108 protein-coding genes and 4 pseudogenes (2 of these 112 cut by a window edge) are annotated in these 112,939 nt (G+C 61.2%); 43 read left to right on the top strand and 69 right to left on the bottom strand.

What is annotated here, in order from left to right; translation table 11 throughout:
* The 3 genes in view from prlC to P5703_RS22625 are tightly spaced (at most 3 nt apart) and all read left to right on the top strand, a layout consistent with a single transcriptional unit that may run on beyond the window.
* A protein-coding gene (prlC, locus tag P5703_RS22635; RefSeq protein ID WP_017244945.1) for an oligopeptidase A crosses the window boundary here: on the top strand, positions 1–1,412 show its 3' portion. Its footprint begins 640 nt before the window's first position; 1,412 of the gene's 2,052 nt are visible here — the last part of the coding sequence; its start codon lies beyond the left edge, outside the window; the stop codon is at positions 1,410–1,412.
* Complete coding sequence (locus P5703_RS22630) at positions 1,409–1,687, top strand: YheV family putative zinc ribbon protein (RefSeq protein WP_013984497.1); 279 nt, start codon at positions 1,409–1,411, stop codon at positions 1,685–1,687. The genes prlC and P5703_RS22630 overlap by 4 nt, the downstream gene beginning before the upstream one ends.
* Before the next feature lie 3 nt (positions 1,688–1,690).
* Positions 1,691–2,458 (top strand): DUF1835 domain-containing protein, encoded by a 768-nt coding sequence (locus tag P5703_RS22625; RefSeq protein ID WP_285589967.1) that lies wholly within the window; start codon positions 1,691–1,693, stop codon positions 2,456–2,458.
* A gap of 135 nt (positions 2,459–2,593) precedes the next feature.
* On the opposite strand, the gene P5703_RS22620 is transcribed toward P5703_RS22625, so the two are convergent.
* A complete protein-coding gene (locus P5703_RS22620; protein WP_011915159.1) occupies positions 2,594–3,664 on the bottom strand; it encodes an acyltransferase family protein in 1,071 nt (356 codons plus the stop codon).
* A 297-nt stretch (positions 3,665–3,961) separates the two neighbouring features.
* Between P5703_RS22620 and P5703_RS22615 the strand changes: the two genes are divergently transcribed.
* The 8 genes from P5703_RS22615 (at position 3,962) to P5703_RS22580 (ending at position 12,509) form a co-directional block, all read left to right on the top strand.
* Complete coding sequence (locus P5703_RS22615) at positions 3,962–5,026, top strand: PA0069 family radical SAM protein (protein ID WP_026006531.1); 1,065 nt, start codon at positions 3,962–3,964, stop codon at positions 5,024–5,026.
* Between the two features lie 200 nt (positions 5,027–5,226).
* Positions 5,227–5,979 (top strand): carbonic anhydrase, encoded by a 753-nt coding sequence (locus tag P5703_RS22610; protein WP_011915161.1) that lies wholly within the window; start codon positions 5,227–5,229, stop codon positions 5,977–5,979.
* A 75-nt stretch (positions 5,980–6,054) separates the two neighbouring features.
* A complete protein-coding gene (locus P5703_RS22605; RefSeq protein WP_239329932.1) occupies positions 6,055–7,593 on the top strand; it encodes a SulP family inorganic anion transporter in 1,539 nt (512 codons plus the stop codon).
* A 100-nt stretch (positions 7,594–7,693) separates the two neighbouring features.
* On the top strand, positions 7,694–7,960 hold the full coding sequence (locus P5703_RS22600; protein ID WP_013984504.1) for a hypothetical protein: 267 nt from the start codon (positions 7,694–7,696) through the stop codon (positions 7,958–7,960).
* Between the two features lie 232 nt (positions 7,961–8,192).
* Positions 8,193–9,326 (top strand): cytochrome c oxidase subunit II, encoded by a 1,134-nt coding sequence (coxB, locus tag P5703_RS22595; protein ID WP_017244940.1) that lies wholly within the window; start codon positions 8,193–8,195, stop codon positions 9,324–9,326.
* Positions 9,327–9,338: 12 nt separating this feature from the next.
* Positions 9,339–10,976, top strand: a complete 1,638-nt coding sequence (gene ctaD, locus P5703_RS22590) for a cytochrome c oxidase subunit I (RefSeq protein WP_013984505.1) — start codon at positions 9,339–9,341, stop codon at positions 10,974–10,976.
* A 64-nt stretch (positions 10,977–11,040) separates the two neighbouring features.
* Positions 11,041–11,616: a cytochrome c oxidase assembly protein gene (locus P5703_RS22585; RefSeq protein WP_011915166.1), complete on the top strand. Its 576-nt coding sequence runs from the start codon at positions 11,041–11,043 to the stop codon at positions 11,614–11,616.
* Positions 11,613–12,509, top strand: coding sequence for a cytochrome c oxidase subunit 3 (locus P5703_RS22580; protein WP_020308373.1), 897 nt, complete (start codon positions 11,613–11,615; stop codon positions 12,507–12,509). The genes P5703_RS22585 and P5703_RS22580 overlap by 4 nt, the downstream gene beginning before the upstream one ends.
* 7 nt (positions 12,510–12,516) lie before the next feature.
* Here the strand turns inward: P5703_RS22580 and P5703_RS22575 are convergent, their stop codons facing one another.
* Positions 12,517–12,720 (bottom strand): twin transmembrane helix small protein, encoded by a 204-nt coding sequence (locus P5703_RS22575; protein WP_013984507.1) that lies wholly within the window; start codon positions 12,718–12,720, stop codon positions 12,517–12,519.
* A gap of 70 nt (positions 12,721–12,790) precedes the next feature.
* Here P5703_RS22575 and P5703_RS22570 point away from each other — a divergent pair, with 70 nt between their 5' ends.
* The 5 genes from P5703_RS22570 (at position 12,791) to P5703_RS22550 (ending at position 16,920) form a co-directional block, all read left to right on the top strand.
* Positions 12,791–13,528, top strand: a complete 738-nt coding sequence (locus P5703_RS22570; protein WP_013984508.1) for an SURF1 family protein — start codon at positions 12,791–12,793, stop codon at positions 13,526–13,528.
* Positions 13,503–14,081, top strand: a complete 579-nt coding sequence (locus P5703_RS22565; RefSeq protein ID WP_020308372.1) for a PA_0111/PP_0108 family redox-active disulfide protein — start codon at positions 13,503–13,505, stop codon at positions 14,079–14,081. The genes P5703_RS22570 and P5703_RS22565 overlap by 26 nt, the downstream gene beginning before the upstream one ends.
* A gap of 53 nt (positions 14,082–14,134) precedes the next feature.
* Entirely contained in the window at positions 14,135–15,190 is a 1,056-nt protein-coding gene (locus P5703_RS22560) for a COX15/CtaA family protein (RefSeq protein WP_020308371.1), read from the top strand.
* A 17-nt stretch (positions 15,191–15,207) separates the two neighbouring features.
* On the top strand, positions 15,208–16,107 hold the full coding sequence (cyoE, locus tag P5703_RS22555; protein ID WP_011915172.1) for a heme o synthase: 900 nt from the start codon (positions 15,208–15,210) through the stop codon (positions 16,105–16,107).
* Between the two features lie 177 nt (positions 16,108–16,284).
* A complete protein-coding gene (locus tag P5703_RS22550; RefSeq protein WP_011915173.1) occupies positions 16,285–16,920 on the top strand; it encodes an SCO family protein in 636 nt (211 codons plus the stop codon).
* A 21-nt stretch (positions 16,921–16,941) separates the two neighbouring features.
* Here P5703_RS22550 and P5703_RS22545 read toward each other — a convergent pair whose 3' ends face one another.
* From P5703_RS22545 to P5703_RS22530, 4 genes are all read right to left on the bottom strand, one after another.
* On the bottom strand, positions 16,942–18,147 hold the full coding sequence (locus P5703_RS22545) for a PepSY-associated TM helix domain-containing protein (RefSeq protein ID WP_125871940.1): 1,206 nt from the start codon (positions 18,145–18,147) through the stop codon (positions 16,942–16,944).
* A gap of 69 nt (positions 18,148–18,216) precedes the next feature.
* Positions 18,217–20,706: a TonB-dependent siderophore receptor gene (locus P5703_RS22540; RefSeq protein ID WP_285589951.1), complete on the bottom strand. Its 2,490-nt coding sequence runs from the start codon at positions 20,704–20,706 to the stop codon at positions 18,217–18,219.
* Positions 20,707–20,805: 99 nt separating this feature from the next.
* Positions 20,806–21,768: a FecR domain-containing protein gene (locus tag P5703_RS22535; RefSeq protein WP_020308368.1), complete on the bottom strand. Its 963-nt coding sequence runs from the start codon at positions 21,766–21,768 to the stop codon at positions 20,806–20,808.
* The gene (locus tag P5703_RS22530; protein ID WP_285589946.1) at positions 21,768–22,283 is read right to left on the bottom strand and encodes a sigma-70 family RNA polymerase sigma factor; all 516 of its coding nucleotides are present in this window, start codon (positions 22,281–22,283) and stop codon (positions 21,768–21,770) included. Before P5703_RS22530 ends, P5703_RS22535 begins: the two co-directional genes overlap by 1 nt.
* A gap of 165 nt (positions 22,284–22,448) precedes the next feature.
* Between P5703_RS22530 and P5703_RS22525 the strand changes: the two genes are divergently transcribed.
* The gene (locus P5703_RS22525; protein WP_014598134.1) at positions 22,449–22,979 is read left to right on the top strand and encodes a DUF3617 domain-containing protein; all 531 of its coding nucleotides are present in this window, start codon (positions 22,449–22,451) and stop codon (positions 22,977–22,979) included.
* 42 nt (positions 22,980–23,021) lie between these two features.
* Here the strand turns inward: P5703_RS22525 and P5703_RS22520 are convergent, their stop codons facing one another.
* Positions 23,022–23,384, bottom strand: a complete 363-nt coding sequence (locus P5703_RS22520) for a hypothetical protein (protein ID WP_014598135.1) — start codon at positions 23,382–23,384, stop codon at positions 23,022–23,024.
* 89 nt (positions 23,385–23,473) lie between these two features.
* Between P5703_RS22520 and P5703_RS22515 the strand changes: the two genes are divergently transcribed.
* On the top strand, positions 23,474–24,442 hold the full coding sequence (locus P5703_RS22515; protein ID WP_472996759.1) for a CobW family GTP-binding protein: 969 nt from the start codon (positions 23,474–23,476) through the stop codon (positions 24,440–24,442).
* A 5-nt stretch (positions 24,443–24,447) separates the two neighbouring features.
* On the opposite strand, the gene P5703_RS22510 is transcribed toward P5703_RS22515, so the two are convergent.
* Both P5703_RS22510 and P5703_RS22505 read right to left on the bottom strand, forming a co-directional pair.
* A complete protein-coding gene (locus tag P5703_RS22510) occupies positions 24,448–24,822 on the bottom strand; it encodes a DUF3301 domain-containing protein (RefSeq protein ID WP_011915181.1) in 375 nt (124 codons plus the stop codon).
* An 80-nt stretch (positions 24,823–24,902) separates the two neighbouring features.
* Positions 24,903–25,310 (bottom strand): SMI1/KNR4 family protein, encoded by a 408-nt coding sequence (locus P5703_RS22505; protein ID WP_285589936.1) that lies wholly within the window; start codon positions 25,308–25,310, stop codon positions 24,903–24,905.
* Between the two features lie 231 nt (positions 25,311–25,541).
* On the opposite strand from P5703_RS22505, the gene P5703_RS22500 reads away from it, so the two are divergent.
* From P5703_RS22500 to P5703_RS22490, 3 genes and pseudogenes are all read left to right on the top strand, one after another.
* Entirely contained in the window at positions 25,542–27,812 is a 2,271-nt protein-coding gene (locus P5703_RS22500) for an ATP-binding protein (RefSeq protein WP_285589933.1), read from the top strand.
* A complete protein-coding gene (locus tag P5703_RS22495) occupies positions 27,812–28,288 on the top strand; it encodes a response regulator (RefSeq protein ID WP_013984520.1) in 477 nt (158 codons plus the stop codon). Before P5703_RS22500 ends, P5703_RS22495 begins: the two co-directional genes overlap by 1 nt.
* Before the next feature lie 63 nt (positions 28,289–28,351).
* Positions 28,352–28,828: pseudogene (locus P5703_RS22490) on the top strand (response regulator); the annotation flags it as partial.
* Between the two features lie 93 nt (positions 28,829–28,921).
* Here the strand turns inward: P5703_RS22490 and merR are convergent.
* On the bottom strand, positions 28,922–29,320 hold the full coding sequence (gene merR, locus P5703_RS22485; protein WP_003089120.1) for a mercury resistance transcriptional regulator MerR: 399 nt from the start codon (positions 29,318–29,320) through the stop codon (positions 28,922–28,924).
* A gap of 74 nt (positions 29,321–29,394) precedes the next feature.
* Here merR and P5703_RS22480 point away from each other — a divergent pair, with 74 nt between their 5' ends.
* The 3 genes from P5703_RS22480 to P5703_RS22470 are packed head-to-tail and all read left to right on the top strand — an operon-like array spanning position 29,395 to position 30,253.
* Positions 29,395–29,745 (top strand): mercuric transporter MerT family protein, encoded by a 351-nt coding sequence (locus P5703_RS22480; RefSeq protein WP_003089115.1) that lies wholly within the window; start codon positions 29,395–29,397, stop codon positions 29,743–29,745.
* Positions 29,746–29,757: 12 nt separating this feature from the next.
* On the top strand, positions 29,758–30,033 hold the full coding sequence (gene merP / locus P5703_RS22475) for a mercury resistance system periplasmic binding protein MerP (protein ID WP_003150552.1): 276 nt from the start codon (positions 29,758–29,760) through the stop codon (positions 30,031–30,033).
* Positions 30,034–30,040: 7 nt separating this feature from the next.
* Complete coding sequence (locus P5703_RS22470; RefSeq protein ID WP_003089113.1) at positions 30,041–30,253, top strand: GDCCVxC domain-containing (seleno)protein; 213 nt, start codon at positions 30,041–30,043, stop codon at positions 30,251–30,253.
* Between the two features lie 12 nt (positions 30,254–30,265).
* On the opposite strand, the gene P5703_RS22465 is transcribed toward P5703_RS22470, so the two are convergent.
* The 7 genes and pseudogenes from P5703_RS22465 to P5703_RS22435 all read right to left on the bottom strand — a co-directional run bounded on the left by P5703_RS22465 (position 30,266) and on the right by P5703_RS22435 (position 36,076).
* Positions 30,266–33,259, bottom strand: coding sequence for a Tn3 family transposase (locus P5703_RS22465; RefSeq protein ID WP_003089110.1), 2,994 nt, complete (start codon positions 33,257–33,259; stop codon positions 30,266–30,268).
* A 3-nt stretch (positions 33,260–33,262) separates the two neighbouring features.
* Positions 33,263–33,673 carry a putative toxin-antitoxin system toxin component, PIN family gene (locus P5703_RS22460; RefSeq protein WP_003150546.1) on the bottom strand — a complete coding sequence of 137 codons (411 nt, stop codon included), beginning with the start codon at positions 33,671–33,673 and terminating at the stop codon, positions 33,263–33,265.
* A complete protein-coding gene (locus P5703_RS22455) occupies positions 33,673–33,912 on the bottom strand; it encodes a ribbon-helix-helix domain-containing protein (protein ID WP_003089107.1) in 240 nt (79 codons plus the stop codon). The genes P5703_RS22460 and P5703_RS22455 overlap by 1 nt, the downstream gene beginning before the upstream one ends.
* A 30-nt stretch (positions 33,913–33,942) precedes the next feature.
* On the bottom strand, positions 33,943–34,389 hold the full coding sequence (locus P5703_RS22450; RefSeq protein ID WP_003288519.1) for a hypothetical protein: 447 nt from the start codon (positions 34,387–34,389) through the stop codon (positions 33,943–33,945).
* Positions 34,390–35,076: 687 nt separating this feature from the next.
* Positions 35,077–35,313 (bottom strand): annotated as a pseudogene (locus tag P5703_RS22445) (TraX family protein); the annotation flags it as partial.
* Entirely contained in the window at positions 35,310–35,750 is a 441-nt protein-coding gene (locus tag P5703_RS22440; RefSeq protein ID WP_003089095.1) for a YqaA family protein, read from the bottom strand. The pseudogene P5703_RS22445 and the gene P5703_RS22440, both read right to left, overlap by 4 nt.
* Positions 35,751–35,770: 20 nt before the next feature.
* The gene (locus P5703_RS22435) at positions 35,771–36,076 is read right to left on the bottom strand and encodes a metal-sensing transcriptional repressor (RefSeq protein WP_003089094.1); all 306 of its coding nucleotides are present in this window, start codon (positions 36,074–36,076) and stop codon (positions 35,771–35,773) included.
* Between the two features lie 511 nt (positions 36,077–36,587).
* Here P5703_RS22435 and P5703_RS22430 point away from each other — a divergent pair.
* The 3 genes from P5703_RS22430 (at position 36,588) to P5703_RS22420 (ending at position 38,202) form a co-directional block, all read left to right on the top strand.
* A complete protein-coding gene (locus P5703_RS22430) occupies positions 36,588–37,325 on the top strand; it encodes a HupE/UreJ family protein (RefSeq protein ID WP_003089091.1) in 738 nt (245 codons plus the stop codon).
* Positions 37,326–37,337: 12 nt separating this feature from the next.
* Positions 37,338–38,018: a hypothetical protein gene (locus P5703_RS22425; RefSeq protein WP_003089089.1), complete on the top strand. Its 681-nt coding sequence runs from the start codon at positions 37,338–37,340 to the stop codon at positions 38,016–38,018.
* A gap of 61 nt (positions 38,019–38,079) precedes the next feature.
* Positions 38,080–38,202 carry a hypothetical protein gene (locus tag P5703_RS22420; RefSeq protein WP_016713062.1) on the top strand — a complete coding sequence of 41 codons (123 nt, stop codon included), beginning with the start codon at positions 38,080–38,082 and terminating at the stop codon, positions 38,200–38,202.
* Between the two features lie 80 nt (positions 38,203–38,282).
* Here the strand turns inward: P5703_RS22420 and P5703_RS22415 are convergent, their stop codons facing one another.
* Positions 38,283–39,587 carry an MFS transporter gene (locus tag P5703_RS22415; RefSeq protein ID WP_003089087.1) on the bottom strand — a complete coding sequence of 435 codons (1,305 nt, stop codon included), beginning with the start codon at positions 39,585–39,587 and terminating at the stop codon, positions 38,283–38,285.
* A gap of 158 nt (positions 39,588–39,745) precedes the next feature.
* Here P5703_RS22415 and P5703_RS22410 point away from each other — a divergent pair, with 158 nt between their 5' ends.
* Together P5703_RS22410 and chrA are read left to right on the top strand one after the other, a co-directional pair.
* Positions 39,746–40,687 (top strand): chromate resistance protein ChrB domain-containing protein, encoded by a 942-nt coding sequence (locus P5703_RS22410; RefSeq protein WP_023095846.1) that lies wholly within the window; start codon positions 39,746–39,748, stop codon positions 40,685–40,687.
* Positions 40,680–42,047 carry a chromate efflux transporter gene (gene chrA, locus P5703_RS22405; RefSeq protein WP_003089083.1) on the top strand — a complete coding sequence of 456 codons (1,368 nt, stop codon included), beginning with the start codon at positions 40,680–40,682 and terminating at the stop codon, positions 42,045–42,047. The genes P5703_RS22410 and chrA overlap by 8 nt, the downstream gene beginning before the upstream one ends.
* A 98-nt stretch (positions 42,048–42,145) precedes the next feature.
* On the opposite strand, the gene P5703_RS22400 is transcribed toward chrA, so the two are convergent.
* The 4 genes from P5703_RS22400 to P5703_RS22385 all read right to left on the bottom strand — a co-directional run bounded on the left by P5703_RS22400 (position 42,146) and on the right by P5703_RS22385 (position 45,652).
* A complete protein-coding gene (locus P5703_RS22400) occupies positions 42,146–42,352 on the bottom strand; it encodes a hypothetical protein (RefSeq protein ID WP_003089081.1) in 207 nt (68 codons plus the stop codon).
* 124 nt (positions 42,353–42,476) lie between these two features.
* Positions 42,477–43,871 carry a heavy metal sensor histidine kinase gene (locus tag P5703_RS22395; protein WP_003089080.1) on the bottom strand — a complete coding sequence of 465 codons (1,395 nt, stop codon included), beginning with the start codon at positions 43,869–43,871 and terminating at the stop codon, positions 42,477–42,479.
* Complete coding sequence (locus P5703_RS22390) at positions 43,868–44,542, bottom strand: heavy metal response regulator transcription factor (RefSeq protein ID WP_003288515.1); 675 nt, start codon at positions 44,540–44,542, stop codon at positions 43,868–43,870. The genes P5703_RS22395 and P5703_RS22390 overlap by 4 nt, the downstream gene beginning before the upstream one ends.
* Positions 44,543–44,623: 81 nt before the next feature.
* Positions 44,624–45,652 carry an IS30-like element ISPsp7 family transposase gene (locus tag P5703_RS22385; RefSeq protein ID WP_031638226.1) on the bottom strand — a complete coding sequence of 343 codons (1,029 nt, stop codon included), beginning with the start codon at positions 45,650–45,652 and terminating at the stop codon, positions 44,624–44,626.
* A gap of 376 nt (positions 45,653–46,028) precedes the next feature.
* On the opposite strand from P5703_RS22385, the gene P5703_RS22380 reads away from it, so the two are divergent.
* From P5703_RS22380 to P5703_RS22365, 4 genes are read left to right on the top strand one after another with little or no spacing between them, the layout of a single operon-like run.
* On the top strand, positions 46,029–47,141 hold the full coding sequence (locus P5703_RS22380) for an efflux RND transporter periplasmic adaptor subunit (RefSeq protein WP_023628708.1): 1,113 nt from the start codon (positions 46,029–46,031) through the stop codon (positions 47,139–47,141).
* Complete coding sequence (locus P5703_RS22375; protein WP_003089077.1) at positions 47,141–50,224, top strand: efflux RND transporter permease subunit; 3,084 nt, start codon at positions 47,141–47,143, stop codon at positions 50,222–50,224. Before P5703_RS22380 ends, P5703_RS22375 begins: the two co-directional genes overlap by 1 nt.
* Positions 50,217–50,519: a DUF3240 family protein gene (locus P5703_RS22370; protein WP_003288512.1), complete on the top strand. Its 303-nt coding sequence runs from the start codon at positions 50,217–50,219 to the stop codon at positions 50,517–50,519. The genes P5703_RS22375 and P5703_RS22370 overlap by 8 nt, the downstream gene beginning before the upstream one ends.
* The gene (locus P5703_RS22365) at positions 50,519–51,754 is read left to right on the top strand and encodes a TolC family protein (RefSeq protein ID WP_003089075.1); all 1,236 of its coding nucleotides are present in this window, start codon (positions 50,519–50,521) and stop codon (positions 51,752–51,754) included. The genes P5703_RS22370 and P5703_RS22365 overlap by 1 nt, the downstream gene beginning before the upstream one ends.
* A 288-nt stretch (positions 51,755–52,042) precedes the next feature.
* Here the strand turns inward: P5703_RS22365 and P5703_RS22360 are convergent.
* Positions 52,043–52,426, bottom strand: a pseudogene (locus P5703_RS22360) (transposase); the annotation flags it as partial.
* Between the two features lie 216 nt (positions 52,427–52,642).
* On the opposite strand from P5703_RS22360, the gene P5703_RS22355 reads away from it, so the two are divergent.
* From P5703_RS22355 to P5703_RS22340, 4 genes and pseudogenes are all read left to right on the top strand, one after another.
* Entirely contained in the window at positions 52,643–53,578 is a 936-nt protein-coding gene (locus tag P5703_RS22355; RefSeq protein WP_003089068.1) for a recombinase family protein, read from the top strand.
* A 40-nt stretch (positions 53,579–53,618) separates the two neighbouring features.
* A pseudogene (locus tag P5703_RS22350) lies at positions 53,619–55,550 on the top strand (hybrid sensor histidine kinase/response regulator); the annotation flags it as partial.
* On the top strand, positions 55,543–56,097 hold the full coding sequence (locus P5703_RS22345; RefSeq protein WP_011915185.1) for a biliverdin-producing heme oxygenase: 555 nt from the start codon (positions 55,543–55,545) through the stop codon (positions 56,095–56,097). The pseudogene P5703_RS22350 and the gene P5703_RS22345, both read left to right, overlap by 8 nt.
* Positions 56,098–56,504: 407 nt before the next feature.
* Entirely contained in the window at positions 56,505–57,308 is an 804-nt protein-coding gene (locus tag P5703_RS22340; RefSeq protein WP_003118436.1) for an inositol monophosphatase family protein, read from the top strand.
* A 174-nt stretch (positions 57,309–57,482) separates the two neighbouring features.
* Here the strand turns inward: P5703_RS22340 and P5703_RS22335 are convergent, their stop codons facing one another.
* Entirely contained in the window at positions 57,483–57,842 is a 360-nt protein-coding gene (locus tag P5703_RS22335) for a hypothetical protein (protein ID WP_230964106.1), read from the bottom strand.
* 605 nt (positions 57,843–58,447) lie between these two features.
* Between P5703_RS22335 and P5703_RS22330 the strand changes: the two genes are divergently transcribed.
* Positions 58,448–59,601 (top strand): IS3 family transposase gene (locus P5703_RS22330; protein ID WP_134461455.1). Its coding sequence is split into 2 segments (ribosomal slippage): positions 58,448–58,694 and positions 58,694–59,601, totalling 1,155 coding nucleotides; the frame shifts between segments, so codons are not numbered across the junction.
* Here the strand turns inward: P5703_RS22330 and P5703_RS22325 are convergent.
* Complete coding sequence (locus P5703_RS22325) at positions 59,576–60,415, bottom strand: hypothetical protein (RefSeq protein ID WP_285589886.1); 840 nt, start codon at positions 60,413–60,415, stop codon at positions 59,576–59,578. The two genes, P5703_RS22330 and P5703_RS22325, sit on opposite strands and share 26 nt — an antisense overlap.
* A 356-nt stretch (positions 60,416–60,771) precedes the next feature.
* On the opposite strand from P5703_RS22325, the gene P5703_RS22320 reads away from it, so the two are divergent.
* A complete protein-coding gene (locus P5703_RS22320; RefSeq protein ID WP_010466230.1) occupies positions 60,772–61,752 on the top strand; it encodes an IS5-like element IS1384 family transposase in 981 nt (326 codons plus the stop codon).
* A gap of 203 nt (positions 61,753–61,955) precedes the next feature.
* Here the strand turns inward: P5703_RS22320 and P5703_RS22315 are convergent, their stop codons facing one another.
* The 7 genes from P5703_RS22315 to nhaB all read right to left on the bottom strand — a co-directional run bounded on the left by P5703_RS22315 (position 61,956) and on the right by nhaB (position 69,191).
* Positions 61,956–62,498 carry an NUDIX hydrolase gene (locus tag P5703_RS22315; RefSeq protein ID WP_285589885.1) on the bottom strand — a complete coding sequence of 181 codons (543 nt, stop codon included), beginning with the start codon at positions 62,496–62,498 and terminating at the stop codon, positions 61,956–61,958.
* Positions 62,499–62,563: 65 nt separating this feature from the next.
* Positions 62,564–62,917: a TraR/DksA family transcriptional regulator gene (locus tag P5703_RS22310; protein ID WP_285589882.1), complete on the bottom strand. Its 354-nt coding sequence runs from the start codon at positions 62,915–62,917 to the stop codon at positions 62,564–62,566.
* A 12-nt stretch (positions 62,918–62,929) separates the two neighbouring features.
* Positions 62,930–63,778 carry a universal stress protein gene (locus P5703_RS22305; RefSeq protein WP_285589880.1) on the bottom strand — a complete coding sequence of 283 codons (849 nt, stop codon included), beginning with the start codon at positions 63,776–63,778 and terminating at the stop codon, positions 62,930–62,932.
* Positions 63,779–63,902: 124 nt separating this feature from the next.
* Complete coding sequence (gene cfa, locus P5703_RS22300) at positions 63,903–65,063, bottom strand: cyclopropane fatty acyl phospholipid synthase (protein ID WP_285589878.1); 1,161 nt, start codon at positions 65,061–65,063, stop codon at positions 63,903–63,905.
* Between the two features lie 134 nt (positions 65,064–65,197).
* Entirely contained in the window at positions 65,198–66,046 is an 849-nt protein-coding gene (locus P5703_RS22295) for a universal stress protein (RefSeq protein WP_285589875.1), read from the bottom strand.
* Between the two features lie 90 nt (positions 66,047–66,136).
* Positions 66,137–67,624: a SulP family inorganic anion transporter gene (locus P5703_RS22290; RefSeq protein ID WP_285589871.1), complete on the bottom strand. Its 1,488-nt coding sequence runs from the start codon at positions 67,622–67,624 to the stop codon at positions 66,137–66,139.
* A 61-nt stretch (positions 67,625–67,685) separates the two neighbouring features.
* A complete protein-coding gene (nhaB, locus tag P5703_RS22285; protein ID WP_285589868.1) occupies positions 67,686–69,191 on the bottom strand; it encodes a sodium/proton antiporter NhaB in 1,506 nt (501 codons plus the stop codon).
* A gap of 661 nt (positions 69,192–69,852) precedes the next feature.
* On the opposite strand from nhaB, the gene P5703_RS22280 reads away from it, so the two are divergent.
* The 3 genes from P5703_RS22280 to P5703_RS22270 are packed head-to-tail and all read left to right on the top strand — an operon-like array spanning position 69,853 to position 73,855.
* Complete coding sequence (locus P5703_RS22280; protein ID WP_285589865.1) at positions 69,853–71,151, top strand: sialidase family protein; 1,299 nt, start codon at positions 69,853–69,855, stop codon at positions 71,149–71,151.
* On the top strand, positions 71,151–71,765 hold the full coding sequence (locus tag P5703_RS22275; RefSeq protein WP_285589862.1) for a hypothetical protein: 615 nt from the start codon (positions 71,151–71,153) through the stop codon (positions 71,763–71,765). Before P5703_RS22280 ends, P5703_RS22275 begins: the two co-directional genes overlap by 1 nt.
* A 50-nt stretch (positions 71,766–71,815) precedes the next feature.
* The gene (locus P5703_RS22270) at positions 71,816–73,855 is read left to right on the top strand and encodes an LTA synthase family protein (protein WP_285589860.1); all 2,040 of its coding nucleotides are present in this window, start codon (positions 71,816–71,818) and stop codon (positions 73,853–73,855) included.
* A 354-nt stretch (positions 73,856–74,209) separates the two neighbouring features.
* Here P5703_RS22270 and P5703_RS22265 read toward each other — a convergent pair whose 3' ends face one another.
* The 37 genes from P5703_RS22265 to rpmH all read right to left on the bottom strand — a co-directional run bounded on the left by P5703_RS22265 (position 74,210) and on the right by rpmH (position 111,722).
* On the bottom strand, positions 74,210–75,904 hold the full coding sequence (locus tag P5703_RS22265) for a TniQ family protein (protein ID WP_285589858.1): 1,695 nt from the start codon (positions 75,902–75,904) through the stop codon (positions 74,210–74,212).
* Between the two features lie 294 nt (positions 75,905–76,198).
* Positions 76,199–76,837: a TnsD family Tn7-like transposition protein gene (locus P5703_RS22260; RefSeq protein WP_285590263.1), complete on the bottom strand. Its 639-nt coding sequence runs from the start codon at positions 76,835–76,837 to the stop codon at positions 76,199–76,201.
* Between the two features lie 201 nt (positions 76,838–77,038).
* The gene (locus P5703_RS22255; protein ID WP_021209969.1) at positions 77,039–78,019 is read right to left on the bottom strand and encodes an IS5-like element ISPa52 family transposase; all 981 of its coding nucleotides are present in this window, start codon (positions 78,017–78,019) and stop codon (positions 77,039–77,041) included.
* Positions 78,020–78,058: 39 nt separating this feature from the next.
* On the bottom strand, positions 78,059–79,057 hold the full coding sequence (locus P5703_RS22250) for a TnsD family Tn7-like transposition protein (RefSeq protein ID WP_285589855.1): 999 nt from the start codon (positions 79,055–79,057) through the stop codon (positions 78,059–78,061).
* Between the two features lie 15 nt (positions 79,058–79,072).
* The gene (locus P5703_RS22245) at positions 79,073–80,533 is read right to left on the bottom strand and encodes an AAA family ATPase (RefSeq protein WP_003118400.1); all 1,461 of its coding nucleotides are present in this window, start codon (positions 80,531–80,533) and stop codon (positions 79,073–79,075) included.
* Complete coding sequence (locus P5703_RS22240) at positions 80,530–82,698, bottom strand: TnsB C-terminal domain-containing protein (RefSeq protein WP_003290891.1); 2,169 nt, start codon at positions 82,696–82,698, stop codon at positions 80,530–80,532. Before P5703_RS22240 ends, P5703_RS22245 begins: the two co-directional genes overlap by 4 nt.
* The gene (locus tag P5703_RS22235; protein WP_285589850.1) at positions 82,695–83,549 is read right to left on the bottom strand and encodes a TnsA endonuclease N-terminal domain-containing protein; all 855 of its coding nucleotides are present in this window, start codon (positions 83,547–83,549) and stop codon (positions 82,695–82,697) included. Before P5703_RS22235 ends, P5703_RS22240 begins: the two co-directional genes overlap by 4 nt.
* A gap of 124 nt (positions 83,550–83,673) precedes the next feature.
* Positions 83,674–84,876 (bottom strand): ISL3 family transposase, encoded by a 1,203-nt coding sequence (locus P5703_RS22230; protein WP_161612779.1) that lies wholly within the window; start codon positions 84,874–84,876, stop codon positions 83,674–83,676.
* Between the two features lie 266 nt (positions 84,877–85,142).
* On the bottom strand, positions 85,143–86,993 hold the full coding sequence (glmS, locus tag P5703_RS22225) for a glutamine--fructose-6-phosphate transaminase (isomerizing) (protein ID WP_011915186.1): 1,851 nt from the start codon (positions 86,991–86,993) through the stop codon (positions 85,143–85,145).
* A 2-nt stretch (positions 86,994–86,995) separates the two neighbouring features.
* Positions 86,996–87,778: a DeoR/GlpR family DNA-binding transcription regulator gene (locus P5703_RS22220; RefSeq protein WP_011915187.1), complete on the bottom strand. Its 783-nt coding sequence runs from the start codon at positions 87,776–87,778 to the stop codon at positions 86,996–86,998.
* Positions 87,779–87,877: 99 nt separating this feature from the next.
* Positions 87,878–88,489 (bottom strand): LysE family transporter, encoded by a 612-nt coding sequence (locus tag P5703_RS22215; RefSeq protein WP_011915188.1) that lies wholly within the window; start codon positions 88,487–88,489, stop codon positions 87,878–87,880.
* 94 nt (positions 88,490–88,583) lie between these two features.
* Entirely contained in the window at positions 88,584–89,942 is a 1,359-nt protein-coding gene (gene glmU / locus P5703_RS22210; RefSeq protein ID WP_011915189.1) for a bifunctional UDP-N-acetylglucosamine diphosphorylase/glucosamine-1-phosphate N-acetyltransferase GlmU, read from the bottom strand.
* Between the two features lie 144 nt (positions 89,943–90,086).
* Positions 90,087–90,515 (bottom strand): F0F1 ATP synthase subunit epsilon, encoded by a 429-nt coding sequence (locus P5703_RS22205; protein WP_020308359.1) that lies wholly within the window; start codon positions 90,513–90,515, stop codon positions 90,087–90,089.
* A gap of 75 nt (positions 90,516–90,590) precedes the next feature.
* Positions 90,591–91,967 carry a F0F1 ATP synthase subunit beta gene (atpD, locus tag P5703_RS22200; protein ID WP_011915191.1) on the bottom strand — a complete coding sequence of 459 codons (1,377 nt, stop codon included), beginning with the start codon at positions 91,965–91,967 and terminating at the stop codon, positions 90,591–90,593.
* 30 nt (positions 91,968–91,997) lie between these two features.
* A complete protein-coding gene (gene atpG / locus P5703_RS22195; RefSeq protein ID WP_011915192.1) occupies positions 91,998–92,864 on the bottom strand; it encodes a F0F1 ATP synthase subunit gamma in 867 nt (288 codons plus the stop codon).
* A gap of 50 nt (positions 92,865–92,914) precedes the next feature.
* Positions 92,915–94,459: a F0F1 ATP synthase subunit alpha gene (gene atpA / locus P5703_RS22190; RefSeq protein ID WP_019405952.1), complete on the bottom strand. Its 1,545-nt coding sequence runs from the start codon at positions 94,457–94,459 to the stop codon at positions 92,915–92,917.
* Positions 94,460–94,474: 15 nt separating this feature from the next.
* Positions 94,475–95,011, bottom strand: coding sequence for a F0F1 ATP synthase subunit delta (locus P5703_RS22185; RefSeq protein WP_285589843.1), 537 nt, complete (start codon positions 95,009–95,011; stop codon positions 94,475–94,477).
* A gap of 12 nt (positions 95,012–95,023) precedes the next feature.
* On the bottom strand, positions 95,024–95,494 hold the full coding sequence (locus P5703_RS22180; protein WP_011915195.1) for a F0F1 ATP synthase subunit B: 471 nt from the start codon (positions 95,492–95,494) through the stop codon (positions 95,024–95,026).
* A 92-nt stretch (positions 95,495–95,586) separates the two neighbouring features.
* A complete protein-coding gene (atpE, locus tag P5703_RS22175) occupies positions 95,587–95,814 on the bottom strand; it encodes a F0F1 ATP synthase subunit C (protein WP_003290909.1) in 228 nt (75 codons plus the stop codon).
* A 68-nt stretch (positions 95,815–95,882) separates the two neighbouring features.
* Positions 95,883–96,755: a F0F1 ATP synthase subunit A gene (gene atpB, locus P5703_RS22170; RefSeq protein WP_011915196.1), complete on the bottom strand. Its 873-nt coding sequence runs from the start codon at positions 96,753–96,755 to the stop codon at positions 95,883–95,885.
* A 14-nt stretch (positions 96,756–96,769) separates the two neighbouring features.
* On the bottom strand, positions 96,770–97,174 hold the full coding sequence (locus tag P5703_RS22165; protein ID WP_372587609.1) for a F0F1 ATP synthase subunit I: 405 nt from the start codon (positions 97,172–97,174) through the stop codon (positions 96,770–96,772).
* Between the two features lie 127 nt (positions 97,175–97,301).
* Positions 97,302–98,174 (bottom strand): ParB/RepB/Spo0J family partition protein, encoded by an 873-nt coding sequence (locus tag P5703_RS22160; RefSeq protein ID WP_011915198.1) that lies wholly within the window; start codon positions 98,172–98,174, stop codon positions 97,302–97,304.
* Positions 98,175–98,183: 9 nt separating this feature from the next.
* On the bottom strand, positions 98,184–98,972 hold the full coding sequence (locus P5703_RS22155) for a ParA family protein (RefSeq protein WP_011915199.1): 789 nt from the start codon (positions 98,970–98,972) through the stop codon (positions 98,184–98,186).
* Positions 98,973–98,990: 18 nt separating this feature from the next.
* Entirely contained in the window at positions 98,991–99,638 is a 648-nt protein-coding gene (gene rsmG, locus P5703_RS22150) for a 16S rRNA (guanine(527)-N(7))-methyltransferase RsmG (protein WP_013984549.1), read from the bottom strand.
* Positions 99,638–101,530: a tRNA uridine-5-carboxymethylaminomethyl(34) synthesis enzyme MnmG gene (gene mnmG, locus P5703_RS22145; RefSeq protein ID WP_125882657.1), complete on the bottom strand. Its 1,893-nt coding sequence runs from the start codon at positions 101,528–101,530 to the stop codon at positions 99,638–99,640. Before mnmG ends, rsmG begins: the two co-directional genes overlap by 1 nt.
* A 409-nt stretch (positions 101,531–101,939) precedes the next feature.
* Complete coding sequence (gene mnhG / locus P5703_RS22140) at positions 101,940–102,332, bottom strand: monovalent cation/H(+) antiporter subunit G (protein ID WP_045159521.1); 393 nt, start codon at positions 102,330–102,332, stop codon at positions 101,940–101,942.
* A complete protein-coding gene (locus P5703_RS22135; RefSeq protein WP_011915203.1) occupies positions 102,329–102,589 on the bottom strand; it encodes an MrpF/PhaF family protein in 261 nt (86 codons plus the stop codon). Before P5703_RS22135 ends, mnhG begins: the two co-directional genes overlap by 4 nt.
* 2 nt (positions 102,590–102,591) lie before the next feature.
* A complete protein-coding gene (locus P5703_RS22130; protein WP_011915204.1) occupies positions 102,592–102,936 on the bottom strand; it encodes a Na+/H+ antiporter subunit E in 345 nt (114 codons plus the stop codon).
* Positions 102,933–104,453: a Na+/H+ antiporter subunit D gene (locus P5703_RS22125; protein WP_192476865.1), complete on the bottom strand. Its 1,521-nt coding sequence runs from the start codon at positions 104,451–104,453 to the stop codon at positions 102,933–102,935. The genes P5703_RS22130 and P5703_RS22125 overlap by 4 nt, the downstream gene beginning before the upstream one ends.
* Positions 104,450–104,833 (bottom strand): sodium:proton antiporter, encoded by a 384-nt coding sequence (locus P5703_RS22120; RefSeq protein WP_125872954.1) that lies wholly within the window; start codon positions 104,831–104,833, stop codon positions 104,450–104,452. The genes P5703_RS22125 and P5703_RS22120 overlap by 4 nt, the downstream gene beginning before the upstream one ends.
* A 1-nt stretch (position 104,834) precedes the next feature.
* Positions 104,835–105,236, bottom strand: coding sequence for an MnhB domain-containing protein (locus P5703_RS22115; protein WP_125872955.1), 402 nt, complete (start codon positions 105,234–105,236; stop codon positions 104,835–104,837).
* The gene (mbhE, locus tag P5703_RS22110; protein WP_218422048.1) at positions 105,233–107,542 is read right to left on the bottom strand and encodes a hydrogen gas-evolving membrane-bound hydrogenase subunit E; all 2,310 of its coding nucleotides are present in this window, start codon (positions 107,540–107,542) and stop codon (positions 105,233–105,235) included. Before mbhE ends, P5703_RS22115 begins: the two co-directional genes overlap by 4 nt.
* Before the next feature lie 284 nt (positions 107,543–107,826).
* Positions 107,827–109,194, bottom strand: coding sequence for a tRNA uridine-5-carboxymethylaminomethyl(34) synthesis GTPase MnmE (gene mnmE, locus P5703_RS22105; RefSeq protein ID WP_017244919.1), 1,368 nt, complete (start codon positions 109,192–109,194; stop codon positions 107,827–107,829).
* A 72-nt stretch (positions 109,195–109,266) separates the two neighbouring features.
* A complete protein-coding gene (yidC, locus tag P5703_RS22100) occupies positions 109,267–110,937 on the bottom strand; it encodes a membrane protein insertase YidC (protein ID WP_011915210.1) in 1,671 nt (556 codons plus the stop codon).
* Between the two features lie 2 nt (positions 110,938–110,939).
* Positions 110,940–111,185: a membrane protein insertion efficiency factor YidD gene (yidD, locus tag P5703_RS22095; RefSeq protein WP_011915211.1), complete on the bottom strand. Its 246-nt coding sequence runs from the start codon at positions 111,183–111,185 to the stop codon at positions 110,940–110,942.
* Positions 111,178–111,573: a ribonuclease P protein component gene (gene rnpA / locus P5703_RS22090; RefSeq protein WP_011915212.1), complete on the bottom strand. Its 396-nt coding sequence runs from the start codon at positions 111,571–111,573 to the stop codon at positions 111,178–111,180. Before rnpA ends, yidD begins: the two co-directional genes overlap by 8 nt.
* A gap of 14 nt (positions 111,574–111,587) precedes the next feature.
* A complete protein-coding gene (rpmH, locus tag P5703_RS22085; RefSeq protein WP_003290924.1) occupies positions 111,588–111,722 on the bottom strand; it encodes a 50S ribosomal protein L34 in 135 nt (44 codons plus the stop codon).
* 506 nt (positions 111,723–112,228) lie between these two features.
* Between rpmH and dnaA the strand changes: the two genes are divergently transcribed.
* Positions 112,229–112,939, top strand: partial view of a chromosomal replication initiator protein DnaA gene (gene dnaA, locus P5703_RS22080; protein WP_285589826.1) — the 5' end (the start) only. 750 nt of this gene lie beyond the right edge of the window; the window shows 711 of its 1,461 coding nt (coding positions 1–711); its start codon is at positions 112,229–112,231; its stop codon lies beyond the right edge, outside the window.

Below are 112,939 nucleotides of genomic sequence, written 5' to 3'. Positions count from 1 at the left end.
TGATCACCCTGGAATTCCCCAGCTACTACGCGGTGATGACCTATGCCGACGACCGCGGACTGCGCGAGGAGGTCTACACCGCCTACTGCACCCGCGCCTCGGACCAGGGCCCGAATGCCGGGCAGTTCGACAACGGCCCGGTGATGGCCGAGATCCTCGAGCTGCGTCACGAGCTGGCCGGCCTGCTGGGCTATCGCAACTTCGCGGAGCTGTCGCTGGCGACCAAGATGGCCGAATCCACCGAGCAGGTACTGAGCTTTCTGCGCGACCTGGCGGTGCGCAGCAAGCCGTTCGCCGAACGCGACCTGGCCGAACTGCGCGCCTTCGCCGCCGAGCAGGGTCTGGATGACCTGCAGAGCTGGGACCTGGGCTACTACGCCGAGAAGCTGCGCCAGCAGCGCTACAGCCTGAACCAGGAAGAGCTGCGCGCCTACTTCCCGATCGACAAGGTGCTGTCCGGGCTGTTCGGCATCGTCCAGCGCCTGTATGGCATCCAGATCCATGAACTGGAGCAGTTCGACGGCTGGCACCCGGACGTGCGGCTGTTCGAGATCACCGAGAACGGCGAGCACGTCGGGCGCTTCTTCTTCGACCTCTACGCGCGGCCGAACAAGCGCGGCGGCGCCTGGATGGACGGCGCCCGCGACAAGCGCCGCACCGCAGACGGCACGCTGCAGACGCCGGTGGCCAACCTGGTCTGCAACTTCACCCCGCCGGTGGGCGAGCGCCCGGCGCTCTTGACCCATGACGAGGTCACCACGCTGTTCCACGAATTCGGCCACGGCCTGCACCACCTGCTGACCCAGGTCGAGCACGCTGGTGCGTCGGGCATCAACGGCGTGGCCTGGGATGCGGTGGAGCTGCCCAGCCAGTTCATGGAGAACTGGTGCTGGGACCCCGAAGGCCTGGCGCTGATCTCCGGTCACTACCAGACCGGCGAAGCCCTGCCACAGGACAAACTGGACATGATGCTGGCGGCGAAGAACTTCCAGTCCGGCATGATGATGGCGCGCCAGCTGGAGTTCTCCCTGTTCGACTTCGAACTGCACGCCACCCACGGTGACGGACGCAGCGTGCTGGAGGTGCTCGAACACATCCGCGACGAGGTTTCGGTGATGCGGCCGCCGGCCTACAACCGCTTCCCCAACAGCTTCGCGCACATCTTCTCCGGCGGTTACGCCGCCGGTTACTACAGCTACAAGTGGGCCGAGGTGCTGTCGTCCGACGCCTTCTCGCGCTTCGAGGAGGAAGGGGTGTTCAACGCCGAGACCGGCCGCGCCTTCCGCGAGGCCATCCTGGCGCGTGGCGGCTCCCAGGAGCCGATGGTACTGTTCGTCGATTTCCGAGGCCGCGAGCCGTCCATCGACGCCCTGCTGCGCCACCTCGGGCTGGTAGCGGAGGCCGCGGCATGAGCAACGAAGTATCCCGAGTCACCACCAAGCGCTTCATCGCCGGGGCCGTATGCCCGGCGTGCAGCGGCACGGACTGCATCAAGATGTGGGATGTCGACGGTGTCCCGCACCGCGAATGCATCGACTGCGGCTACGCCGACACCCTCAACGCCCAGGGCCAGTCGGTACCCATGGAGCTGGGCACGCGAGTGAACAAGGTCCAGCCCAAGCCGGCCAACCCGCAAGTGCAGTCGGTGCAGTTTTTTCCTAATCCGAAGTTGAAGAAGCCGGAGTAAGGGGTGCTGCACCTGACCTGCGGTGACCTGGCCGGCGATGGTGTTCGCAACCTGCTGGCCGACCGCGAACCGGGTGCGGAGGTCCGGGTGCTGCGCGATGACCTGGCAGTCGGCCCGCTGAGCGATGTGGACAGCCCGCCGTGCGCCGCCCGTGTCGCCTTCTGGGAGCAGCTGTGGCCTGACGAGCTGACGCCGCGCCCGCTGTTCGCCCACGACCTGGCCGCCGATGCGCGCTGGCTGGCAGAGCTCGCCGGGCAAGCCGACGACGTGATCGTCTGGCATGGCGACAGCGCATCCGAACAGCTGCTGCTGGCACGGGTCTGCGCGGCGTTGCAGGGCTGCCGGTTGCAAGAAGTGGCCTGCGGTACAGGCGACAGCCGCGCCGGTCGGCGCAAAGCGGTGTCCATGCATTCGCCCGAGGCGCTGGCGGCGCTCTACCGGCCACAGGCCGTTTCGGTGTCCCGCCAGACCGAGCTTGCCGCGGTCTGGCATCAGCAATGCGCCGGCACCTATGGCATTCGGCGCTGGGACAATGGGACCTTTAGCGGCGAAGACTATCAATTGATCGACGCGACGCTGATCGCCGCCAGCCCGGATGAATTCGCACCGCTGGCGCGTGCGATGGCCGAGGTCATGGGCCATTGCGACGGTTTCTTCGCCACCGATCTCTTCCTCTACTGGCGCGCCCGCGAGCTGACTACCGCGGGGCATCTGGAATTATGGGGCGACCCCGCCGCCGGTTATCGTGATCTGCAGGTGCGCCGGAGGTGAAGGCGCACGCCGAACGATTCTGCTTCACGGCCTCACGACAGACAGCGGTCACCGCCACGCCAGCGCTTACGCAGCCGTACCGCTGATAAAAAAGAACCCGCCGAGTGGCGGGTTCTTTTTCGGTGCCAGGCTCGCTCAGCCCTCAACCTTCGGCGTCGCCCGTCCCGGCTGCGGTGGCGAGGCAAACAGGCGCTTGAGCTTCATCGCCGGCGCTTCGATCAGGTGCCAGGACAGCGCGGCGAGGATCAGCGTCGGTACGAAGGCGATCAGCGTCAGGCCGAGCACGCCGACCTGCGGGCCGAACAGGTAGACGGTGAGCTGCTGGAACGGGAAGGCGTAGATATACAGGCCGTAGGAGAAGTCGCCGTACTTGCCGAAACGCGACACCCAGGGCAGCGGCGCGTAGGCCAGGTAGAGCACCAGGTACGGCAGCGCGACGAAGTACACCAACGGGCCGATGTCGGTGCGGAAGGTCGCCACCAGCGCGGCGAACAGCAGCGCCGCGATCCAGCCGCGCCAGGGAATGTCGTCGCGATAGAGGAACAGTGCCGAACCGCTGTAATACAGCAGACCCAGCTTGAAGATGTTCTTGATGAAGTAGGACTCGATACCCAGCTTGCCCAGCAGCCAGAAGTGCCCGACCGCCAGCACCACGATCGGCAGGAAGATCAGGCGGCGCTTGAGAAAGCCGGTCAGGCCGAGAATCATCACGCCGATGTACATCAGCACTTCCAGCGGCAACGTCCACAGCGAACCGTTGACCACATCGGGATAGATGTTGCCGGTGAACACGCCAGGCAGTTCGTAGCGCGTCACCAGCAGGATGTTCTGCAGGTAGGTCCAGGTACCGTCGGCGGCCAGATAGCGACCGAGGCTGAACTGCGTGACCATCGGTCCGATGACGAAGACCGACAGCAGCACCGCGACGATCAGCGCCGGGAAGATGCGCAGTGCACGCTTGATCAGGAAGCTTTTCGGGCTGCTGCTGGCCAGCCAGGACGAGGCGATCAGGTAGCCGCTCATGACGAAGAAGATACCGACGGCGATCGAGCCGCCCTTCTCATAGCCGGTCAGCAGCGTCAGTGGTTCGTCTTCGCGACGGCCGACCAGCGGGTAGCTATGGGCGAACAGCACCAGAGCAGCGGCGAAGAAGCGCAGGAAATCGAAGTTGTTTTCCCGGGTGTGGAAGGAACCGGTGGGATGCATGGTCTGCTCCTGACTGTCGGCAGTGGCTGGAAGCTGGAGTGCACGGGAGTGCAATGCCGGTACTGCCGGATCGGTCGCCGGAGGCGCCCTGATCATCCTTTTGTTTGTTTGCCGGCCGGCTCCAATTCGGGAAGCGCGGAAACCACAGCGCTCACCCGATCAGCCTCCTTTGTCCGGACCTGTAAGCAAATGTTCCCGAGGCAACCGACGGGCGGTAGCGGTTGCCATCGATCAGTTGGGCTGGCGCGCGGTCGACGAGCTGTTTACTGTATATATAAACAGCATTTGGCCACGACCATGACCCTGCCCATTTCCACACCACGCGGCCGCGGTACGGCGGTGAACCCGGACAACCGCTTCGCGCCCACGCGCAGCGAGGCCTACGACGATGGCTGGGAACAGGACGTCCCGCCGACCCGCGCCACCGAGGTGCGCCGCGAGATCGCCAAGTCGGTCCTGACGCGCAACCAGTCGCCGGACGTCGGTTTCGATCGCTCGGTCAATCCTTATCGCGGCTGCGAACATGGCTGCATCTACTGCTTTGCGCGGCCATCGCACGCGTACTGGGATCTTTCGCCGGGCATCGATTTCGAGACCCGGCTGATCGCCAAGACCAACCTCGCCGAACGGCTGGAGGCCGAGCTGAGCAAGCCGGGCTACGTGCCGCAGCCCATCGCCCTGGGGGTGAACACCGACGCCTATCAGCCGCTGGAGCGCGAGCAGCGGCTGACGCGCCAGGCACTGGAGATCCTGCTGCGCTTCAGGCATCCGGTGCACATCATCACCAAGGGTTCGCTGGTGCTGCGCGACCTGGACCTGCTGGTGCCGCTGGCCGAGCAGCGGCTGGTGAGCGTGTCGGTCAGCCTCACGACCCTGGACGATGAACTCAAACGCATCATGGAGCCGCGCGCAGCCTCGCCTTCGGCGCGCCTGCGGGTATTGCGTACGCTGCACGAGGCCGGCGTGCCGGTCAGCGTGATGTGCGCGCCGATGATCCCGATGATCAACGACATGGAGCTGGAGCGCCTGCTGGAAGCCGCCCGCGAAGCCGGTGCGCGTTCGGCCGGCTACGTGCTGCTGCGCCTGCCTCATGAGGTGGCCGGGCTGTTCGAGGGCTGGCTCGAGGAACACTTTGCGCAGCGCGCCGCCCATGTCATGAGCCTGGTGCGCCAGTCGCGCGGCGGCAAGGATTACGACAGCCGTTTCGGCAGCCGCATGCGCGGCGAAGGCCAGTTCGCCCAACTGCTCGCCCAGCGTTTCCAGCTGGCCTGCAAGCGGCTGGGCTTCAATCGGCGGGATCAGAATTACGGCCTGGATTGCAGCCGTTTCGTCGTGCCGGGACGGCAGATGCCGTTGCTCTGATTTCGCCGCGCCGGGATGCCAGTGCCATCATTGCGCTAGTGGGTCAATCGTCGCAAAGGCTCGTCCTAGAGCGGCTCGTTCAGTTTCAGTTAAGTCTCGCTGACTAGCCTCGAGGCAAATGTGACCAGCCAGTCACGCGGACCGCCTGCGGTCTGCGCGGCGCTGGCACGCCTTGCCCCTGCCCCAGGAGACCCAAGCCCATGCGTGAAATATTCACCGCCCGCGTCGAGCCCAGCAAAGCATCCGCCCAAGGCGGCCGGCATGCCCGAGACGAGAGCGCCGACGAATCCTTCGCCCACCTGGTCGATGGCTTTCGCCGCTTCCGTGCCGAGGTCTACCCCGAACAGCAGGCGCTGTTCGCCCGTCTGGCCAAGGCCCAGCAGCCGCGCGCGATGTTCATCACCTGCGCGGACTCGCGGATCGTTCCCGAGCTGATCACCCAGAGTTCGCCTGGCGACCTGTTCGTCACCCGCAACGTGGGCAACGTGGTGCCACCCTATGGCCAGATGAACGGCGGGGTTTCCAGCGCCATCGAGTACGCGGTGATGGCCCTCGACGTGCAACACATCATTGTCTGCGGGCATTCCGACTGCGGTGCGATGAAAGCGGTGCTCGACCCGGCCGGGCTGCAGCGCATGCCCACGGTGAAGGCCTGGCTGCGCCATTGCGAGGTGGCGCGCAGCCTGGTCGAGCAGAACTGCAGCTGCACGGCCGGCGAGGCCCTGGGCGTGCTTACCGAGGAGAACGTGGTGGCGCAGCTCGACCACCTGCGCACCCACCCTTCGGTCGCCGCCCGCCTCGCCGGCGGTCAGCTGTCGATCCATGGCTGGGTCTACTGCATCGAAACCAGCGAAATCCTCGCCTACGACGCCGGCACCGGCCGCTTCGCGCCGCTGGACGGCGACGGCCCGCTGCCGGTGGCAACGCCCGCACCGCGCTACCTGCAAGCCTGAACCAGCGGCCGCAAAGGCATTGGCTGTCACTCCCGGCGGCGCCGCTGGGCGTCGCCGCGTTGTCGAGGATTTCGAATGAATGCAGAAACGATCAAAGCAACATTGCCACGCGACCTGATGGCGTCCGTGGTGGTCTTCCTGGTGGCGCTGCCGCTGTGCATGGGCATTGCCATCGCCTCGGGCCTGCCGCCCGCCAAGGGCGTCATCACCGGTATCGTCGGCGGGCTGGTGGTGGGCTGGCTGGCCGGCGCGCCGCTGCAGGTAAGCGGCCCGGCGGCGGGTCTCACGGTGCTGGTCTTCGAACTGGTACAGCAATATGGCGCCGCGATGCTCGGCCCGATCCTGCTGCTGGCCGGCGCGCTGCAGCTGCTGGCCGGGAGGCTGAAGCTGGGTTGCTGGTTCCGCGTCACCGCGCCGGCCGTGGTCTACGGCATGCTGGCGGGCATCGGCATTCTCATCGTGCTGTCGCAGTTGCACGTGATGATGGATGCGCAGCCGGAAGCCTCCGGACTGGACAATCTCGGCGCCTTTCCCGCCGCACTGTGGGCGGCCCTGCCGTTGTCCGGCGGCAACGGCATGGCCGCCGCCTCCCTCGGCCTGCTGACCATCGCCTGCATGTGGACATGGGATCGGCTCAGGCCTCAGCGTCTGCGTCTGCTGCCCGGCGCGCTGCTCGGTGTCGCGGCGGCGACGCTGGTGGGGCTGTGGCTGGGGCTCGACGTGCGCCGTGTCGAGGTGCCGGACAACCTTGCCGACGCCATCAGCTGGCTGCAGCCGGCCGATCTGCTGGCGTTCGCCGATCCCGGCCTGCTGGTCGCGGCGCTGGCCGTGGCCTTTATCGCCAGCGCCGAAACCCTGCTGTCCGCCGCCGCGGTCGATCGCATGCACCAGGGCCCGCGTGCCGATTTCGACCGCGAGCTCACCGCGCAGGGCGTCGGCAACATGCTCTGCGGCGTGCTCGGCGCGCTGCCGATGACCGGCGTGATCGTGCGCAGCTCGGCCAATGTGCAGGCCGGCGCGCGTACACGGCTGTCGGCCATGCTGCATGCGCTCTGGCTGCTGGCAGCGGTGGTGCTGCTGGCCGCGCTGCTGGAGCAGATTCCGGTGGCGAGCCTGGCCGGTGTGCTGGTCTACACCGGGCTCAAGCTGATCGACCTGGACGCGCTGCGCCAGCTTGGCCGTTACGGCCGCATGGCCATGCTGATCCATGTCGCCACCGCGCTGACCATCGTCGCCACCGACCTGCTGACCGGCGTGCTGCTGGGCTTCGCGCTGACACTGGCGCAGCTGGCCTGGCAGGCGTCGCGACTGAAGATCGGCGTGGTGCGCGACGGACGCCGGGTCGAGCTGCGCATGCAGGGTGCGGCGACCTTTCTTCGCGTGCCGCAGCTCGCCCGCGCACTGCAGGGCGTGCCGCAGGATGCCTGGCTGCATGTACCGATGGCGCACCTGCGCTACATCGATCACGCCTGCATGGAGCTGCTGGAGGAATGGCAGCGCGCCAACCAGGCCAGCGGCGCGCGGCTGATCATCGAAGCGCGAGCGCTGACCCGGCGGGTCGAAGGCCGGCGTCGACAAGCCGCACATCTCGCCGCAGCCGCCGCCGGGAACTAATCGGGGCGGCCAAGCCCTCATCTTTCAGGCATCAACATGTGCACCTTGCAGGCAGCGCATCGGGCGAACCGGTGCGCTGCCTGCGCTTGCGGAGGATGAATTGGACGTCTTTATCGATCTGCTGCAATGGCCGGCCATGGCGGTCACGGTGATCGCCGCCTGGCTGATCGGCTCGCTGCGACCCGGCCGGCGCTTCGTCGGCTTCTGCTGTTTTCTGCTGAGCAACCTGCTCTGGGTGATCTGGGGCTGGCACGCCGAGGCCTGGGCGCTGATCGTCCTGCAGGTCTGCCTGGCGGCAATGAACATTCGTGGCGTGAAGAAGAACGACGACCCCGCACAGCCCGAGCCAGACACGCCCCGCGCTTAAATTGCGAGAGTGGGATCGCTGTCTATACTCCGAATCGTAGGCGTACCTGATTGAGTTCCGACTGCGCGTGCAAGCGTCCAGTCGGCCGCCGGGCCTTCCGGTGGTCGTGCTGGGCAGAATCGGACTGATCGAGAACGTAGCTGGCATGACGGGAATGGTTTCCCCGGCCAGCCGATTCTCGGCGGTGCGATGGCGGTCGGCGGGATAACAAGAATCATAAGGGGAACCCGCAATGTCTCGACATCCATGCATCTGGATGGGGCTTGGGCTTTCGGCAGTATTTGGCCAGGCCCAGGCGGCCTGGGACGTGAACATGCGCTCCGGCGCCACCGACGTCAGTCGGTCGGTGTTCGATCTGCACATGACCATCTTCTGGATCTGCGTGGTCATCGGCGTGCTGGTGTTCGGCGTGATGATCTATTCGATGATCGCGCACCGCCGCTCCAAGCGTCAGCAATCGGCCAACTTCCACGAAAACACCCGCGTCGAGGTGCTCTGGACGGTCATCCCGCTGCTGATCCTGGTGGGCATGGCGATCCCGGCGACGCGCACGCTGATCCACATCTACGACTCCAGCGAATCGGACGTGGATGTGCAGATCACCGGCTACCAGTGGAAGTGGCACTACAAGTATCTGGGCGAGGACGTGGAGTTCTTCAGCAACCTCACCACGCCGCGCGAGCAGATCAACAACCAGTCGCCCAAGGGCGAGCATTACCTGCTGGAAGTCGACGAGCCGCTGGTGATCCCGGCCGGTGCCAAGGTCCGCTTCCTGATCACCGCGGCGGACGTGATCCACTCCTGGTGGGTACCGGATCTGGCGGTGAAGAAGGACGCCATTCCCGGTTTCATCAATGAATCCTGGACCCGCGTCGAGCAGCCGGGGATCTACCGCGGCCAGTGCACCGAACTCTGCGGCAAGGACCACGGCTTCATGCCGGTGGTGGTGGAGGTCAAGTCGCAGGAGGATTACGCCAGCTGGCTCGGCGAGAAGAAGGCCGAGGCCGCCAAGCTGGCTGAACTGACCAGCAAGGAATGGACGCTGGAAGAGCTCTCCGAGCGCGGCCAGAAGGTCTACCAGACCGCCTGCGCCTCGTGCCACCAGGCTGGGGGCGAAGGCATCCCGCCGATGTTCCCGGCCCTCAAGGGCTCGGCCATCGCCACCGGCGACGTCGAGGCGCACATCGACATCGTCGTCAACGGCAAGCCGGGCACCGCCATGGCGGCGTTCGGCAAGCAGCTGTCAGAGGTCGATCTGGCTGCCGTCATCACCTACGAGCGCAACGCCTGGGGCAACAACACGGGCGACATGGTCACGCCGAAAGACGTGCTCGACTTCAAACAGGCCGAAGAAGCCACCCAGTAAGAGGATCAGGTGATGAGTGCAGTGATCGACGACCATGGTCATGTCGGGCATGACCACCACCACGGCCCGGCGAAGGGGCTCTCGCGCTGGCTGCTGACCACCAATCATAAGGACATCGGCTCGATGTACCTGTGGTTCAGCTTCTGCGCCTTCCTGCTCGGCGGCTCGATGGCCATGGTGATCCGCGCCGAGCTGTTCCAGCCGGGTCTGCAGATCGTGCAGCCGGAATTCTTCAACCAGATGACCACCATGCACGGCCTGATCATGGTGTTCGGCGCGGTGATGCCGGCCTTCGTCGGCCTGGCCAACTGGATGATCCCGCTGATGATCGGCGCACCGGACATGGCGCTGCCGCGGATGAACAACTTCAGTTTCTGGCTGCTGCCGGCCGCCTTCGGCCTGCTGGTCTCGACTCTGTTCATGGAAGGCGGCGGGCCGAACTTCGGCTGGACCTTCTATGCGCCGCTGTCGACGACCTACGCGCCGGAGTCGGTGACCTTCTTCATCTTCGCCATCCACCTGATGGGCATCAGCTCGATCATGGGTGCGATCAACGTGATCGCCACCATCCTCAACCTGCGCGCGCCAGGCATGACGCTGATGAAGATGCCGCTGTTCGTCTGGACCTGGCTGATCACCGCCTTCCTCTTGATCGCGGTGATGCCGGTGCTGGCGGGCGTGGTGACCATGATGCTGATGGACATCCACTTCGGCACCAGCTTCTTCAGCGCCGCCGGTGGCGGCGACCCGGTGCTGTTCCAGCACGTGTTCTGGTTCTTCGGCCATCCCGAGGTGTACATCATGATCCTGCCGGCCTTCGGCGCGGTCAGCTCGATCATCCCGGCGTTCAGCCGCAAGCCGCTGTTCGGCTACACCTCGATGGTTTACGCCACCGGCGCGATCGCCTTCCTCTCCTTCATCGTCTGGGCGCACCACATGTTCACCGTCGGCATCCCGCTGACCGGCGAGCTGTTCTTCATGTACGCCACCATGCTGATCGCCGTACCCACCGGGGTGAAGGTGTTCAACTGGGTGTCGACGATGTGGCGCGGCTCGCTGACCTTCGAGGCGCCGATGCTGTTCGCCGTGGCCTTCGTCATCCTCTTCACCATCGGCGGCTTCTCCGGGCTGATGCTGGCCATCGCCCCGGCGGACTTCCAGTACCACGACACCTACTTCGTGGTGGCGCACTTCCACTACGTGCTGGTGCCGGGGGCGATATTCGGCATCTTCGCCTCGGCCTACTACTGGCTGCCGAAGTGGACCGGGCACATGTATGACGAGACCCTGGCCAAGCTGCATTTCTGGATGAGCTTCATCGGCATGAACCTGGCGTTCTTCCCGATGCACTTCGTCGGCCTGGCCGGCATGCCGCGACGCATCCCCGACTACAACATGATGTTCGCCAACTTCAACATGGTCTCCAGCGTCGGCGCCTTCATGTTCGGCGCCACCCAGCTGCTGTTCCTGTTCATCGTCATCAAGTGCATCCGCGGCGGCGCACCCGCACCGGCCAAGCCATGGGACGGCGCAGAGGGACTGGAATGGAGCGTGCCCTCGCCGGCGCCCTACCACACCTTCCAGGTGCCGCCGGACATGAGCCATGTGCACGAGCACCGCAAGGGCACCGGCGGGGAGCTGACGCCGTGAGCATGCATCGGGGTGTGACCGGAGGTTGCCGGGCCGCCCACAACCCTCGATTGGGGAGGCTGCCATGAACGAGGCCCTGTCCACTCGGCGGCTGGTCCGCCGCCTGGTGTTCGTCGTGATCGCCATGTTCGGCTTCGGCTTCCTGCTGGTGCCGATCTACGACGTGATGTGCCAGGCCTTCGGCATCAACGGCAAGACGGCTGGCGCCTACACAGGCGTGCAGAGCGCCGACGAGGCGCGTGCGGTGCGGGTGCAGTTCCTTGCCACCAACGCCGCCGGCATGCAGTGGCAGTTCGGCCCGCAGGCCGACCAGATCAGCGTGCACCCCGGCGCCACCCAGGAGATCCGCTTCGTCGCCTACAACCCCACCGACAAGCCGATGACCGCCCAGGCGATTCCCAGCGTCTCGCCGTCACGGGCGGCCGCCTATTTCCACAAGACCGAGTGCTTCTGCTTCACCCAGCAGGTGCTGCAGCCGGGCGAGCGCATCGAGATGCCGGTGCGCTTCATCGTCGATCGCGACCTGCCCGCCGACGTGCATCACCTGACCCTCGCCTACACGCTGTTCGACATCACGTCCCGCCAGCCGCCGGTGGCCGTCAACGCCGCATCGGCCCCGGCCAAGGAGAGTCTGCAATGAGCCAACAGACCACCCACGAGCAGTACTACGTTCCCGATCAGAGCAAATGGCCGATCATCGCCACCATCGCCCTGCTGGTCACCTTCTATGGCCTGGGCAGCTGGTTCAACGACCTCAAGGCCGCCCGTGATTCGTCCAACGGGCCGCTGATCTTCTTCGCCGGGGCGCTGCTGATCGCCTACATGATGTTCGGCTGGTTCGGCGCTGTGGTGAAGGAAAGCCGCGCAGGGCTGTACAGCGCACAGATGGATCGCTCGTTCCGCTGGGGCATGAGCTGGTTCATCTTCTCGGAGGTGATGTTCTTCCTCGCCTTCTTCGGCGCGCTCTTCTATATCCGCTACTGGACCGGCCCCTGGCTCGCCGGCGAGGGCGACAAGGGCATCAGCAACATGCTCTGGCCCGGCTTCGAGTACAGCTGGCCGCTGCTGAACAACCCCGACCCGAAGCTCTACCCGGCGCCGGAGGGCACCATCAGCGCCTGGGGCCTGCCGCTGATCAACACCATCCTGCTGGTCAGCTCCAGCTTCACCCTGACCTGGGCGCACCATGCGCTGCGCAAGAACAACCGCCAGCACCTGAAGATCGGCCTGGGCCTGACCGTGCTGCTCGGCGTGGCATTCCTGATCCTGCAGATCGAGGAGTATGTGCACGCCTACACCGAACTCGGGCTGACGCTGGGCTCGGGCATCTATGGCGCGACCTTCTTCATGCTCACCGGCTTTCACGGCGCCCACGTGACCATGGGCGCGATCATCCTCACGGTGATGCTGGTGCGCATCCTGCGCGGGCACTTCAGCCCGGAGCAGCACTTCGGTTTCGAGGCGGCGGCCTGGTACTGGCACTTCGTCGACGTGGTGTGGATCGCGCTGTTCGTGTTCGTCTACGTGATCTAGGGAGCTCTCAGAAACCGAAGGCGGGGCGTAGCTGCCCCGTATAGAAACCCCAGCCGATCAGCGCGACGGTCAGCGCGCTGAGGGTGACGCGGATGAACAGGGCCGTGATCACCCGGGAGGTACGCCCCTCATCCCTGACCAGGAAGAACAACCCACTGAACAGACTGACCAGCGTGGCCACTAACAACAGAACGATCGCCGCCTTGAGCATGAGCGATTCCACGACAGGGGTATTGGGGGTGGAGTATAGCCAGCCGTATCGACGCATCAGGGTGCCGGCCATGAGCGGCTTCAGGCCGGGGCTGCTGCCGACCCTGCTGGTACTGGCCATGCTGCCGGTACTGGTGTGGCTGGGTTTCTGGCAGCTGGAACGCGGTGAGCACAAGCGCGAGCTGCTGGAGCGCCAGCAAGCCCGTCAGCAGGCCGCACCGCTGGCGCCACACGAGATCGAACAGCTGAACGATCCGGCCTTCGCCCGGGTGTTCCTGCAGGGTCGCTTCGATGCCGAGCACAGCTTCCTGCTCGACAGCCGCACCCGCGACGGCCAGGTCGGCGTCGAACTGCTGCAACCCTTCCATGACGAACTCAGCGGCCGCTGGGTAATGGTCAACCGGGGCTGGATTCCCTGGCCGGACCGCCGCGTGCCGCCGGCCTTCGACACGCCGACGCAGCCGTTGAAGCTCGCCGCCTGGGTCTACGTTCCGCCGGGCAAGCCGTTCGTCTTCAGCCATCGAGCGGCCGAGGGCTGGCCGCGGTTGATCAACCATGTGGACATCGAGGCGATGTGGCAGCAGGCGGGGCGCGAGGGGGTGATCCACGAGCTGCGCCTGGAGCCGGGTCCGAGCGCCTATCGTGCCGACTGGGCGATCACCAGCATGAGCCCGTCGCAGCACCTGGGTTACGCCGTGCAGTGGTTCGCCCTCGCAGCGGCACTGCTGGCGCTGTTCATCTATTTCGGTGTGCATCAGGCACGGGGGAAGCGCAGTGAGCACGATGAATCCAACCCTCTCCAGCGGTGAAGGGAAACGCGGACGCGGACGGCTGCAACTGCTGCTGATCATCGGCGTGGTGCTCGGCCCGATGCTGCTGGCTTCGGCCATGTACCGTTTCGGCTTCTGGGTGCCGGAAAGCCGCAGCTATGACGGCGTGCTGATCGCCAACGGCCAGGACCGTGCGGCCATCGGCGTCAGCGCTACAGCGCCCGAGCGCCGCTGGGAGCTGCTGGTCACCGCGCCGCAGGGTTGCGAGGCCCAATGCCAGCAACTGGTCTACCTGGCCCGCCAGATCAATATCGGCCTGGCCCGCGAAGCGGCCCGCGCCGGCCATGCACTGGCCAGCGCGACGGCGCTGGACGAAGCCTACGAACAGCGCCTGCGTCGCGAATACCCGCAGCTGCAACGCCATACGCTGGACGCCGCCGTCTATGCCCGCAACCCCGAGGCACCCGCCACCCCCCAACTGTGGATCGTCGACCCCCACGGCAATCTGGTGCTGCGCTACGACGTCGGCGCCGACGGCAAGGCGATTCTCGACGACCTGAAATACCTGCTGAAGATCTCGCAGATCGGCTGAGGCACTGCGCCGCTGCGCTGCGGTCCCAAACAGGCCGCCCCAAGGAGAACCCGATGGCCAGACCCGGATACCGCCTCGCCCTGATCGCCACCGCGCTGGCCGTGGTAGTCGTGCTGCTCGGTGCCTACACGCGGCTGACCCACGCTGGCCTCGGCTGCCCGGACTGGCCCGGCTGCTACGGTTTCCTCGCCGTGCCCATGAGCGAACACAAGCAGAACCTTGCCGCGCTGCGCTTTCCCGATGCACCGCTGGAGGTGCGCAAGGGCTGGAACGAGATGGTCCATCGCTATTTCGCCGGCGCCCTCGGGCTGGTGATCCTCGCCCTTGCCGTACAGGCGATACGCCGTCGCGGCCAACACGGGCAGCCGGTGAAGTTGCCGCTGCTGCTGCTCGCGGTGGTCATCGCCCAGGCAATCTTCGGCATGTGGACGGTGACCCTGCAGCTCTGGCCGCAGGTAGTCACCGCGCACCTGCTCGGCGGCTTCACCACCCTCAGCCTGCTGTTTCTGCTGTGCCTGCGACTGTCCGGCGCGCTTGCTCCCTTGCCGGCTGTGGACGGTCGTCTGCGCAGATTCGCCGGCATCGCCCTGCTCGCGGTGGTGGCGCAGATCACCCTGGGCGGTTGGGTCAGCAGCAACTATGCGGCGGTGGCCTGCACCGATTTCCCCACCTGCCACGGCGAATGGTGGCCGCGGATGGACTTCGCCAACGCCTTCAACCTGACCCATCACGACATCGGCCCCAACTACCTCGGCGGCCTGCTCTACGGCGAGGCGCGCACGGCGATCCATGTCAGCCACCGCATCGGTGCGCTGCTGGTGACGCTGGTGTTGTTGCTGCTGGCCGCCATGCTCATGCGCCGCGGCCTCGGCCGCCTGGCCGGGCTGCTCATCGCCGCGCTGGCGCTACAGGTCGGCCTGGGTATCAGCAACGTGGTGTTCAACCTGCCGCTGGCGGTGGCCGTCGCGCACAACGGCGGCGGTGCCGCGCTGCTGCTGGTGCTGGTACTGGTCAATTACCGGCTGCGTCAGCCTGCACATGCCACCCGGCAAACCGAGCCTGCATCGATTTCGAACACGACGGGGCAGCTCGATCTGCCCCGCGCATGACCACAAGGAGAACCCCAATGGCGACTCTACTCAGCGAACGCGGCGCCCAGGCCAGCTGGCGCGACTACCTGGAGCTGACCAAGCCGAAGGTGGTGCTGCTGATGCTCATCACCTCGCTGGTGGGCATGTTCCTCGCCACCCGCGCCGGTGTGCCCTGGACGGTGCTGCTGTTCGGCAACCTCGGCATCGCCCTGTGCGCCGGCGGCGCGGCGGCGGTGAACCATGTGGTGGACCGGCAGATCGATTCGGTGATGGCCCGCACCCACAAGCGGCCACTGGCCGAAGGCCGGGTCTCGCCGGCGGCGGCACTGACCTTCGCCTTCGTCCTCGGCGTCAGCGGGCTGGCCCTGCTGCTGACCTTCACCAACGCCCTCGCCGCCTGGCTGACGCTGGCCTCGCTGATCGGTTACGCGGTGATCTATACCGGCTTTCTCAAGCGCGCCACACCGCAGAACATCGTCATCGGCGGCCTGGCCGGCGCCGCGCCGCCCCTGCTCGGCTGGGTCGCGGTAACCGGCCAGGTCACCGCCGAGCCGCTGCTACTGGTGCTGATCATCTTCGCCTGGACGCCGCCGCACTTCTGGGCCCTGGCGATCCACCGCAAGGACGAGTACGCCAAGGTCAACGTGCCGATGCTGCCGGTGACCCATGGCGTGCACTACACCAAGGTGCACATCCTGCTCTACACCGCCATGCTGCTGGCGGTCAGCTTCATGCCCTTCGCCATTCACATGAGCGGCCCGCTATACCTGGCCGCCGCGGTGCTGCTGGGCGCGCGCTTCCTCTACTGGACCATCGCGCTGTACCGCGACAGCCGGCCACATGCGGCAATCAAGACGTTCAAATTCAGCATCTGGTACCTGTTCGCGCTGTTCATCGCGCTGCTGGTTGATCATTATCTGCTACTCGATTTCTAGTGGCCTGTGCGGTGAGCGGGTTGAGGCAAGTTCGGATGAACATGGCTCCGAGACAAGGCGCTGCGACGAGTCATAGCGAGCTATGGCAAGGAGCAGCAACGCAATGTCGGGGCCATGGGCGCCGAAATTGACCAACTGAGCTCACCAAACAGGCCACCAGTCGCCCAAAGGACGTTCATGACCCGCATCCAGAAAACCGTCTTCATTCTCGTGGCGCTGATCGCGCTGGTCGTCGGGCTGACGGTTTCCAAGGTGCTCAACAGCCAGCGCCAGCTCGATCCCACCCAGCTGCTGGATGCCGGCATCGTCCTGCTGCCGCAGAGCCGCCCGGTGCCGGCGCTGAGCCTGACGGATCAGGACGGCGAAGCGGTGCAGCTGGACGCGTTGAAGGGGCAATGGACGCTGCTGTTCTTCGGCTACACTTTCTGCCCGGACATCTGCCCCACCACCCTGGCCGAGCTGCGCCAGCTCAACGGCATGCTGCCGGAGACGGTGCGCGGCCAGTTGCGCACCATACTGGTCAGTGTCGATCCGGACCGCGACACGCCCGCGCAGCTCAAGGAATACCTCGGCTATTTCAACGCCGGCTTCCAGGGCCTGACCGGCCCGCTGGACGATATCCAGACCCTGGCCAACGGCGTCGGCATTCCCTTCATTCCGGGGGATACCAGCAAGGAAAACTACACCGTCGACCACAGCGGCAACCTGGTCCTGATCGGCCCGGACGGCCGCCAGCGCGGCTTTATCCGTTCGCCCTTGCGGGTGCAGAAACTGGCCGAGCAGTTGCCTGAGCTGGTCAACCGGGCGGAGTGAGAAACACGAGCCTGTTGGCCATCATGGCTCACCGACCGGATTTGCCGACGCTGCATTCCCCTTGCGTGGTTCACGCAGCGACGCGCTGATGCGTGCGCGCCGCTTGCGCCACCAGATCACCACACCGGTCACCGACAGCACCGCGATCGCCACGCCCAGCACGGCGATCAGGATGCGACCCGGCAAGCCGAGAATGCGCCCGCCGTGGATCGCCGGTTGCAGCAGGTGGAACTGCTGCCCCAGCGTGCCCTGGCCAGGAATCTCCTGGCCGAGCAGGCGCCCGTCGGTGCCGTGGAAGAACAGCCAGGCATTGCCCTGATTGCTGTCGTGCTCGCCGAAACCGGCGCCATAGAAGTTGTACTCGAAGCTGTAGTACAGCTCGGTGATCGCTTCGGTCAGGCCGAGCTCGGCGGCGTGCTGCATGGCATAGTCGTACGCCTGGTGGAAGTCGTAGGCGGTAGTGCCCAACTGCTCGGCCGGCATCCGCCCACGGGCCTCGTAGACGCTCGGCTCAACGGGCGAGAACAGTGAGACCACCGGCTTGAACACCTGCTCCGGCAGGTTCATCGCCACGCTGCTGACCGCCACTGGCGTGAGCAGCAGCCACAGCCACAGGCCGCCGGCGCGGTGCACGTCGTGGTTCATGCGCTGGCGCTTGATCTTCCAGGCCGTCCACCACTTGGAAAAGAACGGCCGGCCGCGAGGGAAGGTCAGCACCAGCGAGACGAAGCAATCGATTACCCAGGCGATCGCCACGATGCCCATCAACCACAGCCCCCAGTTGCCCGGCAGCGACAGGTTGTAATGGAACTCGAGAATGAAGGGCACGAAGTTCTTGCGCGAGAAGCAGCACTCGCCCCAATAGCGCGTCCCCACCGGCTCGCCGGTCACCGCATCGAGGTAATGCACCACGGGTCGTTCGTCATAGGGCTTGCCGGTCGCCGGATCGTCGCGCGGCACCAGCGCCATCAGCGCGGCGTGGCCGGGTTCGCTGGGAAACTCCATGTACCAGACCTGCATGCGCGGGTTGGCCTGCTCGACGCGCTCCACCAGCGTCCCCGGCGCCAGCACCGGCCCCTCACTGGTGGTGTGGTAGAACTCCGGGTTGAGCCATTCATCCAGCTCGTGATGGAAGGCCAGGATGCTGCCGGTAATGCCGGCGAGAAACAGGAAGATCGCCGTGGCCAGGCCGATGTAGCGGTGCAGGAGCACAAGAATCGAACGCATCGTCGGTTGTCCGTCTTTCAGAAAGCACAAAGCCGCCGGCCTTTGGGGACCGGCGGCGGCTCAGCGTTATCAGAAGTCGTAGGTCACGGTAGCCATGACATTGCGCGACTCGCCGTAATAGCACTGGCTCAGGCTGTTGCACGCAGCGACGTATTTTTCGTCGGTGAGGTTGTTCAGGTTCAGGCGCACGCCAACCCCCTGCAGCCCCACGCGGGACAGGTCGTAACCGAGCATCGCGTCATACAGGGTGTAGGACGGGATGCGCAGGGTGTTCTCCGCGTCCGCCCAGCTCTTGCCGAAGTAGCGCGCCCCACCGCCCACCTGAAGACCGGCCAGCGGCCCCTGATCGAAGGTGTAGTCGGTCCACAGCGAAGCCATGTTGCGCGCCACCGCATTCGGCGTGTTGCCGCGGTTGTTGACGCCAGCAGCGCCGGTGAAGTCCTTGGAGTATTCGACGTCCATGTAGGTGTAGCTGGCGATCAGGTTGACCTGCTCGATGGGCCGCAGGCGCGCTTCGACTTCCACGCCCTTCGAGGTGAGCTCACCCACTGCGCGGTAGAAGTTCTCGTTGGAGTCCTTGTTCGCCAGATTGGACTGCTTCAGGTCGAAATAGGAGATGGTGTAGAGATCGTCGGTACCCAGCGGCTGGTACTTCAGGCCTACCTCGTACTGCTCACCCTCGGTAGGTTCGAGCAGGGTGATGTCGAAGCCGCCGCTGCCGTTGGCGTTATAGGCTGCAGTGGCATTGGGGTTGAACGACTCGGAATAGCTGGCGTAGGGCGACAGGCCGTTGTCGAAGGCATAGAGCACGCCGACGCGACCGGTGAACTGCTCCAGCTTGGCGCTATCGGACTGATCGCCGTAAGTTGCATCGTTGGTGTGATCGAAGGACACATCCACCCAGTCCTGGCGCACGCCCAACGAGAAGCGCCAGTTGTCGAGGCTGATCAGGTCCTGCACATAGAGGCCGGTCTGCTCCAGCTTGCGCGTTTCGTCGTATTGGTAATAGAACACCGGGCTGCCAGCGCTAACGGCACCCGTGTAAGGATTGATCGATGACAAACCGGCGCCCGCGTCGTAATTGACCCTCGCCTTGCGCCGCTGGTAGTCGAGGCCGGTGACTAGGGTGTGGCTGAGTGCGCCGGTATCGAAGAGAAACTGCAGCTGGTTGTCGATGGTCCAGGCGTGCAGCGCTTCGTCGGCCCCGGTGTAGTAGCGCACCAGCTCATCGGAACCCGGGGCCACATAGCCGTACTGGTACACCTGCCCCGAGTCCACGGTGGAGTCCAGGTACTGGAAGTTTTGCCGCGCTGACACGACGTCGTTGAAACGATGCTCGAGCTGATAGCCGATCATCTGCTGGTCGCGCTCAAACTTCTCGTAATCCCTGTCACCCTCGAAGAAGCTGCGCGAGATGCGCTGACCGTTGTGCGACGTCACCGTGCCGTCGGCCGGCAACCCACCGTGGTAGCCGCTTTCCGGATCGCGTTGCAGCATCGCCAGCAGGGTCAGACGGGTGTCCTCGGTGAAATCGATGCTCACCGAGGGCATCACCGCATAGCGCTGCTCCTCGATGCCATCGACCTGGTTGTCGGCATCCTTGGCCACGCCCACCAGGCGATAGGCGATGCGCTCGTCGTCCAGCGGGCCGGTGAAGTCGAACGCAGCCTGCTTGTAGTCGTGGCTGCCATAGGAGAACTGCAGCTGGCGGCTGGCTTCCTTCTGCGGCTTCTTGCTGGTCATCGCCACCAGGCCACCCGGCAGGCTGCGGCCATAGAGCACCGAGGACGGTCCCTTGAGAATGTCGATGCGCTCGATGAAGTACGGATCGACCTGCAGACTGCTGTAGGTGCCGCTGTCGCCCAGCAGCTTCTGGCCGTCGAGGTAAAGGTTGTCCACCGAGCCGTCGGTGATGCCGCGCATGGCGACATAGTCGTAGCGGGTGGTGGCGCCATAGGGCGTGCTCATCAGGCCCGGCGTGTAGCGCACCGCCTGAGCGATGGAGCGCGAGCCCTGATCCTCGATCTGCTGGCGGGTGACCACCGAGACGGTTTGCGAGGTCTCTACCAGCGGCATGCTTGTCTTGGTCGCCACGCTGCTATGCGTCGCGTTGTAGCCTTCCATCGAACCCAGCGCATTGCCCAGAGCGAAGCCTTCGACGGTCATCGATTGCAGCTCGACGGCATCGCTCTGTGCCGTACGGCGGCTCAGCGAGTAGTTGCCCTGGCCGTCGCGCACGGCTTGCAGGCCGCTGCCCTGCAGCAGTGCGGCAAACCCGTCGTCGACGCCGTACTGGCCGCGCAGCCCGTTCGTTTCCAGGCCTTGCAGCAAGCTGCCGTCCACCGACAGCAGCACCCCGGCCTCGCCGGCGAAGCGGCTCAGTGCGCTGGACAGCGGGCCGGCGGGGATGTCGTAGCTGCGCACCGCCTGCTGCGTCGTCGACTGGGCGATGGCCAGGCCGGGGGCGATGCTCAGGGGCAGGCACAGTAGCGCGGCGCGGATACCCAGCGCCAGGGCACGGGAACGGTCGGGAAGGAAGGGCAAGGCGGTCGAGCGCATGGGAAGTCCTGTTCGAATGACGGGTTTCGTCCTATGCCCGGCGAGAATTCGGAAAGGGAACTGCAGATGCGAATATTTTTTATTCGCGTAAGCGTTGGCTCAGACGCCTGCCTGCTTGGGCAACGGTTCCAGGCTGACCCACCAGGCCATGCGCCGCTCGATGCGCACAGGCAACGTAGCGGCAAGGGCTTGCAGTACACGGTCGGTATCGGCCAGCGGGAACGCCCCGACCACACGCAGATCGGCGATCCGTGGATCGCAACCGAGGTAGCCGTGGCGATAGCGCGACAGTTCGGCGAGGAAGTCCTCGAGACGCTGGTTGTCGGCCAGCAGCACCCCGGTCGCCCAAGCCTGGTGCTCGGCGCGCGCAGCAGCCAGCGGCCCGACATGGCGACGGTCGAACGCAGCCTGCTGGCCGGCAGGCACGCTGGTCACGCCGAAACCCTCGAGTTGAATGTCCACGACGCCAGCGAACACGCTGAGACGCGTGCGCCCTTCCTCCTGGCGCAGCGAAAAGCGCGCGGCCTGCTCGCTGCGCACATGCCCCTCGCGACTGCTCAACACCAACGGTCGTCCGCGCCGGCTGGCGGGCGCGTCGATCAGCAGTTCGCCATGCTGCAGCGCCAGCCTCCGCTCCTTCGCGTCGGAGCGGATATCCAGCGCCGAGTCGGTGTTCAGCCAAAGCCGGGTGCCATCGGCCAAGCGCAGATCACGGACCTCACCGACGGCGGTGCGCTCATCGGCCGCCCAACGCTGCCAGGGCAGCGCACCGCCGGCGACGGTCAGGACTGCGCCACCGCAGAGCACCGAGAGCACCTTCAACGCCTGCCGCCGGGTCGACTGCCGTTGCTGCAGCATGGCCCCGGCGGCTCGGCCGATGGCGTCGCTGGTCAGCGGCTGAAACTGGCCGCTGATGCGCTCGACCTTCGCCCACGCCTGGGCGTGTTCCGGCTGCTCCAGCCATGCCGCCCACGCGCGGCGCTCGCTGGCGCTGACCGAGCCGGACTGCAGCAGGGCGAACCATTCGGCAGCCTGCTGCAACACGCGGTAGTCGCTGCCCATCAGTCCTCCGCTACCAGCATCAGGCAATGCAGCATGGCCTGCGCCATGTACTTCTTCACCATGCGCTCGGATACGCCCAATTCGGTGGCGATAGCCGCGTAGGTCATGCCGTGCAGCTGCGACATGAGGAAAGCGCTGCGCACCCTGGTGGGCAGCTGCGCCAGCATGGCATCGATCCGCAGCAGGGTTTCGACAATCAGCGCCTGGGACTCCGGCGACGGTGCCACCGGCTCCGGTTGCAGTGCCAATGCATCCAGATAGGCCTGCTCGATCTGCCGGCGGCGCCAATGGTTGATCAACAGGCCCTTGGCGATGGTGTGCAGATAGGCCCGGGGTTCGCGGATCGCAGCCATGTCGTCGTCCTTGCTCAGCACCCGCACGAAGGTGTCCTGCACGAGGTCGGCCGCACGCTGACTACAGCCGAGCTGACGGCGCAGCCAGCCATTCAACCAGCCGTGGTGATCAGCGTAGAACCGATGCAGCATCTGCTGCCGAAGCATACCTTCTGTTGCCATGCGGCCTCCCATGAGCGCTGCAGCGGTGAATGCTAACGCTTCTCAACAACATAAATCCACGGGTAACCGCTGCACGGCGCCATTCAGCCGTCGAAGGTGGATCAGGCTACCGTCTGGTTCAGGCTCGACTAGGCTGAAAAGCATCACCGAATCGGAGCTCGAACCATGACCTACCTGCCGCGCCTGGCCGCCCTCTCCCTCCTGTCGCTGACGCTGCTGCCGGCGCATGCGCAACCGAAGATCCTCCCCGGCCTGTGGGAATTCAGCAGTGGCGATATCCAGGTCGATGGCCAGCAGATGCCCGGTATGGACGCGATGCTGGAGCAGATGCAGAACCTGCCGGCGGACCAGCGGCGGATGATGGAAGAGATGCTCGCCGCCCAGGGAGTAAAGCTCGGCGGCAAGGGCGTGCAGATCTGCCTGAGCAAGGCCCAGGTCGAGGCGGACGAGTTGCCCTTCAAGGACGATCCGGCGTGCACTCAGGAAATCACCGAGCGTGGCGACAAGCTCTGGAAGTTCCGTTTCGAATGCCCCGACGCCCGTGGCCAGGGCGAGACACGCTTTATCAGCGACAAGGAGTTCGTCAGCACCGTGGACAGCGAATACCGCCAGGGCACTGAAACCGGCAGCTCACGGATTGAGTCCCATGCGCGCTGGATTGCCGACGATTGCGGCACGCTGAAGCCGGCACGCTGACTCGAGGTTCCACGTGAAACCCCCATGCCTGCTGGGCTGCGCTTATTGCGCCTGCCAACGGCCCTGACTGTTCTGCTCGCAGGCCGGTTGCAGAAAGCGCGCATCGCTGGCCACGCCGTAATAGTGAATGTCCTGCCGGTACGGCATGTTTGACACCTGAGCGTCGCGGCAGATGCCGAAGGCGCCGTCCGGGCATTGCTCGACGAACTCCACCTCGACCTGCTGGCCTTTCAGCTCCGGCTGGCAGAAGCCGCTGCGAAACAGCTCGTTGGGTATGTTGCCGTTGGCCTGGCAGAGCGTTACCGCCACCCGATCGTCATGGCTGCGGATGACGCAGGCTTCGGCCATGGCTTGCTGCGCAACGCCAGCGCTGCACAGCAGGGTCAGCAAGATCGGTAATCGCATGTCGGCATCCTCCGGAAAACGGCGCCGACTTTAGCACGCGGCGACGCTGCCTCTTTCAGCGGCGTCGCAAAATGCGCACCATAGCCGCCATGCTCGAACAGATCCCCACTCATCTGGTCGGCGGCCCGCTGGGCGCCGGCAAGACCAGCCTGATCCACCAACTGCTGACGCAAAAGCCGGCCGACGAGCGCTGGGCGGTGCTGATCAACGAATTCGGCCAGATCGGCCTGGACGCTGCGCTGCTCGGTCCTGACACGGACGGCGTGACAATGGCGGAAATTCCGGGCGGCTGCCTGTGCTGTGTCAACGGTCTGCCCTTTCAGGTCGGCCTGGCGCGCCTGCTGCGCAAGGCCCGGCCGGATCGCCTGCTGATCGAACCGTCCGGGCTGGGCCATCCAGCCGAACTGCTGCGCCAGCTGCGTCAACCACCCTGGCAGCGCGTGCTGGCGGTGCAGCCCAGCGTACTGGTGCTCGATGCCGCCGCGCTGCATCGCGGTGAGGCGCTGCCCGACAGCCAGCGGCAAGCCCTGCCCGATGCCGGCCTGTTGCTGCTGAACAAGAGCGAGGGGCTCGACGATCCAAGCCGCCAGGCGCTGGTCCGCCAGCTACCGGAGCGCCCGCTGTACTGGACGACCCAGGGCCAGCTGCCAATCGATCGACTGCCAGGCATCGGTGCACGCGCCAGCGAATCCGGGCAACCGATCAGCCTGCCGAATGGGGCGCCTGCGCTGAACCAGGTCTGGCTCGATACGAGCAAGGCGATTTGCCAGGTACAGGCGACGCCAAACGCCTGGAGCATCGGCTGGCGCTGGCACCCGAGCCAGCGACTGGACCTCGACCGTATCGCGCAATGGCTGGCGCAATGGCCCTGGCAGCGCGCCAAGCTGGTGATCCACGGCGGCAACGGCTGGCAGTCGGCCAATGCCGTCGAGGGTCAGACACTGGCGTTTCGCCCCAGCGAGTGGCGGCGCGATTCCCGACTCGAACTGATCTTCAGCGAACCGCAGGATCAGCTGGAACTGGAACGCGGCCTGCAGGCCTGCCGGATCGCCGATTGAGGCGCTCAGTCGCGCGAGCGACGCCAGTCATCGAGCTGGATCACGCGGCCCGGCTCGTCGGCCGGCCGGAACGGATGAGCCGCCAGCTCGATACGGCCGACCTGTGCCCCGAACATGACGATGCTGCCGGGATGGCGCTGCTCGCCGGTGACGGTGAACTCGAAGCCATAGATCCGCGCGAGCCTGCGGCGGCCGCGGGCATCCGGCAGCAGCGTCAGCTTGCGAAAGGCGACGTTGCCATCGAGCAGCTCGACATCCAGCTTGTCGCAATGCCGACGCACCGCCTGCAGGGCACGCTCGCGAATGCCATGGGAATGCCAGAGCCAGGCGCCTGCGGCGGCCAGCAACATGAACAGGAACAGATTACCCAGCGTCAGCATGGCGTGCGCCCGTGTGGCCAGCGGGCGCCCAGCTTAGCAGGTCGCCGCCCGGCTACCCTGTGGATGCCGTCGAACATCCGTCAGCTTTCCAGCCAGACATCGCGCGCCCAGTGCCAGACCGATTCCCAGCTCTCCTCGGTCAGCTCGCCATCGTCGCCATCCCACAGGGTGACCTGCCCATCCAGATCGACCACGTAATAGTCGCGTCCATCCTGGCAGATCGGGATGAGATCGCGCGGCACGCCGGCGTCCCAGGCGTTGGCGGCGACTTCCGGCAGATAGGTATGCGACTGCGGGTCGGTAGCGGTGACCGGCTCCAGGCGTCCATAGATGACATCGCTGACCTGCAGGAGGAATTCGCGCAGGCCGAACGGCAGGTTGATCAGCAACTGCTCCTCGATCTCCACCAGCAGATCGTCGTCCGGCAGCTCCAGCGGCACCGGAACCGGCTCGCTGAGTTCGCGCAGCTGTTCGATGACCTCTTCCATCTCCACCTCCTGTCGTAATGCCCCAGCGCCAGGCTCCGTTTATACAGCCCGCCGGATTGGCGAGCCAGTTCTGTCGGGTTAAAGTGCCTGACCGAGCAATACGCTCTGCTATTTGCGTTTCCCACTGATTCAGCGCGATCAACCGCATAGTCGCCGACATTAGGTAGCAACTTGCATTGGTGCCTGCCCGTCACCTCCGGTCCGGACGAGACCAGAACAAGGACACACACAATGAGCACTACCGAAGCCCAGGACCTGCTCGAGGCGATCGACCGATGTGCCGATGAGCCCATCCATATTCCGGGCAGCATCCAGCCGCACGGCTTCCTGCTGGTGGTCAGCGAGCCCGACTTGCGCATTCAGCAGGCCAGCGAGAACGTGCGCGACTGGCTGGACGTCGAGGCGCGTCAGCTGCTCGGGCAACCGCTGTCGGCCCTGCTGCCGATCGAGCGTATCCAGGCCGGCCTGCCGGCGCTGCAGGATGGCGATCACAACCCGTTCCACCTGAGCGACGTACAGCTCACCCTGCCGGGCGCGGGTGACCTGCTCCTGGCGCTGATGGCGCACCGGCACCAGGGCCAGCTGATCCTCGAGTTCGAGCGCGCCGGCAACTCTGGCCAGGCCTACCAGGCGCTGTATCCGTTGATGCGCACCTTCGTGTCCCGCCTGCAGGAAGCCCGCGAACTCGAAGCGCTGTGTCAGCATGCGGTCGAAGAGGTCAAGCGCATCACCGGCTTCGGGCGCGTCAAGGCATACCGTTTCGATGCCGAAGACAACGGCCTGGTCCTGGCCGAAGTCGCCAACCCCGGCTACCCGTCCTATCTGGGCCTGTGCTTCCCGGCGGCGGACATTCCGCAGCAGGCCCGGCGCCTGTACCGCGACAACCTGATTCGCGTGATCCAGGACGCCAACTACCAGCCGTCGCCCCTGGTGCCGACCCTGAATCCGACTTCCGGCACGCCACTGGACCTGAGTTTTTCCGCCTTGCGCAGCGTCTCTCCGGTGCACCTGCAGTACATGCGCAACATGGGCACGCTGGCGTCGATGTCCATTTCCATCGTCATCCGCGACCGCCTGTGGGGATTGATCTCCTGCCACGATGCCCAGCCACGGCAGGTCAGCTACCAGACCCGTACCGCCTGCGAGCTGCTCGGCCGCATCCTTGCCCTGCAGATCCAGGCCAGGGAAACCGAGACCCTGGCGCAGCGCAAGCTGCAACTGCGTCAGCAGATCGTCCACCTGCTGTCGGCCATGGCCGACCGCGACAGCGTGGTGGAGGGCTTTCGCCAGGCGCCCGAGGTGGTGCTCGGCTTCGCCAAGGCCGAAGGCGCGGCCGTGATTTCCGCTGACAACTGCGAGACCGTTGGCGATGCGCCGGACAGCGAACTGATCATGCAGCTCGCCCACTGGCTGGGCCAACGGCATGACCAGCTGGTCTTCCAGAGCGACTGCGTCAGCCGCGACATTCCGCACCTGCCCGCGCTGGCCGAGCATTGTGCCGGCGTCATGGCCATCTCCATTTCCCGGCTGCACGCCCATTATCTGATCTGGTTCCGCCGCGAGCAGGTCAAGACCGTGAACTGGGCCGGCCAGCCGGAGAAGCAGATCGATCGCATCAGCGGTGCGCTCAGCCCCCGCCACAGTTTCGAACGCTGGCAGGAGACGCTGCGCGGTTACTCGCATGCCTGGGATCAGGTCGAAATCGAAGGCGCGCTGGAGTTGCGCAACGCGGTGCTTGGCATCGTGCTGCGCAAGGCCGAGGAAATGGCCCAGCTGGCCGGCGAGCTGCGCGCCAGCAACAAGGAACTGGAGGCCTTCTCCTACAGCGTGTCCCACGACCTGCGAGCGCCACTGCGGCATATCGCCGGCTATACCGAACTGCTCGGAGAAATGGAAAGCAGCCAGCTCAGCGAGCGCGGCATGCGCTTTCTCGACAATATCGCCGACGCCGCACGTTTCGCCGGCACACTGGTCGACAACCTGCTGAGCTTCTCGCAGATGGGCCGCGCCGCCCTGCGCCTGTCGGACGTCGACCTCGGTGCGCTGGTCGCCTCGATTCGCGAGGAGCTGGCGCCGGACTGCGAGGGGCGACAGATCGAATGGCACCTGCTGCCGATGCCGATCGTCGTCGCCGATGCCGCCTTCATTCACATGGTGCTACGCAACCTCATCGACAACGCGGTGAAGTACAGCCGGACCCGCGACGTCGCGGTCATCGAGGTCGGCGCAGAACAGCGCTCGGGCGAGGTCGTGGTCTACGTGCGGGACAACGGTGTCGGCTTCGACATGCAATATGCCGGCAAGCTGTTCGGCGTATTCCAGCACCTGCATCGCATGGAAGAGTTCGAGGGCACCGGCATCGGCCTGGCCAGCGTGCGGCGCATCGTCGAGCGCCACGATGGCCGCGTGTGGGCCGAGGGCCAGCTGGACAAGGGCGCCACCTTCTATTTCGCACTGCCTAAACTGACTTACACATCGTCCCTCCTGGACCGAGACATCTGATGCTGAAACCGATACTGCTGGTGGAGGACAACCCCCACGACCTGGAACTGACGCTGATCGCCCTGGAGCGCAGCCAGCTGGCCAACGACGTGGTGGTGATGCGAGACGGCGCCGAGGCGCTGAGCTATCTGCAGCGCACCGGCGCCTACGCCGACCGCGCCGATGGAAACCCGGCCGTCCTGCTGCTGGACCTGAAACTGCCGAAGGTCGACGGACTGGAAGTGCTCAAGACCGTGCGCGAGACCACCGAGCTGCGCAGTATTCCGGTGGTCATGCTGACCTCCTCGAGGGAAGAGCCCGACCTGATGAAGGCTTACGAGCTCGGGGTGAACGCTTACGTGGTCAAACCGGTCGAATTCAAGGATTTTGTCGCCGCAATCTCCGATCTCGGCATCTTCTGGGCCGTGCTCAACGAACCGCCGCCGGGCTCCCTGCGGCTCAAGCGTGCGCGCAACAAAGAAGAAAAGAACTCATAACGAAACGGTCCGCCTTGCCTGGCGGACCGTTTCGACGATCCCTGCTCCCTCGACAGGACGGATATGCCAGCGTCAAAGAACATCAGTGTCCTGTTCATCGAGGACAGCCGGCATGATGCCGAACTGGCCCAGCTGGCGCTGGAACGCAGCGGCTACACCTTGCAGACGGAGCTGGTCTACAACCACGCCGGGGTGGTCGAAGCGTTACAGCGACGCCGCTTCGATCTGATCCTGGCGGATTTCATCCTGCCCGGTTTCTCCGGCAGCCAGGCGCTGCAGGAGGCCCGAAGGCTCGCCCCGCAGACCCCCTTCATCTTCCTTTCCGGCGTGTTCAGCGAAGAGCACGCGGTAAACATGATGCGCTCCGGCGCCGTCGACTACGTGCTAAAGCAGAACCTCGGCTTTCTGCCCAAGGCCGTGGAACGAGCGTTGGGCGAGGTCAACGAGCGCCGCCGGCGTCTGCAGGCCGAACAGGCGCTGCGCGAGGTGGAAGTGCGCGCGCGCCTGGCGATCGATGCCGCGCGGCTGGGCATGTGGGACTAGGGGTTTGGGGAGCAATGGAACCAAAAACCAACGTAAGCTCTGAATCCCACCGTAAAGGGGCTTTCCGATCTCCAGCTCACCCGCCAGGCATTACTCTCTGATCAGTGCCTCGATGATCGGGCAGATCGTTCCGCCGTCTCCCGCATCACATTGCTGCACCAGTTCGCCTAACAGTTGCTGCATGACGACCAAGTCGGCCATCTTCTGCTCGATCAACGCGAGCTTGCGTGCAGCCCGTGCTCGCGTTTCGGCACAGGCGCACGACTCATCCAGCGTCAGCAGTCCACCGACTTCCGAGAGCGTGAAACCCAGCGCCTGAGCCCGCTTGATGAAACGCAGTCGCTTCACCATGTCCACCGGATAGCGCCGATGGCCACCCAAGGGTTTGGCTGGTTCATCCAGCAGCCCGCGTCGCTGGTAGTAGCGGATCGTCTCGACGTTCACCCCGGCGGCGTCTGCCAGCTTGCCAATGGTCAGCTCTGTGGCCATCACTTTCTCCTTGATTCCGTACTTTGGTACGGAGTTTAGAATAGCACCTAGGCAATCAGGCTCAGGAGATGGGAATGGGGATGCAACTCACCGGGAAAGGCTCGCTGGTCGCGAGTTCGCTGACCGCCATCGGTGCGTCGGTGTGCTGTGTCGGGCCACTGGTGCTGTTGGCACTCGGTGTCGGCGGTACGTGGGTGGGCGCTCTGACCATGATGGAGCCACTACGCCCCCTCTTCATCGGGTTGACTCTACTGTTCCTGGGATTGGCATTCCGCAAGCTCTACCTGGTGCCACAGGTTTGTACGCCAGGTACACCCTGCGCCGATCCGCGCACGCTCGTGCGACAGCGACTCGTGTTCTGGATCGTCAGCGTGCTGCTGCTCGGCCTATTGGCCGTGCCGTGGCTCGCCCCGCTGTTCTACTGAAGGAGATTAACCATGCGCAAACTGCTGATCGCCGTGCTTTTCGCCTTGCCCTTCGTGGCGCTGGCGGCTCCCCCGAAAACCGTCACGCTCGACGTGCAGAACATGACGTGCGGACTCTGTCCGATCACGGTCAAGAAGTCGCTGGAGAAGGTGTCCGGCGTGAGTGACGTCCAGGTCAATTTCGACCAGAAGACGGCGACCGTCACCTACGATCCCGATAAGGCCCAGCCCGAGGCACTGACTGAGGCGACCGCGAACGCGGGATACCCCTCCACAGTGCAGAAGTGAGGTCACGATGAGCGCCATTGTCCTTGAGTCCGTGCTGACTTGCCCGCGCTGCGGCTTCGCCAAGCCGGAAACCATGCCCACGGACGCCTGCCAGTTCTATTACGAGTGCAGCAACTGCAAGGCGCTGCTGCGCCCCAACCCAGGGGATTGCTGCGTTTTCTGTTCGTTCGGCTCGGTGAAGTGCCCGCCGATCCAGCAGCAGCTTGGGTGTTGCTCATAGCGTTTAGGGGGATCACAGGTCGTCGTCTGGATTACGCAGTGGCCGCAGCTCGCCGCGCGCAACTTCTTCCGGTACCGCAAAGGAATACCGCCCGAGCATGTTGATGTGCTCGTAGATCAGCGGCGATAGCCGGGCCAAATCCTCTTCCAGCACTGGATAGCCGTGCTGCTTGAGCCGTTCCACGGCCGCCGTCATGTAGAGGGTGTTCCACAGCACGATGATGTTCACCACCAGGCCCAGAGCACCGAGCTGGTCTTCCTGGCCTTCGCGGTAGCGCTGGCGGAGCTCGCCGCGTTTGCCGTGGAACACGGCGCGGGCCAGGCTGTGCCGGCCTTCGCCTCGGTTCAACTGGGTCAGGGTGGCGCGGCGCTTGGACTCGTCGTCGATATAGGTCAACGTGTGCAGAGTCTTTTCGATCCGCCCGAATTCGGCCAGCGCCTGGGCCAGCCGGGTGGGTCTATCTCCCGTTTGCAGCGTGCGCATGATGCCAGTCGCCGGCACCCGGCCGAGTTTGAGCGAGCCGGCCAGGCGCAGCAGGTCGTCCCAGTGCTCGGCGATCAGGTCGAGTTTGACCGACTGGCGGGCCAGCCCGTTGAGCTTGCCGTAGTCCGCGTCCGGGCGCGTGCGCCAGAAGCGGGTACCGCCGACATCGGCCAGCCGCGGACTGAAGTGGTAGCCAAGTAGGCGGAAGAGCCCGAACACCACATCGCTGTAGGCCCCGGTGTCGGTCATGATTTGCGTCGGCTGCAACTCGGTCTGCTGTTCCAGCACGACCGCCAGCAACACCAGGCTGTCGCGCAGCGTGCCGGGCACGGTGATGGCGTTGAGGCCGGAGAATTGGTCGGAAATCAGGTTGTACCAGGTGACACCCCGGCCGGTGCCGAAATACTTCGGATTGGGGCCGGCATGCACGGTGCGCACCGGTACGACGAAGCGCATGCCATCGGCGGAGGCGACCTCGCCGCCACCCCAGACTTGGGCCAGTTCCAGTTGGCTTTGCGCTCCGACCAGGATGGCGTTAGCCGCTGACAGGGTGTCGTCGCGGATATAATTCTGGCTGACCCAGGACAGCCGGTCACGGCGCAGCGCCGGGTTGTCGGTGCGGATCAAGGGCTCCAGGCCGGTGTTGCAGGCCCCGCCCAACAGCACCGCGCAGAGGCTGGTGACCAGGTTGTCGGCGCGTGCATTGCGTTCGGAGACATGGGTGAAGGCCTCGGAAAAGCCAGTGCGGGCGGCGATTTCCAAGAGGATTTCCGGCAGATCGACACGCGGCATCAGGTCAGACACGGCCGCCCGCAGTTGCAGCAACGAGCAGGGCTCGTCCAGCTTGTCCAGCGCCCCGAGCGACAGTTCGGTCTTGCCCTCGGTGTTCTCGCTCAGTTGAATCGCCGGGTTGTCGGGCAGGCGCGCGGCTACTGCCAGCCAGGTTGCATCCAGCTCGACGGACAAGGCGTCCAGGGTGGTTTTGGCGTCGATGGTCAGGCCCAGTGACCGGCAGATGATCGGTCGCGCCGCCAGCCATTCGGCACCGTCGAGCAGGCCAAGGCGCGGGTCGGCATAGCGCCAACTGGGCGAGACGAAGACATCGCGGCGGCGCAGGGCCGTGCGCAGCGCATCGAGCGTGCAGAACACATAGGCACCCATGTCGAGGGAGCCATCTTCGCGGGTGATGTGCTTCTGCCAAGCCTTGGCCACGATCTCCTGCGGCGCGTCATCCTCTGGCTTCCGGCGCGGCAGGTTCAGTTGCAGCCACTCCAGACTAGCCGCCACGCCCTTGCCGGCCGGGCTGAAGCCGAAGCGGATGTGCTTGAGCAGGTCGGGCAGGAAGCGGCGCACGCTGCGGTAGCGCGCTTCCAATGCAAGAAAATAGACGTCATCTACCGGGCGGATCAGCGCGTTGACCTCTTCCAGGGCCTTTTCCAGGGTGGTCCTCGGCAGGTCGTTGAACAGCCGGGCGCGCACGTTGTCATCGCTGATCGAGCTGTCCAGCACGACCTTGCACGCGGCGGCGAGCGTCGCGGCCGACCGATCCAGGTCTTTCAGGCTGCGCATGCGGGCTTTCTTGTCGGCCTTCTCCGCGTTGCTGAACAGGTCGCGCAGCAAGGCCTCCAGGACTTCCAGTGCGTCGTCGTGCGCAGTCGCCTCCAGGCAGAGTGCGAAGGCCACCAGTGTCGCCATCCGCCGCGACGCCGGCAGCCGATTAATCGCGGTGACCTTGGCCGTGTTGGCGAAGCGGGCCAGGGCGGCGATACGGCTGGGAGGGATGTGCGCCGCCGCCGGCAAGGTGATGCCGATGCCGCGCACGTCATCGAGCCGGCGCAGTGCCCGAATCAACGCGGGGCCACTGACCATGACCGGGCCGGAGCGCAATTGATCCAGCCGGGAGCTGCGGTTGCCTTCGGCCACCGTCAGCAAGTCTTGCAGTTGCAATCGCTGTTCCTCAGTCACGCTGCGGCCCAGCGTAAACCAGAGGCGTTCTTCGACCCGACTGCGCAACTGGGCGATAAAGCGCTCTAGTTGAGACACACCAGGCAGGAGGACTTTCTGTGTGAACAGCCACGAGGTGGCTCGCTCAAACAGCACTCCCGGCCGGTCGGTGCCCGTCCAGCAGAGGGCATACAGCCAGCGGCTCAAGCGAAAGCCGATGCCCGGATCGGTGAAATGACGATAGCCAAAGCGGTTCTGAATATCGGTGGCATGTATCCAGCGGCGATGATCGCTATAGCGCTGGAGGCAGTCGGGGTCTGGAATCGCCAGTTGTCGGCAAAGCACCTGCAGGACTTCCACCGGCACGGCGGCGGGCTTGTCCGGCAGAACGCCAACGAAGCGGACGGTGGTCAGCAGAACGGCATAACCCAGACGGTTATGGCTACCCCGCAGCACCTGGATGGCTTCACGGTCTTCATCGCTCAGGTGGAAGTAACGTTCCAGCTCTTCACGGCTGGGCGAATCAACATAGCGGCCAAAACCGTCGCGTTGCTCTTGAGTCAGAAAACCGACCGGCATTGATCACAGCACCTCGACGCAGAACACGGCGGGCGTGACGATCCGCGTGCGTTCGATGTGCCCGCGTTGCAGCAGGCCGGCGCGGCGATCACCGGTTACCAGGTAGTCCGCATCGCCCGCCAAGGCCATGGCCAGCAAAAACGAGTCATCCGGATCATCGGCTTCGACCTCGATGGTCAGGCGCTCCAGTACCACAGCCCGTTGCAGGTTATTGATCATGGCGCCCACCTTGGCGGGCTGTAGGATGGCCTGAAGCTTGGGATAGCGGCTGGCTCGACGAATTTCATCGAGTTGCATCCGCGAGGTCACCACCTCGAAACGCGCCGCCCGCCAGGCACGGTAGATCGCATCGGGCGCGCCATGTGGCGAGATCAGGGCGCTGAACAGGATGTTGGTATCCAACACGACCCGCATCAGCGCTTACGTGCCCAGTCGAGCGCTTCGTCAACCGCGTTGGTCAATTCTGCCTCACTCAGATGGGCGTTAGCGGCCTTGGCCTGCTCAGCGCTCAGCTCCAGGATGTGTGCCCGTACCGCTTCTTCGATGAAGCGCGACAGGTCGCCCTTACGGCCGCCGCCCTGGCTGGCCAGAAACATCCGAAGCGACTGGTCGGTGTCGGCCGAGACGGCGACATTCCAGCGAATGGTATTCATAGCGTTCTCCGCTAATAGGTGTTTGTGTGTTTATACGCCAATCACAAAGGGCGATGCAATGGTTCGACAAAACGATGGTTTTCCCGAACTAACCAGACGCCACAAGGGTTTGCGGGCAGGCGCTGGGCTTAAGTGCACTTTCTGTTCCGTTGCTCCCCAAACCCCCTCGACCGGCCTCTCATTGGACAGCACGACATTCGGTGCCGTTAGCCAGTGGAGCGCACCTCCTAGATCCCCATCGTACAGCTCCAATAGCGCATCGAGGATCTCGATAAGACGACAGAACACCTCACCAGCCTGTATAGACATCACGGCACTGCCGGGGGACGCAGTGATCCACTGCGCGATCTGCGCTGGCGATCGCTCCAACTCGCTTGCCAAATCGGAGATCAACGACACCGGCAGGCCCGCCAGTACGGCGACGTGCAGATAGTAGTGGCCTCTCGGCAAATCCAGTTTTTCGCGGAGCCTTTCCATAACTGCCTCCAGGATAATTGGCCATTTGATAATGTCATCTTGGCCCCGAGTTTGCGCATGATGGTCTCGAACCATCCGCACCGTAGCTTCGAGAGAGAGCGAATGAACACTATCTGAAGGCTACTCGGCAGTGCGAGAGGGCTTTGGCAGTGACGCTTTGATCGGTGTTATTATTGAAACCTGCCCAAGAGCTTCCTCTCCCGGGTGCGTGTACCGGTGATGAAACTTGGTTTGAGGCGGTCTCGTTGAGGCCGCCTTTGTCGCTTCTGGGAGAGCCCCCAGTACTAAGCAGCCGTTATGCGTCGAAGCGCAAAGCCTCGACCAAAGCTGTTCGCAGGCCCTCTAACTCGGCATTTCTCCAATCTTATGAACTCGCGCTGGGTACGGACGGCGGGAATTATCTGCAATTATCTCGGCATAGATAATTGATCAATATTTAGCCGCCACTACTGAGCAGCGCCTCTCAAAGTTAATCCTTTAGATACAGCAGGTTACAGAACGAATGTCCTAATTTTTGCCTTATCTCGGCATGCCCCCTAATGCGGAAAATGGCTGCTGCGAGGTGCTCGCGGCGGCCAAAAACGGAGAACTGAGCGGGTTACCTGGTCGATTTTGATCGACGGCCCGCTTTCAAAAGCAGCAAGGGCTGAAGTCGACCGGAAATACAGGGTTACTTCAGACCTTCCTTAGGTAGCGGCCATTGCTGCGAGTGAACAACGCGCCAACTTCCGTTCGACAGACATTCACGGCGATCGCCAGGCAAAACAGCGGGAACGAGAGGCGTCCCAGAATGAACAGGTTATCCAGTGATGGCCATGCCAGACGCATGTGGTCGAGCACCATCGTGAGCAGGGCGATCCACTTGATGAGGTCCTGTCCGTTGTGTCGTTCAACCCGCGAAGGTGGTGATTCGTACGCGCTCAACTCAGGTTCTCCAGGATGAGAATCGCAAGGACCAGATACCGTCCGCCCTTGGCGAGCGTGACGATCAGGACGAACCGCCAGAGCGGCTCTTTCATCACGCCGGCGATCACGGTTAGCGGGTCTCCAATGATGGGTACCCAACTGAGCAGCAGCGACCAGTACCCGTAACGTTCATAGGAGGCTTTGGCTTTTTCGAAGGCCGCTTGCTTTACCGGAAACCAGCGCTTTTCGCGATAAGCCTCGATACCTCGTCCCAGCAGCCAGTTCACAACCGATCCGAGTACGTTGCCTGTGGTGGCCACCACCAGCAGGATGGCTGTGGAAAAACGCTCGGATATCAGCAGTCCGCCCAGCACTGCCTCCGATTGCATGGGCAGCAGGGTTGCCGCGCCGAATGCAGCCAGAAACAGGCCGAGGTAACCGCCGTACTCAAACATTCAACAACCGAGCACCGTGCCTACAGGTATTTGGTGATTTGCTTGAATTCGTCCAGTGCCGAACGGTCGCCCTTGCTCAGGGCTGTCACCGAGTCTTCCAGGCAATGGTCGATGTGGTCCTGGATCAGTGTCCGCTTCGCCTGGCACACGGCCTTTTCAACAGCATGGAGCTGCTGGGCGATGTCCACGCATTCACGTCCTTCATCGATCATGGTGATGATGCTGCGCAGGTGGCCGTCCGCTCGCTTGAGGCGTTTGATGATGGCGTCGTGAGTCTGGTGGGTATGAGCGTGACCATGCGGTTGGTCGTGAACGTGTTCTGACATGACTTGAGTCTCAGACGGCGATACTTTACGCTCTGCATGCTATCCCCCTGGGGGGGTTGGGTCAAACGCGCTATTTCACACCGTGTTTCAACCGGATAAGCATTGGGATGTCTCGTCGTTTTCTTTCAGCGACCATGATCGTGGCTTTGGCAATGGCCTTTCTGCTGGCCTGGACCGGTCATGCCTATTCACTTTCCGTCCTCTCGCAAATCACGGCAAAGAGCGCCCAGAGCCTGACTCATGATCACTCCCACGACTCGTCCCTGAGTTGTGCGCAGTGCTCTGATCACTACCACTCCCCCCTGACGCCCGATCACCAGCACGAAACGCCTCAGATACCAGCTGCAATCCACTTCTCCAGTCATTTCGAAGCCTCGGTACACCTGGCCATGCTGGGCGATTCCGTGCCTTGGCCCCCCATCTTCCGTATCGAACGCCCACCCCGTCCTGTGCTTGCTTCCTGACCAAGGCCGCTCTGCGGCCAACAATCACTGCAAGAAAGGATTGATCCATGCATTCGCACTCCCTAAAGGGTGGGGGCCTGTTCGCCATGCGTTCACGCCACCTGTTGTATCTGCTGTTCCTGCTCGTCGCCTCGCTGTTCATCGGCATGCCAGAAGCTCTGGCCCATGCCGTGGCCGAGGGTGACAAGGGCTTCATCCAGGAAAGCACCGGGGTCATGCTGATCCCCTTCATCTACATGGGCGCCAAGCACATGGTCACGGGATACGACCATCTGCTGTTCCTGTTCGGCGTCATCTTCTTCCTCTACCGGCTGAAGGATGTCGGCCTGTACGTCACGCTGTTTGCGGTCGGCCATTCGGTGACGCTGCTGATCGGCGTGCTGACGGAAGTCAGCATCAGCTCGTACGTCATCGACGCAATCATCGGTTTCTCGGTGGTGTACAAGGCCCTGGATAACCTGGGCGCCTTCCAGCGCTGGTTCGGCTATCAGCCGAACACCAAGGCCGCCACGCTGATTTTCGGCCTGCTGCACGGCTTCGGCCTGGCAACCAAGATCCAGGAATACGAGATCTCTCCCGATGGGCTGATCCCCAACCTGATCGCCTTCAACGTAGGGGTGGAGATCGGTCAGCTGATGGCGTTGAGCGCCATTCTGATCCTGATGGGCTTCTGGAGGCAGACCCCAAGCTTCTGGCGTCATGCCTATACCGCCAACGTCGCAATGATGAGTGCTGGTTTCCTGTTGATGGGTTACCAGATCTCCGGCCTGTTTCTGACCGCTTAAGGACTCCTGATCATGTTCAATTCTCCACTCCCATCGGCAAGCGAATTGCCGAGCAGCCGCCAACTCGTTCGTTCCACCGTCATTGCCCTGGCTGTCGCCATGGGCCTGCTGGTCACCGTGGTGATGCCTTCGGAATACGCGGTCGACCCGACCGGCCTGGGCCGCGCCATGGGCCTGACGCAAATGGGCGAGATCAAGATCACCCTCGCTGCCGAGGCTTTGGCTGACGAGGCTGCGTCGAAAGCGGCAGCTGCTCCGGCCCCAGCTCCTGTCGTTGCTGCTGCACCGGCACCTGCACCGGTAGCGCCACCCGTACAGCAAGTGGCAGCAGCCCCTCAGCCCGCGGCTCCCGTATCCAGCAAACCTGCTGCCAACGCCAAGTCCGATCAGGTCACCGTAACCCTGACGCCAGGCGAAGGTCGGGAGATCAAGCTGGAAATGCTCAAGGGCAGCACTGTGAGCTATGAATGGACCGCATCCGGCCCGGTCAACCACGACACCCACGGTGAGATCTACAACGCCGCCCAAGGCGATTTCCACAGCTACAGCAAAGGGCGTCAGGTGAAAGGCGACAAGGGCGACCTGACCGCGCTGTTCGATGGCACCCATGGCTGGTTCTGGCGTAACCGCACCAACGCCGATGTCACCATCGTGCTGAACACGACTGGCGACTACCTGAACGTGAAGAAGTAATCCCGCCGGGGCGAACCTGTTGTTCGCCCCGACTTTTTGATCTCAATTGGAATAGCTGAAGATGACTACCAAAATCCTCAAATCGCTCGTTGTGCTGAGCTTCCTCGGCCTGTTGGCTGCCTGCGGTGGTACTGATACCGAATCGAAGTCTGGCGATGCGGGTCACGGCCACTCGCACGAGTGATGCAAACAGGGCCGCTAAAGCGGCCCTGTTTCTTTCTGGATTACGCGAAGATCATCGATAGAACCCGTGCAACGCGGGCTTTATGGCTTTGGCCATTTCCGGTGATCGTCATCGATGACGAACGAGTGCGCATGCGCATTGCCGTTGGCCACGTGCGGGTGGTCTTCCGGCAGGTCATCGTGATTGTGCGCTACCACGTCTTCCTCATACTCCGGGCGCCAGATCCGCTTGCTCACCAGCCAGGCTACGGCGGCAACCAGACTCAGTCCGATGAACGAAGCCGTCAGGCTGACGCTTGCCCCCAACCATCCCGCGAGCGGGTAGGTGATCAGCCAGCAGGCGTGTGAAAGGGCGAACTGGGCGGCGAACAGCGCAGGTCGATCCTGGGCTGAGGACGAGCGCCGCAGAATGCGTCCGGACGGTGTCTGTGCCAGGGAGTAGCCGGCACCCAACACCAGCCACAACAGGATCAGCGCCGGGTAACTGGAGACGAAGGTACCCAGGATCAAACCGGCTACCAGCACGGCACCGCCGGCCAGCATCGCCTTGCGATCGTCCAGTCGTTCCAGCAGCTTGGGCAGCATCAGGGCGACCACCATCGAGCCACCGCCGAAGGCCATCAAGGCCATGGCGGTAGAGCTCTGGGGCAGCGCGAACTTGGATTGCACCAGTACCACGGTGTTGACGATGACCATGGCGCTGGCGGCTGCGATCGTCAGGTTCAGTGCAAGAAGGCCACGCAGCCGCGGGGTGCGCAGGAAAATCCGCATGCCCTTGGTGGTGCGTTCATAGATGCTGCGTTTGGGTCCTCGTGCCGCCAGGGGCAGCACCACGGTACCGACCATCGCGGCGGACACCAGGAAGCCCACCACCGTGCCCGCGAACAGGCTGTGGAAGCTGACCACCGTAAGCAACAGCGCGGCCAGCATCGGACTGATCACGCTTTCCAGGTCATAGGCCAGGCGCGAAAGGGAAAGCGCCCGGGTGTACTCGCGCTCATCCGGCAGGATGTCAGGGATGGTGGCCTGGAAGGTTGGCGTAAACGCCGCAGAGGCCGACTGCAGCACGAAAATCAGCACGTACACCTGCCAGATCTCGGTGACGAAGGGCAGCATCAGCGCGACCGCTGCCCTGACCAGATCGAGGGTGACCAGCATCGCCTTGCGCGGCAGATGCTCGGCGAACGCGGCGGCAACCGGTGCAACGCCGATGTAAGCCGCCATCTTGATGGCGAGCGCGGTACCCAATACAGCTCCCGCCTGGGCGCCGGCCAGGTCGAATGCCAGAAGCCCGAGGGCAACCGTCGCCAGACCAGTGCCCACCAGGGCGATCACCTGGGCCAGAAAGAGGTGTCGATAAGTACGATTTTTTAGAACGGATAGCATGCGCTACCTCCGGGTAGTGCGGGTGATTCATGTTTCTAGCGTATCCCCCCTGGGGGGATACGGTCAACGTGAGTGAATCGAACCCTCATCCCGGCAGTGCATTTTCCTGAGAACAGAGCTAAAGTAGAGATTCATACATTTTATGTTTGACTCTCTACATGAAAAATTGGCTTCTTCTTGTGTTGGCACTCCCCACGGCCAACGCGACCGAACGTATGCGTGCCTGGCGGGCGTTGAAGGCTTGCGGCGCTGCCGTGCTGCGCGACGGTGTGTACCTGTTGCCTGAGCAGGACGCGGGCCGCGAGGCGTTCGAGTCCGTGGAGCGCGATGTGACGGTCAGCGGCGGCACTGCGTTTCTGCTGGCATTCCCGGACGAAGAAACTCGCTTCGCCGGCCTGTTCGACCGGAGTGAGGAGTACAGCAAGCTGCGCGACGAAGTCGCCGCGTGCAGGGAGGGACTGCTTCCCGAGAACGCCCTGCAGGTCGCTCGCCAGGTCAGAAAACTGCGCAAGAGCTTCGCCCAGTTGGCCCTGATCGACTTCTTCCCCGGCGTTGCGAAGCAGCAGACGGAGACCGCGCTGGAAGCGCTGGAGACGGCAATCAGCCGTGCCCTCTCACCTGATGAACCGCACATTCAGGATCATCCCGTCACGCTGCTGGACCACAGTCATTACCAGGGGCGTCGCTGGGCAACCCGTCGACGTCCCTGGGTCGACCGGCTGGCCTGTGCCTGGCTCATCCAGCGCTTCATCGACAGCGGCGCGGAAATCCTCTGGCTGGAATCCCCGAGCGACTGCCCCGCCGATGCACTGGGCTTTGACTTCGATGGCGCCGCGTTCAGCCATGTCGGGCACCGCGTCACCTTCGAAACCCTGATCGACAGCTTCGTGCTGCAGGCTCCAGGCCTTTCACGCATCGCCGCGCTGGTTCACTACCTCGATGTCGGTGGCAGCCAGCCTGCGGAAGCGTCCGGCATCGAGCGTGTCCTGGCGGGCCTGCGCGAGAGCATTACCGATGACAACCAACTGATGGCAGCGGCAAACGGCATCTTCGACGGGCTGCTGGCGGCCTTTGCCAACGAGGAAAACGGTCATGGCTGAAACGACGACGCTGGCCACGGGCGAAGCCCCCCTCAAGCCAGCGACCCCGGTGGGCTTGTTCGAAGCGTTGCTGTTCTGGCTGAAGATCGGCTTCATCAGCTTTGGCGGGCCGGCAGGACAGATCTCCATCCTCCACCAGGAGTTGGTGGAGCGTCGCCGCTGGATCAGCGAGAAGCGCTTTCTGCATGCCCTGAACTACTGCATGTTGCTGCCCGGGCCCGAGGCCCAGCAGCTCGCGACCTACATCGGTTGGTTGATGCACCGGACCTGGGGCGGGGTGATTGCTGGCGGGCTGTTCGTGCTGCCGTCGCTGTTCATCCTGATCGGGCTGTCGTGGGTCTATATCGAGTTCGGCAACGTTCCGGTGGTTGCCGGGATCTTCTATGGCATCAAGCCGGCGGTCACCGCGATCGTCGTTCATGCGGCGCACCGCATCGGTTCCCGGGCATTGAAGAATGGCTGGCTATGGGCGATCGCCGCAGCATCCTTCGTCGCCATTTTTGCCCTGAACGTCCCGTTCCCGCTGATCGTTCTGGCCGCTGCCGTGCTGGGCTACATCGGCGGAAAAGTGCTGCCGGACAAGTTCGTGACCGCTGGCAAGCATGGCTCCGGGAAGGCCAGTTACGGGCCTGCGCTGATCGATGACGATACACCGCCACCCGCGCATGCCCGTTTCCGCTGGAGCTATCTGCTCAAGCTGATCCTGATCGGTGCGGCGCTATGGATGCTCCCCATGGGGTTGCTGACCGTCATCTTCGGCTGGCAAGGCACTCTGACCCAGATGGGGTGGTTCTTCACCAAGGCTGCGTTGCTCACCTTCGGCGGTGCCTACGCGGTGTTGCCCTATGTCTACCAAGGTGCGGTCGGTCACTACGGCTGGCTGTCGCCCACGCAGATGATCGACGGCCTGGCCCTGGGGGAAACAACGCCGGGGCCGTTGATCATGGTGGTGACTTTCGTCGGCTTCATTGGCAGCTACATCCACCCGATGTTCGGCACCGACCATCCGTTCCTGGCGGGCGCGGTGGCGGCTGTGCTGGTCACCTGGTTCACCTTCCTGCCCTCGTTCCTGTTCATCCTTGCCGGCGGTCCGCTGGTGGAGTCGACGCACAACGAACTGAAGTTCACAGCGCCGCTGACCGGGATCACCGCCGCCGTGGTAGGTGTGATCCTGAATCTGGCGTTGTTCTTCGGTTACCACGTGCTCTGGCCCAACGGCTTTGGGGGAGGATTCGAGTGGGCCTCCGCACTTATCGCCGCGGCCGCCGCTATTGCCCTGTTCTACTTCAAGCGCGGTGTGATCCAGGTGCTGGTGATGAGTGCACTGGCGGGGCTGGCGGTCCAGCTGTCGATGCGTTGAGGAGGATGCCGCTTGAGGGTGATCCGGGGCAGGCGGTCAAGCGCCTGCCTCAAGATCGAGGGGGAAGGAGGAAGTAGAGAAACAGCACATCCATGAGCCTAGGATGGGCTTTTAGCGTTTTCCTTTTCTTTGGTCTCTGCCGGTTTGGCTTTGTCTGCGGTGTCTTTTTCACCCCAGAGGCGTTTCTGGTCCTCGCGGAATTTCTTGTTGAATTCGATCGAGCGGTCGTAGCCATCTTCGGCAAATACCGGTGTCGTCACACCAACAGCCAGTACACCGATGAGAAGCGCTTGGGTCAGTCGCATTTTCAGAAACTCCAGGGGTTTGGATCTCAATGGATCGTGAGATTTTCGATACCCCTGAAGCTTAAAGAAGCGTCTCTGACGACAACGTGAGGCGCGAATTACAATGTTGAAAGACGCCTTGGGCTCAGAGACGGTTCACCGGAAAACTCAGGTGGAACCAGGTAAAGCCCGAGCCCGTTATTTCTACCTTCGCCACGCCTTGGTGCAGGCTCATGATCGATCGCACGATGGCAAGCCCGAGGCCTGTGCCTCCCTCGCTGCGCGCACGCCCTTTGTCGACCCGATAGAAGCGTTCGAACAGATGAGGCAGGTGCTCTTCCGGAATACCTTGGCCTGGATTGCCTACGCTGAGCCTGATGTGCTCCTGCTCACGGTGAACCTTCACCACTACAGCCTGCCCTTGTGGGCAGTAGCGAATGGCGTTGGAGAGCAAATTGGACACTGCCCGTTGAATCATCAGGCGATTGCCTTGGATCACATCGACACTGCCTGACACATCGAGCCGAACGCCGCTCTCTTCGGCACTCAGGCTGAACAAGTCACTGACCCTCTGCACCTCGTCGACCAGTGCCACCGTCTCGAATTGCACCAAGGCTGCAGGCTGGCTGACATGTGCCAGGAAAAGCATGTCGGCCACCATGCTTTTCATGCGATCCAGCTCCTCGGCGCAGGATTCCAGCACCTCACGGTACTCCTCCGAGCTGCGTGGTCGTGACAGGGCCACCTGTGCTTTGCCCATCAGGTTAGTGAGCGGAGCACGCAACTCGTGGGACAGGTCGTCCGAGAACTGCGATAGCTGCTGCACGCCACCGTCCAGGCGGTGCAGCATAAAGTTGATGCCGTCCGCGAGCTCCAGCAGTTCGATCGGCAAGCGGTCGGTAGGCAGCCGATGCTGCATGTTGTCGGTGGAGATCTTCGACGCGACTTTCAGAAAGCGCGTAAGCGGCAGCAAGCCCCGGCGTACCGTCCACCAGGCCACGACCATGATCAGCGCCAGGATGAAGGGTGACGCCATCAGGGCCCAGCTCAGCATCGCCCGGAGCAATTCGGCATCGGAGGATTCATCCACGGTCATGTACACACCGACCTGGGTACCGTCAGCCAGACGCATGAGCTGGGAAACGCTGAGCATGGGCATGCCCAGTTCGTTGTTCCACTCGTAGAACTCCACTTGATCGTTGGCAGGAAAGCTGGTGAGTTCGGTGGTTATCTTTTTCGAGCCGATGGTCAGCAGGGGGATTCGGCTGTTTGCCGTATCGAAAATGCTGACGAACAGGTTGTTGTGGCCCATCGCAAGGTCGACCAACTGGTGGGAGTCTGCGGTGACCTCGGACAGATCCGCGACGGTCGATAGGTTATGGGCCATGCCACCCATCTTGGTGATCAGGCTGCTTTGCGCCGTGCGCTCCAGCGCCTGGCCGAGCATCAGGTAGCCCACGATAGAGAGCAGCACCAGCAGTATCACGCTCATCAAGCCGACTTTGAGTCCCAACCTGGCGGCCAGGCTGAAGCGCTTCATGAACGCTCCTCGATCACATAGCCCACACCGCGCAGGGTGTGGATAAGTTTGTTCTCGAACGGATCGTCGATCTTGGCGCGCAGGCGCCGGATCGCCACGTCGATCACGTTGGTATCGCAGTCGAAGTTCATGTCCCAGACCAGGGAAATGATCTGCGAGCGGGTCAGGGCTTCCCCTGGGTGGCTCATGAGCAGGCGCAACAGGGCGAATTCCTTGGTAGTCAGCTCGACGCGCAGGTCACCCCGGAACGCGCGGTGGCGACCCGGATCCAGCTCAAGGTCTGCGACCCGCAAGGTCGGGTGGTCCACCACCTTGTCGCCACGCCGCTGCAGCGAGCGGATGCGGGCAAGCAGTTCCGGAAACTCGAACGGCTTCACTAGATAGTCGTCGGCGCCGCCGTCCAGGCCCTTCAGCTTGTCGTGCAGGCGGCCACGACCGGTCAGCATGATGATGCGAACCCGACTGGTCTTGCGGATCGTGTCGAGCACGTCCCAGCCGTCCACCTTGGGCAGGTTCACATCCAGGATGACCAGGCCGTAGGTGTTGTGCTGGAACAGGTGCAGCGCATCGACACCATTACTTGCCCGGTCAACGATATAGCCACTTTCGGTAAGCCCTTGCTGAAGATATTCGGCAGTTTTGGCTTCGTCTTCCACTACTAGAACACGCATTATTTGTTTATCTCAAATTAAAAAAGTATTCGGGTGTCAAATAAAAAAATATGGCGGTTGCAGGAGCTGAGTGCAACACGGTTATTGAATTGAAGCCGGAGCATCATGCCGCATTGCCATGGCATTTTGCATGACCTCTCCCATCACCTCGATGGGGCATTTGAAGTCGAAGCGCTTGCGCGGTCGCATGTTCAGTTGCAGCGCAATGGCGTCCAGCTCCTCCTGGCTGTGTACCGACAGGTCTGTGCCTTTGGGCAGGTACTGGCGGATCAGGCCATTGATGTTTTCGTTGCTGCCGCGCTGCCAGGGGCTGTGCGGGTCGCAGAAGTAGATCGCCACGCCGGTTCTTTGGGTGATCTCGGCGTGTCGCGCCATCTCCCGGCCCTGGTCGTAAGTCATGCTCTTGCGCATCTCCAGCGGCATGCTATTGAGCGCGGCGCTGAAGCCTTCCAGCGCCGAAGTCGCCGTCGCGTCGTTCATCTTCACCAACATCAGGTAGCCACTGGTGCGTTCCACCAGCGTACCGACGGACGAGGCGTTGGCCTTACCCTTGATGAGGTCGCCTTCCCAATGCCCCGGCATCAGCCTGTCTTCAATCTCCGGCGGGCGCACATGAATACTGACCATCTCGGGGATCTGGCCGCGCCTATCCACGCCACCAGAGCGCGGCCGGCGCGTCGTCTTGCCTTGGCGCAGACAGATGATCAGCTCCTTACGCAGCTCACCCACTGGCAGGGCATAGATCGCGTTGTAGATCGTCTCGCGACAGACGTAGGCATCTCGCAGGTTGGGTATGTTCATGCTGCGCAGCTTGCCGGCAATCTGCTCGGGAGACAAACGCTCACGCAGCATATGGGTCACCAGTTCGAAGCGCTCGCTACCCGGCAACAGTTTTCGCATCGGTCGACAAACTTGGCGGCGGGCCTGCATTTGCTGCTGGGCCAGGCGGGCCGAGTAGCCACCGCAAGCACCTCGGTTACGGCGCAGCTCACGGCTGATGGTCGAAGGGGATCGGTTGATCAAGCAGGCAATCCTGCGCAGGCTGAAGCCTTGGATACGACCGATTTGAATGGTGGCGCGCTCTTCAACGCTGAGTTCGGTATAAGACATAGGGGCAGCACCGTACCGGAAAGGTCAGGTGTTGCACTCAGTTTTTGCCGCCGCCTATTCATTTATTTCTTGAAGTGTCATTGCCTCATGCACCGAACCAGCATGGTGATCATCGATGAATCAATCTTAAAACGAAAATCAGGAGGGAGGTGGAATCCTTCAAATTTGTAATTCAGCGGTAACGTTCCTGATAGTCACCCCCCTCTAGAATCGAACCTGTAGAGGAGTCTACGACAATCTCCTTCCATGCAAAGGGTGCAGCAGACGAGTGGGTTACTCATGTGTGTCCTGCGACCGCGCTCGCCTTGCGATTTAAAAATCCTCAAAGACAGGTCTAAAGCATGCCCATGTCATGGCGCTTCACGGGGAACTTTCGATGAATAACGAACATTATCTGCGCAGTGTAAAGGGGCTCTCTTTCGCCATCGCTTTTATTATTTCAGGGCCTGCCATGAGTGCTGAGAAGTTCTCTGTCGCCAATGAACAGATTCAAGCGCTGGGTATCAAGACGTCTGCTGTGCAAAGCATGAAACAGACGGTCAGCACGCGATATCCCGGCCAGGTTGTCGTGCCTCCGAAAGCGGAGCAGATCGTCAGTTCCCCACTTGAAGGTGTGGTGGTGCAACTGCTGGTGGGCGAGTACCAGGCCGTTCGCAAAGGCGAGCCGGTCGTGCGCCTGTCCAGTCCGGCGATGAGCCAGCTCCAGCTCCAGCTGTTGCAGGCATCTGCCCGCGCCACGCTGGCCCGGCAGGCCTACACCCGGGAACAGAAGCTGTTCGATGAGGGCATCATTCCGCAGCGTCGGGCGCAGGAAGCCCAGGCAACGCTGAAGGAAGCGGAAGCGACTCTGGTGCAGACCAAGGCCGAACTGGCCCTGGCGGGAATGACCCCGGCCATGATCGAGCAGGTCATCCGCTCCGGGATTCCTTCCGACAGGATCACCCTCAGCGCCGTTCAGGACGGCATTGTCAGCAACATCTCGGTCCGGCCCGGCCAGCGGGTCGACGGTGCCACGTCGCTGCTGAACATCACCCAGGTCGATGCGCTGTGGCTGGACGTGCAGATTCCGGCCGCGGCCAGTATTGGCATTCAGCCGGGCGCGGGCGTAACGGTGGTCGACAAGGGCATTAATGGGCGTGTCATCAACCTGAGCCCGACCCTCTCGGCTACCAGCCAGTTCGTGGTGCTGCGCGCCGAAATCGAAAATGCCAACGGCGCCCTGCGTCCCGGCGAGCTCGTCACCGTGGAGATCCCGGTTCAGGCCGCTGGCAAATCCTGGGACATCCCTCTGTCTGCCGTCGCTCGCAACAAGACCGACTCCGTGGTGTTCGTCCGCACGCCCGACGGTTTTGAAGCCCGCCCGGTCAAGGTCGAAGCCAGCGCGGGGCAACTGGTCCGTGTCCAGGGCAACATCAGCGAACAGGACCAGGTTGCCGTCGCCGGCGTGATTGCGCTGAAAGGCGCCTGGCTTGAAGAGGACGGTGAGTGATGCTGAGCCGTCTTATCCAATTCTCTTTGTCCCAGCGCCTGTTCATGGTGCTGGCGACGCTGTTGCTGACCGGCGCGGGCTGGTATGCCTACCGTGGGCTGCCCATCGATGCCTTCCCTGATGTGGCCAGCACCCAGGTCAAGGTGATCATGAAGGCACCGGGGATGACCCCGGAAGAAGTTGAAAGCCGGATTGCCGTGCCGATCGAAGTGGAAATGCTCGGTATTCCCAAGACCAAGATCCTGCGCTCGGTCACCAAGTACGGCCTGGTCGATGTCACCATCGATTTTCAGGATGGCACTGACATCTACTGGGCGCGGCAACAGGTTTCCGAGCGTCTCGGCAACCTGAGCGACAGCCTGCCGGACGGCATCAGTGGCGGCATGGCGCCGATCACCACACCGCTGGGCGAGATGTTTATGTTCACGGTGGACGGTACAACCTTGTCTCTGGTCGAACGTCGCAGCCTGCTCGACTGGGTGATCCGGCCGGCGCTGCGTACCGTACCTGGCGTGGCGGATGTGAACTCCCTCGGTGGCCAGGTCAGGACCTTCGAGGTACTGCCAGATCCCATCCGCATGGCTGCCAGCGGCGTGAGCCTTGAGCAGCTGACCAACGCGGTCAACACCAACAACCGTAACGACGGTGCCGGCCGACTGGGTGAAGGTGACGAAGTCCTGCTGGTACGCAGCGAGGGCAGCATCCGCACCCTGGATGACCTGCGGGCCGTTGTGGTCAATTCCAACAGCTCCAGCCCGGTGCGGGTTGGCGACCTGGCCGAGGTTCGCCTTGGCACCCTGACCCGCTACGGCGTGGTGACCCAGGATGGCAAGGGCGAGGCTGTGCAAGGCCTGGTGCTCGGCCTGGCTGGCGCCAACGCCCGCCAAGTGGTCGCCGGTGTGCAACTGAAGCTCAAGGAACTGGAGGCCACACTACCGAAAGGCATCACCATCACCAGCTTCTACGATCGCTCGTCGCTGGTCGATAAAGCGGTAGGGGCTGTGTCCAAGGCGCTGATCGAGGCCACCGTGTTGGTCATCGTGTTGCTGGCCCTGTTCCTCGGCAACGTTCGCGCAGCGCTGACGGTTGCCCTGGTACTTCCGCTGGCGGCGTTGATCACCTTCATCCTGATGCGCTTCGTCGGCATGTCCGCCAACCTGATGAGTCTGGGAGGGCTGGCCATTGCCATCGGCATGTTGGTGGATGCCGCGGTGGTGGTGGTCGAGAACATCGTCCAGCGTCTGGCCACCGATCCTTCCGGTGGCAAGCTGCCGCGTCTGCACATCATCTACCGGGCGGTGCGCGAGGTCGCGGTACCGGTGACGTCCGGCATCCTGATCATCATCACGGTGTTCCTGCCGCTGCTCACCCTGCAGGACCTCGAAGGCAAGTTCTTCGTCCCGGTGGCGCTGACCATCGTCTTCGCTCTGGCGGGATCGTTGCTGCTGTCGCTGACCGTGATCCCCGTGCTGTCCTCCTACCTGCTGCGCGAGGTCAAGCACGAAGACCCCTGGCTTGCCCGCAAGCTGCTGGGCATCTATGGCCCGGTGCTGGAGTGGGGGCTTGGCCGGCAGAAACTGATCGCGATCATCGCTGGCGCCATGTTGGTCGTCGCTGGCCTGGTCTACACCCAGGTGGGCAAGACCTTCATGCCGACCATGGATGAAGGCGACCTGATCGTGGGTATCGAGAAACTGCCATCGGTCAGCCTCGAACAGACGGCCGAGCTGGACAAGAAGATCCAGACCGCGCTGATGGCAGCGGTCCCGGAGATCCGGGGCATCGTGGCGCGGGCCGGTTCCGACGAGATCGGTCTTGATCCCATGGGCCTGAACCAGACCGATACCTACCTGCTGCTCAAGCCCATGAGCGAATGGCGGATGGACACCAAGGAAGAGCTGATGGACGAGGTCCGCAAGGTGCTCGATCCAATGCCGGGTATCGGCTACAGCTTTACCCAGCCCATCGAGATGCGCGTCTCCGAGATGATCATCGGTGTGCGCGGCGACCTCGCCGTGAAGATCTATGGCCCTGACCTGGGCACCCTGAGCCAACTGGGCGGCAAGATCGAGTCGCTGCTCAAGACTGTGCAGGGCAACCAGGACGTCTACACCGTGCAGAACGACGGTGTGCAGTATCTGCGCGTGGAGATCGACCGGCTGCAGGCTGGCCGTTTCGGCCTGAGCGTCGAGGCCATCCAGGATGCACTGCGCGTGCAGATCGAAGGCCAGCAGGCCGGCCTGGTGATCGAAGGCAACCAGCGCACGCCGATCCTCATTCGCTCGGACGAGTCGGTGCGCACGTCGCCGGCGGACTTCAACGCGGTGCGGATCACCACGCCGGATGGCCAGACCATTCCGCTGAGCAGCGTGGCGAGACTGGAGCGTGCCGATGGCCCGGTGAAGATCGACCGGGAAATGGGCAGCCGCTACAGCGTGGTGATCGCCAACGTCAGCGGTCGTGACCTGGTCGGCTTCGTCGAGGAGGCCAAGGCGCTGGTGGCTCAGCAGGTGGAACTGCCCAACGGCTATCGCATCAGCTGGGGCGGCCAGTTCGAGAACCAGCAGCGTGCGGCTGCCCGGCTGTCCATCGTCGTTCCCGTGGCGCTTGGTCTGATCTTCGTCCTGCTGTTCTCGACCTTCGGCTCCGTGCGCCAGGCGTTGCTTATCCTCAGCAACATCCCCTTCGCCCTGGTGGGCGGCATCGTCGCGCTGTGGGTCACTGGCGAGTACCTCTCGGTGCCAGCGTCGGTGGGGTTCATCGCTTTGTTGGGTATCGCGGTGCTCAACGGCATCGTGCTGGTCAGTTACTTCAACCAGTTGCATGGCGAAGGCCTGCCACTGCGGGAAGTGGTGCTCCAGGGTGCCCGTCGCCGGTTACGCCCGGTACTGATGACCGCCTCGATCACCGCCTTCGGTCTGGTCCCACTGTTGTTCGCTACCGGGCCCGGCTCCGAGATCCAGCGGCCGTTGGCCATCGTGGTGATCGGCGGTTTGATCACCGTCACCGCGCTCACCCTCATGTTGCTCCCGATTCTCTATCTGCGATTCGCCCACGCGAAAAAGGAGGCCAAAGATGCCTGATACCTGGTTGACGCTGCTCTGCACCCCAAGCTTGGAGGAGAAGCTCATCGACCACCTCCTGGTCGTGACGGGGAACCAGATCTTCACCAGCACACCGGTTGCGGCGCACGGGCTGTCCACCGCGGCACTCAATCCGATGGAGCGTGTCATGGGGCGGGCCAAGGCTGTGCAGATCCAACTCGTGGTGGAACGGCAGCAACTCACGGAGGTGCTGCAATCCCTCAAGGAGGAGTTTCCAAATACCGGGCTGCGCTATTGGACGGTCCAGGTCAGTAACTTTGGGGAGTTCGTGTGATGAAGCGCCTTGTTCCCCTGGCTCTGCTGATCAGTGTGTGTGGCACGGCCGTGGCGCAACCTGCCGCTCCGGCAAACATTCTGCCCAAGCCGCTGGTGGTGTCGCTGCTCAACGCCGATCCCCGCGTGGCCTCGGCACGCTCCAGCATGGATGCCGCCATGCTGGAGGCTGGCATCATCCGGCGTTCGCCTTATGAATGGACGGCCACGGCAATCGGCCAGCAACGGCGTACCGACGCTGGCCCCAACTACAACGAATGGAACGTGGGTATCGAGCGCACGGTGCGCCTGCCTGGCAAGGCCAGTGCCGACCAGGACATCAGTTCGGCAACGCTGCGATTGGCAGATGCCACCTATGGCGAAGTCCGTCATGAAGCCGCGCGGGAACTGATGACCCTGTGGCTGGATTGGCTGGTGTCGGAGCACGCGCTCACCATCGCCAATAAAGGCCTGGCCTCAGCCAAGGAAAGCCTGGCGGCGGCGGAAAAACGCAACCGTGCGGGTGACGCCTCTAAGCTGGATGTAAGCCTGGTCAAGGCGGAAGTGGCCGAGCAACTGCGACAAGGCAACGAAGCCAAGATAAAAGCCGCTGCGAGCTGGGCAACACTGTCGCGGCGCTTCCCTGGCATCGAGCGCAAAGTGGTTGATCTGCCCATTCCTTCGGCCGAACTCGGTCAGTACGACACCTGGCGCGAGCGGATCCTGGCCGAAAGCGATGTGCTGCGTCGGGTCGAAGCCTCTCTGCTGAGAAATCAGGGGCAATCGGCCCGGGCGAAGGCTGACAGGGTGCCGGATCCTACGTTGGGGGTATTCACCGCCTCCGAGCAGGGCAACCGTGAGCGCATCTACGGTGTCAGCTTCAGCATGCCGATCCCCAGCGGGTCGCGCAGTGCTCGCTACAGCCAGGCGCTGGCCCAGGAGAATGCGGCTCGCGAGGATGTCGACCTGGCCAAACGCGAGCTGGAAGCCGGGATTGCCCGTGACGTCGAACTGGCTTCAGGTGCTTACGAGAGCTACCTGATCGCGAAGGATGGCGCCGCTGCCATGACCCAGAACGAAGCACAGATGCAGCGTGCCTACGAACTGGGCGAGGTGGATCTGCAGTCGTTGTTGCTGGCTCGCCGGCAAGCCGTCGCATCGTCTACCAGCGCCCTGCAGGCCCACGCGGATACGCTGCGCACCCATCTGTCGCTGTTGATCGATGCCCACTGGATATGGGGGTTGGACGAAAGCTGAGTTGTTGCGTTGCCCGGCATAGGCCGGGCAACCTTTCAGAATCGTAATGAGTTACTCATGCTCCGGTTAGTTTTCGGCAGCAATGATAGGAAACGGCCAGTGACCACAGCTGAATAATAAACGGCCGTCCTATCTCAATAAGGGAAGGTCTGAAGTAACCCTGTATTTCCGGTCGACTTCAGCCCTTGCTGCTTTTGAAAGCGGGCCGTCGATCAAAATCGACCAGGTAACCCGCTCAGTTCTCCGTTTTTGGCCGCCGCGAGCACCTCGCAGCAGCCATTTTCCGCATTACAGGTGCACCTTTCCTGCGGTAGTCAGCAAATGTCGGCGCGCCATCCATAGGTTCGACAGCGCGAACAGCGTCACCAGCTGAGCGGTGTTCTTGGCCAGGCCACGGAAGCGCACCTTCACGTAACCGAACTGGCGCTTGATCACTCGAAACGGGTGCTCGACCTTCGCTCGCACTTGTGCCTTGGCCTTCTCGATCTTGCGCTTGGCTTTGTACAGGGCGCTGCGTTTATCGAGCTTCTTGTAGGTGCTGCGGCGTGCTGCGACCTGCCAGATCACTTCGCGGCCCGCATGTTCGGGGCGCTTTTCGACGCCGGTGTAGCCGGCATCGGCGCAGACGACGTTCTCGTTACCGTGCAGCAGTTTGTCGACCTGGGTGATATCGGGGTTTGGGGAGCAACGGAACAGAAAGTGCACTTAAGCCCAGCGCCTGCCCGCAAACCCTTGTGGCGTCTGGTTAGTTCGGGAAAACCAAGGTTTTGCCGAACTCTATCGAGGAATGGCTCGGTTCGTTAAGCTCCCCACGCTACGGTTCAAATAACTGGTACGCTTTATCAAAGTTCAACTATTACTAACGTAGTCGAGTAAACGGTACTTTTGATGAAGATCGGTTATGCGCGAGTGAGCACTCGGGATCAGAAAGCCGACCTACAAGTCGATGCCCTGAAACAGGCCGGGTGCGAACGCATCTACCAAGACATCGCCAGCGGCGCGAAAAGCGCCCGTCCGGAACTGGACAAACTGCTGGCCAACGTGCGTCCGGGTGATGCCGTGGTGATCTGGAAACTGGATCGCCTCGGGCGCTCGCTCAAGCACCTGGTCGAGCTGGTCGGCGAGCTGGCAGAGCGTAAGGTCGGCTTGCAGAGCCTGAATGACCCCATCGACACCACCCATGCCCAAGGCCGCCTGGTGTTCAACCTGTTCGCCTCGCTGGCCGAGTTCGAGCGCGAGCTGATCCGCGAGCGGACTCAGGCGGGCCTGTCGGCCGCACGGTCGCGGGGCCGGATCGGTGGCCGTCCCAAGGGTCTGCCCGCCAAGGCCGAGGCCACCGCCATGGCGGCGCAAACGCTGTACCGCGAGGGTCGCCTGAGCGTCAGCGCCATCGGCGAGAAGCTACACATCTCCAAGAGCACACTGTACAGCTACCTGCGCCACCGGGGTGTCGAGATCGGCGCATACCAGAAGAGCGCCCGGTCACGCGATCAGCAGATCACGGCCTCGTCGTCATCGCCGGCAGAGCCGCCCGCTGTCGAGCGGGTGGCCACCGTCACCCTGCGCCTGGCGGTGGTGAATAACAGCAAGTTCGTGCGCGGCCGGAAACGGGCCAAGGAGAACATCGAGCGCTACTGCCTGGAACCCTACGGCATGAAACGGCTGGAGTCGGGCCACTACGAGTTGGCCATTTCGTATCGAAGCGACGACGAGCTGGACAAGACCGTGCACGACCTGCTGACCGAGATCAGCCAGGAAGCCGACATGCGCAACTGCTTCATCGAGGCGGATGCCTGGGAAGAAGGCACCGAGCGCAGGTGGTAGGGCTTACGTTGGTTTTTGGTTCCATTGCTCCCCAAACCCCGACTACGAGCCGCAGAGCGGCACCCTGATCTGGGACGAACGCTGTCGCAGCATGCTCGGCCTCGATACGGAGGCGCCGGTGAGCATGGGGCTGTTCGAGCAACTCCTGCACCCCGAGGATCGCGAGCGGATTCACGACGAAGTGATCCGCGCCATCTCCGGCGAGGATGCCGGCGAGTTCTGCACCTGTTATCGCGTGGTGTTCGGCGACGGCAGCATTCGCTGGATGGAGACCCGCGGCCAGGCCTTCTTCGAGAGCGGTCAGTGCACGCGCTTCGTCGGTGTGGTCATGGACATCACCGAGCAGCAGCTGACTACCCAGAGTCTGCGACAGATCAACGAAACCCTGGGCGAGCGGGTCGAGGAGCGCACCCGCGAACGCGACCGGACCTGGGAGCTCTCCCGCGACCTGCTCGCCGTCACCGAGCTGGACATGCTGCCGGTGGCGCTCAATCCGTTCTGGGAGAACGCGCTCGGCTGGTCATACAGCGAACTGATGCAACGGCCTTTGACCCAGCTGGTGCATCCCGACGATCTGCAGGCGACGCTGGAAGAGAACGCCAATGTCGGCCGCGGCAAGGTCACCAACCGCTTCGTCAACCGCATGCGCCACCGCGACGGCAGCTACCGCTGGCTGTCGTGGTCGGCCGTGGCCGATGGCGGACGCATCTATTCGGCGGCGCGTGACATCACCAGCGAAATCGCCGCGGTGGACAAGCTGGCCGAGGCCAACCGCGAGCTGCGTGCGCAGATTCAGGAGCGCGAGCGGGTCGAAGCCACCCTGCAGCAGATGCAGCGCCTGGAAGCGGTGGGTCAGCTGACCGCCGGGGTCGCCCACGATTTCAACAACCTGCTCACCGTCATTCTCACCAGTGCCAGCTTCCTGAAGAACGATCTGGAGCAGGGCGCACCGCTTGAACGCAGCCTGCGTCGATTGCAGTACATCCGCGAGTCCGGCGAACGCGGCGCCACCCTCACCGGCCAGCTGCTTGCCTTCGCCCGCCGCCAGCAGCTGGCACCCACCGCCATCGACCTCAACGACACCCTGGTCAGCCTGCTCAGCCTGCTGAAGAGCACGCTCGGCGGCAGCGTCAGCATCGAGACCGATACCCAGGCGGACATCTGGCATGCGCTGGTCGACCCGACCCAGATCGAGATGATCATTCTCAACCTGGCGATCAACGCCCGCGATGCCATGGGCGACGGTGGCCGGCTGACGCTGGGTACGCGCAACGTGGTGGTCACCGAGCCGGCGCTGCGGGCTGAAGATCCGGCGCCGGGCGAGTACGTGGTGCTCTCGGTCACCGACACCGGTACCGGCATGAGCGAGGAAGTGCTGAGCAAGGCGTTCGAACCTTTCTTCACCACCAAGGAAGTCGGCAAGGGCTCCGGCCTCGGCCTGGCGCAGGTGTTCGGCTTCGCCAAGCAGTCCGGTGGCGGCGCGCGCATCGAAAGCCGTGTGGGGGTCGGCACCACCGTGAAGGTGTTCCTGCCACGCACCGCGGCGCCGGAGCAGCCGGAACAGGCCACGGCGCTGAGTGCGGGCAGCCACGACGAGAACAGCCAACACCGCATCCTGCTGGTGGACGATGACCACAGCGTGCGCGAGGTGACGGCGCAGATGCTGGAAAACCTCGGCTTCGCCGTCACCGAGGCGGAAAGCGGCGACCATGCGCTGCAGCTGCTCCGCGACGGAGCGGCGGTGGACCTGCTGCTGGCGGATTTCGCCATGCCGGGGATGAACGGCGGTGAACTGGCCCGCGCGGTGCGCGTTCGCCGCCCGCAGCTGCCGGTGGTTTTCGTCACCGGCTATGCCGAGCTCTGCGAGCTTGGCCTGGACGGCTATTCGATCATCCAGAAGCCGTTTCGCGAGGAACAGCTGGCCAACAAGATCCACCTCGCGCTGCGCGAAGGCAGCCTGGCCGATGGCTGAATTGCGCATGCGCCTGCGGCAGGCTACGGCGCCGCTGCACGATCGGGTCGACAGCGCCTTCTCGGGCTTCGATCTGCAGGACCCGGACGATTACCGCCGCTTTCTGCGGGCCCACTATCGGGTGCTCTGCGCCGCAGAACGAGCCCTCGAGCAGGCCGCCATCGGCGATGTGCTGGACGACTGGCCCGCGCGGGTCCGGCGTCACGCCCTGGGCAAGGACCTCGCTCAACTCGGCTGTGCGTTGCCCTCGCCCGCACCGCTGGCAAAACCCACCGACAACGCCGCCTGCTGGGGCATCGCCTATGTGCTCGAAGGATCGCGTCTGGGCGGCCGGGTGCTGGCGCGACGCCTGCGTGAGGCGAATCCACAGGCTCCGACCCGCTACCTCGAACATGGCGATGTCGCCGTGCTCTGGCCAGGCTTTCTCGCCCGCCTCGAACGTGACGCCGCCCGTTGTGCCTGGGAACCGATGCTGGCGGCGGCAGAGACCACCTTCGCCCTGTTCGCCGAAGCCGCCACGCAGGAGCGGGCCTGCGAACCCGGTTAAGCAAAAAGGCCCCGCGGGGCCTTTCTACTTTCTACACACCTGGTTGGCAACAACATAGATTGACACAAGCACCCTTGAAAACACTGAGGAAAACCGAGGTCTTAGGTGCCAGCCTCGACAACATAGTCTGACACAAGGCCACTGCCACATCGAACGAAGCCCCAATCCTGGAACAACATAGATTGACAAAAATATTTGACCATCCGTAGTTGAGCCCCTGGCTACCCAAGAATCTGTGCCTAGGCCAGTCTCTGTGCTGGCTGAGCTTTCGCGCTAGAAGCCTCATCTCATCCTCCCAGGCTCCATCCGCCACAGTCGCCGCTCTCGATCTACCCCTTCTGCCAAGAAGCATTTCGGGCAGAAGCGATTAATCTTTAAGGGCTAACCGATTAATGCAGGAGGTCCATATGAACGTCGTGGACTTGCTCGGCCCTGTCGTTGAGAGGGTTCTTTCCGCCGGAAAACTGCTGTCTTCAGAGTGGCACCGTATCGGCGGCCCCCGAGGCCACGGGGACAAAGCAGCTATCGACTCCGAGATTGAGGCTCAGCTACGTCTAGATCTGCTCGAGCTCCTGCATTGTGATTTCTGGGGTGAGGAAACTGGGACGCACATGACAGGTCACGAGTACTGTTGGGTAGTCGATCCGAACGATGGAACAGCGGACTTCCTACAACACCGTGCAGGGTCAGCCATCTCTGTCGGCCTACTTCACAATGCAATCCCTGTTCTAGGGGTGGTCTACGCCCCCATCGCACCGGATGGTGGTGAGGATTGCATCTCCTGGGCAGAAGGACTGCCAGCAATCATTCGCAATAGGCAAACAGTACATGCTCTGCTTGATCAACTGAGGTTGACGTCCAACAGCGTGGTACTGGTAAGCACTGCCGCAACAAGCAAACCTGAGCTCAACGCAGAGCTTTGTGCCCCGGCAGAGTTCATTTCAATGCCCAGCATCGCCTATCGCCTCGCTCGTGCCGCAGCTGGTGATGCTGTCGTGGGTACGTCTCTTGTACCTGTGTCAGCTCATGATGTGGTAGGAGGTCACGCACTACTGATCGGCGCAGGCGGCGTGCTCATTGATCAAGATGGCGGGCCGATCACCTATGAATCTGAAGAGCGAATGAAGGAGGTTTCCTTGCGCTGCTTCGGCGGAGCACCTCAAGCATGTCAAGAGCTTGTCACTAGGGACTGGAAGCGCCTGTTTCGCTAATAATGAGCTGAAAACTCGCACTCAACCGGTGTTGAAAGCAGGAAATCGTTTGCCAAGCGCGACTATATTCGAGAAGGCGCCCCTTGCGAGCGCCGTCATGCGAAGAGCCGGGAACCAACAGCTCTTAGCGCCCTACGCGCCGAGAGGAGCGTACATACCAATCAGCCGAGTTTTCTAATCTTCCGTTTCGAACTCGAGTGCTTTTAGCACGCCAATGAGAGCCTGGTCGCAGCCTTCTGCAATATGGAAAAAATGAGCTCGAAAATTACCGTGGGTAGCACGGGCCTCGCGAATTGCGACCTCTTTTTTCTCATGGGTCGCGTGCCCGCGGATCTCATTGCGAAGCTCATGGAGCTTTTTCATAGGAGCCAGAAGTTGTTTGGCAGCCTCCTCACTCAGAGTGCTTCCAAGCAGAATTTCATGAAGAAGCTTCAGCGAGCGCCACACAGACTCTACTTCTCGCCCTTTTTCTTGGGCGATCTTTCGCAGAGGTTTATCTAGAAAGCCCTCCACCAGCAATTGGTCGAGCGCCAAGATTTCATCTCCCCATTCTTTCGGGAGTCGGTAGCCGGGGCCAGTACGCTATCCATCAGTGCATCGCCTCTCCGGTTCCACCATTCCGGGCTAGCCTTATCCAGCGCTCTCACCTTATTTCTTAAAGAAGTTAAGGGGTCGTAGGTCGTGCACCACTGCCCCTCTATATCCGTCCGATGGGCTCGTGCCGAGATGGATGACTTCGGCCATTCGTTGAATGCCTTCCAGTAGTTTTGCTCTGCAATAGGAAGCTTGGCGAGGTCGCCGATGTAAACGTGGACTTGACCTGCCTCATTTATGTCGTACGACTTGATGTGCCAAGCTCCGCGGCAGGAGATGCTTCGGTCTTCGAGCGTGTCGTCGGGGTCCGCCTTGAAGCGCTGGAGAACCTCGGGCCTAAAGAATGCGGGAGATATCTGCCACGGCAGGTCGCTTTGCTCGAAGTAGCTGACGATATGAAGCGGGCTAGCGGACGTCTCGACATTGCGATCATTTTTGCGGTCGTAAATTTTGAAAACTGCATATTCCCGGTCAGGGTCACCTGGGTTCTACCCCATTAGCACGGACACTTTCGAGTAAGCTCATGCCGAGCTGAAGGAGTGTTCATGAAGCGCAAGAAATACAGCCCCGAGTTCAAGCGGGAAGCCATCGAGTTGGTTCGTCGTTCAGGGGCGAGCTGTCGACAGGTGGCCCTGGAGATTGGTGTGGCTCCGAACCTGCTCACACGCTGGGTTCGAGAGGCACAGCCAGGCGCAGAAAAGGCCTTTCCCGGAACAGGTAGTCCGCGAGATGAGGAGCTGGCCCGCCTCAAGCGTGAGTTGGCCCGGGTGACCAAGGAACGCGATTTTTTAAGAGACGCGGCAGCGTACTTTGCCAAGGAGTCATCGAGCGGTACACGGTGATCCAGCGCTGTCGCAACGAGTACCCGGTACGACTGATGTGCCGTTGCCTGAAGGTTTCTGCTAGTGGCTATTACGCCTGGCAGGATCGCGAGCCAAGCTCACGTGCTCAAGAGAATGCGCGCCTGGTGAGGCGCATTCGTGAGATTCACGAAGACAGCCGTGGTGTGATCGGAGCACCACGCATGCACGAGGATCTGCGCGACGAGGGCGAAACCGTCAGCCTGAACCGCGTTGCTCGCCTGATGGCGGCTGAGCAAATTCAAGGCTGGCCACGCCGGAAGCGGCGTGGCTTTGGAAGAGTGGCCAGCAGCCGTCCAGCAGGCGTGAAAAACCTGCTGGAGCGCGACTTCACCGCGCAGGAACCAGAGCGCAAGTGGGTCACGGACATCACGGAAATCGCCACCCAGGAAGGCAAGCTCTTTCTATGCGTGGTGCTCGACTTGTACAGCAAGCTGGTGATCGGTTGGTCGATGCACCACCGCCAGGATCGGCAGATGGTGATTCGAGCGGTGGAGATGGCGATCTGGCAGCGCCAGGGTGACTGGTCAGTGATCCTGCATTCGGATCGCGGCAGCCAATTCACCAGCGCCGACTACCAGCGCTTTCTGAATCGCAACACGCTGGTTTGCAGCATGAGTGCCGTCGGGCACTGCGGCGACAACGCTGCCTGTGAAGGCTTCTTCGGTCAGCTCAAACGGGAGCGCGTTGTCCATCAGTCATATCGAACTCGTGATGAAGCACGAGCGGATCTTTTCGACTACATCGAGCGGTTTCATAACCCACGAATGCGTCGTAGAGTCGCCCGGCAAGATCTGAAGTTTTCAGCCCTTATCAAACCGTCCGTGGAAATGGGGTAGAACCCCCTTCAAAATCCCTGCACCACGCCTCTTCCTGTTCAGCCAGGGTTGTTTGTGAGCGCACAACCATAGCGCCGTGCATAAAGCTGGCACGAGCGGCTGAACCGCCATGGTAAAAAAGATCCTCCCCATCGCGATGGTAGCGGCTTAGGTCATTCCAGCCGCTGAAGCTACCGCGAACGGTCCGCGTGAAGTCAAACTTGATAACCAGCGCTAGATCCGCGACTGCCATGTAGATGTCCAGATCTTTGCGAAGAATCGTTACGACTTCTCTACCTTCCAACTGCTCATCAATTGGAAGCGTCATAATCCGTATCACATCCTCGATATCCCCATTGCCGTCTAGGCGACAGTAGGCATTCCGCTCGGGGATATAGTGAATGTCTAGGCAGTGGACGAGTTTCTGGCTGACTTCAATTGGAGCCGGGCCTTTGTGCACTCCCGAAAAATATCGCCTTGTGACGAGCGTCTCGCCGCCAGAGAGGGCTGATACCCGGTCATTCGGAAATGGTGGCTCTAGGTATACGCGGTAACCTTCAGCTGCGCTCCAAGACTTTTGAATCTTCCAAGCTGCATCAGTGCAAAGCGACGTATTCTGAAGCGCGTCTCCGTCAACCGGTGTGACGTTAACGGTTGGTACTAGAGCTCCGACGATCAGTACCGCGGGAGCGGATGCATAGATGACGGTCTCATCAGCATGCGCATTCGTGACCAGGTACTGCGAGGCTTGTTCAGCATCCACGTACCAATGATCATCTGGATTCATTGGCGCGGTCGCGAGCGCTATTAGATCCTTGGCTTCAAATCGGCGCATCTTCCCTCTCGCACTACCATTGGTTCGGTAGAGCCTAATCTCCGCTCCGGCGCTGTACAGGTCAATCCCATAAAGGTTCGCAAGGTACCTTGGCTAACCACGGCAACGCTCTACTCTCTGAAGCCAATAGGCCCATGCACAGTCGACAGGCCTTGTCACATGCTGCTGTGTGAGGGTTGACATGAGCGACCGCTAGTACCCGTTTTCTGCGCTTCACGACCGGCTGCAATCGGCCAAAAGCGGTCGTTCGACACCGTCAAATTTCAACCCAAAGCTGTCGCTGGAAATCTAAGGAAACTCTGAAAAAGACTTTCTGATTTGGCAAAATACCGCGACCCCACCCACCGAGTTTCCCGATGAAGCAGATGACCTTCGCCGACGCCGAGTACGCTGGCAAGCGCAAGCAAACCCGCAAGGAGTTGTTCCTGATCGAGATGGATCGGGTGGTGCCGTGGAAGGGCTTGATTGCTTTGATCGAGCCACATTATCCGAAGGGTGAAGGTGGCCGTCCGGCCTACCCGTTGATGGCGATGCTGCGTGTGCATCTGCTGCAGAACTGGTTCGGCTACAGCGATCCAGCGATGGAGGAAGCGCTGTACGAAACCACGATCCTGCGCCAGTTTGCCGGGCTGAACCTGGAGCGCATCCCCGACGAAACCACCATTCTCAACTTCCGCCGCTTGCTGGAGAAACACGAGCTGGCGGCCGGCATCCTCGCTGTCATCAATGGCTATCTGGGCGACCGCGGCCTGTCGCTGCGCCAGGGCACCATCGTCGATGCAACGCTGATCAATGCGCCCAGTTCGACCAAGAACAAGGACGGCAAGCGCGACCCGGAAATGCACCAGACCAAGAAGGGAAACCAGTATTATTTCGGCATGAAGGCCCACATCGGCGCCGATGACGAATCGGGTCTGGTGCACAGCGTAGTGGGCACGGCGGCCAATGTGGCGGATGTCACCCAGGTGGACAAATTGCTGCATGGCGACGAAAACGTGGTCTGCGCCGATGCAGGCTACACCGGTGTCGAAAAGCGGCCCGAGCATGAAGGACGTGAAGTTATCTGGCAGGTGGCGGCACGCCGCAGCACCTACAAAAAACTCGATAAGCGCAGCGTGCTGTACAAAGCCAAGCGCAAGATTGAAAAGGCCAAGGCTCAGGTGCGCGCCAAGGTCGAGCATCCGTTCCGGGTAATCAAGCGCCAGTTCGGTTACACCAAGGTGCGCTTTCGCGGCTTGGCCAAAAACACGGCGCAACTGGTGACACTGTTCGCTCTGTCGAACCTGTGGATGGCGCGCCGACATTTACTGACGAATGCAGGAGAGGTGCGCCTGTAATGCGGGAAATGGCCACCGGAGTGGGGTCCGGGTGGCGAAAACGTAAGAAATACTCGTCGAATTGATTGTTTTTTGGTCATTTGGCGAGTTTAAAAGTTGCGCCAGGTGGTATGCCGGGGAAATACATGGCTACTTCAGACCATCCCTAAAGAAACTCTTTCAGCCAACCTGCAGTTAAGCGCTACGAATTTGCTAAAAAACTTCTATATTCCGGACACTTTATTTGGCTGCAACAAATCAGATGCCACTTTTTTCAACATGAAAGTCTCACGCTGAATGGACTGTCCCATTGAGGTTTCTTGGCGCTGCATGACGGCCAGGTTGTGTGTAATGGCTTCATGAAGATCAATCCAAACGGGACGCATGCCGTTGGCGATCTCATGGCTTTCCATCCTAACCGGCTGCAATTGCGGCGCTACTTCGCATTGGTAGAAGTGCGAGGTCATGTGCATCAGGTCGTACTGCGGCTTCCAATAGGGCCGGTACTCTTCGATGTACCCAAAGTTCTGAACGATTCGAATGTCGCGTGCACCAGTCTCCTCCTCAAGCTCGCGGGTGAGGCCAGCAATGACGTCTTCGCCGGGATCGAGACCGCCACCGGGGAAGCTGAAGTCGTTGTATCGCTCAGTGAACAACAACAGGATCTGTTCATCGCGCAGCACGATGCCGCGAGCGGCATGGCGGCGAAAGACTCTGCCCTGGGTAGATTTGAGTTCGGGGTGGATCAGTTCGGTAATCAGCTGCATGGGTCGTCAAATCAAGCGATTGATGTAGGCCAAGCCCTTAGACACTCGGCATTGCAGGACATAGCCTAAGAGTTGTGGTCGGTTTTGTTCGCGCATTCAATGCACAGTGGCGTTGCGGGGTCGAAACTCAACCTGCCCAAAGCTATGGGCTCGTCGCACTGGGCACAGTAACCATAATGGCCTTCGTCGATACGGCGAAAAGCAGCCTCGATGCGCAAGCGCTCCCGTCTGCCGCGCTCTCGGTTTGCGTCCAGCATGGCTTGCTGTTGAAGGGCATCCATGCGCGAGAGTCGACCCACTTTGCTCTGGTCTAGCTCGACGGAGTCTCGTGACTGTGCGGCGCACTCAAGGCTCTGTAGCTCAGCCAGGCGAGTCTGCAGCAGACCTCGAAAATGTGTCAGGTTGATCTCGTCGCTCATGGTCTGCCCCGATCAATGCAGGAGCAGTAAAGGGGTGCGCGAGGTGCTGAGCATCTTTGTAGTATTGCTGCCAACCAAGAACTCGCGAATCCGGGAGCGGCTGTAGGCCCCCATTACGACCATGTCGATGGCGTGTTCATTCTGGTACGCATGCAGGGTGGGTTCTACTTCGCCGGAGCGAATGGCGATCTGGACATCAAACCCTGCGGCTTTTAGGTTTTCCTTTGCAAGTTTGAGTTGCTCCCACGCGTCGTTGGTGTCTGCGCCAACCATCACCAAGTGGATGGGTAGCCCCTTGAACAATGGACTGCCTGCAATAAGCTGAACGGCTTTATCCATGGTTGGGCGACCGTCGTAGGCCAGCATCACGCTCTCCGGATGCTTGAATGCGTTAGGCGTAACCAGTACCGGGCGACTGAGCGTGCGCAGTACGCTTTCTAAGTGGCTACCGACCTGAGACCCAACGTTTGCGTGATCGCCTTGCTTGCCTATCACCGCTAGGCGGATTTCATCTTCAAGCGCCGCAAGGGATTCAGCGAGATCGCCATGACGCTGTTTAAGTAGTGGGCTGTTAATACCTTTTTCCAATGCACGCTTTTTGGCTGCCTCCAGCATAAGGCGGCCTTCTTCTAGAGCGAGTTTGCTGCGTTGAGCGTCGAGTTCGGCCAACTCTTCCAGTAGGTGTTCGCGGCTGCCGAGACCGATATTGCCGCTTAGGTTGCTGTTGGTTGGATAGCGGTTCTGGTCGAGAACGTGCAGGAATGTCAGGGGGCAATCAAGACGCTGACTGGCCCAAGCAGCGTAATCGCACACGGCGGGTGCAGAGGGAGAACCGTCGATGCATGCCATCACATAGGTCATAGAATTTTCCTTGTATTGGTGCATTGCATAATGGGTGCGAGCCACAAAAGATCAGGAATATTTGGCAGCCCCATGGATCAAACCTACCAGAGGTGCCGAGTAATGGCACCCCGCAATCTCGCCGTTAGATCGCAATACGCGAGTAACCGCCTGTAACCCCCTCTTTACTCAGGACCCATTGCCAGAGCTGGATGTCTCGGGCGCGAAAGGCCCCGGCGCACGACAGCAGGTAGTAGCGCCACATGCGGTAGAAGCGCTCGCCGAGTTCGCTGGCGAACTGCGGCCAGGCCTGTTCGAAGTTTGCGTGCCAGGCCATCAGCGTACGGTCGTAGTCGGCACCAAAGTTATGCAGGTCCTCGACGACAAAGAGGTTATCTACGGCATCACCAATTTGCCCGACTGAGGGTAGATCGCCGTTAGGAAATATGTACTTGTCGATCCAGGGATCCGGGGTGCTATTGCGCATGTTCTTGCCGATGGTGTGCAGAAGAAACAAACCATCGTCGGCCAGGCAGCGGTGCACAACTTCCATAAATACCCGGTGATTCTTGCGCCCTACATGCTCGAACATACCCACGCTGGCAATTCGATCAAATTGGCCTTCAACTTCACGGTAATCCTGCAGGCGAAACTCCAGCGGTAGCCCCGCATAGCGCTCCTTGGCCCAGGCAGCTTGCTCTTTAGAGATGGTTACGCCCGTGCATTCAACCCCGTAGTGCTCTGCAGCAAACCCCATCAAGCTACCCCAACCGCAACCGATATCGAGCAGGCGCATACCGGGTTCGAGTTTGAGCTTGCGACAAATCAGATCCAGTTTGGCTTCTTGTGCTTCCGACAGAGTGGTCGCTTTGTTCCAGTAGCCACAGGTATAGGTCATACGCGGGTCGAGCATAGTTCCGTAAAAGTCGTTGCCTAGGTCATAGTGAACCTCGCCAACCTGCCAGGCACGTTTGAAACTCTGCAGGTTAAGCAGGCGTGTGCGCAAGCCATGAAAAATCAGCCGCAGAGGTTGTACATGCTGATCAAGATGGGCCGCGAGCAACCGATTGAAAAACTCATCAAGCTGTGGCGCATCCCATAGACCTTCAACGTATGCGTCGCCAAGCCCTAGGCTGCCTTGAGCAAATACACGTTCGGGCAGGCCAGGACCATTTAGCTGGATATCCCAGGGGCGGTCACCCCCGATGGATATGTCGGCTTTTTCCAGCAGTTCCAGCATCATGCGATGCAAACTGGAGTCGTTGCGAAGGTGGTTAATGCTGGGCGATTCAGGTACTTCACGCATCAGTAAACTCCTCTTTCTAACCTCACAGGTAGAGGCAGCTAGATCAAAGAGCACCGCATCGGTGTCGCAATGTCACCGCGGAGGGCCCGTGGTAGCGGGCCCCTCAACGGTTCCCGCCAGTTGTTGCGCGGGGATTAATGCAGCATCAGTAGGGGCACTGTGGCCCGACGCAGCATAGTTGTCGTCGTACTGCCGACCAGGAACTGGCGAATCCGCGAGTGGCCGTAAGCGCCCATCACCAGAAGGTTGACGAACTGCTCCCGGCAGTAGCGTTCCAGTTCATCTTCGACATCACCTTGGCAAGTTTTCGCATAGGTGGTGTAACCCGCCTGCTGAAGCTGGCTAGTCGCCCAATCAAGTTGCGCCTGCTGTTCGGCTGAGGCTTCACCTACCATCAGCAAGTGACAATCCAGCCCCTTGAGCAATGGGCTCTGCACCAGTCTTTCAACTACGCGGTGAGCGTTAGCGCTACCGTCGAAGGCGATGAGAAAGGACTGGGGCATAACGAAGTCATTCGGTACCACGAGCACCGGACGATGCAGCGTGCGAATCACACTTTCAACGTGACCACCGATGTGCTGGAAAACATTTCCGCTGTCTTCGCCCTGCCGGCCAATTACCAGCAGACGAGTGTCTTCTTCCATCGCTTTCAGGCTATCGACCAAGCTGCCATGTCGCTGAACGGATTTGGGATGAACGATGCCTAGCTGATCAAGGCGGTGCTTGGCAGCCTCCAACAGGTGCTGACCATGTTCGCGGGCCAGGCGACCACGTTTCTCGTCCAGATCAGCTAGCTCCTGCAGCAGGTGCTCGCGGCTGCCAAGACCAATGCTGCCAGAAAGGTCTGTTGGCGCTTGCACCACATCTTCCAGGATGTGAACCAGCGTCAGCGGGGATGCAAGGCGCACGCTAGCCCAGGCGGAGTAGTCGCATACGGCAGCAGATGATGGTGATCCGTCAATGCAGGCGATGACTGTTGTCATTTGAGTTCCTCTTTGTCTCCATCTTTACGGAGAGCATGAGTAATAGGGTGCCGCCCCTTGTGGGGGCGGCTCTCCGGGAGTCGTGATGGCTTAGTGGGCCATCAGTTTGTCCACGGCATCGGGTTTATCGTGCACGCCAAAGCGGTCGACGATGGTAGCGCTGGCCTCGTTCAGGCCGAGTATTTCGACTTCGGTGCCTTCGCGGCGGAACTTGATCACCACCTTGTCCAAAGCGGCCACGGCGGTGATGTCCCAGAAATGGGCATGGGTCAGGTCGATGGTGACCTTGTCCAAGGCTTCCTTGAAATCGAAGGCGTCGACGAATTTGTCCGCCGAGCTGAAGAACACCTGACCGGTAATTTTGTAGGTGCGACTCATGCCTTCGTCATCGGTAGTGGAGCCGATATGCATGTAGTGGCCGACCTTGTTGGCGAAGAACATCGCCGCTAGCAGCACACCAGCCAGCACGCCATAGGCCAGGTTGTGGGTGGCGACCACCACCACCACAGTGACGACCATAACGATATTGGTCGACAATGGATGCTTCTTCAGGTTACGCAGCGAATCCCAGCTAAAGGTACCGATGGCGACCATGATCATCACGGCGACCAGAGCGGCCATGGGGATTTTGGTCAGCCATTCAGCGAGGAATACCACCATCAACAGCAGGAAAACGCCGGCAGCGAGGGTGGAAAGGCGAGTACGGCCGCCGGATTTAATATTGATAATGGACTGCCCGATCATCGCGCAACCGGCCATGCCGCCAAGCAGGCCAGACGCGATGTTGGCTACGCCCTGACCTTTACACTCACGGTTCTTGTCGCTGTTGGTGTCGGTCAGGTCATCGACGATGGTGGCAGTCATCATCGACTCCAGCAGCCCAACCACGGCAAGCGCGGCGGCATAGGGGAAGATGATTGCCAGAGTCTCGAAGGTCAGCGGTACTTCCGGCCACAGGAAGATTGGCAAGGTGTCCGGTAGCTGCCCCATGTCACCCACGTTACGGATGTCCATGCCGAAGTACATGGCGATGGCCGTCAGGACAACGATGCACACCAATGGCGAGGGAATGATCTTGCCCACCATCGGCACATAGGGGAATAGGTAGATGATGCCAAGGCCGGCCGCCGTCATGGCGTAAACATGCCAGGTGACATTGGTCAACTCAGGCAGCTGAGCCATGAAAATCAGAATAGCCAGCGCGTTGACAAAGCCTGTCACTACCGAGCGTGAAACGAAGCGCATTAAAGAGCCAAGTTTCAGATAACCAGCTGCAATCTGCAGTACACCGGTCAGCAGCGTCGCCGCTAACAGGTACTCCAGGCCATGGTTTTTCACCAGAGTAATCATCAGTAGCGCCATCGCGCCCGTAGCTGCTGTGATCATCCCCGGGCGACCGCCAACAAAGGCAATCACAACAGAGATACAAAATGAGGCGTAAAGACCCACTTTGGGATCAACACCCGCGATGATGGAGAAGGCGATGGCTTCAGGAATAAGCGCCAAGGCAACGACAATGCCGGCGAGCAGGTCGCCGCGTATGTTCGAGAACCAGTCTTGCTTGATTTTCTGCAGCATTGATAAGTCCGTAGGTTAGAGGTGATGAATGGGTTTCTAGCAATAGAGACGCCAGTTCGGGTTAAACGAGATAGATCACTGCCAACAGGCCGGTAGCGCCCATTACCAAGGTATAGGGCAATGCCATTACCACCATGCGACCGTAAGACAGGCGCACCAGGGGTGCGATGGCGGAGGTCAGCAGGAACAGGAAAGCCGCCTGGCCATTGGGTGTGGCCACGCTGGGCAGGTTTGTGCCGGTGTTGATGGCGATAGCCAGGCGTTCGAAGTGCGCCCGGTCGATGGTGCCGGCATCCAGGGCTTGCTTGATCTCGCTGATATAAACGGTGGCCACAAAGACGTTGTCGCTGATCATTGACAGCACACCATTGGCCAGGAAGAACATGCCTGGTTGTTGTTCCACTGGCAGTGCCAGCACTGCGGCGATAATCGGGCTAAACAAGTGTTGTTCGTGAATCACCGCCACGATGGCGAAGAACACCACCAGCAGCGAGGTGAATGGCAAGGCTTCCTGGAAAGCCTTACCAATCTGGTGTTCGTCAGTCACTCCGTTGAATGAGGCGATCAGGATGATCACCAGAAGGCCGATCAAGCCAACTTCAGCGACATGAAAGGCCAGGCCCAGAACAAGCACTATCGCGGCGATCGCCTGGATCACCAGCGCCGCCTGTTGGTTCGGGCCGCGCTTGGCTTTCTCGCTAGTGGCGAACTCTTCTAGTACTTGGCGAACTGGACGAGGCAGTTTGGCGCCGTAACCAAACCACTGGAGCTTTTCCAGCGCCACACAAGTCAGCAACCCAGTGGCCAGAACGGGCATGGATACGGGAGCCATCAGGAGGAAAAAGTCCTTGAAATCCCAGCCTGCCATTTTAGCGATCAACAGATTCTGTGGTTCACCCACCAAGGTGCACACGCCGCCAAGCGCAGTGCCGATGGCACTGTGCATCAGCAGACTACGCAGAAACGCACGGAACTCTTCCAGATCTGCGCGGTGCAACTCGATGACCTCCTTGTCGGTGTTGTGGTTGTGTTCACCATGCTGATAGCCCTTACCTGAGGCGACCTTGTGGTAGACAGAGAAGAATCCCACCGCCACGCTGATGATGACTGCCGTAACAGTCAGCGCATCGAGAAACGCTGATAACAGGGCTGCGGTCATGCTGAAGAGCAGAGCCAACAAATATTTCGAACGAACGCCGACCAGTATTTGGGTGAAGGTCACCAGCAGCAGGTTCTTCATAAAGTAGATGCCGGCCACCATGAACATCAGCAGCAGAATGACCGGAAGGTTGGTTTCGACTTCCGCATACAACGCTTGCGGAGTGGTCATGCCAAGCATTAGAGCTTCCACGGCAAGCAATCCGCCTGGCAATAGTGGATAGCACTTGAGAGCCATGGCCAGGGTGAAGATGAACTCGGCAATCAGCAACCATCCCGTTACCTGTGGGCCGAGTAACCACAGGCAGAGAGGATTGAGCACGAGAAAGGCGACAATAGCCTGCTTGTACCAAGTTGGTGCATGGCCAAGAAAGTTGTGCGCAAAGGCAGCAGTTGTAACTGGGGGCATGAAAGCCTCTTCTAGTCGTCGCGAATGAAAGCGGCGCAACAGCACAACCCTGAACATGCAGGCGAACGGAAACGATCTGACCGAAGTTCAGCTGGGCTGGCAGTAGGAATAAGAAGAACCGTCGTTCGTGGTCGACGGTGCGCGCCAATGGCCTGTGGCGGAGCAGCAACAGGCAGCGGCGCTAGAAAGCGGGCGGGTAACTTATGGCGGCGTAACAGCCGGAATGGAGCAGAAATTTATCATCGCTACGGGATACTTTTGGCATCGAGTCGTTTGGCGGATCGGCATATTAGCAGCTGCGACCGGGTTTTGGGCGCTTTTTTGACCAGATGTTGCAAGCCAGTCCATTTGCAATCTCGTTAGTTCAGGCCTGAACGCCAGGTTTTATGAGGCTTTCAGCCGTATCGATCAACAACCAAAAATAATCTCCGCTGAGCAGCTGTGGTATATCGAATATTGCATCGATGAGCTCACTAGGCCATCATCCGCCACTTGCTGGGGCCCGTCCTTTAGCTATTTCCTTGAATCTGAGTTGAGTTAGACCCTTGTAAGAACCCGCCAAACACTCCTTCGCCATGCCTCCAATCCTTGAGGTCTGTGTCTAGTCGCTTCCTGCTCAAGTGCAGGGTGCGTACGTGTTTGTGTGAATATGGTTTTTTCAATGCGCTCTAAGAAGTTTGGCTTTCTGCCTTCAGCCCTTGCTGTCATTTCCCTTTCTGCTGTCTTTGCCTCCGCTTGGTGGCTACACCCTGATCGCCCTATTTCTGGTTTCGCTGCTTCTGCAGTACCTGGTGAAGTGATCGGCAGTTCATCCGCCCCCTTCTACAACAGCCGCTTCGCGTCCTCAGATCTTGAAGAGTTTGTTCACGCATCATCGGTAGCATCACTGCCCGATGGTGGGCTGATGGCTGTTTGGTTTGCTGGCTCCCGAGAGGGTGCGGCGGATGTCCAGGTTCGCGGCTCACGTTACGACCCCATAACGGCGGAATGGGGTGCCGAGTTAGTTCTAGCCACACGTGAGTCGACTCAGTACGCCATCCAAAAGCACATACGCAAACTGGGTAATCCCGTCATCGCACTGGCCCCAGACAATCGCCTGTGGCTGTTCTATGTCTCGGTTTCGATTGGCGGTTGGGCGGGTAGCGCAATCAATGCCATGCACTCGGATGACTTCGGCGAAAGCTGGTCGCCCCCCAAGCAACTGATCACCACGCCCTTTTTGAATATCAGCACGCTGGTGCGCAACGCTCCGGTGTTCCATAGCGACGGCACCATTGGGCTGCCGGTCTACCACGAGTTTCTTGGCAAATTTGCCGAGTACCTGTACATCAGTGCCTCTGGCGAGGTGCTCGATAAAAGCCGGATCAGTAAGGGCAAGCACTCCTTGCAACCTACCGTGGTGCCCATGGACGAGCACAACGCTATTGCGATGCTGCGCTATGCCGGCGATACCTTTCATAAGGTACTCGCAAGCCGTACGGAGGATGCTGGGCAGACTTGGAGTGAGCCGTATCCGCTTGAGCCCTCGAACCCTAACTCATCCCTTGCAGCGGTAGCCACGCCCAATCATGGCTTGCTGGTGGCCTTGAATGATCTTGAAGATGGGCGCTTTCGCCTTCGCCTGATGGGCACCGACGCCAACCTTGATCTTTGGAAACAGGTTGTCGATCTGGATGAGTCGCCTGATCTTGAGGGCAATCCATTTAGCCCCGAGGCCTATCGGGAAATCATCGGCGATAAGTTTCGCCTTTCCAGTGGGGCGGATCGGCTGAGCCTCGTTGACGAGTTCCTTAACAATCTGGATTACCGCGTGTGCTCAGAGCACGGCTGCGATTTTGAGTATGAGTATCCTTACTTTATCAAGAGCGCCGACGGCCTGTACCACTTGGTTTATTCGTGGAACAACACTTTTATCAAACACGTCAGCTTCAATGATGCCTGGCTAGAGGAGCAACTCTAATGCTTGATCTTTGGCAAGCGCATCTGACCTTTGCGCTACTCGCGTTCGTGCTTATTCCGGGATTTGGTCTCAGTCCGGGTCTGCAGGTAGTTCGCCTGATCGTGCTGCTAGCAATCAGTTTCATCCCCGTAGACGGGCTCTCACTGGCGGCCTACATGCGTAGCTTTACGGACGATGTGGCGATCACTTCGCTGGTGGCCCTGGCATTTGTCACCGCAGTACGGATGGGGCTGGCAGCACGACTGCAACATACAACTTGCTTGCAGGTGCTGATCGTAATGGCAGCGCTGGCACTCTTCCTGTACCCGGCGACGATGGGGCTGACCTACTTTGACCCCTATCGACTCGGCTACAACCCACGCCCGTTGATAGTGGTGGTCGGCGTGGTAACCCTGGCGCTGCTGGTGATGCGCAATTGGTTGGGTGCCTGCATGCTCGGCCTGGCTACCTTGGCCTTTAGCCTGGGTCTTAAGCCTTCTCCGAATTACTGGGATTACCTGCTCGATCCGTTTATCGCCCTGTACTGCTGGGGGGCGCTGATCGGTTACGTCGCGAAGAAGATCGTGCGCTGGCCGTCTGCACAGCGCGAGGCGAAATTGCCAATCCGCCTCTGATGGCAAGGCATCACGGTTTTTTGATGATTCGATAATTTAAGGGTTAGATGATGGGTTGGCTTCACTCGCGGCGCTTGCACTACTGGTTTGGTGCAGTAGCGATTCTCTTCGTGGCGCTGGCAGCATTGCGTGGGTTGTTCTTTCTAGGCTTCTCGGGCTTTGCAGCCAGCGCGCTCGGCGAAGTTGAGGCGGTGCCGGAAACGCTCGGTATCGGGCTGCGCTTTGACCTGCGCCTGGCCATCTTACTGATGTTGCCCGTTGCTCTGCTGGCGTGGTTACCGGTATGGAACCTGACGCGTTCGCGTGCCATTCGCTGGCTGGCACGGTTGTATCTTGCCTTGGCGCTGAGTGCGGTGCTGCTGGTTTACATTATCGACTTCGGCCACTACGCGTACCTGGGGGTGCGCATCAATGCCACAGTGCTGCGCTTCCTTGAAGACGCACAGATCTCCACCGACATGGTCTGGCAGACCTATCCAGTGGTGTGGATTACCCTCGGATGGGCAGCTGCGACCACTCTGGTTTGGTGGCTGCTGCTGCGCCTGGAACGGGTGACCCTAGACCGCCCCGCCAAGCGAATCAGCCGGCTCTCGCTGACTTGGGGCAGCGCGCTGATGGTCGTGCTGGTCTTCCTCGGCATTCTCGGTCGCGTTGAGAACATCAACCTGGAAAACCCAGTACCGCTGCGCTGGAGCGACGCCTTCTTCTCCGGGGACAACCAGATATCCGCGCTCGGCCTGAATCCGGTGATCTTCCTCTACGACACCCTGAGGGTGCCAAACGAACCCTACGACCGAGATCAGGTAGCGGAGCATTACGACGTCGTCAGCCGCTATCTGGGGGTCGATCAGCCTGATGCGCAGAGTCTGAATTTCATCCGAGAACAAGCACCGCAACCCTATGCGATTGCAGGCAGTCAGCGCCCGAACGTGGTGTTCGTCATGCTCGAATCCCTGGGCACCAGCGCAGTGGGGGCTTACGGTAATCCGCTGAACCCAACCCCGAATATTGATCGGCTTGCCAAGCAGAGTTTGTTCTTCAAAAACTTCTATGTGCCCGTTACCGGCACGGCGAAAACCGTCTGGGCCAGCATCTCTGGTGTACCCGACGTATCACGCGCGGAGACGTCCACGCGTAACCCGCTGATCACTCGCCAACATACTCTGATCAATGCGTTGCAGGGCTATGAAAAGTTTTACATGATCGGCGGCAATTCCGGCTGGGCCAACATGAATGCCCTGATTCGTCAGAGCATTGACGATGTCCAGCTGTACGAAGAGCGTCATTGGACATCGCCAATGGTTGATGTTTGGGGTGTCTCAGACCTCGACCTGTTCAAGGAGAGCGACCGCATTCTGCGTCAGCAAGCAGATGGCAAACCCTTCTTTGCCTATATCCAAACTGCTGGCAACCATAGGCCCTTTACCATCCCCAAAGAAAATGACGGTTTTGAGTTGCTCGATCTACCGCTGGAGACCGTGCAGAACGCAGGCTCGCGTAGCGTCGCTCAATACAACGCCGTGCGACTGTTGGACTTCAATATAGGACGCCTGATGGATATCGCCAAAGAGGGTGGTTGGTACGACAACACCATCTTCGTCATGTTTGGCGACCACAACACCCGCATTAGTCAGATCCCCCATATGCCGCCTGCGTTCGAGAAACTGGGCCTGGAGAGCAACCACGTACCGCTGTTGATTCATGCGCCCAAGCTGCTGGAGCCGCGAGTGATCGAGGAAGCCGTGGGCTTGGTCGATCTGCTGCCTAGCGTGCTCGGAATGGCCGGTATGGAGTTTCGCAACGGTGCGCTGGGTCGCGATATCCAGCAGCCGGCTGCAGAGGGCGAACGCGTAGTGCCGCTGGTACTGCAGGAAGGTACTTTCCCTCTGATTGGTGGCGTGACCAAAGACTTCCTGCTGCAAATGCAGCACGACGGTAGTAAGCCGACACTGCATGACCTGGCCTCACAGACCCCGCTCGATGATGTCGCCGAGCAGCACCCAGAAGAGTTTCGCCGCTTGGCCGAGCTGACGCGTGGGCTGCACGAAACCTCGCGGCTGATGCTTTACCAGAACGTCAGAACGGATTAAAGGTGCGCCGGGAATGGTTCCCGGCTTTCCGAAACTGTCTCCGGACTATTGAGGTCGCCTAAGCGTCCGCTTTTGGCCGGAAGCGGGCAGCGTAAATCAGGCGCCCAGAACGGATTCTATAATCACTCTATAATTGACTATAAAAGCCTATAATGCCCACTCTAGAGCGTTCTAGCCCCTTCATTGCGAAGCTGGAAAATTCCTTGCTCTAATGGTGCACCTACGGGGGCTGGCAGGCCTATTCAACCTCACCGGTGTGCGGCGGCCGAATACCAGCCATTCGATAGTGTGCCGAGCGGGTGGGTAATAGAGCAGGTCACTTTGAACCGAAACAGGGGCAGCGCCACAGGCCCCTCACTCACCGCTGCTTTTTTCCAGTTGCCCAGCTACAGCCTTATTCCGATAGTATGCAGTACCTCCCAGAACCCGGTTGAAGCCAGGAGGTCCCTGCCAATCCCTTGGTACACCAGTGGACTTAAGCAGGTTTTCTGAGTCCACGCCGTTTCTTAAAAACTCCTCCAAGTCCCACTCAAAAAAACTGACGAGGGTTTGAAAAATAGTGTTCGACACGCTGGAAACCAGACCCAGGCTTCCAGTGTTCATCGGAAGTTTTAGCCTCTTCATATCGGCAAGAGCACAAATTAGCCTTCTCAATCGAAAGTGCCAAACAGACTCCATGAGGAGTTCAGCCTGCTGAGAAGCCAAGGGGAATCTACGTTTACGTAATTTTGGGCAGGGAGGTAAACGCACGGGTAGGAGTTTCTGCAGATTACTGAGATTAACCCGCTTCTGTCCTTTGGAAATTCGATAAAGATCCTCAGCACCCGCTAGAAGAACGGCAGCAAACGCGCTGTCTCGGGGATCGCTAACCTCCTCGACTACTTCAGGTACGTGCTTTGGCGTACTGAGCTTCTCCATCAACCATGCGTTGTCGTGCTCCGTAAGCCAGCGGGTGGCTTGGTAAGCGTTATCCCAGAGATACCCCAAATCGACATTCGCTCGTACAGCCAAGATCGTGTCTATTTTCTGACGATGCTGCGCCTTCCTACCAAGCTGAGGCTTTTCCAACTTTAAACGTGATTTTGCACCTGCCGCGTGCTGAATAATGAGTTCTTTCTGCAAGGCGGCCTCAAAGTCATCCGCGCTCCCAAATAAATGCTGCGCAATGATCATATGCCGGGCGAGGGGCATATCCATCTGGCCATTGTAAAAGCTAAACCGTATCCATTGCTCGTGTTTACCTGCCTCATAAGCTTTGTCCATTCGAGACAGAGCTTCATCTCCATATTTCGTGCGGATACTGTCAAATAATTTCGCAGTACCGATGAGGTTTCCGTGTACGAAACCTCGCTTTCTGCATTGTCGTACATAACTTGCGCCTAACGTTTCACAACTCATTAGCGGAAACTTACGCTGCAGTACTTCGTAGGCGAACTGCGCAAAATTCTTTTCTAGCACAGAGCCCTTCTTAACTGTCGCAGGATCGAGAGCGCTCCAGCCGCATACACACGGATCAGTCGGATTTGGAAGTAGCCGAAGCTTACGGAAGAACGGGTGAGAGCATTTGGGGCACGCGTGCATCAGCGGCTCACCATGACGCCAGCAGACTGACACACCAGGCAAATGGTGTGAGCGATGCCAGTATGCGTACCCCGTTTCAAGCAGATCCTGCTGCACACAGGTGGAGCAGAGCTTAGCCTTCCCGTGGACCGCACCCTCTCGGCGGGGAATACGAGCCACCCCAAATAAACTGGAGCCTGCTGGGGCATTCTCCACCCCTTGGCTGACCCCTAGAAAGGGCCTGTAAGCTGGAAACATCGTATTGGTACAGATCAGCTCGTCGAGATTGCTTTCTGGATCACCAGGTAGTCTGGCAGCAAGCACTTCAATCTGCTTTGGCAGGAGCCCTACGCTGAAGGGTGCCGAGCCAAACAGGTCTTGGAAGGTTTCAGCTGCAGTCCTGTTACCTGAAAGGAAGTGGTAGCGCGTGATACGAGAATGCAACATCTCGTCCGGCATGGACATGGGGAAAAATAGCAGATCAGACATCGATAATTAACTAACGAGATAATGTTTGGAAGTACACGCATTCTGCGACGCGGCGTATTTTTAACACATAACATAAGGTTTTACAGAGTAAGTATATTAAAAGCACACGAAAATATGGCGAACAGGAGCCACACCAATTTTGCACTCTCACACTTTTTTGCGAAAAGCAGTTAACTCAGGTTTGCACCAGCAATATCACGAGCCACACCCTAATGAGGGTCTTACGAAGGCTCACACTTTCTTAAAAATATGTACGAAGAAAAGTGAAACAGTGCCGCGCAGTGGTGCACGTGACTACGGTCTGATGCAAGCAGTCCGATACAATGCTGACCGGGTTACGCTTCGCTGCTCGTCTGCCAGCTTCTCCTTGGCCCATTGCAGGCGACGAACGTGAAACTCCTCAATAGACTCGCACGTCTGCTCCAGTGCTCTGGCGCAAAGGGGTAGCTTGGAGAGTTGTTTCTCAAGGCGTGAAAGGACATGCAGCTCTCGCCCTATCCTAGCGCGAGAGATCAAAATAGGCTTTCCCGATCCTGCTCGAAGGCGCTGCGCACAGCACCTGATCTGTTCAGCAAGATTCGCGTCGAGAGTAGCGAATGTATCGGTGTTATCAGCGCGGCTTGTATGAGCACCTGCATGTTTGGCGATGCAGCCTGAGAGCCAGTTTCGATCATGGCGATACAGCCACATGTAATCTTTGCATTGGTGAGCTTGCAGGCCCCGATATTCAACCTCGAAAGTTGCTCGGCGCCTGAGGCGCTTGCTTTGAAATCTTGCGTCTTTCCAGACCTGCGAGCCGCCATCGACGGCACGAATGGTTCGATACACATACACTTGGGAGACTCCAAGCACAGAGGCGATCTGCCGAGCCTCGCACCCTGCAAGTGCTAGCTCCCAAACAGCAGCAGGTAAGCCTTCTAGCCCCTCTAGCAGGGCCTTAGAAAGTTTCGCTTTTGGGTAGCCGACACCAGTTGGCGATGATCGCTTAAGGATGGTCTGAAGTAGTCGAGTTTTTCTGACTGACTTCAGGCACTGCTGATTTTAAAGCGGGATAATGATCAAAAAACGATCAAGTCGCCGGCTCAATTCGATGCTTGAGCCGCTGCGAGCACCTCGCAGCGGCTATGCCTCGCATTACAGGCGCACCTCTCCTGCAGAGGTCAGTAAATGTCGGCGAGCCATCCACAGATTCGATAGCGCAAACAGCGTAACCATCTGCGACGTATTCTTCGCCAGGCCTCGGAAGCGCACCTTGGTGTAGCCAAACTGACGCTTGATCACCCGGAACGGGTGCTCGACCTTGGCGCGCACCTGGGCTTTGGCCTTCTCGATCTTGCGCTTGGCTTTGTACAGCGCGCTGCGCTTATCCAGCTTCTTGTAAGTGCTGCGGCGGGCCGCGATCTGCCAGATGACTTCGCGGCCTTCATGTTCGGGACGCTTCTCGACGCCGGTGTAACCGGCGTCTGCGCCGACCATGTTCTCCTCGCCGTGCAGCAGCTTATCGACCTGGGTGACATCCGCGACATTGGCTGCCGTGACCACCACGCTGTGCACCAAACCCGATTCATCGTCGACACCTATGTGTGCCTTGGCCCCGAAGTAATACTGGTTGCCCTTCTTGGTCTGATGCATCTCTGGGTCGCGTTTGCCGTCCTTGTTCTTGGTCGAGCTCGGTGCATTGATCAATGTGGCATCGACAATGGTGCCTTGGCGCAGCGACAGGCCACGGTCACCCAGGTAGCCATTGATAACTGCCAGGATGCCAGCAGCCAGTTCGTGTTTCTCCAGCAGGCGACGGAAGTTGAGGATGGTGGTTTCGTCGGGGATACGCTCCAGGCTCAGCCCCGCGAACTGCCGCAGGATGGTGGTCTCGTACAGTGCCTCTTCCATCGCCGGATCGCTGTAGCCAAACCAGTTCTGCATCAAATGAACCCGCAGCATCGCCATCAGCGGATAGGCCGGACGTCCGCCTTCACCCTTGGGGTAGTGGGGCTCGATCAAGGCAACCAAACCCTTCCATGGCACTACCCGATCCATTTCGATCAAGAACAACTCTTTGCGGGTCTGCTTGCGCTTGCCGGCGTACTCGGCGTCGGAGAAAGTCATCTGCTTCATCGGGCTACTCGGCGGGTAGGATCGGGGTATTTTGCCAAATCAGGAAGTCTTCTTCAGAGTGTCCTTAACAGCTGGCGTTGATGGTTTGTCGCTGCACTGGAGATGAGCCAGATCAACCCCAAGGGCGGTGGCCAGCACAATGTATTTGAGTGGGTGGTGCGTATGCCTTGGCCTCCGTAGCAGCTTGGTGACCCAAGTCGCGGGTAGATCTGCGGGTGACTCTCCTAGAATCGAGTATTCCCAAGCTGCAGGCAGAGCGTTGAAAACGCCGGCCATATGTGCGGCCAAACGGCATAGATCCAGCCGGTGCGATGCGCCATGGGTCAGGCCTAACTCTACAGCTCTTTGAACAAGGCAAGAGCGCACTGCAGTGGGTGAAAGAGGTTTGAGGTCTAGCGCAAGCAATTGCATTGATCGGAGCGCTATTTGACGCAGCACTGGATAAGCCTCCAGATCAGCATCGACCTGATATGAATGAGCTTGTACATCGTCTTCGTCAGGCAGGTGGAGCTGCCATGAGTTGCGGCTATACCAACTGGGATCCACCACCTTGAGCGAATGGCCGTGGTGGGGACATACCAATACACCGGGAAGCTGGTGAACACGGTGCCAGTACGCTGCGCCAACCCGAACGATATCCTCATTGAGGCAAGCAGGACAGAATCGTACTCTCGAAGCGACCTCGATCCGACTGGCGTTGACTCCTAATTTCAGCATCAGCCACTTGCCGGCCCCGGCCATTGAGGTACGAGCATGCCGCACCTGATCGTCGGTGAGAAAGGGCGCGTAATAGGGCAGAACGGTATGGCATGTAATTATTTTGGATACCGAGAGATCCGTGGCAGGTGGAAGTGACTCGGCTAAGTCACCCAATCGACAGGGAAACGCTACGTTCTGTGTGTATGAGATTGCAGCCCTATCGCCAGCGAAAGCGGCTTTTCGGCTATGCCCGCCACAAAGCCGGGCATAGCGGGATAGGACACTGTGAAGCGTCTCGTCGGGGAACGCAGCAGGGAAGAAATGGAATTTCAGCTCCATTACACGACCCTCGAATCATAATCGGCGGTAGGCCGGCGAGAACTCGAAGAGATCCCTGGTTATCCAGCCAGCTGACTTCAGTTCTGCAAGGGTGTCGGGATGCTCGCTGAACACCTTCGCTTCAGAAGCCTCCACGGCAACTGCTGAAGGCGCATTAGGTTTGCTCACAGTAGCTTCCGGTAACGCAGTATTTGCCCGTGCAGCTGGAGTTACGCCTCGAAGCAAAGCGAGACGGTCTGCTCGCCCAAGTCCGTTGAACGCCATCATTTCCATCAACTGCTCCTCTATGGGAAGCAGGTCGTCGAACTTGCGCATGCGACTAGGGTCGCGACTACGCAGAGCCGATAGCGCTGGCCTGAGTATTTGCATCTTGGAATTGCTTACTTTGACGATCGTCTCGGCAGTCAGACACTCGGAGCCACTCTGAATTGCATAGCGCTGGCTCAGCACCAATAACTTAACCAGGAAGTCAGTCACACCCTGGGTGTGCTCGTACAGCGCGTCAAAAATCTCAGGAGTCAGTTCAGCCGCCTGCTTGCACCACTGATAGCTCCAAAGGTTCTCGACCAGAAAACGCCACTCGTCATCCTCCTTCTCGAAGCGCTTGAACTCGATCATCCCCCCACCGCAACTGCGCCTGGCGACACGCATTACGTCCGAGAACAGACTGACCATCGAATTCGTCCCGATGAACACGACCGGGATACCGATATTGTTCACCAGGTGAAGGAAGAAATTCAGCATGCTTTCCTTACCCCCGGTCTTGGCCAGGTGAAGGTTCTGCAGCTCATCAATGAGCAAGGCGCCGATAAAAAACGTGCTGGCTACCTGTTCCATCTGCTGAAGCGCATCGTTGATATTTCGATGCCGGTGGCGCTTGTGGTAGTCCTGATCGCCGAGTGCCTGGCCAACCGCGTGGAAGAACTGCTGACAAAATCCAGCCAACGAGCCATCTCGTGGACAATCAAGCTTGAGCCAGGTGATCTGGGTGTGGACGAATTGCTGACCCTCATAACGCTCATGTCGGATCGTCTGAGGGTACAAGCTTAAAATGGCATGCAGTGCGGTGGACTTCCCAATACCACTCAGTCCCACAACGCTGAAAGTGTCAGCTGTTGATTTGAAAGCATCGTGATAGCGCTGAGCCCCTGACAAAGAATGCAGGTGCCTGACTGTGGAGGCGCTAGTTGGATTACGGCCAACATATCCACGACGGATCAGCAGAGATAACAGGGACTCTAGCTCTAGGTGCAGCAGAAACGGCTGCACAACCGTCCTCAAGCGATCAATACAGTGAATCCGCATTGCCCCGTCGAGCTCTAGCTCCTCAGGTGCTACCGGCTGGGGAAAATTTGATATCAGCTCGGCAGCCGCCGCTTCGTCAAGAATTGGTGGCAGCGCTTCGATCAGAGGGTTTCCCGCGTACTCAGTGATGGCCTGCTTCGTATAGCTCGCAAGAGCTTTAGCACCTCTCATTTGGGCTGCCCCGGGCGAACTCTTTTGAGTAAATCGATAACCTGCGCGGTGCGCGGCCCAGCGTACGACTCTCTGACAATGGAAGGGCTCTGAGCATCAGGTTGAACGGGATCCGCACGTATACCGTCAGGTACAGTCGCTTGCTCTCGCTCCAATAACCGCTCTTCCGTACGATTCTCGCGGATATTAGCCACTGCTTCAGCCTTAGAGCCGGCTGCGGGTTCAAGCTTTTTCTCGGCCATTGCATTGCCGACAATTTGCTCAACTTTATCGACCAAGCCAACTTGGCTTTCCCGTTCAGCTCGTTTGTGAGCTGGCGGCACTTGCCTGTAGGCCTCCAAGAGGTCGTAGATCTCGTCCGAGCGATAATCCGCATACTTCGCATCCGACCTCCGCAGGTCGCAACGCAGGAACTCCTTGTTCTCGTCCTGGATCCAGATGTGCGCCGCAGAGTTCGGATCAAACCAGCAATCAATCGCCCAGACGCCATTGCGACGCGCTTTTGCGAACCAGTTTTTTTCGATAGCCATCTCGCAGAGATAATGCATGCCGCGAAACAACACGCCACCTTTTTGGACGGTGGCCCTTTCCCGAGGCAGCAGATTGAGATAAATCAGCTCGTCAGGTCGCTTGTTAGGCTGGATAAGGTCGTTCTCTAACGCCCACCGCCAAATCCCCATCGGAGTGGGCTCCACGCCATCGTTCATCATCGCCTGGGTAAGACGATCCGGCTGTCGGTGGAAACGGTTGTAGTGAAGAATGCACTCGATGAGGACTTGGGTGAACTCCTTCAAATTCAGCGTCGCGTCGAGCCGATAATCACGCTCACCGCGTTCCTTCTCTCGGGCTGCTACTCCGCCGGGGAGCCACCTAATACCGGTTAAGTCGTTCAGGATGCCGAAGCGGCTCTCGACCATCGGTTTCCAATCCGGTCGGTATGGCGGGGCCGTCCCCATATCGATACCCAGGCCAGACGCGAGCCCCTCAGCAGCAGCCCCCAACATTTCACCTCTATCGGCGTAGATTTGATGTGGCAGATGACGACAGTCCCAATCCTCAGGAGTGATATCAACACCGTTTTGCGCGCAGAACTCCACCTTGGAGGTGAACGCGTTGAACAGCGCCTGTCGAGCTCCGTTCCAGCTAGGCCCCTCAAGGCCTACATAAAGGCCAACGATCATCCCTGAGAAACTGTCGACTACGATGTACACCACGGGGCGACCGATAAGCATTCGTCGGGAGTAGCTGTTGACCAAGTAAATGTCAGCGATGGTCGCGTCGATCTCGAATTGATGACAAGGACCTCTAAGCCAGTCGCGGACGGTACCGGATAATGGACGGCAATCCTTCAGCCACTTCGTCAACCCCATGCGTCCACGATCAGTCTCGGTATCATCAAAGAACTGCTTTCCCCAATAATTAAACTGGTTAAACGTCGGAATTTCAGATTGAGGAAGCAATACGACCTCGTTTTCGGGATTTTTAGAAAGCCGCTTCTCCGAATAATATTTATTGAGCATTTTGTTGTACGCGCTATCAATCGTCGACTTCTTGTTCTTTACGTAAAGCGCGTAACAAACTCGGATACACTTCTTGTCGATATCGCTTAGTAATTTGGCAGGCGACACTAACACCCCTTGAAACCTTGGCTTTCGTCCCGGCGGCTTATCAGCGGAGTAATTACGACTCCCAACACCTACAGCAGAATAGTTGTTAAGAAGCGCATTTCTTACTTGCCCGTAAAACCAGTATCGATACAACAAACGATATAGCGTTTTACGCTGCACACCCGCCTCAGCGGCGCGATCACTTACCAATCGGCCCATCTCGCCATGAACAAATATTTGCCCTGGATAGGCCGGGTCCAAAAGTGGCGCAATCAGAGCCCATTTTTGGTCTCTATCACGCCTCGCGCGCTCGTCGAGATCTTCTTCCAAAACCAGTAGAAATTCTGGCACTGCCATCACCACAGGCTTTGTATCGCCTGATACCAATGACACCCTGAATTCCTCAAGACCAATCGAATACGGCTTCCTAGGAGGATCCGTTAGATCCATAACAATCAGTGCGTCGTGCTTCTCGTCGAGGTGAATTGCTCTCGCCATAGTAGAGAGCAAGGAGAGTTCCGTGACAGGCTCAAAGACGTCATTAACTGAAATTTTCATGACGACTTCTCGCTCAGTGTGGATATTTCAGTGGGATAAAAAACACTGAAGTCTGGCAAAGGTGACTTGAGCTGTAACGGCGCACCACTTAATTCAATCCTAATAGTTTTCCGCCAGATCAAATTAAAGAAAATGTCGCGAGCATCGGTATACGGTATGGATAATCGGTGTCCAATCTTGCGCAAGCTCTCCGACGTTGACCAAGGGCAACCCTTTATTGATTCAAGTATCTCGATGAATTGCAAATGCAGCGGGACATCCATCAAGGCACGAGGCAATTTGGCAAATTTGCGAAGAAATACGAGATTCAGGATCAAATCGGGCGTAAACAACTCCTCCGTTACGATGCTCCAGTCTACACCTTGGCTCACCCAGAACCGTCTCTCGACTTCGAGTTTTTCTAACGTGCGAGCACAGCCTTTTCCTTGAAAGTCTTTCGCGTATTTGATCGTCCTGGCAACGGACTTTACGTCTCCATTTGGCTGCTTTACAGACAGCAAAAAGTCAGTGGTCATTACCATAGGAACAGAGGTCGTTTTGTATTTTGGATACCGTACACCGATAGCCCTGGCGATCGCCTGGGTGCTCTCCACCGGCAGTAGGGGATACTGCTCGCGGATATCTACAACGTCCTCTGAAAACTCACAGAGTAAAAAGTACGCCCGTTCAAGGTCGGATAAGAGGTGATGAATTCGATCAATCTTAACACCTTGGATTTTCCAGGAACGCCCCATCGAAGGGACATCCTGAACACGTAACCAAGGCACATACTCAGCTCCGGCGCCAGCTCCAAACCCATTGGCGATGTGCCGTTCGATATCCTGATTTGAAGCAAACCTACGACCTCGCACCCGCCCTCCTAAGTCCGTCCGGACCGCTCCCCTCGTTCGGCAAGAGAGTAGTTATAGGAAAACATGAGCTAACAAGCTGCCATGTCGTAGGGCTTTCCAGAATACTCCTGCTGAAAATTAAGGTTCATCGCGCTTTCCCGGGGAAGGCAGCCTTGATTTTCAGGAAGAAGTATTCCGAGTCCCGAAAACCATAGGCCATACGCTTGATCACCTTGATGCGGTTGTTGACGCCCTCAAGGACGCTGGTATGCATGTGGAAGTTGGCACTGGCGAGGATGCCTCGGGCGTATTTGCGCAGGTTGCGAGCGAATCGCTGTAGCGGCGCGAGGCCGCTGTCCCGGGCGTGCCGCAACCAGGTTCGCCAGCGGCGCCAGCCCTCTCGTACGCTGGGGGCGAACCAGACATCCTTCAGCGCATCCTTGAGGACATAGACCGTAGCCAGCGGCTGGTTGGCCGCGAGTAGTTCTTGAAGCTGCACGGCTTGTCCGTCCTTCAGGTTGTTGCGATTGCGCAGCAGCAGCCAGCGGCTTTGCTTGACCGCCTTTCGTGCCGGCTTGTCTTCGCGCAGGAGGTTGGCCTGGTCAACCCGGATACGGTCGATCACATCCCGACCGTAGCGCGCGACGACGTGAAACAGGTCGTACACCACTTCGGCTTGCGGGCAATGCTTCTTCACCTCCAGGTCGAAAGCCGTGTTCATGTCCATGGCCACCGCCTCAATCTGCTGGCAGTGCTCGCCGAGCAATTCAAAGAACGGGCGGATCGCCTCACGGCTGTTGCCGTGGCCGACCCACAACACCCGCGTTCGCTCGGCGTCCATGATGACCGTGGCATAGCGATGCCCCTTGTGCAGGGCGAACTCGTCCATCACCAACCGGCGGACACCGCTTGAATCGAAGGTGCCTACCTCGGCTTGAAGGCGTCGTTTATCGAGCGTTTTGAGGGTGTGCCAGTGCAGGCCGGTGAGCTGGCTGACGTGGCTGATCGGCAGCAGCCGCAGCAGGCTTTCGAGCCAGACCCGTAACCGCCGGGTCAGGCGAGATGCAGGCTCCAGCCAGTCGATCCGCTCGGTCACCCGCCCACAACTCAGGCAATCGACTCGGCGCACGGGTAGTTGAAGCAAGACGCGCTGATCGAACAGATCACGATCGCGCACCAGACGAATCCGGCGCTCGTGAATCAACGGGCTGAGCTGACCACAACGCCCGCACCTGGGCACTGAACCGGCTTGAGGCTCAAGCTCAATCAGAAGGGAGTTGTTGGCGGATGAACGGCAGGCAACGGCGTCATAGCCTGGCCAGAACGAGGCAAGATCAATAGGATGCACGGCGACAGCAGGGACAGGTGGATGGTTGGTTTGGCGACTACCAATTTACCTGCTTCCCTGACTGTCAACTCGCTCTTCCCCCAGAGTCCGCGAAGAACCAAAATTAAGGCAGCGGCTCCTGACAAACGGCCTAGCATAAAAACAGAAAACCCTTTTAGATACAGGGGCTTACGGTTAGTGTCAAACTATAATAGCTTGTGTCAGACTTTATTATTTTGTGTCAATCTTTATTCCGTGAAGCCAACCTATCGCAGCCTGCTGGTGCCTTACTCCACGGTAACCGACTTGGCCAGGTTGCGCGGCTGGTCGACGTCGGTGCCGCGCAGCACGGCGACGTAGTACGACAGCAGCTGCAGCGGCAGGGTGTAGAGAATCGGCGCCAGCGCATCGTGGATATGCGGCATGTTCACCAGGAAGATGCCCTCGCCGTTTTCGAAACCCGCCTCGCGATCAGCGAAGACGATCAGCTCGCCGCCACGGGCGCGCACTTCCTGCAGGTTGGACTTGAGCTTCTCCAGCAGTTCGTTGTTCGGCGCCACGGTCACCACCGGCATGTCGGCGTCGACTAATGCCAGCGGGCCGTGCTTGAGCTCACCGGCCGGATAGGCCTCGGCGTGGATGTAGGAGATCTCCTTGAGCTTGAGCGCGCCTTCCATCGCCACGGGATACTGCGCGCCGCGGCCGAGGAACAGCGTGTGGTGCTTCTCGGCGAAATGCTCGGCGATCTTCTCCACCGTGGCATCCATGGCCAGCGCCTCACCCAGGCGCGTCGGCAGGCGCCGCAGCTCGTCGACCAGCTCCGCTTCGCGCGCCACGCTCAGCGTGCCGCGTACATGCCCCAGTGCCAGGGTCAGCAGCATCAGCCCGACCAGCTGAGTGGTGAACGCCTTGGTCGAGGCGACGCCGATCTCCGGCCCGGCCTGGGTCAGCAGGGTCAGGTCCGACTCCCGCACCAGCGAGCTGATGCCAACGTTGCAGATAGCCAAGCTGGCCAGATAGCCGCCGTCTCCACTGGCCAGCTGCTTGGCATTGCGCAGGGCCGCCAGGGTGTCGGCCGTCTCGCCGGACTGGGAAATGGTGACGAACAGCGTGTCCGGCTGCACCACCACCTTGCGGTAGCGGAACTCGCTGGCGACCTCCACCTGGCAAGGGATACCGGCCAGCTCTTCCAGCCAGTAACGCGCCACCATGCCGGCGTGATAGCTGGTGCCGCAGGCGACGATCTGCACGTTGCGCACCTTGGCGAACAGCTCGCCGGCCTGCGGACCGAAGGCCTCCACCAGCACCTGGCGATCGCCCAGACGGCCTTCCAGGGTGCGCTGCACGACCTTGGGTTGCTCGTGGATTTCCTTGAGCATGAAGTGGCGATACTCGCCCTTGTCAGCCGCCTCGGCGCCTTCGTGATACTGCACGGCCTCGCGCTGCACCGGCTGGCCATTGACGTCCCAGACCTGCACGGCGTCGCGGCGAATCTCGGCGATATCGCCTTCTTCCAGATACATGAAACGGTCGGTCACCTGCCGCAACGCGAGCTGGTCGGATGCGAGGAAGTTCTCGCCGAGGCCCAGGCCGATCACCAGCGGGCTGCCGCTGCGCGCAGCGAGCAGGCGATCCGGTTGTTTGGCGCTGATCACTGCCAGGCCATAGGCGCCGTGCAGTTCCTTGACCGCTTCCTTCAGCGCGGCGGTCAGGTCGCCCAGCGCATCGAGCTTGTGGTGCAACAGGTGGACGATGACCTCGGTGTCGGTATCGGAGAGGAACACGTACCCCAGCGCCTTCAGCCGGGCGCGCAGTGCCTCGTGGTTCTCGATGATGCCGTTGTGCACCACCGCCAGGTCGTCACCGGAGAAATGCGGATGGGCGTTGCGCTCGCAGGGCGCGCCGTGGGTCGCCCAGCGGGTGTGGGCGATACCCAGGCGACCGACCAGCTGGGTCTGCTGCTGAGCCGTTTCCAGTTCGGCCACCTTGCCGTTGCGACGCAGCCGTTCGAGCCTTCCGCTGTCGCTCAGCACGGCGACACCGGCGCTGTCATAGCCACGGTATTCCAGGCGCTTGAGGCCTTCGAGAAGAATTGCGGTGATGTTGCGTTCGGCGACAGCGCCAACGATGCCACACATACTCAGGTCTCCGGATGGGGTTCGACGGCCACGCAGATCAGTTTGACGCCGCGGGCCAGGATGCTGGTGCGCGCCTCGTCGCTGAGGCGCTCATCGGTAATCAGGGTGTGTACGCTGCTCCAGGGCAGCTCGAGATTGGGGATGCGCCGGCCGATCTTGTCGGCCTCGGCGAGCACGATGACCTCCCGCGCGACATCGGCCATGACCCGGGATAACCCTAGCAGCTCGTTGAAGGTGGTGGTGCCACGCTCCAGATCGATGCCGTCGGCCCCGATGAACAGCTGATCGAAGTCGTAGGAACGCAGTACCTGTTCGGCCACCTGGCCCTGGAAGGACTCCGAATGCGGGTCCCAGGTGCCACCTGTCATCAAAAGTACAGGCTCGTGCTCCAGTTCGCGCAGGGCATTGACCACGTTCAGCGAGTTGGTCATTACCACCAGCCCGTGCTTGTGGCCGAGTTGGGGAATCATCGCCGCGGTAGTGGTGCCGCTGTCGATGATGATCCGCGCGTGCTCGCGGATGCAGCCGACCGCGGCACGGGCGATGGCCTGCTTGTAGGGCGAGACGGGCTGCACGCTGTCGCCGATCAGCTCCTGGGGCAGTGGCACCGCACCGCCGTAGCGACGCAGCAGCAGGCCGTTCTTTTCCAGAGCGGCGAGGTCCTTGCGGATCGTGACCTCGGAAGTTTCGAAGCGCCGCGACAGCTCGTCGACACTGACCTCGCCGCGCTCGTTGAGCAGGGCGAGGATGGCATGACGGCGTTGCGGTGTGTTGCGCTTCGACATTGCTATGTTTCGATTCGAAAGTTAATGGTGCGAATCAAAACATATGCATTCGCTGCCTGCAAGCGTGGCATCGGCCGAAGCGAAAAGCGGTGCGTCCGCTCAGTTGAGCGTGAGCTTGACGCCGAAGCCGACCAGGAACAGCCCGGCGAGCTTCTCCAGCCCGCGCGCGATTCGCGGATTGGCCCGCATGCGCTCGGCGAGACGATGGGTCAGCAGGACCACCAGCAAGCCGTAAAGAAAGGTCAGCAGCATGATGGTGACCGCCATGAAGGCGAAGGTGACCAACCCCTGATGGCGCTGGGGATCGATGAACAGCGGGAAGAATGCCATGTAGAAGACGATGGCCTTGGGATTGAACAGGGTGATCACCAGCGTCTGCCAGAGGTACTGGCGCGGCCGGATGGTCAGCGTCGGTGCGGCGCCCGGCTTGGCCAGCAGCATGCGCGCACCGAGCCAGATCAGGTAGGCGGCTCCCAGCAACTGCACCAGATGGAAAGCCGTCGGATAGGCCTTGAGCAACGCGGCAACACCGGCGACCGCAAGCCACATCAATACCTGGTCGCCGAAGATGATGCCGAAGGTGGAGGCCAGCCCGCCGCGAACGCCACCCTTGCCGGTCGAGAGGATCAGCGCGAGATTGCCCGGCCCGGGAATGGCGAGAAGGATGATGAAGGCCACCACGAAAGCGCCGTAGTCGGTCACACCGAACATTCCATTCCCCTTCTGCCGAACCACTGCGGGGCGTCACAAGCCCTTTGCGTGGCCGCGGCGAATCCGACAGCCGGCTCGCCGGGCCGGCCCTGTTTCACTTCTTGGTCGGCCGTTGCCAGCCATCGATATTGCGCTGGCGCCCGCGGCCGAGCGCGAGGGTATGCGCCGGCACGTCGTCGGTAATGGTCGAGCCTGCACCGGTAGTCGCGCCGTCGCCCAGATTCAGCGGTGCCACCAGCGAGCTGTTGGAGCCGATGAAGACGTCCTCGCCCATCACCGTGCGGAACTTGTTGGCACCGTCGTAATTGCAGGTGATGGTGCCGGCGCCGATGTTGCTCCGCGCGCCGATCTCGGCGTCACCCAGATAACTCAGGTGGCCGGCCTTGGCGCCATCGCCGAGGCTCGCATTCTTCATCTCGACGAAGTTGCCCACATGCGCCTTGGCGCCCAGCAGACTGCCGGGTCGCAGCCGGGCGAAAGGCCCGCAATCGGCACCCTCGCCCATCACGGCCCCTTCGAGATGGGAGTTGGCCTTGACGACCGCGCCACGGCGCAGGGTACTGTCCTTGATCACACAGTTAGGGCCGATCTGCACATCATCCTCGATAACCACCCTGCCCTCGAGCACCACGTTGACGTCGATCAGCACGTCACGGCCCACGCTGACCTCGCCACGCAGATCGAAGCGCGCCGGGTCGCGCAGCGTCACGCCCTGCGCCATCAGGCGGCGCGCGGCACGCAGCTGGTAGTGACGTTCCAGCTCGGCGAGCTGGATGCGGTCGTTGGCGCCCTGCACTTCCATGGCATCCGCCGGCTGCTCGGTAGCCACCCGCAGGCCATCGGCAACGGCCATGGCAATCACGTCGGTCAGGTAGTACTCACCCTGAGCATTGCTGTTCGACAGACGCCCCAGCCATTCGCCGATGCGGCTGCCGGGCACGGCAAGGATGCCGGTATTGCCTTCGCGGATGGCGCGCTGGTCGGCGCTGGCATCCTTGTGCTCGACGATCGCCTGCACCTCGCCACGCCCGTCACGGACGATCCGGCCGTAGCCGGTCGGGTCGTCCAGCGTCACCGTCAGCAGTGCCAGCTGCTCGGGCCCGACCTTTTGCAGCAGACGCTGCAGGGTCTCGGCTTCGATCAGCGGCACATCGCCATAGAGAATCAGCACGCGCTCGGCCGAGAGGTGCGGCAGCGCTTGCGCCACTGCATGACCGGTGCCCAGCTGTTCGGCCTGGACGACGAAATTGAGATCATCACCGGCCAGGCGCTGACGCACCTGCTCGGCGCCATGGCCGATCACTACCTGGATGCTGCGCGGCTGCAGCGCGCGCGCAGTGGCGATGACGTGGCCAAGCATGGACTGGCCGGCGACCGGATGCAGCACCTTGGGCAGCGCCGAACGCATGCGGGTGCCCTGTCCGGCGGCGAGAATGACGATATCGAGGGACATGAAGCGATTCCTGAACGGGATCGGTGCGACCGCGCTTCGCCCGTTGCGAGCGGTACAAGGCGTCTTTACCGACGAATGACAGAAAAAGAAAAAGGGTAGCCAAGGCTACCCTTTTACTCGTGCGCGATGAAGTCGCTAAGCCGATCAGTGCCGACCGTACTTCTTGCGCATCTGCTCGATGGTACGCAGCTGAGCTGCGGCCTCGGCCAGACGTGCGGCCGCGGAACCGTAGTCGAAATCCGCGCCCTTCTCGTGCAGGGCCTTCTCGGCAGCCTTGACGGCGGCCTGAGCAGCAGCCTCGTCGATGTCCTTGGCGCGCGTAGCGGTATCGGCGAGGACCTTCACCATGTTCGGCTGAACTTCGATGAAGCCGCCGGAGATGTAGAAGATCTCTTCCTCGCCACCCTGCTTGATCACCCGCACCGGACCGGGCTTGAGATCGGTCAGCAGCGGCGCGTGACCCGGCAGGACGCCGATGTCACCAAGGTTTCCGTGGGCGATGACCATTTCCACCAGCCCCGAGAACAGCTCTTCTTCCGCACTGACGATGTCGCAATGGACTGTCATAGCCATGTTCATGCCTCGGTAATCAGCCCGACCAGCAGCGGCCGGTCAGGCTGGATTGGCGCCCGCAAGCGGGCGCGCCAGTTACAGTTTCTTGGCCTTCTCGATGGCTTCGTCGATGCTGCCGACCATGTAGAACGCCTGTTCCGGCAGATGGTCGTAGTCGCCATTGAGGATGCCGGAGAAACCACGGATGGTTTCCTTCAGCGGAACGTACTTGCCCGGCGAACCGGTGAAGACTTCGGCCACGAAGAACGGCTGGGACAGGAAGCGCTGGATCTTACGAGCGCGGGATACCAGCTGCTTGTCCTGCTCGGACAGTTCGTCCATACCCAGGATCGCGATGATGTCCTTCAGCTCCTTGTAGCGCTGCAGCACGTACTGAACGCCGCGAGCGGTGTCGTAGTGCTCCTGGCCGATGACCAGCGGATCCAGCTGACGGGAAGTCGAGTCGAGCGGATCGACCGCCGGGTAGATACCCAGGGAAGCGATGTCACGCGACAGTACGACGGTAGCGTCGAGGTGGGCGAAGGTGGTCGCCGGGCTCGGGTCGGTCAGGTCGTCCGCGGGAACGTATACGGCCTGCACGGAGGTGATCGAACCGTTCTTGGTGGAGGTGATGCGCTCCTGCAGAACGCCCATCTCTTCGGCCAGCGTCGGCTGATAACCTACCGCCGAAGGCATACGGCCCAGCAGGGCGGATACTTCGGTACCGGCGAGGGTGTAACGATAGATGTTGTCGACGAACAGCAGAACGTCACGACCTTCGTCACGGAACTTCTCGGCCATGGTCAGACCGGTCAGCGCAACACGCAGACGGTTTCCTGGCGGCTCGTTCATCTGGCCGTAGACCAGGGCCACCTTGTCCAGAACGTTGGAGTCCTTCATCTCGTGATAGAAGTCGTTACCTTCACGAGTACGCTCACCCACACCGGCGAACACGGAGTAACCGCTGTGCTCCATCGCGATGTTACGGATCAGCTCCATCATGTTTACGGTCTTGCCTACACCGGCACCACCGAACAGACCGACCTTACCGCCCTTGGCGAACGGGCAGACCAGGTCGATAACCTTGATGCCGGTTTCCAGCAGCTCGTTGCCGCCAGCCTGTTCGGAATAGGACGGCGCAGCGCGGTGGATGGTCCAGCGCTCTTCTTCGCCGATCGGGCCGGCTTCGTCGATGGGGTTACCCAGGACGTCCATGATGCGACCCAGGGTCTGCTTGCCGACCGGTACGGAGATACCGGTGCCGGTGTTGACGACGTCCAGGCCACGCTTGAGGCCTTCAGTCGAACCCATGGCGATGGTACGGACAATGCCGTCGCCCAGCTGCTGCTGGACTTCCAGGGTGGTCTCGGCGCCCTGAACTTTCAGTGCGTCATAGACGTTCGGTACCAGATCGCGCGGAAATTCCACGTCGATAACGGCGCCGATGATTTGAACGATACGTCCGCTACTCATGTTTGGTTCCTCTGAATATTTGAACCGTTCTTAAACCGCGGCAGCGCCGCCGACGATTTCCGAAATTTCCTGAGTGATCGCAGCCTGACGGGCCTTGTTGTAGACCAGTTGCAGGTCGCTGATCAGCTCACCGGCGTTGTCGGTTGCGTTCTTCATGGCAATCATCCGCGCGGCCTGTTCGGCTGCGCCGTTCTCAACCACGGCCTGATAGACCTGGGACTCGATGAAACGAACCAGCAGGGCATCCAGCAGCTGCTGGGCGTCCGGCTCGTAGAGGTAGTCCCACTGACCTTTCTTCACCGGCTCGGCACTGTCGTCTGCAGCCAGGGGCAGCAGCTGATCGAGCGTCGGCTTCTGGGTCATGGTGTTGATGAACTTGTTGGATACCAGGTACAAGCGATCGATACGGCCCTCGTGGAAGCCGTCCAGCATGACCTTGACGCTGCCGATCAGATCGTTGATCGATGGCTCTTCGCCGAGGTTGCCGATCGCTGCTACGACGTTGCCGCCGAAGCTGCGGAAGAAGCTCGCACCCTTGTTGCCGATCACGCAGAGGTCGACTTCGACCTTCTGGTCGTGCCACTCCTTCATGTTCTTGATCAGGACCTTGAACAGGTTGATGTTCAGGCCACCGCACAGACCACGATCAGTAGACACGACGATATAGCCGACACGCTTGACCGGACGCTCCACCATGAACGGGTGACGGTATTCCGGGTTGGCGTAGGCCAGATGGCCGATTACCTGCCGGATCCGCTCCGCATAAGGGCGGCTGGCAGCCATGCGCATCTGTGCCTTGCGCATCTTGCTGACCGCCACCTTTTCCATGGCGCTGGTGATCTTCTGCGTGCTTTTGATGCTCGCAATCTTGCTGCGAATCTCTTTTGCGCCTGCCATTTGACACCTATCGGGTTAGCAGGCGGGAGCCTCGCGGCTCCCGCTGCGGCTTACCAGCTCTGCGTGGCCTTGAACTTCTCGATACCAGCCTTCAGGCCAGCGTCGATTTCGTCGTTGAAGTCGCCCTTCACGTTGATCTTCGCCATCAGGTCGGCGAACTCGCGGTTGAAGAAGGCGATCAGGGCCTGCTCGAAGGCGCCAACCTTGGCCACTTCCACGTCCGCCAGATAGCCACGCTCGGCGGCATACAGGGACAGGGACATGTCGGCGATGGACATCGGCGCGTACTGCTTCTGCTTCATCAGCTCGGTAACGCGCTGACCATGCTCCAGCTGCTTGCGGGTCGCTTCGTCCAGGTCGGAAGCGAACTGGGCGAATGCAGCCAGTTCACGGTACTGAGCCAGTGCGGTACGGATACCACCGGACAGCTTCTTGACGATCTTGGTCTGCGCCGCACCACCCACGCGGGATACCGAAATACCGGCGTTGACGGCCGGACGGATGCCTGCGTTGAACATGGCCGATTCCAGGAAGATCTGACCGTCGGTGATGGAAATCACGTTGGTCGGAACGAACGCGGAAACGTCGCCAGCCTGGGTTTCAATGATCGGCAGAGCGGTCAGGGAACCAGTTTTGCCCGTCACAGCACCGTTGGTGAACTTCTCGACGTACTCTTCGGAAACGCGGGAAGCGCGCTCCAGCAGACGGCTGTGGAGATAGAACACGTCGCCCGGGTAGGCTTCACGTCCCGGCGGACGGCGCAGCAGCAGGGAAATCTGGCGGTAGGCCACGGCCTGCTTGGACAGATCGTCATAGACGATCAGTGCGTCTTCGCCGCGGTCGCGGAAGTATTCGCCCATGGTGCAGCCGGCGTACGGAGCCAGGTACTGCAGCGCAGCGGACTCGGAAGCCGAAGCAGCCACCACGATGGTGTTCTGCAGGGCACCGTGCTCTTCCAGCTTGCGCACTACGTTGGCGATGGTCGACTGCTTCTGACCGATAGCCACGTAGACGCAGCGGATGCCGCTGTTCTTCTGGTTGATGATGGCGTCGATAGCCAGGGCGGTCTTACCGATCTGACGGTCACCGATGATCAGCTCACGCTGGCCACGGCCTACCGGGATCATGGCGTCGACCGACTTGTAACCGGTCTGCACCGGCTGGTCGACAGACTTACGCCAGATCACGCCAGGCGCGACTTTCTCGACCGCGTCGGTGGCCTGGGCATTGATCGGGCCCTTGCCATCGATCGGGTTGCCCAGCGCATCGACCACGCGACCCAGCAGTTCCGGACCAACCGGAACTTCGAGGATACGGCCGGTGCACTTGGCGCTCATGCCTTCGGTCAGGCCCAGGTAGTTACCCAGAACCACGGCACCTACGGAGTCTTGCTCCAGGTTCAGTGCCATGCCGAAGATGCCGCCAGGGAACTCGATCATCTCGCCGTACATGACGTCGGCCAGACCGTAGATGCGTACGATACCGTCAGAAACGCTGACGACGGTGCCCTCGTTACGGGCTTGAGCAGCGACATTCGATTTCTCGATGCGCTGCTTGATGATTTCACTAATCTCGGAAGGATTCAGTTGCTGCATGCCATGACCCTCAAATCAGGATTTCAACGATTCGGCCAACTGGCTCAGTTTGCCGCGGACCGAACCGTCGACAACCACGTCACCGGCGCGAATCAACACGCCGCCGATCAGAGCAGGATTCACGACCTGCTGGAGGTTGACGGTGCGATCTAGCCGCTTCGACAGGGCGGCAGCCAAAGTTTGGAGTTGCGCGTTGCTGAGCTCGAAGGCGGTTTCAATTTCTGCCTCGAGCGTTTTCTCGGCTTGCGCCTTGATGTCCTCGTACAGCTCCCATACGGTCGGCAGGACCGACAGGCGATCGTTTTCGCCAAGGGTCTGAACGTAGTTGCGGAACGCTTCGTCGGCATCGTCACCAAGTACGCGTACCAGCGCCTGGACCTTGCTCTCGCTGGTCAGACGGGGATCGTTCAGCAACGCTGCGACTTCTGGGACTTCAACAGCGACGGCGGCCAGGTTCAGCATTTTCGACCAGGAATCGGTCTGTCCTGCGGCGCTGGCAAACTCGAAAGCGGCTTTCGCGTAAGGCCGAGCAAGCGTCTGGGTATTGATCATCGCTTGCCTCGCTTAGAGTTGGGAGGCCAGTTTTTCGACCAGTTCGTTGTGTACCTTGGCGTCCACCTGGGACTCCAGGATCTTCTCTGCACCGGCGACGGCAAGAGCCGCTACCTGGCTGCGCAGTTGGTCCCTGGCACGGTTCACTTCCTGTTCGATCTCGGCGCGGGCGCCGGCGACCAGTCGCTCGCCTTCCACACGTGCCTGCTGCTTGGCTTCCTCGATGATCGCGTTGGCGTGCTTGTTCGCCTGCTCGATGATCTGGGCTGCCTGCTCCTTGGTCTCGCGGAGGGTGTGGGACACCTTGTCCTGAGCCAGTTTCAGGTCCTGCTGCGCACGGCCTGCCGCATCCAGTCCTTCGGCGATCTTCTTCTGGCGCGCTGCCATGGCTGCCGTGATTGGCGGCCAGACGAGCTTCATACAGAACCAGACGAAGATAGCGAAGGCGAGCGTTTGACCGAACAGCGTCAAGTTAATGTTCACAGCGATTTACCTCGTGCTATCTCGTTCAACGCGGGAGTCAATCCACGGCGACGGGGCTCGCCCGGCGAACCCCATCTCAAACCGGAAAGTGATTAACCGGCGACAACGAAGATGAGGTACATCGCGATACCAACGCCGATCATCGGTACGGCGTCGAGCAGACCGGCCATCAGGAAGGTCTTGGTTTGCAGCTGAGGAGCCAGCTCGGGCTGACGAGCAGTGGATTCCAGCAGTTTGCCACCCAGCAGGGCGAAGCCGATGCCGGTACCCAGGGCACCCAGACCGATCATGATAGAGGCGGCGATGTAGACGAGTTCCATGTAAAGCTCCTGAAGCTAAGGGGGGTTAAGGTTTTGGGTAAAACGAAACGGTTGTAACGGTTCAGCTGTTACGGCGTGAGCTCGGCGTGCCCATGGTCTTCATGGGCAGAACTCAGGTACACCACGGTCAGAACCATGAAAATGAACGCCTGAAGCGGGATCACCAGGATGTGGAAGATCGCCCAGGGCACATTCAGGGTCCACTGCACGTAGAACGGCAGCAGCGCGATGAGGATGAACACCACCTCACCGGCGTACATGTTGCCGAACAGACGCAGCGCGAGGCTGAGCGGCTTGGTCAGCAAACCGAGGATTTCCAGGAACAGGTTGAACGGCACCAGCGACCAGTGGTTGAACGGGGTGAACGCCAGTTCTTTGGTGAAACCGCCGAAGCCCTTGACCTTGAAGCTGTAGAACAGGATCAGGATGAACACGCCGAGCGACAGACCGAAGGTACCGTTCGGGTCGGCGGTCGGGACGATCTTGAATGCCGGCAGGCCCAGCAGATGAGCGATGCCCGGAATGTAGTCCACTGGAATCCACTTCAGGCTGTTCATCAGGAACACCCAGACGAAGATGGTCAGTGCCAGCGGAGCGATCAGCGGGTTGCGGCCGTGGAAGGTGTCCTTGACCACGCCTTCGACGAACTCGACGCACATTTCGACCAGATTCTGCAGCTTGCCCGGTACGCCGGCAGTGGCGGCCTTGGCGGCGCTGCGGAACAACAGGATGAAGATGGCGCCCATCAGCAGCGACCAGCCGAGGGTATCCAGGTGGACGGCCATGAAGCCCATGTCGCGCGCTTCGGCGCCGGTCTGGGCGATGGTCCAGGTGGCCTGATCGAGAATGGAGCCATCAGCACGCTCGTAACCCGCTGGCAGCTTGCCGTAGGTGAGGTTTTGCAGGTGATGCTGGATATATTCAGCGGGGGTACTCGCCATAAACGCCTCAATGCTCAATGCTTCGGATTGTTTTTCATCAGCAGGAGCGCGCTTGCTCCAACACCCAGCACCAGCAGATAGCCGGCAAACAAGGCGATCGGTTCCAGCGGTTTCACTCCCACGAACACCAACGCAAACAGCGCTGCTGCCAGAATCTGTTTACCCATCTCGCCAGACCAGAAGGACTGGATGATTGCCCGGGTCGAACGTGCGCCAAAGTAACGAAAGGCCTTGTACGCGAAATACACGTTCGCCGACAGTGCAATCAGACCGCCGCAAAGCGCGGAGTAGCCGGCGACCATACCAAATACCAGGCCACATGACACAGCGGTCGCTACCACGACCATCGCCTGCATCAGCAATACGCGGAAAGCCGGGAGGCGATGGAAGGGTGTCTTGTTGCGTATGTTCACCTGAATTCCATCACTGCAGCGGGCCGCGTAAATAATTGTCCGCAGTCAAAAAAGCGCGGCGAGTATAGGAGCAGGCCAGCCGGGGTTCAACTCTCCGGTAGTATTTTCCGACCGGCACTACAAACATTTTGTATCAACGAATGTGCGCCAGAACGCCCTGCAATTCATCCAGGGAACTGTAGCGAATCACCAGCTGGCCTTTGCCCTTCTGCCCATGCTTGATCTGCACCGGCGAGCCCAGGCGTTCCGCCAGACGCTGTTCCAGACGGCTGATATCGGGATCGACCTTGACCTCGGCCTTCGGCTTTTCCTTGCTGCTCAGCCATTGGCGTACCAGGGCTTCGGTCTGGCGGACCGTCAGCCCACGTGCGACAACATGCCGCGCGCCCTCGACCTGCTGGTCAGCCGGCAAACCAAGCAAGGCGCGGGCGTGCCCCATTTCCAGATCGCCATGGGACAACAGCGTCTTGATTTCCTCGGGTAGGGCGATCAGGCGCAGCAGGTTGCTCACCGAGACCCGCGACTTGCCCACGGCATCGGCCACCTGCTGTTGAGTAAGCTGGAATTCCTGCTGCAGCCGCTGCAAGGCCACCGCTTCTTCGATCGGGTTGAGATCCTCGCGCTGGATGTTCTCGATCAGCGCCATGGCGATGGCGGCTTCGTCCGGAACCTCGCGAACCAGCGCCGGCACACGTTCCAGGCCGGCCTGCTGGCTGGCGCGCCAGCGTCGCTCGCCGGCGATGATCTCGTAGCGGCCGCCCTCGACCGGACGCACGACGATGGGCTGCATCACGCCGTGATTGCGGATCGACTGCGCCAGTTCTTCCAGCGCCTGCGGATCCATGTCGCGACGGGGCTGATACTTGCCGCGCTGAACCAGCTCCAGCGGTAACTGTTGCAGTTCGCGGGTGTCGACCTTGGCGGCCTCTTCCTGCATCGCCGAGACACTGGCGCCGCCGAGCAGGGCATCGAGTCCCCGTCCTAGACCTCTTTTCTTGGTCGCCATGAGTAGTCCTTATGCGAGAGCGCCACGAGCCGACTGGCGCTGGCGTCGCGACAGTTCGCCGGCCAGGGCCAGATAGGCCAGGGCACCCTTGGATTGCTTGTCGTAGACCAGCGCCGGCATGCCGTGGCTGGGGGCTTCGGCGAGCCGTACGTTGCGCGGAATCACGGTGTCGTACAGCTTGTCGCCGAAATGCGCCTTGAGCTGTTCGGAAACGTCGTTGGTCAGGCTGCTGCGCGGGTCGTACATGGTGCGCAGCAGACCTTCGATCTTCAGACTCGGATTGAGTGCCTGACCGATGCGCTGGATCGAGTTGACCAGATCGGACAAACCCTCGAGCGCGTAGTACTCGCACTGCATGGGGATGATCACGCCATCGGCTGCCGCCAGCGCGTTGATGGTCAGCATCGACAGCGACGGCGGACAGTCGATGAGAATGTAGTCGTAGTTCTCGCGTACCGGGGCCAGCGCTTCGCGCAGGCGCTTTTCCTTCGCCGGCAGATTGAGCAGGGCCACCTCGGCCGCCGTCAGGTCGCGGTTGGCCGGCAGCAGCTGGTAGCCGCCATGCTCGGAGAACTGCATGGCATCAACCAGGCTGCATTCGCCGATCAGCACATCGTAGATCGAGTATTCCAGGCCGAGCTTGTCCACACCGCTGCCGGTGGTGGCATTGCCCTGGGGATCGAGGTCGATCAGCAGCACCCGACGGCGCGTGGCGACCAGCGAAGCGGCCAGATTGATGCAGGTGGTGGTCTTGGCGACACCGCCTTTCTGGTTGGCAATGGCGAAGACTTTAGCCATGGTCAGTGTCTGTCCGGGTCATGAAGTGCGGCGCAGTATCAACAGATGGCGCTGGCCTTGGCAACCGGGAACCTTGAGCACGTGACAGGCATCGAGACGGAAGTCCTCGGGCAGGCGCTGTAACTCGTCATCTGGCTGCACGCCCTTCATGGCCAGCCAGCGGGTTTCGGCATTGCCCAGATGGCGGGTCCAGCTGGCGAAGTCCTCCAGCGAGCTGAAGGCGCGCGAGGTAATGCCGTCAAAGGCGATGGAGGGCTGGAACTGCTCGACGCGAGCGTGCACCACCTCAAGATTGGCCAGTTTCAGCTCCAGCTTCACCTGGGTGAGGAAACGTGTCTTCTTGCCGTTCGAGTCCAGCAGGGTGAACGCCCGTTCGGGAAACATGATCGCCAGCGGCACGCCGGGCATGCCGCCGCCGCTGCCGACGTCCAGCCAATTGCGCCCCCCTTCGGCCACGAAAGGCACCACGCTCAGGCTGTCGAGCAGATGGCGCGAGACCATCTCGTCCGGATCGCGCACGGCGGTCAGGTTATAGGCCTTGTTCCACTTGATCAGCAGCGCCAGGTAGGCCAGCAGCAGTCGTTGCTGGCGGTCGTCCAGGGGAATGCCGAGCTGCCCGGCCCCGCGTACGAGTTCTTCCGCATGGGATTCACTGACCAGACTCATCAGGCGCTCTGCTCCAGCTGCTGACCGGCGCTGCGCTTCTTCAGGTGGATCATCAGCAGGGACACGGCCGCCGGCGTGACGCCGGGGATTCGGGAGGCCTGACCGAGGGTCTGCGGGCGCGCCTGGCCGAGCTTGTGCTGGATCTCCTTGGACAGGCCGGAAATCGTCGCGTAGTCGAGGTCCGCGGGCAGTGCCACGTTCTCGCTGGCACGCAGCTTCTCGATCTCGTCCTGCTGCCGCTCGATGTAACCGGCGTACTTGGTCTTGATCTCGACCTGCTCGGCGACCTGCGGATCCGGTTCGCCCGGCCCGGTCAGTTCGATCAGGCTCTGATAATCGATTTCGGGACGAGCGAGCAGATTGAGCAGGTTGTACTCGCGGGCCAGCGGGCTGCCGAAGCGCTCGGCGATGGCATCGCCTTGCGGCGTGCCCGGGCGCACCCAGCTGTTCTTCAGACGCTGTTCCTCGCGCTCGATGCCCTCGCGCTTGGCGCAGAACGCCGCCCAGCGGGCGTCGTCCACCAGGCCGAGCTCGCGGCCCTTTTCGGTCAGGCGCAGGTCGGCATTGTCCTCGCGCAGGATCAGCCGGTACTCGGCGCGCGAGGTGAACATGCGATACGGCTCCTGCGTGCCGAGGGTGATCAGGTCATCGACCAGCACGCCGAGGTAGGCCTCATCACGCCGCGGACACCAGCTGTCCTTGCCCTGCGCGCGCAAGGCGGCGTTGGCGCCGGCGAGCAGCCCCTGGGCGCCGGCCTCTTCGTAACCGGTGGTGCCATTGATCTGCCCGGCAAAGAACAGCCCGCCAATGACCTTGGTCTCCAGGCTGTACTTGAGATCACGCGGATCGAAATAGTCGTATTCGATGGCGTAGCCCGGCCGCACGATGTGCGCATTCTCCATGCCACGGATGCTCTGCACGATCTGCAACTGCACGTCGAACGGCAGCGAGGTGGAGATGCCGTTGGGGTACAGCTCATGGGTGGTCAGGCCTTCCGGCTCGAGAAACACCTGATGGCTGTCCTTGTCGGCGAAGCGATAGATCTTGTCCTCGATGGACGGGCAATAGCGAGGCCCCACGCCTTCGATGACGCCGGAATACATCGGCGAGCGATCGAGGTTGGCGGCGATGATCTCGTGGGTGCGCGCGTTGGTGTGGGTGATCCAGCAGCTGACCTGCGGCGGATGCTGCTCTCGGCTGCCGAGAAAGGACATCACCGGCAGCGGCGTGTCGCCGGGCTGCTCGGTCATCTGCGAGAAGTCCACCGAACGGCCGTCGATGCGCGGCGGCGTGCCGGTCTTCAGCCGGCCGACGCGCAGCGTCAACTCGCGCAGACGCTTGGCCAGTGCGATCGAAGGCGGATCCCCGGCACGGCCCCCTGAATAATTCTGCAGCCCGATGTGGATAAGTCCGCCGAGGAAGGTTCCAGTGGTCAACACCACGGACGTTGCAAGAAAGCGCAGCCCCATCTGGGTAACGACGCCGCGCACTTCGTTCTGCTCAACGATCAGGTCATCAGCGGCCTGCTGAAATATCCACAGGTTCGGCTGGTTTTCCAGTAGCTCTCGAATGGCCGCCTTGTAAAGCACGCGATCAGCCTGTGCGCGGGTTGCCCGTACAGCTGGGCCCTTGCGGCTGTTGAGCACACGGAACTGGATGCCGCCCTTGTCGGTAGCAACGGCCATGGCGCCACCCAGGGCGTCGATTTCCTTGACCAGATGACTCTTGCCGATGCCGCCGATGGCCGGGTTGCAGCTCATCTGGCCCAGGGTTTCCACATTGTGGGTGAGCAGCAGGGTCTTGACCCCCATGCGTGCTGCAGCCAGTGCCGCTTCGGTACCGGCATGGCCGCCGCCGATCACGATCACATCGAAACGGGATGGGAAATCCACGTGCACCTCGTGCCTTGTGGGCTGGTCTGGAAAAACGGCCAAGTATAGAGACTTACCCAGGCTGAAAGAAGCGCCTTGGGCAAAATTTGATCAACGGAGGGTTGGCAGCCGAATAGAACAGAAAAAAGAAAAGAAAATATAAAAGAGCTTGTAGATATGTTTACTAATGGTGAAGCAGTTATCTGTGGATAAACATACAGAGCCCACTGTTCTCAAGGGCTCCAACGATGGATAAGGCTGTGCTCCGCCTGCGCGATACCGGTGTGGATCAAGTGCGCGGGCTGTTGATAACAGAGTGAACTGTGCACAGGGGATGTTATCCAGAGGGTATGCCCCGCGCTTATCTACCGAGCCGAAGGATGGTTATCAACAGACCTTAGGGAAGCCCATGGCCAACAGTGAATCGACCTCAGGGTTCTTTGTCGGCTCTGGGCGGATCGCTTCTTTCAAGCCACTCATCCAGCGTTACCGGGCTGCGATCGAGCACGCCATGCAGGGCGTCTTCGCCGTGTAGGCCGTCGAGCCGCGCGCCCGACATATAGGCGGCACGGCCGAGCAGGTGGCCGGCGATGGGAATGGTCAGCATGAGGAAGATCAATGTGGCCGAGCCAATGAACACGGCCTGTGCGTCGCCCATGTGTATCATCACGCCGAGCAGAATCAGCCCGGCGCCCACCGTGCCGGACTTGGTGGTGGCGTGAATGCGTTGCAGCGGGTCGGCAAAGCGCAGCAGCCCGAGCGTGGCAGCGAACAGGAAGACCACGCCGGCGAGCATGACCACCACGGCGATAAAGTCGATCATTGTTCTTTTTTCCCCTTGCGCATGATGAATACGGCGAAGGCACAGGTGCCGACGAATCCGATCAGACCGAGGCCGAACCCCACATCGAGAAACTCACGGCGCCCGGTCATGGCCGCCACCAGCGCGGCGATGGCCACGCCCACGCCGGTGAGCATGTCCAGTGCAACCACCCGATCGACCAGTGTGCGGGCGACGATCATCCGCCAGAGCGTCACTCCCAGTGGCAGCATGACGAGAACCAGCAGTGTTTCGATCATGCTCACCACCTCTCGATACGGGCGATGCGGCGTTCGAAGACCTGCTGGATCGACGCGATGATCTGCTCCGGCGTCCGCCCATCCAGGGCGTGCACGTAGAGCAGACGGCGATCGGCACTGACGTGCAGCGCGCAGTTACCCGGCGTCAGCGAGACCAGGCTGGCCAGCACGGCGATGCCCATATCGGTTCGCAGCGCGATTGGCACGGCGATGATCGAGCTGTGCATGCGCGGCTCCCGAGCGAAGGCCGCGCGGGCCACCGTTACGGAGGACACGATCAGCTCGTAGAAATAGATGCCGAGCAATTCGACGACATCCACCACACGACGCAGCAAGCCGGTATTCATGGGCGGGCCTCCGGAATCGACGCGGACGGCAGCACTGCCGACAGGTACGCGACCGGCTCCAGCAGGGCCGCCGCCGCGGTTTGCGAAAAGAGGATCAGCGGTTGCGGCATGAAGCCGATCGCCAGGGTCAGCGTGCCGAGCGCGGCGATCGCCAGCAGCATCGGCAAGGGCACCCGGCGGGCCTCGGTCCTTGGCAGCACTGGCTTCTTCCAGAACGCCTCCATCCAGATCTTGGTCATCGAATAGAGCGTCAGCAGGCCGACGAACAGGGCCAGCCCCGCCAGCCAGTGCTCGCCAGCGCGGAAGGTGGCATCGATCACCAGGAACTTGGCCCAGAACCCCGACAGCGGCGGCAAGCCGGCCAGCGACAAGGCCGGGATCAGGAACAGTGCCGCCAGCAGCGGGTTGCGGTACATCAGCCCCCCGCTCTTGCGCAGGTCGAAGGTGCCGCTGGCGCGGTGGATCGCTCCGGCAAGGAGGAACAGGTTCGCCTTCACGATGATGTGATGCAGGATGTAGAAGATCGCTCCGGTCAGGGCCGCCTGGGTGGAGATCGCCAGCCCGAGCAGCATGTAGCCGATCTGGCTGACGATGTGGAACGAGAGAATGCGCCTGACGTCCCACTGCACCGCCGCGCCGAACACGCCGAACAGCATGGTGCCGGCGGCCAGCACGGCGACGATCTCGCGGATGCCGCTGTCCTCGACGCTGAAGATCAGGGTGAACACGCGTAGGCAGGCGTACACCCCCACCTTGGTCAGCAACCCGGCGAAGATCGCCGAAACGGTGATCGACGCGGTGTGGTAGGACGCCGGCAACCAGAAGAACAGCGGAAAGTAACCGGCCTTGATGCCGAAGCCGCAGAGCAGCAGCAGGGCCGACAGGGTCAGGTTGATCGAGGGTTCGGTCTGCGGCAGAACCCGCGCGAGATCCGCCATGTTCAGCGTGCCGGTCGCCCCGTAGAGCAGTGCCACGCCGGTGAGGAAAAGCAGCGTGGAGAACAGGTTGAGGATCGCGTAGCGCACCGTCGCATCGAGCTGCGCGCGGTTGCGGCCGATGGCCAGGAGGCCCATCGCGGTGATCAGCATTACCTCGAACCACACATAGAGGTTGAAGATGTCGCCGGTGAGGAAGGCCCCGTTGACGCCGGCGAGCATGCCCAGCAGCAAGGGGTGGAAGCCGGCCCGCTCCTCGCGACGGCGGATGTCGGCCAGACCGAAGGTCATCACCGCGGCGGCCAGAATTCCGGTGATCGCCACCATCGCTGCCGCCAGGGCATCGGCGACGAAGACTATGCCGAACGGCGCCGCCCAGTCGCCGAAGCGGATCGCCAGAATCCCCTCGCGATACACCGCAACGAGCAACAGCAGCGAAGCAGCCAGCAGCAGGGTTATGCACAGGGCGCTGACCAGACGCTGGGCGCGACGACTTTTCCACAGGCAGGCTGCCAGCCCAGCACCGAGAATCGGCAGCAGGACCGGCCAGAGTGGTGCGTGCAGCGTCAGAAATCCTGTCATGGGCGATCCTTGCCTGCGGAGGTGGGCGAACCCAGCCGTTCAGCCGCATCGATCTGCCGCAGGTCCACGCTGCCCAGGCGACGGTAGGTCTGCAACGCCAGGGCGGCGAAGAAAGCAGTCAGCGAGAAGCCGATGACGATGGCCGTGAGTACCAGCGCCTGCGGCAGCGGATTGGCCGCATCGGCGGGCAGGCTGCTCTCCCCGGCGCGGATCACAGCCGGCATGTTGGTGACGATGCGGCCAGCGAAGAAGATCACCAGGTTGATCGCCGCCGAGAGCATGGTCACGCCCAGCAGCACACGGACGATATGCCGCGACAGGATGAGGTAGAGGCTGCAGCCGGCGAGCACGGCAATGCTCAGTGCGAAGAGCAGGTGCATGTCAGAGGTCCTCGTAGAAGCGCAGGATCAGGGAAAGGATGCCGCCGAGCACCACCAGGTACACGCCGATATCGAACAGCAGCGTGGTGCCCAGGTGGAAATTGCCAAGGACCCGCCACTGGTGGGTCAGGAAGGAGCCGTCCAGCCACAGCCCCGGCAGGCCGCTGAGCAGCGCGGCGAGGATGCCGAAGCCGATCACCGTCATGGGCTCGAAGCGCAGCGTCGCGCGCGCCACCTCGACCCCGCGGGCGAGCGCCAGGGTGGCGAAGCCGGCGGCGGCGATCAGCCCGCCGACGAAGCCGCCACCCGGCTCGTTGTGTCCGCGGTAGAGCACATAGACCGAGACCACCAGCATCACGCCGAAGAGAATCCGCGAGAAGGCGGCGAAGATCAGTGAATTCATCGTGAGTCCCTCCGCCGTGGCAGCGCGCGCAACAGGCCCCACACGCTAATGGCGGCGAACGCCACCACCACCACCTCGCCGAGGGTGTCGATGGCGCGGTAGTCCACCAGCACCACGTTGACCACGTTGCGACCGTGCGCCTCCAGGTAGCTGGTGGCGGCATAGAATTCGGAGATGCGTCCGTCCAGCGGCAGCGCCACGGTGGCAGCCAGGGCGACGAACACCACCAGGGCAAAACCCACCGAGAGCAGGATATCCAGGCGTTTCTCCCGAGGCCGGCGGGTCGAAGCCGTACGCTCCGGCACCCGGAGCAGCAGCGCCACCAGGATAAGTACCAGCAGCACCTCCACCGAGAACTGAGTGAGTGCCACGTCCGGCGCGCCGTTGAGCAGGAAGATCAGCGCCGAGCCGAAGCCCACCACACCGACCGCGATCATCGCGCGCAGCAACGACGGTGTGCGCGTGGCAGCCAGCGCACCCAGGCACATCATCAGGAGCACCACGGCGGTAGGCAGGTCGAATCGTCCGCCGCTCAGGCTGAAGACCGGCCGCGTGCCGCTGGCCAGCACGCCGTAGCCGATGATCAGCAGGACGGCCGTTGCGACCGTGGCGGTGTAGCGATGCTGGTCGCCGTTCTGCAGGAGCCGCGTACAGCGTTCGGCCAGGCGCAAGGTACCGGTGAACAAGGCGTTGTAGCCGGCATCGCCTAGGCTGCGCTTCAGCCCCGTGTTCAACGACAGCGCATAGTGGATGCGATGCCAATAGGCAAGCAGACCGCCGGCGAAGGCGACCACGGTCGCGCTCAGTGCGAGCATCGGCGTAAAGCCGTGCCAGAGCGAGAACGACAGGTCTACCGTATGACCGACGAGCACATCGTTGGCCGGCTGGATCAGCCCGGTGAGCAGGAAATCCGGCGCCAGGCCGAACAGAAAACCCAGGCCGCCGAGCACCAATGGGCCGAGGTACAGGCCTGGGGTCTCCGGATGGTGAACCTCGCTGCGCGCCTTGCCCAGGTAATAGGGCCGAATCGCTGCCACCCCGGCGATCGCCGCGAACACCGCATTGACCAGCACCGCCACGGCCACCACCACCCAGCCGAAGGAGGCATTGAGCTGGCTCTCGAACAGGTATTCCTTGGTGATGAAGCCCAGCGTCGGCGGCAGTCCGGCCATGGAGATCGCTGCCATGCCGGCTGCCAGGGTGGTCATCGGCAGACGCCGGGCCAGCCCGCCGATCAGGCTAAGGCGCCCCTCGCCCACGGCATGGATGGTGGTGCCGGCGCAGAAGAACAGGGCCGCCTTGTACAGCGCGTGCGCAATGATGAAGGCGATCATCGCGGTCACCGAGTAGTCGCCATCCAGACCGATCAGCATCACCAGCACCCCCAGCGACCCCACGGTGGAGTGCGCCAGGACTTCCTTGAAGCCATCGGTGGACAGTGCTCGCACCGCCGCCACCAGCATGGTCAGGCTGCCGACGATGACCAGTGTGGTGCCGAATGCCGGGATCCCGCCAAAGACCAGATCGAAGCGCGCCAGCAGATACACGCCAAGCTTGACCATGGTCGCCGAGTGCAGGAAGGCCGAGGCAGGCGCCGGGGCCTCCATCGCCTGGGGTAGCCAGAAATGGAAGGGCAGCTGCGCCGACTTGGTGAAGGCACCGAGCATGATCAGGATCATCGCCGGTACGGCCAGCGGGCTGGCCAGCAGCTCCGGTGCACGCTCGGCCACTTCCGACAGCGAGAAAGTGCCCAGGGTGATGCCGATCAGCAGGATGCCGGCGAACAGCGCCAGCCCTCCACCGCCGGTTACCACCAGTGACTGCAGGGCGGCCTTGCGCGCCTCCGGCCGGCTGGAATTGAAACCGATCAGCATGAACGACAGCAGGCTGGTGGCTTCCCAGAAAACGAACATCACCACCAGATTGTCGGACAGCACCGTACCGAGCATGGCCGTCATGAACAGCAGGATCAGCGTCAGAAAGCGTGCGGCTTCGGCAGGCGAGGAGTGCGAAAAATAGGCGCCCGCGTAGATCGTCACCAGCGTCCCGATGCCGGTGATCAGCAGAACGAACAGCAGGGCGAAGCCATCCAGGCGGAGGCTCAGCGAAATGCCCAGCGCCGGTACCCACTCAAGGGTCTCGCTGATGGCGCCGGTCTCGCCGAGGTTCGCCCCCAATGCCAGGAAGTAGAGGAACAGGCCGGCCGGCAGCAGCGCAGCGACCCATCCTCCATAGGGATAGGTGCGGCTAACGATGAACCTGGCGAGGATCGCTCCCAGGAATGAAACGAGCAGTGCAGCAAGCACGGCGCCATCCTCTTGTCGTGGATTGCTGGAAACGGCTGAGCTGGTAGCGCGTGTTTTGATAGCAAAGGTAGTTCAAACGATGCGTCGGGCGCTGTTACCAGCTATGTCAGGCGCAGCGGCAAGCCCCTGGCCAGACGCAGGCCAAGAGATAGGAGGGCGATGGGAGGGCACCGGCAAAGGCTGCGCAAGCGCCGTCTGGCGCGGGCCAGACGGCTGCCGGCGGTTCGTCGCGAAGGCGATGGAGCGACCGTGTGGGCGCGGCGCCGCACACGCTCGTGCAATTGTTACTTGCCTATGCAGAAGCTCGAGAAGATGCGACCGAGCAGGTCGTCGGAGCTGAAGGCGCCGGTGATTTCGCCAAGCGCCTGCTGGGCCAGACGCAGGTCCTCAGCCAGCAACTCGCCGGCTCCGGCCAGCGTCAGCTGGTCATGCCCGTGCCGCAGATGCTCGTCGGCCAGACGCAGCGCGTCGAGGTGCCGACGACGCGCGCTGAAGCTGCTTTCGGCGGTCTGCTCGTAGCCCATGCAGTGCTTGAGATGCTCGCGCAGCAGTTCCAGCCCTTCCCCACTGCGCGCGCACAGGCTGAGCGTGGCCTGGCCGTCGTTATCGCAGCGCAGCACGATGGCCTCCCCGGTCAGATCGGCCTTGTTGCGGATCAGCGTGACCTTGCCCGGCTCTGGACTGAAATCGAGAAATTCCGGCCACAGCGCCGAAGGATCGCTGGCTTCGGGGGCGCTGGCATCGACCACCAGAAGGATGCGATCGGCTTCGCCGATGGCGCTCAGGGCACGTTGTACGCCGATACGTTCGACCTGATCCTCGGTATCGCGCAGGCCGGCGGTATCCACCACGTGCAGCGGCATGCCGTCGATGAGAATGTGCTCGCGCAGAACGTCACGGGTCGTACCGGCAATATCGGTGACGATGGCCGCCTCGCGCCCCGCCAATGCGTTGAGCAGACTGGATTTGCCGGCGTTGGGACGACCCGCGATAACCACGGTCATGCCATCGCGCAACAGGGCGCCCTGCCCCGCCTCGCGCAATACTGTGGATAACTCCGTGCGGACCCCGTCCAGTTGCGCCAGCACATGACCGTCGGCGAGGAAGTCGATCTCCTCCTCCGGAAAATCGATCGCCGCCTCGACGTAGATGCGTAGCTGGATCAGCCGTTCGGTCAGCTGGTGCACGCGCCGTGAGAATTCGCCCTGCAGCGAGCGGACCGCGTTGCGTGCAGCCTGGGCAGAGCTGGCCTCGATCAGATCGGCAATGGCCTCGGCCTGAGCCAGGTCGAGCTTGTCGTTGAGGAATGCACGCTCGCTGAATTCGCCAGGTCTGGCCAGGCGCACACCCAGCTCGACACAGCGCTGCAGCAGCATGTCCAGCACCACCGGGCCGCCATGGCCGTGCAGTTCCAGCACATCCTCGCCGGTGAACGAATGCGGGCCGGGGAAAAACAGCAGCAGCCCCTCGTCGATGACTTCGCCATCGTCCGCATGGAATGGGCCGTAATGAGCATGACGCGGCGTCGGTTCGCGACCACTGAGGGTGATGGCGATTGCCCTGGCGCGAGGGCCGGATACACGGACGATGCCCACGCCTCCCCGGCCGGGAGCGGTGGCGACGGCGGCGATGGTGTCGCGAGCTGGGATCATGCGGCCTCCTTTCTGGGCGACGGATAGCAAAACGCCCCAATCAAGGGGCGTTCTGCATGGGCGGGCAAGGCGTCAGGCGGGTTTCGCCCCGGCCTCGATCTGCCGCGTAATGTACCACTGCTGGGCGATGGACAGGATGTTGTTGACCACCCAGTACAGCACCAGACCGGCAGGGAACCAGAGGAAGAAGAAGGTGAAGATGATCGGCAACAGCTTCATCACCCGAGCCTGCATGGGGTCCGGCGGAGTCGGGTTGAGCTGCTGCTGAATGAACATGGTCACGCCCATGATGATCGGCAGGATGAAGTACGGATCCTTGATCGACAGGTCGGTGATCCAGAACATCCAGGGCGCCTGGCGCATCTCCACGCTTTCCAGCAGCACCCAGTACAGGGCCAGGAACACCGGCATCTGCACCAGGATCGGCAGGCAGCCACCCAGCGGATTGATTTTCTCCTTCTTGTACAGCTCCATCATCGCCTGGGACATCTTCTGGCGATCGTCACCGAACTGTTCCTTCAGCGCCTGCATCTTCGGCGAGACGGCGCGCATGCGCGCCATGGACCGGTAGCTGGCCGCCGACAGCGGGAAGAACGCCAGCTTGATGACGATGGTCAGGACGATGATCGACCAGCCCCAGTTGCCGAGCAGGGCGTGGATGTTTTGCAGCAGCCAGAAGATCGGCTGGGCGATGAACCAGAGAATGCCGTAGTCGACCGTCAGACGCAGGCCCGGCGACAGCTCTTCCAGCTTGTCCTGGCTCTTCGGACCGGCATACAGCGTGGCGCCGGTCTCGCCCTGGGCGCCGGCGGGCACGGTAACGGCCGGGCCGGTGAAACCGATGATGTAGTTGCCCTGGCTGTCCTTGCGGGTCTGCACCTGATTGGTGTCGCCGGCTTGGGGAATCCAGGCGGTAACGAAATAGTGCTGCAGCCAGGCGATCCAGCCACCCTGTACGGTTTCGCGCAGGTTCTTGTCGTCCATGTTGCTCATGGACACCTTGCGATACGGCTCGTCCTTGGTCCACAGCGCCGCCCCCAGATAGGTCGCGGTGCCGGTGGCAGTGCTGGACGACGGGTCGCCGCTCTTGTCGCGCTTGAGCTGGCCGAACAGATAACCGGTCCAGGGCTGCTGGCTCTGGTTATCGATCAGGTAGTTCACCTTCAGCGCATAGTTGCCTCGCTCCAGGGTGAAACGCTTGATGTAGTTGACGCCATCGGCGCTGTAGTTCAGGTCGACGACCAGCGCATCCTGCCCTTCGGCCAGCTGATACTCGGTCTTCTCGCTGCTGTACTGCGGACGGCCGCTGGCCTTGTCCGGGCCGTCGCCGATCAGGCCGCTCTGCGCCTCATAGGTACGCTCGCTGCTGCGCTCGAACAGCTGGAACGGCACATCGGGGCGATCCTGACGGCGCGGATACTGCGGCAGATGCAGTTCGACGATGTCGCCACCACGCGGATCGATGGCCAGGTCGAGCACGTCGGTACGGACGCGGATCAACTGGCTGCTCGGTGCGCTGGTCGGCAGGGCGCTGGCCTGCTGCTGACCGGCAACCGCCGGAACGTCGTTGGCATTGCCCTCGGTCGTTGCGCTCGGGCTGTCCGGCAGCGCCGGAGCGGCTGGCTGGCTTTGCGCGGTTTCGGTCGGCAGGGCTGCCTGACCGTAGTCCTGATTCCATTGAAGAACCATCAGGTAGGCAACGACTGCTAGTGCTACGAGCAGTATCGAGCGTTTGATATCCATGGTTACTCGGCCATCGGAGATGAATTGGAAGTGTTGTGTGTAGGCACGGGGTCGTAGCCACCGGGGTTCCACGGGTGGCAGCGCCCCAGTCTGCGCAGACTCAGCCAACCGCCACGCAGCAGACCATGGGTTTCGATGGCCTCGAGCGCGTAGCAGGAGCAGCTTGGATAGAAACGGCAGTGACTGGCCATCATAGGACTGATGGCGTACTGGTAGACCCGGATCGAAGCGATGGCCAATTTACGCATGGGTATTGTTGGCAGCTCCAGGTTCGGCAGCGGTCTTGGCTGGGTTGCGTGACAGTCGCTTCCAGAGCTTGGCGAACTGCTTCGCCAGTTCGGGATTGTCCAGATCAGCCAATCCCTTGCGGGCGATGATCACGATGTCCCAGCCCGCCAGTTCCAGCTGATGATGGCGAAAGGTTTCCCGTATCTGCCGCTTGATGCGGTTACGTTCCACCGAAAGCTTGACGCTTTTCTTGCCGATCACCAGCCCTAGGCGGGGGTGTTGCAGATCGTTCTCGCGTGCCAGCAGCAGGACGTTCCTGCCAGGCACCTTACCGGAAGGGGAGTCGAAGACTGCCTTGAATTGGCGGGGAGTCAGCAGACGCTTTTCCCGGCCGAAGCCCCGACTCACTACCTGTTCCGATATCAGACGGTCAGACGCTTACGGCCTTTGGCGCGACGGCGGGACAGAACTTGACGACCGTTCTTGGTGGCCATGCGGGCACGGAAGCCATGGGTACGAGCGCGCTTGATGGTGCTGGGTTGGAAAGTGCGTTTCATGGTGCGGTTACCTGGTGATCCATTGCGGGCCGGAATGGCCCCCTTTTAAGAGACCGGCGATTGTAGAGAAGCTGTCCGGCCAGGTCAATTTCCAACCAGTTCCATCGAGCTGAAAAATAGATAAGAAAGAAAAGAAATATAAGCTCTTAAGATGTAATGCTTATGTATGTGTGCTCGACTTTCTGTGGATACCTTTCTGAAAGCCTCGCCGTTCATGGCGTTCAGCGTTATTGAAACAGGTGGAAAAGCGGTGTGGCTCTGGTGGGAAGGCTCTGTGAAGCCTGGGGATTAAACTTCGACATATCCACAGACGGGGTCATCCGGAGGTTTCCCACAGTCTTAAACACCGCTCTCAGGCAATGTTATCAACAAGCTTGCCGAGCAGCTTTTCATTGTGCTGGACGCCGCGGATTCGCAGTGGCATGGGTCGGGTTCTTGTGGATAACCGGCCTGCGCACGGCTACAATGGCCGCCTTCTTACCTCGACAGAGTCGATAGGAGCTTCCGTGTCGGTGGAACTTTGGCAGCAGTGTGTTGAGCTTTTGCGCGATGAACTGCCTGCTCAGCAATTCAACACATGGATTCGTCCTCTGCAGGTCGAAGGCGACGGCGATGAGCTGCGCGTCTATGCCCCCAACCGTTTCGTGCTCGACTGGGTCAACGAGAAGTACCTGTCGCGCCTGCTTGAGCTGCTGTCCGAGCGCTCGACCGGACTGGCACCGGCACTCTCCCTTCTTATAGGTAGCAAGCGCACCTCCGCCGCCGCCCTGCCCTCTGCCGCCGCAGCTGCGCGTGCCCAGCCGCAGCCAGCCGCAGCCGAGTCGGCCGTGCCCGCTGCGGCGGTACAACAGCCGGCCCCCCGCTTCGAGCCGCTGGTTGCCGAGACACCGGAGCCGGAGCCGCCGCGTACCGAGCGGACCGTGCAGGTCGAAGGTGGCCTCAAGCACACCAGTTATCTGAACCGCACCTTCACCTTCGAGAATTTCGTCGAAGGCAAGTCCAACCAGCTGGCACGGGCTGCCGCCTGGCAGGTGGCGGACAATCCGAAGCATGGTTACAACCCGCTCTTCCTTTATGGTGGCGTGGGTTTGGGCAAGACCCACCTGATGCATGCGGTGGGCAACCATCTGCTGAAGAAGAATCCGAATGCCAAAGTGGTGTACCTGCATTCGGAGCGTTTCGTCGCCGACATGGTCAAGGCCCTGCAGCTCAACGCC

The organism is Stutzerimonas sp. FeSN7 (assembly GCF_030263795.1).
GTDB classification, from domain to species: Bacteria; Pseudomonadota; Gammaproteobacteria; order Pseudomonadales; family Pseudomonadaceae; genus Stutzerimonas; species Stutzerimonas stutzeri.
This window is presented reverse-complemented; position numbering and strand designations above follow the sequence as displayed.

Bases quoted from the DNA above. Each gene is read 5' to 3' on its own strand.
- P5703_RS22630 (WP_013984497.1), top strand. From the start codon at position 1,409: ATGAGCAACGAAGTATCCCGAGTCACCACCAAGCGCTTCATCGCCGGG.
- P5703_RS22620 (WP_011915159.1), bottom strand. From the start codon at position 3,664: ATGCATCCCACCGGTTCCTTCCACACCCGGGAAAACAACTTCGATTTC.
- P5703_RS22615 (WP_026006531.1), top strand. From the start codon at position 3,962: ATGACCCTGCCCATTTCCACACCACGCGGCCGCGGTACGGCGGTGAAC.
- P5703_RS22610 (WP_011915161.1), top strand. From the start codon at position 5,227: ATGCGTGAAATATTCACCGCCCGCGTCGAGCCCAGCAAAGCATCCGCC.
- P5703_RS22605 (WP_239329932.1), top strand. From the start codon at position 6,055: ATGAATGCAGAAACGATCAAAGCAACATTGCCACGCGACCTGATGGCG.
- coxB (WP_017244940.1), top strand. From the start codon at position 8,193: ATGTCTCGACATCCATGCATCTGGATGGGGCTTGGGCTTTCGGCAGTA.
- ctaD (WP_013984505.1), top strand. From the start codon at position 9,339: ATGAGTGCAGTGATCGACGACCATGGTCATGTCGGGCATGACCACCAC.
- P5703_RS22585 (WP_011915166.1), top strand. From the start codon at position 11,041: ATGAACGAGGCCCTGTCCACTCGGCGGCTGGTCCGCCGCCTGGTGTTC.
- P5703_RS22580 (WP_020308373.1), top strand. From the start codon at position 11,613: ATGAGCCAACAGACCACCCACGAGCAGTACTACGTTCCCGATCAGAGC.
- P5703_RS22575 (WP_013984507.1), bottom strand. From the start codon at position 12,720: ATGCTCAAGGCGGCGATCGTTCTGTTGTTAGTGGCCACGCTGGTCAGT.
- P5703_RS22570 (WP_013984508.1), top strand. From the start codon at position 12,791: ATGAGCGGCTTCAGGCCGGGGCTGCTGCCGACCCTGCTGGTACTGGCC.
- P5703_RS22565 (WP_020308372.1), top strand. From the start codon at position 13,503: ATGAATCCAACCCTCTCCAGCGGTGAAGGGAAACGCGGACGCGGACGG.
- P5703_RS22560 (WP_020308371.1), top strand. From the start codon at position 14,135: ATGGCCAGACCCGGATACCGCCTCGCCCTGATCGCCACCGCGCTGGCC.
- cyoE (WP_011915172.1), top strand. From the start codon at position 15,208: ATGGCGACTCTACTCAGCGAACGCGGCGCCCAGGCCAGCTGGCGCGAC.
- P5703_RS22550 (WP_011915173.1), top strand. From the start codon at position 16,285: ATGACCCGCATCCAGAAAACCGTCTTCATTCTCGTGGCGCTGATCGCG.
- P5703_RS22545 (WP_125871940.1), bottom strand. From the start codon at position 18,147: ATGCGTTCGATTCTTGTGCTCCTGCACCGCTACATCGGCCTGGCCACG.
- P5703_RS22540 (WP_285589951.1), bottom strand. From the start codon at position 20,706: ATGCGCTCGACCGCCTTGCCCTTCCTTCCCGACCGTTCCCGTGCCCTG.
- P5703_RS22535 (WP_020308368.1), bottom strand. From the start codon at position 21,768: ATGGGCAGCGACTACCGCGTGTTGCAGCAGGCTGCCGAATGGTTCGCC.
- P5703_RS22530 (WP_285589946.1), bottom strand. From the start codon at position 22,283: ATGGCAACAGAAGGTATGCTTCGGCAGCAGATGCTGCATCGGTTCTAC.
- P5703_RS22525 (WP_014598134.1), top strand. From the start codon at position 22,449: ATGACCTACCTGCCGCGCCTGGCCGCCCTCTCCCTCCTGTCGCTGACG.
- P5703_RS22520 (WP_014598135.1), bottom strand. From the start codon at position 23,384: ATGCGATTACCGATCTTGCTGACCCTGCTGTGCAGCGCTGGCGTTGCG.
- P5703_RS22515 (WP_472996759.1), top strand. From the start codon at position 23,474: ATGCTCGAACAGATCCCCACTCATCTGGTCGGCGGCCCGCTGGGCGCC.
- P5703_RS22510 (WP_011915181.1), bottom strand. From the start codon at position 24,822: ATGCTGACGCTGGGTAATCTGTTCCTGTTCATGTTGCTGGCCGCCGCA.
- P5703_RS22505 (WP_285589936.1), bottom strand. From the start codon at position 25,310: ATGGAAGAGGTCATCGAACAGCTGCGCGAACTCAGCGAGCCGGTTCCG.
- P5703_RS22500 (WP_285589933.1), top strand. From the start codon at position 25,542: ATGAGCACTACCGAAGCCCAGGACCTGCTCGAGGCGATCGACCGATGT.
- P5703_RS22495 (WP_013984520.1), top strand. From the start codon at position 27,812: ATGCTGAAACCGATACTGCTGGTGGAGGACAACCCCCACGACCTGGAA.
- merR (WP_003089120.1), bottom strand. From the start codon at position 29,320: ATGGCCACAGAGCTGACCATTGGCAAGCTGGCAGACGCCGCCGGGGTG.
- P5703_RS22480 (WP_003089115.1), top strand. From the start codon at position 29,395: ATGGGGATGCAACTCACCGGGAAAGGCTCGCTGGTCGCGAGTTCGCTG.
- merP (WP_003150552.1), top strand. From the start codon at position 29,758: ATGCGCAAACTGCTGATCGCCGTGCTTTTCGCCTTGCCCTTCGTGGCG.
- P5703_RS22470 (WP_003089113.1), top strand. From the start codon at position 30,041: ATGAGCGCCATTGTCCTTGAGTCCGTGCTGACTTGCCCGCGCTGCGGC.
- P5703_RS22465 (WP_003089110.1), bottom strand. From the start codon at position 33,259: ATGCCGGTCGGTTTTCTGACTCAAGAGCAACGCGACGGTTTTGGCCGC.
- P5703_RS22460 (WP_003150546.1), bottom strand. From the start codon at position 33,673: ATGCGGGTCGTGTTGGATACCAACATCCTGTTCAGCGCCCTGATCTCG.
- P5703_RS22455 (WP_003089107.1), bottom strand. From the start codon at position 33,912: ATGAATACCATTCGCTGGAATGTCGCCGTCTCGGCCGACACCGACCAG.
- P5703_RS22450 (WP_003288519.1), bottom strand. From the start codon at position 34,389: ATGGAAAGGCTCCGCGAAAAACTGGATTTGCCGAGAGGCCACTACTAT.
- P5703_RS22440 (WP_003089095.1), bottom strand. From the start codon at position 35,750: ATGTTTGAGTACGGCGGTTACCTCGGCCTGTTTCTGGCTGCATTCGGC.
- P5703_RS22435 (WP_003089094.1), bottom strand. From the start codon at position 36,076: ATGTCAGAACACGTTCACGACCAACCGCATGGTCACGCTCATACCCAC.
- P5703_RS22430 (WP_003089091.1), top strand. From the start codon at position 36,588: ATGCATTCGCACTCCCTAAAGGGTGGGGGCCTGTTCGCCATGCGTTCA.
- P5703_RS22425 (WP_003089089.1), top strand. From the start codon at position 37,338: ATGTTCAATTCTCCACTCCCATCGGCAAGCGAATTGCCGAGCAGCCGC.
- P5703_RS22420 (WP_016713062.1), top strand. From the start codon at position 38,080: ATGACTACCAAAATCCTCAAATCGCTCGTTGTGCTGAGCTTCCTCGGC.
- P5703_RS22415 (WP_003089087.1), bottom strand. From the start codon at position 39,587: ATGCTATCCGTTCTAAAAAATCGTACTTATCGACACCTCTTTCTGGCC.
- P5703_RS22410 (WP_023095846.1), top strand. From the start codon at position 39,746: ATGAAAAATTGGCTTCTTCTTGTGTTGGCACTCCCCACGGCCAACGCG.
- chrA (WP_003089083.1), top strand. From the start codon at position 40,680: ATGGCTGAAACGACGACGCTGGCCACGGGCGAAGCCCCCCTCAAGCCA.
- P5703_RS22400 (WP_003089081.1), bottom strand. From the start codon at position 42,352: ATGCGACTGACCCAAGCGCTTCTCATCGGTGTACTGGCTGTTGGTGTG.
- P5703_RS22395 (WP_003089080.1), bottom strand. From the start codon at position 43,871: ATGAAGCGCTTCAGCCTGGCCGCCAGGTTGGGACTCAAAGTCGGCTTG.
- P5703_RS22390 (WP_003288515.1), bottom strand. From the start codon at position 44,542: ATGCGTGTTCTAGTAGTGGAAGACGAAGCCAAAACTGCCGAATATCTT.
- P5703_RS22385 (WP_031638226.1), bottom strand. From the start codon at position 45,652: ATGTCTTATACCGAACTCAGCGTTGAAGAGCGCGCCACCATTCAAATC.
- P5703_RS22380 (WP_023628708.1), top strand. From the start codon at position 46,029: ATGAATAACGAACATTATCTGCGCAGTGTAAAGGGGCTCTCTTTCGCC.
- P5703_RS22375 (WP_003089077.1), top strand. From the start codon at position 47,141: ATGCTGAGCCGTCTTATCCAATTCTCTTTGTCCCAGCGCCTGTTCATG.
- P5703_RS22370 (WP_003288512.1), top strand. From the start codon at position 50,217: ATGCCTGATACCTGGTTGACGCTGCTCTGCACCCCAAGCTTGGAGGAG.
- P5703_RS22365 (WP_003089075.1), top strand. From the start codon at position 50,519: ATGAAGCGCCTTGTTCCCCTGGCTCTGCTGATCAGTGTGTGTGGCACG.
- P5703_RS22355 (WP_003089068.1), top strand. From the start codon at position 52,643: ATGAAGATCGGTTATGCGCGAGTGAGCACTCGGGATCAGAAAGCCGAC.
- P5703_RS22345 (WP_011915185.1), top strand. From the start codon at position 55,543: ATGGCTGAATTGCGCATGCGCCTGCGGCAGGCTACGGCGCCGCTGCAC.
- P5703_RS22340 (WP_003118436.1), top strand. From the start codon at position 56,505: ATGAACGTCGTGGACTTGCTCGGCCCTGTCGTTGAGAGGGTTCTTTCC.
- P5703_RS22325 (WP_285589886.1), bottom strand. From the start codon at position 60,415: ATGCGCCGATTTGAAGCCAAGGATCTAATAGCGCTCGCGACCGCGCCA.
- P5703_RS22320 (WP_010466230.1), top strand. From the start codon at position 60,772: ATGAAGCAGATGACCTTCGCCGACGCCGAGTACGCTGGCAAGCGCAAG.
- P5703_RS22315 (WP_285589885.1), bottom strand. From the start codon at position 62,498: ATGCAGCTGATTACCGAACTGATCCACCCCGAACTCAAATCTACCCAG.
- P5703_RS22310 (WP_285589882.1), bottom strand. From the start codon at position 62,917: ATGAGCGACGAGATCAACCTGACACATTTTCGAGGTCTGCTGCAGACT.
- P5703_RS22305 (WP_285589880.1), bottom strand. From the start codon at position 63,778: ATGACCTATGTGATGGCATGCATCGACGGTTCTCCCTCTGCACCCGCC.
- cfa (WP_285589878.1), bottom strand. From the start codon at position 65,063: ATGCGTGAAGTACCTGAATCGCCCAGCATTAACCACCTTCGCAACGAC.
- P5703_RS22295 (WP_285589875.1), bottom strand. From the start codon at position 66,046: ATGACAACAGTCATCGCCTGCATTGACGGATCACCATCATCTGCTGCC.
- P5703_RS22290 (WP_285589871.1), bottom strand. From the start codon at position 67,624: ATGCTGCAGAAAATCAAGCAAGACTGGTTCTCGAACATACGCGGCGAC.
- nhaB (WP_285589868.1), bottom strand. From the start codon at position 69,191: ATGCCCCCAGTTACAACTGCTGCCTTTGCGCACAACTTTCTTGGCCAT.
- P5703_RS22280 (WP_285589865.1), top strand. From the start codon at position 69,853: ATGCGCTCTAAGAAGTTTGGCTTTCTGCCTTCAGCCCTTGCTGTCATT.
- P5703_RS22275 (WP_285589862.1), top strand. From the start codon at position 71,151: ATGCTTGATCTTTGGCAAGCGCATCTGACCTTTGCGCTACTCGCGTTC.
- P5703_RS22270 (WP_285589860.1), top strand. From the start codon at position 71,816: ATGGGTTGGCTTCACTCGCGGCGCTTGCACTACTGGTTTGGTGCAGTA.
- P5703_RS22265 (WP_285589858.1), bottom strand. From the start codon at position 75,904: ATGTCTGATCTGCTATTTTTCCCCATGTCCATGCCGGACGAGATGTTG.
- P5703_RS22255 (WP_021209969.1), bottom strand. From the start codon at position 78,019: ATGAAGCAGATGACTTTCTCCGACGCCGAGTACGCCGGCAAGCGCAAG.
- P5703_RS22250 (WP_285589855.1), bottom strand. From the start codon at position 79,057: ATGGAGCTGAAATTCCATTTCTTCCCTGCTGCGTTCCCCGACGAGACG.
- P5703_RS22245 (WP_003118400.1), bottom strand. From the start codon at position 80,533: ATGAGAGGTGCTAAAGCTCTTGCGAGCTATACGAAGCAGGCCATCACT.
- P5703_RS22240 (WP_003290891.1), bottom strand. From the start codon at position 82,698: ATGAAAATTTCAGTTAATGACGTCTTTGAGCCTGTCACGGAACTCTCC.
- glmS (WP_011915186.1), bottom strand. From the start codon at position 86,993: ATGTGTGGCATCGTTGGCGCTGTCGCCGAACGCAACATCACCGCAATT.
- P5703_RS22220 (WP_011915187.1), bottom strand. From the start codon at position 87,778: ATGTCGAAGCGCAACACACCGCAACGCCGTCATGCCATCCTCGCCCTG.
- P5703_RS22215 (WP_011915188.1), bottom strand. From the start codon at position 88,489: ATGTTCGGTGTGACCGACTACGGCGCTTTCGTGGTGGCCTTCATCATC.
- glmU (WP_011915189.1), bottom strand. From the start codon at position 89,942: ATGTCCCTCGATATCGTCATTCTCGCCGCCGGACAGGGCACCCGCATG.
- P5703_RS22205 (WP_020308359.1), bottom strand. From the start codon at position 90,515: ATGGCTATGACAGTCCATTGCGACATCGTCAGTGCGGAAGAAGAGCTG.
- atpD (WP_011915191.1), bottom strand. From the start codon at position 91,967: ATGAGTAGCGGACGTATCGTTCAAATCATCGGCGCCGTTATCGACGTG.
- atpG (WP_011915192.1), bottom strand. From the start codon at position 92,864: ATGGCAGGCGCAAAAGAGATTCGCAGCAAGATTGCGAGCATCAAAAGC.
- atpA (WP_019405952.1), bottom strand. From the start codon at position 94,459: ATGCAGCAACTGAATCCTTCCGAGATTAGTGAAATCATCAAGCAGCGC.
- P5703_RS22185 (WP_285589843.1), bottom strand. From the start codon at position 95,011: ATGATCAATACCCAGACGCTTGCTCGGCCTTACGCGAAAGCCGCTTTC.
- atpE (WP_003290909.1), bottom strand. From the start codon at position 95,814: ATGGAACTCGTCTACATCGCCGCCTCTATCATGATCGGTCTGGGTGCC.
- atpB (WP_011915196.1), bottom strand. From the start codon at position 96,755: ATGGCGAGTACCCCCGCTGAATATATCCAGCATCACCTGCAAAACCTC.
- P5703_RS22160 (WP_011915198.1), bottom strand. From the start codon at position 98,174: ATGGCGACCAAGAAAAGAGGTCTAGGACGGGGACTCGATGCCCTGCTC.
- P5703_RS22155 (WP_011915199.1), bottom strand. From the start codon at position 98,972: ATGGCTAAAGTCTTCGCCATTGCCAACCAGAAAGGCGGTGTCGCCAAG.
- rsmG (WP_013984549.1), bottom strand. From the start codon at position 99,638: ATGAGTCTGGTCAGTGAATCCCATGCGGAAGAACTCGTACGCGGGGCC.
- mnhG (WP_045159521.1), bottom strand. From the start codon at position 102,332: ATGATCGACTTTATCGCCGTGGTGGTCATGCTCGCCGGCGTGGTCTTC.
- P5703_RS22135 (WP_011915203.1), bottom strand. From the start codon at position 102,589: ATGATCGAAACACTGCTGGTTCTCGTCATGCTGCCACTGGGAGTGACG.
- P5703_RS22130 (WP_011915204.1), bottom strand. From the start codon at position 102,936: ATGAATACCGGCTTGCTGCGTCGTGTGGTGGATGTCGTCGAATTGCTC.
- P5703_RS22125 (WP_192476865.1), bottom strand. From the start codon at position 104,453: ATGACAGGATTTCTGACGCTGCACGCACCACTCTGGCCGGTCCTGCTG.
- P5703_RS22120 (WP_125872954.1), bottom strand. From the start codon at position 104,833: ATGCACCTGCTCTTCGCACTGAGCATTGCCGTGCTCGCCGGCTGCAGC.
- P5703_RS22115 (WP_125872955.1), bottom strand. From the start codon at position 105,236: ATGAATTCACTGATCTTCGCCGCCTTCTCGCGGATTCTCTTCGGCGTG.
- mnmE (WP_017244919.1), bottom strand. From the start codon at position 109,194: ATGATCCCAGCTCGCGACACCATCGCCGCCGTCGCCACCGCTCCCGGC.
- yidC (WP_011915210.1), bottom strand. From the start codon at position 110,937: ATGGATATCAAACGCTCGATACTGCTCGTAGCACTAGCAGTCGTTGCC.
- yidD (WP_011915211.1), bottom strand. From the start codon at position 111,185: ATGCGTAAATTGGCCATCGCTTCGATCCGGGTCTACCAGTACGCCATC.
- rpmH (WP_003290924.1), bottom strand. From the start codon at position 111,722: ATGAAACGCACTTTCCAACCCAGCACCATCAAGCGCGCTCGTACCCAT.